Source organism: Haloarcula salina (genome assembly GCF_010119195.1).
In the GTDB taxonomy this organism is placed as follows: domain Archaea; phylum Halobacteriota; class Halobacteria; order Halobacteriales; family Haloarculaceae; genus Haloarcula; species Haloarcula salina.
This window is the reverse complement of record NZ_WRXL01000004.1, coordinates 109,602-223,256: the sequence shown is the minus strand read 5'-3', so window position 1 is coordinate 223,256 and position 113,655 is coordinate 109,602. Positions and strand designations below refer to the sequence as shown.

106 protein-coding genes, 2 tRNA genes and 1 pseudogene are annotated in these 113,655 nt (G+C 68.1%); 67 read left to right on the top strand and 42 right to left on the bottom strand.

From position 1 onward, the window contains the following. Positions 1–143 precede the first annotated feature (143 nt). Both GM656_RS12525 and GM656_RS12520 read left to right on the top strand, forming a co-directional pair. Entirely contained in the window at positions 144–1,037 is an 894-nt protein-coding gene (locus GM656_RS12525) for a bifunctional methylenetetrahydrofolate dehydrogenase/methenyltetrahydrofolate cyclohydrolase (RefSeq protein ID WP_162414018.1), read from the top strand. Then, on the top strand, positions 1,038–1,526 hold the full coding sequence (locus GM656_RS12520; protein WP_162414017.1) for an NUDIX domain-containing protein: 489 nt from the start codon (positions 1,038–1,040) through the stop codon (positions 1,524–1,526). Between the two features lie 37 nt (positions 1,527–1,563). On the opposite strand, the gene GM656_RS12515 is transcribed toward GM656_RS12520, so the two are convergent. Further along, on the bottom strand, positions 1,564–2,283 hold the full coding sequence (locus GM656_RS12515; protein WP_162414016.1) for a DUF7117 family protein: 720 nt from the start codon (positions 2,281–2,283) through the stop codon (positions 1,564–1,566). 59 nt (positions 2,284–2,342) lie between these two features. Here GM656_RS12515 and GM656_RS19135 point away from each other — a divergent pair, with 59 nt between their 5' ends. Then, positions 2,343–2,489, top strand: a complete 147-nt coding sequence (locus tag GM656_RS19135) for a hypothetical protein (protein WP_174242979.1) — start codon at positions 2,343–2,345, stop codon at positions 2,487–2,489. Positions 2,490–2,747: 258 nt separating this feature from the next. On the opposite strand, the gene GM656_RS12510 is transcribed toward GM656_RS19135, so the two are convergent. Beyond that, on the bottom strand, positions 2,748–3,020 hold the full coding sequence (locus GM656_RS12510) for an amphi-Trp domain-containing protein (RefSeq protein WP_162414015.1): 273 nt from the start codon (positions 3,018–3,020) through the stop codon (positions 2,748–2,750). Positions 3,021–3,230: 210 nt separating this feature from the next. Between GM656_RS12510 and GM656_RS12505 the strand changes: the two genes are divergently transcribed. Both GM656_RS12505 and GM656_RS12500 read left to right on the top strand, forming a co-directional pair. Then, entirely contained in the window at positions 3,231–3,506 is a 276-nt protein-coding gene (locus GM656_RS12505) for a PadR family transcriptional regulator (RefSeq protein ID WP_162414014.1), read from the top strand. A gap of 151 nt (positions 3,507–3,657) precedes the next feature. Continuing rightward, positions 3,658–4,932, top strand: a complete 1,275-nt coding sequence (locus tag GM656_RS12500) for an MgtC/SapB family protein (protein WP_162414013.1) — start codon at positions 3,658–3,660, stop codon at positions 4,930–4,932. Here the strand turns inward: GM656_RS12500 and GM656_RS12495 are convergent. After that, on the bottom strand, positions 4,929–5,255 hold the full coding sequence (locus GM656_RS12495) for a hypothetical protein (protein WP_162414012.1): 327 nt from the start codon (positions 5,253–5,255) through the stop codon (positions 4,929–4,931). The genes GM656_RS12500 and GM656_RS12495 overlap by 4 nt on opposite strands. Before the next feature lie 269 nt (positions 5,256–5,524). On the opposite strand from GM656_RS12495, the gene GM656_RS12490 reads away from it, so the two are divergent. From GM656_RS12490 to GM656_RS12475, 4 genes are all read left to right on the top strand, one after another. Continuing rightward, positions 5,525–7,321, top strand: coding sequence for a sensor histidine kinase (locus GM656_RS12490; protein ID WP_338401351.1), 1,797 nt, complete (start codon positions 5,525–5,527; stop codon positions 7,319–7,321). Between the two features lie 38 nt (positions 7,322–7,359). Next, entirely contained in the window at positions 7,360–8,334 is a 975-nt protein-coding gene (locus GM656_RS12485; protein ID WP_162414010.1) for an A/G-specific adenine glycosylase, read from the top strand. Between the two features lie 125 nt (positions 8,335–8,459). After that, complete coding sequence (locus GM656_RS12480) at positions 8,460–9,071, top strand: winged helix-turn-helix domain-containing protein (protein WP_206673706.1); 612 nt, start codon at positions 8,460–8,462, stop codon at positions 9,069–9,071. After that, entirely contained in the window at positions 9,068–9,523 is a 456-nt protein-coding gene (locus GM656_RS12475) for a hypothetical protein (protein ID WP_162414009.1), read from the top strand. The genes GM656_RS12480 and GM656_RS12475 overlap by 4 nt, the downstream gene beginning before the upstream one ends. 20 nt (positions 9,524–9,543) lie before the next feature. Here GM656_RS12475 and GM656_RS12470 read toward each other — a convergent pair whose 3' ends face one another. Further along, positions 9,544–10,083, bottom strand: coding sequence for a GNAT family N-acetyltransferase (locus GM656_RS12470; RefSeq protein ID WP_162414008.1), 540 nt, complete (start codon positions 10,081–10,083; stop codon positions 9,544–9,546). Between the two features lie 237 nt (positions 10,084–10,320). On the opposite strand from GM656_RS12470, the gene glmS reads away from it, so the two are divergent. The 9 genes from glmS to GM656_RS12425 all read left to right on the top strand — a co-directional run bounded on the left by glmS (position 10,321) and on the right by GM656_RS12425 (position 19,545). Further along, the gene (gene glmS / locus GM656_RS12465; RefSeq protein ID WP_162414007.1) at positions 10,321–10,764 is read left to right on the top strand and encodes a methylaspartate mutase subunit S; all 444 of its coding nucleotides are present in this window, start codon (positions 10,321–10,323) and stop codon (positions 10,762–10,764) included. A 117-nt stretch (positions 10,765–10,881) separates the two neighbouring features. Continuing rightward, positions 10,882–11,334 (top strand): hypothetical protein, encoded by a 453-nt coding sequence (locus tag GM656_RS12460; protein WP_162414006.1) that lies wholly within the window; start codon positions 10,882–10,884, stop codon positions 11,332–11,334. A 61-nt stretch (positions 11,335–11,395) separates the two neighbouring features. Beyond that, positions 11,396–13,144 (top strand): alkaline phosphatase D family protein, encoded by a 1,749-nt coding sequence (locus tag GM656_RS12455; protein ID WP_162414005.1) that lies wholly within the window; start codon positions 11,396–11,398, stop codon positions 13,142–13,144. A gap of 66 nt (positions 13,145–13,210) precedes the next feature. Beyond that, positions 13,211–13,789, top strand: coding sequence for an NADPH-dependent FMN reductase (locus tag GM656_RS12450; protein WP_162414004.1), 579 nt, complete (start codon positions 13,211–13,213; stop codon positions 13,787–13,789). A 210-nt stretch (positions 13,790–13,999) separates the two neighbouring features. Next, positions 14,000–14,623 (top strand): YIP1 family protein, encoded by a 624-nt coding sequence (locus GM656_RS12445; protein ID WP_162414203.1) that lies wholly within the window; start codon positions 14,000–14,002, stop codon positions 14,621–14,623. 24 nt (positions 14,624–14,647) lie between these two features. Beyond that, positions 14,648–14,911, top strand: coding sequence for a hypothetical protein (locus GM656_RS12440; RefSeq protein WP_162414003.1), 264 nt, complete (start codon positions 14,648–14,650; stop codon positions 14,909–14,911). A gap of 76 nt (positions 14,912–14,987) precedes the next feature. Next, the gene (locus GM656_RS12435; protein ID WP_162414002.1) at positions 14,988–17,165 is read left to right on the top strand and encodes a DHH family phosphoesterase; all 2,178 of its coding nucleotides are present in this window, start codon (positions 14,988–14,990) and stop codon (positions 17,163–17,165) included. Between the two features lie 41 nt (positions 17,166–17,206). Next, complete coding sequence (locus GM656_RS12430; protein ID WP_162414001.1) at positions 17,207–17,695, top strand: cupin domain-containing protein; 489 nt, start codon at positions 17,207–17,209, stop codon at positions 17,693–17,695. Between the two features lie 98 nt (positions 17,696–17,793). After that, complete coding sequence (locus GM656_RS12425; protein ID WP_162414000.1) at positions 17,794–19,545, top strand: cation:proton antiporter; 1,752 nt, start codon at positions 17,794–17,796, stop codon at positions 19,543–19,545. Between the two features lie 25 nt (positions 19,546–19,570). On the opposite strand, the gene GM656_RS19530 is transcribed toward GM656_RS12425, so the two are convergent. Beyond that, on the bottom strand, positions 19,571–19,705 hold the full coding sequence (locus GM656_RS19530) for a hypothetical protein (protein WP_277815055.1): 135 nt from the start codon (positions 19,703–19,705) through the stop codon (positions 19,571–19,573). Between the two features lie 122 nt (positions 19,706–19,827). On the opposite strand from GM656_RS19530, the gene GM656_RS12420 reads away from it, so the two are divergent. From GM656_RS12420 to GM656_RS12390, 7 genes are all read left to right on the top strand, one after another. Beyond that, on the top strand, positions 19,828–21,489 hold the full coding sequence (locus GM656_RS12420) for a tRNA uridine(34) 5-carboxymethylaminomethyl modification radical SAM/GNAT enzyme Elp3 (protein WP_162413999.1): 1,662 nt from the start codon (positions 19,828–19,830) through the stop codon (positions 21,487–21,489). Positions 21,490–21,794: 305 nt separating this feature from the next. Then, positions 21,795–25,379 (top strand): CARDB domain-containing protein, encoded by a 3,585-nt coding sequence (locus GM656_RS12415; protein ID WP_162413998.1) that lies wholly within the window; start codon positions 21,795–21,797, stop codon positions 25,377–25,379. 80 nt (positions 25,380–25,459) lie between these two features. Beyond that, positions 25,460–26,524, top strand: coding sequence for a hypothetical protein (locus GM656_RS12410; RefSeq protein ID WP_162413997.1), 1,065 nt, complete (start codon positions 25,460–25,462; stop codon positions 26,522–26,524). Between the two features lie 60 nt (positions 26,525–26,584). Next, positions 26,585–27,619 carry an NAD(P)/FAD-dependent oxidoreductase gene (locus GM656_RS12405; RefSeq protein WP_162413996.1) on the top strand — a complete coding sequence of 345 codons (1,035 nt, stop codon included), beginning with the start codon at positions 26,585–26,587 and terminating at the stop codon, positions 27,617–27,619. A 36-nt stretch (positions 27,620–27,655) separates the two neighbouring features. Then, positions 27,656–29,812, top strand: a complete 2,157-nt coding sequence (gene rqcH, locus GM656_RS12400; RefSeq protein ID WP_162413995.1) for a ribosome rescue protein RqcH — start codon at positions 27,656–27,658, stop codon at positions 29,810–29,812. A gap of 36 nt (positions 29,813–29,848) precedes the next feature. Beyond that, positions 29,849–30,868: an AIR synthase-related protein gene (locus tag GM656_RS12395; protein WP_162413994.1), complete on the top strand. Its 1,020-nt coding sequence runs from the start codon at positions 29,849–29,851 to the stop codon at positions 30,866–30,868. Between the two features lie 117 nt (positions 30,869–30,985). Beyond that, complete coding sequence (locus GM656_RS12390; RefSeq protein WP_162413993.1) at positions 30,986–32,443, top strand: SLC13 family permease; 1,458 nt, start codon at positions 30,986–30,988, stop codon at positions 32,441–32,443. 36 nt (positions 32,444–32,479) lie between these two features. Here GM656_RS12390 and GM656_RS12385 read toward each other — a convergent pair whose 3' ends face one another. The 8 genes from GM656_RS12385 to GM656_RS12350 all read right to left on the bottom strand — a co-directional run bounded on the left by GM656_RS12385 (position 32,480) and on the right by GM656_RS12350 (position 44,051). After that, on the bottom strand, positions 32,480–33,889 hold the full coding sequence (locus GM656_RS12385; RefSeq protein WP_162413992.1) for a hemolysin family protein: 1,410 nt from the start codon (positions 33,887–33,889) through the stop codon (positions 32,480–32,482). Further along, positions 33,890–36,010 (bottom strand): dipeptide ABC transporter ATP-binding protein, encoded by a 2,121-nt coding sequence (locus GM656_RS12380; RefSeq protein WP_162413991.1) that lies wholly within the window; start codon positions 36,008–36,010, stop codon positions 33,890–33,892. Continuing rightward, the gene (locus GM656_RS12375; protein WP_162413990.1) at positions 36,007–36,927 is read right to left on the bottom strand and encodes an ABC transporter permease; all 921 of its coding nucleotides are present in this window, start codon (positions 36,925–36,927) and stop codon (positions 36,007–36,009) included. Before GM656_RS12375 ends, GM656_RS12380 begins: the two co-directional genes overlap by 4 nt. Then, positions 36,927–37,910: an ABC transporter permease gene (locus GM656_RS12370; protein ID WP_162413989.1), complete on the bottom strand. Its 984-nt coding sequence runs from the start codon at positions 37,908–37,910 to the stop codon at positions 36,927–36,929. Before GM656_RS12370 ends, GM656_RS12375 begins: the two co-directional genes overlap by 1 nt. Before the next feature lie 4 nt (positions 37,911–37,914). Then, positions 37,915–39,840 (bottom strand): ABC transporter substrate-binding protein, encoded by a 1,926-nt coding sequence (locus GM656_RS12365; RefSeq protein ID WP_174242978.1) that lies wholly within the window; start codon positions 39,838–39,840, stop codon positions 37,915–37,917. Positions 39,841–40,059: 219 nt separating this feature from the next. After that, positions 40,060–40,608, bottom strand: coding sequence for a helix-turn-helix domain-containing protein (locus tag GM656_RS12360; RefSeq protein ID WP_174242977.1), 549 nt, complete (start codon positions 40,606–40,608; stop codon positions 40,060–40,062). Between the two features lie 338 nt (positions 40,609–40,946). Next, positions 40,947–43,100 carry an acetate--CoA ligase family protein gene (locus GM656_RS12355; RefSeq protein WP_162413988.1) on the bottom strand — a complete coding sequence of 718 codons (2,154 nt, stop codon included), beginning with the start codon at positions 43,098–43,100 and terminating at the stop codon, positions 40,947–40,949. Between the two features lie 96 nt (positions 43,101–43,196). Then, the gene (locus GM656_RS12350; protein WP_162413987.1) at positions 43,197–44,051 is read right to left on the bottom strand and encodes an HpcH/HpaI aldolase/citrate lyase family protein; all 855 of its coding nucleotides are present in this window, start codon (positions 44,049–44,051) and stop codon (positions 43,197–43,199) included. A gap of 144 nt (positions 44,052–44,195) precedes the next feature. On the opposite strand from GM656_RS12350, the gene GM656_RS12345 reads away from it, so the two are divergent. Next, the gene (locus tag GM656_RS12345) at positions 44,196–44,966 is read left to right on the top strand and encodes a class I SAM-dependent methyltransferase (protein ID WP_162413986.1); all 771 of its coding nucleotides are present in this window, start codon (positions 44,196–44,198) and stop codon (positions 44,964–44,966) included. Between the two features lie 45 nt (positions 44,967–45,011). Here the strand turns inward: GM656_RS12345 and GM656_RS12340 are convergent, their stop codons facing one another. After that, complete coding sequence (locus tag GM656_RS12340; protein ID WP_162413985.1) at positions 45,012–47,171, bottom strand: ABC transporter ATP-binding protein; 2,160 nt, start codon at positions 47,169–47,171, stop codon at positions 45,012–45,014. Positions 47,172–47,575: 404 nt separating this feature from the next. On the opposite strand from GM656_RS12340, the gene GM656_RS12335 reads away from it, so the two are divergent. From GM656_RS12335 to GM656_RS12325, 3 genes are all read left to right on the top strand, one after another. Further along, a complete protein-coding gene (locus tag GM656_RS12335) occupies positions 47,576–48,277 on the top strand; it encodes a DUF4013 domain-containing protein (RefSeq protein ID WP_162413984.1) in 702 nt (233 codons plus the stop codon). Positions 48,278–48,319: 42 nt separating this feature from the next. After that, positions 48,320–49,042, top strand: a complete 723-nt coding sequence (locus tag GM656_RS12330) for a DUF4013 domain-containing protein (RefSeq protein WP_162413983.1) — start codon at positions 48,320–48,322, stop codon at positions 49,040–49,042. Between the two features lie 130 nt (positions 49,043–49,172). Then, positions 49,173–49,535, top strand: a complete 363-nt coding sequence (locus tag GM656_RS12325; RefSeq protein WP_162413982.1) for a VOC family protein — start codon at positions 49,173–49,175, stop codon at positions 49,533–49,535. Between the two features lie 161 nt (positions 49,536–49,696). On the opposite strand, the gene GM656_RS12320 is transcribed toward GM656_RS12325, so the two are convergent. Beyond that, entirely contained in the window at positions 49,697–49,834 is a 138-nt protein-coding gene (locus GM656_RS12320; protein WP_162413981.1) for a hypothetical protein, read from the bottom strand. Positions 49,835–50,179: 345 nt separating this feature from the next. On the opposite strand from GM656_RS12320, the gene GM656_RS12315 reads away from it, so the two are divergent. Together GM656_RS12315 and GM656_RS12310 are read left to right on the top strand one after the other, a co-directional pair. Beyond that, positions 50,180–51,247 (top strand): mRNA surveillance protein pelota, encoded by a 1,068-nt coding sequence (locus GM656_RS12315; RefSeq protein WP_162413980.1) that lies wholly within the window; start codon positions 50,180–50,182, stop codon positions 51,245–51,247. Between the two features lie 120 nt (positions 51,248–51,367). After that, complete coding sequence (locus GM656_RS12310) at positions 51,368–52,525, top strand: sensor histidine kinase (RefSeq protein WP_162413979.1); 1,158 nt, start codon at positions 51,368–51,370, stop codon at positions 52,523–52,525. 23 nt (positions 52,526–52,548) lie between these two features. On the opposite strand, the gene GM656_RS12305 is transcribed toward GM656_RS12310, so the two are convergent. Then, the gene (locus GM656_RS12305; protein WP_162413978.1) at positions 52,549–53,307 is read right to left on the bottom strand and encodes an MBL fold metallo-hydrolase; all 759 of its coding nucleotides are present in this window, start codon (positions 53,305–53,307) and stop codon (positions 52,549–52,551) included. 301 nt (positions 53,308–53,608) lie between these two features. Here GM656_RS12305 and GM656_RS12300 point away from each other — a divergent pair, with 301 nt between their 5' ends. Beyond that, positions 53,609–54,214, top strand: a complete 606-nt coding sequence (locus GM656_RS12300) for a class I SAM-dependent methyltransferase (RefSeq protein ID WP_162413977.1) — start codon at positions 53,609–53,611, stop codon at positions 54,212–54,214. A 6-nt stretch (positions 54,215–54,220) separates the two neighbouring features. Here the strand turns inward: GM656_RS12300 and GM656_RS12295 are convergent, their stop codons facing one another. Next, the gene (locus tag GM656_RS12295; RefSeq protein ID WP_162413976.1) at positions 54,221–55,027 is read right to left on the bottom strand and encodes a helix-turn-helix domain-containing protein; all 807 of its coding nucleotides are present in this window, start codon (positions 55,025–55,027) and stop codon (positions 54,221–54,223) included. 150 nt (positions 55,028–55,177) lie between these two features. Between GM656_RS12295 and GM656_RS12290 the strand changes: the two genes are divergently transcribed. From GM656_RS12290 to GM656_RS12275, 4 genes are all read left to right on the top strand, one after another. Continuing rightward, positions 55,178–57,925 carry an ATP-dependent helicase gene (locus GM656_RS12290; RefSeq protein ID WP_162413975.1) on the top strand — a complete coding sequence of 916 codons (2,748 nt, stop codon included), beginning with the start codon at positions 55,178–55,180 and terminating at the stop codon, positions 57,923–57,925. A 65-nt stretch (positions 57,926–57,990) separates the two neighbouring features. After that, positions 57,991–58,629: a beta-class carbonic anhydrase gene (locus GM656_RS12285; protein WP_162413974.1), complete on the top strand. Its 639-nt coding sequence runs from the start codon at positions 57,991–57,993 to the stop codon at positions 58,627–58,629. A 93-nt stretch (positions 58,630–58,722) separates the two neighbouring features. Then, positions 58,723–59,184, top strand: coding sequence for a PH domain-containing protein (locus GM656_RS12280; RefSeq protein WP_162413973.1), 462 nt, complete (start codon positions 58,723–58,725; stop codon positions 59,182–59,184). After that, the gene (locus tag GM656_RS12275; RefSeq protein WP_162413972.1) at positions 59,181–60,980 is read left to right on the top strand and encodes a PH domain-containing protein; all 1,800 of its coding nucleotides are present in this window, start codon (positions 59,181–59,183) and stop codon (positions 60,978–60,980) included. The genes GM656_RS12280 and GM656_RS12275 overlap by 4 nt, the downstream gene beginning before the upstream one ends. On the opposite strand, the gene GM656_RS12270 is transcribed toward GM656_RS12275, so the two are convergent. From GM656_RS12270 to GM656_RS12240, 7 genes are all read right to left on the bottom strand, one after another. Next, positions 60,981–63,734: an AAA domain-containing protein gene (locus tag GM656_RS12270; RefSeq protein WP_162413971.1), complete on the bottom strand. Its 2,754-nt coding sequence runs from the start codon at positions 63,732–63,734 to the stop codon at positions 60,981–60,983. Between the two features lie 69 nt (positions 63,735–63,803). Continuing rightward, positions 63,804–64,214 (bottom strand): DUF2237 family protein, encoded by a 411-nt coding sequence (locus tag GM656_RS12265; RefSeq protein WP_162413970.1) that lies wholly within the window; start codon positions 64,212–64,214, stop codon positions 63,804–63,806. A gap of 68 nt (positions 64,215–64,282) precedes the next feature. Further along, positions 64,283–65,410 carry an AAA family ATPase gene (locus tag GM656_RS12260; protein ID WP_162413969.1) on the bottom strand — a complete coding sequence of 376 codons (1,128 nt, stop codon included), beginning with the start codon at positions 65,408–65,410 and terminating at the stop codon, positions 64,283–64,285. A gap of 67 nt (positions 65,411–65,477) precedes the next feature. Then, on the bottom strand, positions 65,478–66,905 hold the full coding sequence (locus tag GM656_RS12255) for a DUF7519 family protein (protein WP_162413968.1): 1,428 nt from the start codon (positions 66,903–66,905) through the stop codon (positions 65,478–65,480). Further along, complete coding sequence (locus GM656_RS12250; RefSeq protein ID WP_162413967.1) at positions 66,906–68,258, bottom strand: DUF58 domain-containing protein; 1,353 nt, start codon at positions 68,256–68,258, stop codon at positions 66,906–66,908. Next, a complete protein-coding gene (locus GM656_RS12245) occupies positions 68,258–69,130 on the bottom strand; it encodes a DUF7269 family protein (RefSeq protein ID WP_162413966.1) in 873 nt (290 codons plus the stop codon). The genes GM656_RS12250 and GM656_RS12245 overlap by 1 nt, the downstream gene beginning before the upstream one ends. Then, the gene (locus GM656_RS12240) at positions 69,127–71,235 is read right to left on the bottom strand and encodes a DUF4129 domain-containing protein (protein WP_162413965.1); all 2,109 of its coding nucleotides are present in this window, start codon (positions 71,233–71,235) and stop codon (positions 69,127–69,129) included. Before GM656_RS12240 ends, GM656_RS12245 begins: the two co-directional genes overlap by 4 nt. A 242-nt stretch (positions 71,236–71,477) precedes the next feature. On the opposite strand from GM656_RS12240, the gene GM656_RS12235 reads away from it, so the two are divergent. Next, positions 71,478–72,023: a hypothetical protein gene (locus tag GM656_RS12235; RefSeq protein ID WP_162414200.1), complete on the top strand. Its 546-nt coding sequence runs from the start codon at positions 71,478–71,480 to the stop codon at positions 72,021–72,023. 37 nt (positions 72,024–72,060) lie between these two features. Beyond that, positions 72,061–72,390 carry a hypothetical protein gene (locus tag GM656_RS12230; RefSeq protein ID WP_162413964.1) on the top strand — a complete coding sequence of 110 codons (330 nt, stop codon included), beginning with the start codon at positions 72,061–72,063 and terminating at the stop codon, positions 72,388–72,390. Here GM656_RS12230 and GM656_RS12225 read toward each other — a convergent pair. Beyond that, positions 72,387–72,617: a ribbon-helix-helix domain-containing protein gene (locus GM656_RS12225; protein WP_162413963.1), complete on the bottom strand. Its 231-nt coding sequence runs from the start codon at positions 72,615–72,617 to the stop codon at positions 72,387–72,389. The genes GM656_RS12230 and GM656_RS12225 overlap by 4 nt on opposite strands. A 122-nt stretch (positions 72,618–72,739) precedes the next feature. On the opposite strand from GM656_RS12225, the gene GM656_RS12220 reads away from it, so the two are divergent. From GM656_RS12220 to GM656_RS12210, 3 genes are all read left to right on the top strand, one after another. Next, complete coding sequence (locus GM656_RS12220; protein WP_394352096.1) at positions 72,740–74,041, top strand: MFS transporter; 1,302 nt, start codon at positions 72,740–72,742, stop codon at positions 74,039–74,041. A gap of 102 nt (positions 74,042–74,143) precedes the next feature. Continuing rightward, positions 74,144–74,500: a hypothetical protein gene (locus tag GM656_RS12215; RefSeq protein ID WP_162413961.1), complete on the top strand. Its 357-nt coding sequence runs from the start codon at positions 74,144–74,146 to the stop codon at positions 74,498–74,500. Continuing rightward, complete coding sequence (locus tag GM656_RS12210; RefSeq protein ID WP_162413960.1) at positions 74,497–76,107, top strand: methyl-accepting chemotaxis protein; 1,611 nt, start codon at positions 74,497–74,499, stop codon at positions 76,105–76,107. Before GM656_RS12215 ends, GM656_RS12210 begins: the two co-directional genes overlap by 4 nt. A 77-nt stretch (positions 76,108–76,184) precedes the next feature. On the opposite strand, the gene GM656_RS12205 is transcribed toward GM656_RS12210, so the two are convergent. After that, complete coding sequence (locus GM656_RS12205) at positions 76,185–76,826, bottom strand: helix-turn-helix domain-containing protein (protein ID WP_162413959.1); 642 nt, start codon at positions 76,824–76,826, stop codon at positions 76,185–76,187. A gap of 105 nt (positions 76,827–76,931) precedes the next feature. On the opposite strand from GM656_RS12205, the gene GM656_RS12200 reads away from it, so the two are divergent. The 3 genes from GM656_RS12200 to GM656_RS12190 all read left to right on the top strand — a co-directional run bounded on the left by GM656_RS12200 (position 76,932) and on the right by GM656_RS12190 (position 79,952). Then, positions 76,932–77,273 (top strand): DUF7344 domain-containing protein, encoded by a 342-nt coding sequence (locus tag GM656_RS12200; RefSeq protein ID WP_162413958.1) that lies wholly within the window; start codon positions 76,932–76,934, stop codon positions 77,271–77,273. A 74-nt stretch (positions 77,274–77,347) separates the two neighbouring features. After that, positions 77,348–78,034 carry a glycosyltransferase gene (locus GM656_RS12195; RefSeq protein ID WP_162413957.1) on the top strand — a complete coding sequence of 229 codons (687 nt, stop codon included), beginning with the start codon at positions 77,348–77,350 and terminating at the stop codon, positions 78,032–78,034. A gap of 124 nt (positions 78,035–78,158) precedes the next feature. Further along, positions 78,159–79,952, top strand: a complete 1,794-nt coding sequence (locus GM656_RS12190) for an ArnT family glycosyltransferase (protein WP_162413956.1) — start codon at positions 78,159–78,161, stop codon at positions 79,950–79,952. A gap of 21 nt (positions 79,953–79,973) precedes the next feature. On the opposite strand, the gene GM656_RS12185 is transcribed toward GM656_RS12190, so the two are convergent. From GM656_RS12185 to GM656_RS12170, 4 genes are read right to left on the bottom strand one after another with little or no spacing between them, the layout of a single operon-like run. Then, on the bottom strand, positions 79,974–80,996 hold the full coding sequence (locus GM656_RS12185) for a lysylphosphatidylglycerol synthase transmembrane domain-containing protein (RefSeq protein ID WP_162413955.1): 1,023 nt from the start codon (positions 80,994–80,996) through the stop codon (positions 79,974–79,976). After that, positions 80,993–81,850 carry a polysaccharide deacetylase family protein gene (locus tag GM656_RS12180; protein ID WP_162413954.1) on the bottom strand — a complete coding sequence of 286 codons (858 nt, stop codon included), beginning with the start codon at positions 81,848–81,850 and terminating at the stop codon, positions 80,993–80,995. The genes GM656_RS12185 and GM656_RS12180 overlap by 4 nt, the downstream gene beginning before the upstream one ends. Then, the gene (locus GM656_RS12175; protein WP_162413953.1) at positions 81,843–82,229 is read right to left on the bottom strand and encodes a DUF2304 domain-containing protein; all 387 of its coding nucleotides are present in this window, start codon (positions 82,227–82,229) and stop codon (positions 81,843–81,845) included. The genes GM656_RS12180 and GM656_RS12175 overlap by 8 nt, the downstream gene beginning before the upstream one ends. Before the next feature lie 2 nt (positions 82,230–82,231). After that, complete coding sequence (locus tag GM656_RS12170; RefSeq protein WP_162413952.1) at positions 82,232–82,906, bottom strand: glycosyltransferase family 2 protein; 675 nt, start codon at positions 82,904–82,906, stop codon at positions 82,232–82,234. A 118-nt stretch (positions 82,907–83,024) separates the two neighbouring features. Here GM656_RS12170 and GM656_RS12165 point away from each other — a divergent pair, with 118 nt between their 5' ends. Both GM656_RS12165 and GM656_RS12160 read left to right on the top strand, forming a co-directional pair. Further along, the gene (locus GM656_RS12165; RefSeq protein ID WP_162413951.1) at positions 83,025–84,569 is read left to right on the top strand and encodes an alkaline phosphatase family protein; all 1,545 of its coding nucleotides are present in this window, start codon (positions 83,025–83,027) and stop codon (positions 84,567–84,569) included. A 75-nt stretch (positions 84,570–84,644) separates the two neighbouring features. Then, complete coding sequence (locus GM656_RS12160; protein WP_162413950.1) at positions 84,645–85,175, top strand: Rrf2 family transcriptional regulator; 531 nt, start codon at positions 84,645–84,647, stop codon at positions 85,173–85,175. A gap of 20 nt (positions 85,176–85,195) precedes the next feature. Here GM656_RS12160 and GM656_RS12155 read toward each other — a convergent pair whose 3' ends face one another. Together GM656_RS12155 and GM656_RS12150 are read right to left on the bottom strand one after the other, a co-directional pair. After that, a complete protein-coding gene (locus GM656_RS12155; protein WP_162413949.1) occupies positions 85,196–86,146 on the bottom strand; it encodes a zinc-dependent metalloprotease in 951 nt (316 codons plus the stop codon). Positions 86,147–86,214: 68 nt separating this feature from the next. Beyond that, positions 86,215–86,520, bottom strand: a complete 306-nt coding sequence (locus GM656_RS12150; RefSeq protein WP_162413948.1) for a hypothetical protein — start codon at positions 86,518–86,520, stop codon at positions 86,215–86,217. 77 nt (positions 86,521–86,597) lie between these two features. Between GM656_RS12150 and GM656_RS12145 the strand changes: the two genes are divergently transcribed. The 4 genes from GM656_RS12145 to purF all read left to right on the top strand — a co-directional run bounded on the left by GM656_RS12145 (position 86,598) and on the right by purF (position 89,535). Next, positions 86,598–87,656 (top strand): M20/M25/M40 family metallo-hydrolase, encoded by a 1,059-nt coding sequence (locus tag GM656_RS12145; RefSeq protein WP_162413947.1) that lies wholly within the window; start codon positions 86,598–86,600, stop codon positions 87,654–87,656. Between the two features lie 71 nt (positions 87,657–87,727). After that, on the top strand, positions 87,728–87,910 hold the full coding sequence (locus GM656_RS12140; protein ID WP_162413946.1) for an LSM domain-containing protein: 183 nt from the start codon (positions 87,728–87,730) through the stop codon (positions 87,908–87,910). Next, complete coding sequence (locus GM656_RS12135; protein ID WP_162413945.1) at positions 87,907–88,080, top strand: 50S ribosomal protein L37e; 174 nt, start codon at positions 87,907–87,909, stop codon at positions 88,078–88,080. Before GM656_RS12140 ends, GM656_RS12135 begins: the two co-directional genes overlap by 4 nt. A 15-nt stretch (positions 88,081–88,095) precedes the next feature. Next, positions 88,096–89,535, top strand: a complete 1,440-nt coding sequence (gene purF, locus GM656_RS12130) for an amidophosphoribosyltransferase (protein WP_162413944.1) — start codon at positions 88,096–88,098, stop codon at positions 89,533–89,535. Positions 89,536–89,563: 28 nt separating this feature from the next. Here purF and GM656_RS12125 read toward each other — a convergent pair whose 3' ends face one another. Both GM656_RS12125 and GM656_RS12120 read right to left on the bottom strand, forming a co-directional pair. Then, positions 89,564–90,124 (bottom strand): DUF420 domain-containing protein, encoded by a 561-nt coding sequence (locus GM656_RS12125; RefSeq protein ID WP_162413943.1) that lies wholly within the window; start codon positions 90,122–90,124, stop codon positions 89,564–89,566. Between the two features lie 47 nt (positions 90,125–90,171). After that, complete coding sequence (locus tag GM656_RS12120; protein ID WP_162413942.1) at positions 90,172–91,719, bottom strand: receiver/sensor box histidine kinase; 1,548 nt, start codon at positions 91,717–91,719, stop codon at positions 90,172–90,174. Positions 91,720–91,866: 147 nt separating this feature from the next. Between GM656_RS12120 and GM656_RS12115 the strand changes: the two genes are divergently transcribed. Continuing rightward, positions 91,867–92,616, top strand: coding sequence for a TrmB family transcriptional regulator sugar-binding domain-containing protein (locus GM656_RS12115; RefSeq protein ID WP_241692761.1), 750 nt, complete (start codon positions 91,867–91,869; stop codon positions 92,614–92,616). Between the two features lie 3 nt (positions 92,617–92,619). On the opposite strand, the gene GM656_RS12110 is transcribed toward GM656_RS12115, so the two are convergent. Further along, positions 92,620–94,893 carry a CDC48 family AAA ATPase gene (locus GM656_RS12110; RefSeq protein WP_162413940.1) on the bottom strand — a complete coding sequence of 758 codons (2,274 nt, stop codon included), beginning with the start codon at positions 94,891–94,893 and terminating at the stop codon, positions 92,620–92,622. Continuing rightward, entirely contained in the window at positions 94,893–95,138 is a 246-nt protein-coding gene (locus GM656_RS12105; protein WP_162413939.1) for a DUF7127 family protein, read from the bottom strand. Before GM656_RS12105 ends, GM656_RS12110 begins: the two co-directional genes overlap by 1 nt. Before the next feature lie 149 nt (positions 95,139–95,287). On the opposite strand from GM656_RS12105, the gene GM656_RS12100 reads away from it, so the two are divergent. After that, positions 95,288–96,064, top strand: a complete 777-nt coding sequence (locus GM656_RS12100) for an alpha/beta fold hydrolase (protein ID WP_162413938.1) — start codon at positions 95,288–95,290, stop codon at positions 96,062–96,064. A 21-nt stretch (positions 96,065–96,085) separates the two neighbouring features. On the opposite strand, the gene GM656_RS12095 is transcribed toward GM656_RS12100, so the two are convergent. Continuing rightward, positions 96,086–96,772, bottom strand: coding sequence for a protein sorting system archaetidylserine synthase (locus GM656_RS12095; protein ID WP_162413937.1), 687 nt, complete (start codon positions 96,770–96,772; stop codon positions 96,086–96,088). Between the two features lie 89 nt (positions 96,773–96,861). After that, complete coding sequence (locus GM656_RS12090; RefSeq protein ID WP_162413936.1) at positions 96,862–97,542, bottom strand: metal-dependent hydrolase; 681 nt, start codon at positions 97,540–97,542, stop codon at positions 96,862–96,864. 272 nt (positions 97,543–97,814) lie between these two features. On the opposite strand from GM656_RS12090, the gene GM656_RS12085 reads away from it, so the two are divergent. Next, positions 97,815–98,120 (top strand): PRC-barrel domain-containing protein, encoded by a 306-nt coding sequence (locus GM656_RS12085; RefSeq protein ID WP_162413935.1) that lies wholly within the window; start codon positions 97,815–97,817, stop codon positions 98,118–98,120. Here GM656_RS12085 and GM656_RS12080 read toward each other — a convergent pair. After that, a complete protein-coding gene (locus GM656_RS12080) occupies positions 98,117–99,583 on the bottom strand; it encodes a DHH family phosphoesterase (protein ID WP_162413934.1) in 1,467 nt (488 codons plus the stop codon). The genes GM656_RS12085 and GM656_RS12080 overlap by 4 nt on opposite strands. A gap of 244 nt (positions 99,584–99,827) precedes the next feature. Between GM656_RS12080 and GM656_RS12075 the strand changes: the two genes are divergently transcribed. Together GM656_RS12075 and GM656_RS12070 are read left to right on the top strand one after the other, a co-directional pair. Further along, a complete protein-coding gene (locus GM656_RS12075) occupies positions 99,828–100,073 on the top strand; it encodes a hypothetical protein (protein ID WP_162413933.1) in 246 nt (81 codons plus the stop codon). A 106-nt stretch (positions 100,074–100,179) separates the two neighbouring features. Beyond that, positions 100,180–100,253, top strand: a tRNA-Lys gene (locus tag GM656_RS12070). 249 nt (positions 100,254–100,502) lie between these two features. Here the strand turns inward: GM656_RS12070 and GM656_RS12065 are convergent. Continuing rightward, positions 100,503–100,772, bottom strand: coding sequence for a hypothetical protein (locus GM656_RS12065; RefSeq protein WP_162413932.1), 270 nt, complete (start codon positions 100,770–100,772; stop codon positions 100,503–100,505). Between the two features lie 336 nt (positions 100,773–101,108). Between GM656_RS12065 and GM656_RS19525 the strand changes: the two genes are divergently transcribed. Continuing rightward, positions 101,109–101,240 (top strand): hypothetical protein, encoded by a 132-nt coding sequence (locus GM656_RS19525; protein ID WP_277815054.1) that lies wholly within the window; start codon positions 101,109–101,111, stop codon positions 101,238–101,240. A gap of 114 nt (positions 101,241–101,354) precedes the next feature. On the opposite strand, the gene GM656_RS12055 is transcribed toward GM656_RS19525, so the two are convergent. Beyond that, positions 101,355–101,795, bottom strand: a complete 441-nt coding sequence (locus GM656_RS12055) for a GNAT family N-acetyltransferase (protein ID WP_162413931.1) — start codon at positions 101,793–101,795, stop codon at positions 101,355–101,357. Between the two features lie 90 nt (positions 101,796–101,885). On the opposite strand from GM656_RS12055, the gene GM656_RS12050 reads away from it, so the two are divergent. Then, entirely contained in the window at positions 101,886–102,110 is a 225-nt protein-coding gene (locus GM656_RS12050; RefSeq protein ID WP_162413930.1) for a hypothetical protein, read from the top strand. 213 nt (positions 102,111–102,323) lie between these two features. On the opposite strand, the gene guaB is transcribed toward GM656_RS12050, so the two are convergent. Next, entirely contained in the window at positions 102,324–103,808 is a 1,485-nt protein-coding gene (gene guaB / locus GM656_RS12045; protein WP_162413929.1) for an IMP dehydrogenase, read from the bottom strand. A 240-nt stretch (positions 103,809–104,048) separates the two neighbouring features. Here guaB and GM656_RS12040 point away from each other — a divergent pair, with 240 nt between their 5' ends. The 10 genes and pseudogenes from GM656_RS12040 to GM656_RS11995 all read left to right on the top strand — a co-directional run bounded on the left by GM656_RS12040 (position 104,049) and on the right by GM656_RS11995 (position 113,630). Then, positions 104,049–104,222 carry a hypothetical protein gene (locus GM656_RS12040; protein ID WP_162413928.1) on the top strand — a complete coding sequence of 58 codons (174 nt, stop codon included), beginning with the start codon at positions 104,049–104,051 and terminating at the stop codon, positions 104,220–104,222. Between the two features lie 6 nt (positions 104,223–104,228). Continuing rightward, the gene (locus GM656_RS12035; RefSeq protein WP_162413927.1) at positions 104,229–105,116 is read left to right on the top strand and encodes a DUF5794 domain-containing protein; all 888 of its coding nucleotides are present in this window, start codon (positions 104,229–104,231) and stop codon (positions 105,114–105,116) included. A 38-nt stretch (positions 105,117–105,154) separates the two neighbouring features. Continuing rightward, the gene (locus GM656_RS12030; RefSeq protein WP_162413926.1) at positions 105,155–105,382 is read left to right on the top strand and encodes a DUF5795 family protein; all 228 of its coding nucleotides are present in this window, start codon (positions 105,155–105,157) and stop codon (positions 105,380–105,382) included. A 54-nt stretch (positions 105,383–105,436) separates the two neighbouring features. Further along, a tRNA-Trp gene (locus GM656_RS12025) sits at positions 105,437–105,617 on the top strand. A gap of 301 nt (positions 105,618–105,918) precedes the next feature. Then, a pseudogene (locus GM656_RS12020) lies at positions 105,919–106,312 on the top strand (DoxX family protein). A 128-nt stretch (positions 106,313–106,440) separates the two neighbouring features. Further along, the gene (locus GM656_RS12015; RefSeq protein WP_162413925.1) at positions 106,441–107,001 is read left to right on the top strand and encodes a ribbon-helix-helix protein, CopG family; all 561 of its coding nucleotides are present in this window, start codon (positions 106,441–106,443) and stop codon (positions 106,999–107,001) included. Positions 107,002–107,202: 201 nt separating this feature from the next. Further along, positions 107,203–108,570 carry an ABC transporter substrate-binding protein gene (locus GM656_RS12010; protein ID WP_162413924.1) on the top strand — a complete coding sequence of 456 codons (1,368 nt, stop codon included), beginning with the start codon at positions 107,203–107,205 and terminating at the stop codon, positions 108,568–108,570. A gap of 136 nt (positions 108,571–108,706) precedes the next feature. Next, on the top strand, positions 108,707–110,758 hold the full coding sequence (locus GM656_RS12005) for a hydantoinase/oxoprolinase family protein (protein WP_162413923.1): 2,052 nt from the start codon (positions 108,707–108,709) through the stop codon (positions 110,756–110,758). Then, entirely contained in the window at positions 110,755–112,482 is a 1,728-nt protein-coding gene (locus GM656_RS12000) for a hydantoinase B/oxoprolinase family protein (protein ID WP_162413922.1), read from the top strand. Before GM656_RS12005 ends, GM656_RS12000 begins: the two co-directional genes overlap by 4 nt. Beyond that, positions 112,479–113,630, top strand: a complete 1,152-nt coding sequence (locus GM656_RS11995; RefSeq protein WP_162413921.1) for an MFS transporter — start codon at positions 112,479–112,481, stop codon at positions 113,628–113,630. Before GM656_RS12000 ends, GM656_RS11995 begins: the two co-directional genes overlap by 4 nt. Positions 113,631–113,655: the final 25 nt, after the last annotated feature.

The following is a 113,655-nucleotide window of genomic DNA, read 5'->3' as shown; positions in this document are numbered from 1 at the left end:
GACCGAGCGACAGGACGCGTCGCGCGGTCCGGACCGCCGGTCGTTCACCGAGGCGGACTGTCCCTGAAGACCGGAGCCGATCGCCACCGAGCGCGACCCGAATCCGGGACGTTCATACGCGGGCGCGTCACCAACACTACCTAATGACCGATATCATCGACGGCAACGCCGTCGCCCAGTCCATCCGCGACGACCTGACGGACGCGATCGACCAGCTCGCCGACGAGGGCGTCCGCCCCTCGCTCGCGACGGTGCTGATGTCCGACGACCCCGCGAGCGAGACGTACGTCTCGATGAAGCAGAACGACTGCGAGGAGGTCGGCATCGAAGCCATCGACATCGACATCGACCCGGACGCCGACGCGGCGGAACTGTACGACACCGTCGACGACCTCAACGCCGACGAGAACGTCAACGGGATCCTCGTCCAGATGCCCGTCCCCGACCACGTCGAGGACCGCGAGGTCCTGCGCGCCATCGACCCGCTGAAGGACGTGGACGGCTTCCACCCGGAGAACGTGGGCCGCCTCGTCGCCGGCGACGCGCGCTACAAGCCCTGTACGCCCCACGGCATCCAGAAGCTCATCGCCCACGCGGGCGTCGACACCGAGGGGAAAGACGCCGTCGTCGTCGGCCGCTCGGACATCGTCGGCAAGCCGATGGCGAACCTGTTCATCCAGAAGGCCCCCGGCGGCAACGCGACGACGACGGTGTGTCACTCCCGGACCGAGAACCTCGCCGAGCGGACCCGGAGCGCCGATATCGTCGTCGCCGCGGCCGGCGTCCCCGAGATGATCGACGGCGACATGATCGGCGAGGGCGCGACGGTCATCGACGTGGGTATCAACCGCGTCGAGGCGGACACCGAGAAGGGCTACGAACTGGTCGGCGACGTGGAGTACGAGAGCGCCAAAGAGAAGGCCGGCGCGATCACGCCCGTTCCCGGCGGCGTCGGCCCGATGACCCGCGCGATGCTGCTGTACAACACGGTCAAGGCCGCCGGCCTCCAGCACGATGTCGCGGTCGACCTCCCCTGAATGCCGTCGCTGTCGGCGTTCGCGGAGCGGGACGTCTACACCCGCCGCGTCACGCGCGAGACCGATCAGCGCGGCCTGGCCAGTGTCCGCGACCGGGCCGACCGCGGGCTCTGCTGGGCGGTCGGCGCGCTCGTCGCCGACGCCGACGACAGGATCCTCTTCGTCTACGAGGACGACACCTGGAAGCTCCCGGGCGGCGGCGTCGAGGCGGGTGAGAGCCGCGAGGGGGCGCTGCAGCGAGAGGTCGCGGAAGAGACCGGCGTCGAGATCGCCGTCGAGGACCTGGCCGCCGTCACCGAAGTGACGGTGACGACAGCGGACGCCGAGCGGAGCGAGACGTTCTTCTTCGGGACGTACCGCGGGACGCCGGAGACGACGGCGCTCGCCGACGACCCCGGACTGGCCGACGAGGGGATCGAGCGGGTCGCGTGGCGGGACGCGGTGCCGGAGAACTGCCTCGACCGGGACCTGCTACGGCGATTGCGGTAGCCGTCGCGAGCGCGTTCGCCAAGGGGGCGGCGCGGCCTCAGGTGTCTACGTCTTCGATACCGGTCAGCCAGTTCTCTGCCCTGACGGCGGCGCTCTCCTCGCCGGTGACGAACGAGCCAAGTTCGCGCGCCGCGTGGACGAGTCGGTTCGCGTCCGCCGGGTCCACGTCGCCGTCGAGGGCCTCGATCCGCTTACGGTGGTCCCGGATCCGACCGGAGAGCCGCCGCGCGTCGGCATTCGGGTTCGCGTCGAGGTACGTCCGAACGTCGCCCTGGTAGCGCTCTATCGCGGTCGCCATCGCCAGCCCGTACGGTGCTCTGAGGGCGTTCGGAACCTCCTCGGGCGTCGGTCGGTCGCCGGCGTCAGCACCACCGAGCAGTTCGTAGAAGTACCGCTCCGTCGGGTCGTCGACGCGCATCTCCCGAGCGACGTGCGCGCCGACGTGCTGGAGTTCGACCGCGGCGACGTACGTCTCCGACAGCGGTCTGAGTTCGCCCGCGTCGATGAAGCCGCGCTTCTGGGCGTACTCGCGGCAGGCATCGGCTGCCTCGCTCGCGATCTCGCGGAGCGGGTCCGCGTCGATGCGGTTCCTGACCGGCGTCAGGTCCAGCGTCGCCGGCGAGTCGGTGTGTTCCGTTCGCTCGCCGACACCAACGCTGTGAAGGCTGCCACACTGCGGACACTCCACGCTGCCGGTCTCGTAGTAGGCCCAGCGCGTGCCACACTCCTGGCACTCGCGCTCCCCGCGGATCTTCATGTGCGACACTCGGTGGGCCGCCCTCAAGATTGTTCCGCGAGCGCCGCGTACCGGCGAGCATGCGCTCGGAAGACGAGATCCGCGAGCAGTACGACTTTCTCGCCGAACAGCTGGACTCGGATGAGATGGACCACGAACGCGTCCGGATGATGTTCACCCACTACAAGCGGGCGCTCGGGTGGGTCCTCGAGGAGGAACACATATAGGATGTGTGCGACGTTCCATCCAGTTCTGTTCCGAAAGCTAACATCTGCAGGACAGGGCCGGTACATTTAAGTTATTCAGCCTCATTCGACCAAGTGACGCTTCGCTTGGAGGGCCGAAGCGTCAGCGGGGACCAATTCAGGGCGGCAAGCGGTCGCGTTTTTCGCGACCGCTTTCCACTTACTTCGCTGCTACACTCTGAGTGACGGCTGTTCACGGCTGTTCTGTCGATCACGTCGATCCGAAAAATCGAGTGTTCGCTACTCGATCGACAGCTCGTCGTCCGTCGCGTGTTCCGGCCACTCCAGTTCGACTTCGATACTCAGTTCGCCGTTCCCTTCGGCAGGTCCCTCGCGCTCGGCTTTCACTTCGAACTCCAACTGTGACGGCGGGGCGAGCGTCACCGATTGCTCGCCGGCGCTGAGCGTCACGTCCGACCCTTCCTCGAGGGAGTCAGCCAGGCTTCTGAGGTAGTCCGCCACGGCGCTCCGGTCGAGAACGCGCTCGTTCTCGAAGAGGACAGTTTCGACCATAGCGAGTATACGCCCTACTAACAAATAATCTCATCGCCATCAGTTTCCAGAGAGTGATGTAGATTTGATGCTATTTCGTGAGAAATGTAACGCCAGATTGGCGGCGTTTCTGATCCGTATTCGGGGATTTAGCTATCGGAGAAAACGACAACTACTCTATGTCGACATATTTAAGAGTATAGATACATAATCATTACATAGGACCAACTGATGCACGACCTGACAGGCTTCCAGCGGGACCTCCTGTACGTCATCGCCGGCAGGGAGGAGCCCCACGGACTGGCGATCAAGGAGGAACTCGAGGCATACTACGAGAAGGAGATCCACCACGGTCGCCTTTACCCTAATTTAGACACCCTTGTAGATAAGGGCTTGGTCGAGAAGGGGCAGCGCGACCGCCGGACGAACTTCTACACGCTCACTCGTCGCGGCCGTCGAGAGATCGACGCGCGACGCGACTGGGAAGACCAGTACGTCGACCTATAGTCCGTGCCGACGGCGCGGCCTCGTACACCGACGAGCGGCGGCCGTACGCCACGCGACGGCTTCTGCGTTCGACTACCGCCGTTTGACGGCCCCACCGCACGCTCACTGCCACACCCCGACCACTTTACCCGACCCCTGTCGTAGACGAACCGTGAACGCGCTGTTGCAGTTCGACCCCGCGCCAGTCCAGGCGTCAGTCCTACACATCCTGCTCGCGGGCGCGCTCGGGATGTTCCTGGGATTAGAGCGCGAATGGTCCCAGAAGTCGGCGGGGGTCAGGACGTTCGCGCTCATCAGCCTGCTGGCCGCGGTGTTCACCCTCACCGAGAGCCAGGCGCTGCTGGTCGTCGGCGGCGTGCTGGTGATCGTTCAGGGCATTCTGCTGGCGGTGCAGGGCCTCCTCGACGACGGAGACGGCGAGGGGCTGTCGCTGACCACGTCCGTCTCGATGCTCGTCGCCTACGGCGTGGGCGCGCTCGTCGCGGAGGGGTTCGTCCTCGAAGGCGTCGCCGTCGCCGTCTTCTCGTCGCTCTTGCTCGTGCTCAAGCGCGAACTCCACTCGCTCGCGTGGGGCCTCTCGCGCGAGGAACTGCGCTCCGCCTCGGAGTTCGCCATCCTCGCGTTCGTCATCTACCCGCTCCTCCCGGCCGAACCGGTCGAACTCCCCGGCGGACTGCTCGATATCAGTGTCGAACTCCGCGTGATCTGGCTGATGGTCATGTTCGTCGCGGGCATCGGCATCGTCAACTACGCCATCGTCCAGAGCTACGGCGGCCGCGGCATCGCCGTGACCGGCTTCTTCGGTGGATTGGCGTCCTCGACCGCCGTCGTCGGGACGATGCTCGACCACGTCCGTCAGCGGCCGGACGCGGCCTCCTACGCGGTGGCCGCGATCCTGCTGGCCGACGCCGCGATGGCGCTGCGAAACCTTCTCATCACCGTCGTGTTCACCATCGAGCGCGGTATTCTCGTCGAGGCGGTCGTGCCACTGGGCGCGGTCATCGTCGGCAGCGTGGCCATCGCGGCCTACACCGCAGACTGGTCGGAGACGGTCGATATGGGGCTCGAGAGCCCGTTCTCGATGCGAAACGCGCTGTCGTTCGGCGGAGTCTTCTTGCTCGTCGTCGTCCTGGGCGGCGTCGCGCAGTCGCAGTTCGGTACCGCCGGGCTCTACGTCACGTCCGCACTCAGCGGGCTGGTTTCGAGCGCCGGGGCGACGACTTCCGCCGTGTTACTGTACCGCGGCGGCGCGATCGACGGCCCGACAGCGATGGTGGCTATCCTCGTCGCGACGGCGGCCAGTATCGGCGTCAAAGCGGCGCTGACGGCGCCCGGACCGAACCGGTCGTTCGCCTCCCGCGTGGCGTTCTGGAGTTCCGTCGTACTCGGCGTTGCGACCGTGTTCGCGCTCGGCCTGCTCCTCTAGAACTGGTAGCGCCGGTCGTCGTTGTCCTTGTCCTGGGGGAACTGGTTCCCGGTCATCTCGTCGAAGGTCATCCCCGAGAGGTACTCGTCGTACGTGCAGTCGTAGCCAGATCGGAGGTGGAAATCGAGCGTCCCCCGGTCGACGGTGGACTGAAAGAGCATGTGGACCGCGCGGCGGACCAGTTCGTCGGTGTCGTCGGGGTCCATCGCGACCGACAGCATCGCGAGTTCGTTGCGCGTCTCGCGGTCGAGCGACACGGAGAGGTCGTCGCCGAGGTCGCTGTACGACGCTTCGAGGTCGTCCTGCAGATCGTCGAGGCTCATAGCGCCCCTGAAGTCCAGCGCGAGGAAACCCCTTACGACTCCGAGCGGAACCGATCAGTTGACGACGCACGACCGTGATAGTGGGTAACTATCAAGATAATAAATTTTATCAAATGGAATGTTAATAGCATATGCGACGGTCGTCCTCCGACCGATTTGGGGTAACAATGACGGGTTCTGGCGGCGGACCACGGGGTGGTCACGGGGGTGAGTGCAGCGCCACCGACTCACCGAACGGCGGCGAGAGCGCCAGCCGTCTCGGTCGGCTGGTGCCGACGTTCGTATCTCGGAACTACGCGGCGAAGTTCTCCGTCGCGCTGCTCGTCGTGCTCGTCGTGCTCTCGGCGGTCGGAGCGGTCAGCTACCACCAGATCCAACACCGGGTCGAGCGCGACGCGACGACCGACCTCCGGACGTCGGCGTCCCACCACGCCGACGCCGTCGCTGCCTGGCGAGCCGACACCGCGTCGATGACGGCCACCGTCTCGTCATCGCCCGTGTTCGGCGAGGGGACGACCGCCGACGTTCGCCGGCACCTCGTCGCGAGCCTCGCGGCGGACGCGTCATCGGTCCGCGGGCTTTATTACGTTACTTCCTCAGGCGGCGGATACACGGTCGTCGCCAGCACCAACGTGTCCGCGTCGGGAACGTCGGCGGCCGCGGTCGAACCGTCGTGGACTGGTGCGCTCGACGACGCGATGGACGCCACCGGTCCGACCCGGACCGTGACGACGTCGTCGGTCTACGCCGACGGCGACACCGCGACGGTCGCGTTCGCGAGTCCCGTCGCCAGCGCGGACGGCGCGCTCGTCCTCGTCGCGACGATTCCGGACGACCGCCTCCGGACCCATCGACAGGAGTTCGAGACGACTCTCCTTACCGCCGAGGGCGAACCGATGGTCGCCGCCGCGCAAACGGGCGGTGTTCCAGTGCGGGAGGATGGCGTCGAAGCGGCCGTGGCGGGCGGTCATCCGATCGTCGAAACCGACGGTGCTGTCACGGCGTACGCGACGGTAAACGGTACGAACTGGATCGTCGCCACGTCGGCGGACACCGCGTCGCTGTACGCGACGAGCCACACCATCCGGCGGAGCCTCATCGTCATCGTCGGCACGGCAATCGTCTCGCTGTCCGTGTTGGGCGCGGTCCTCGGCCGGCACACCCTGCTGCCGCTCATCCGCCTCCGCGGGCGCACGAAGGCGATGGAGCAGGGTGACCTCGGCGTCGACCTCTCGACGGCCCGCCGGGACGAGATCGGTCGCCTGTACCAGTCCTTCGCGAACATGCGCGACGCGCTCCGCACACAGATCCGAGAGGCACACGAAGCGCGCGAAGCGGCCGAGCGGTCCAGCCGGGAACTGGAGCGCCAGAACGAGCGCTTAGACGAGTTCGCGTCGACGCTGAGCCACGACCTCCGGAATCCGCTGACCGTCGCCCGCGGCCACGTCGAACTCCTCTCGGCCCGGCTGTCGGACCTGGACGCCGACGGCGACGACCTCCAGACCCACGTCGAGAAGCTGGAGGGCGCACACGACCGCATCGAGTCGATCATCGACGACGTACTGACGCTGACGCGGAAGGGAGCGAGCGTCGAGGCGACCGCGCCGGTCCCGCTCGAGGCCATCGTCACCGACGCGTGGGACAACATCGACAGCAGGAATGCCACGCTCGACGTACGGGAGAGTCGGACCATCCACGCCGACCGCTCGCGCCTCCTGCGCGCCTTCGAGAACCTCTTTCGGAATTCTATCGACCACGTCGGCGACGACGTGACCGTCTCCGTCGGCCTGACCGATCACGGCTTCTACGTGGCCGACGACGGCCCTGGCATCCCCTCCGAGGAGGTCGACGACATCTTCGACTACGGCCACACGACCAGCGACCAGGGGACCGGTCTCGGCCTCTCGATCGTCAAAACGATCGCCGCCGCCCACGGCTGGCGGCTGTACGTCGACACGACGTACGTCGACGGCGCGATGTTCGTCTTCGCGGACGTGTTCGACGCCGACGAACCGGACTGGTACGGGACCGACTTCGAGTGGGTCGGCGTCGAGTCCGACGGCTGACCGTCACGCACAAAACAGGACGGCGCTAAGGGCGTCGCATGAGCGACCAGTCGCAGGCGGCCGAGCGTCCGGGGTCCGTCCCCGGGGACCCGTCCGCCGTCCAGCGTGCGCTGATCGAGTGGTACGAGGCGGACCACCGCTCGTTCCCGTGGCGCGAGACCGAGGACCCCTACGAGATTCTCGTCTCCGAGGTGATGAGCCAGCAGACGCAACTGGACCGCGTCGTCGACGCCTGGACGGACTTCCTCGACCGCTGGCCGACCGTCGCCGACCTCGCCGCCGCCGACCGCGCGGACGTGGTCGGCTTCTGGACCAGTCACTCGCTGGGATACAACAACCGCGCGAAGTACCTCCACGAGGCCGCGCGCCAGGTCACTGAGGGCGAGCTCGGTCCGACGGACCGGTCTCACGGGGGCGGTGACGCCGGTGGCCAGTGGCCCCGCGACCCCGACGGCCTCAGCGACCTGATGGGCGTCGGCCCCTACACCGCCAACGCCGTCGCCTCCTTCGCGTTCAACAACGGGAACGCCGTCGTCGACACCAACGTCAAGCGGGTGCTGTACCGCGCGTTCGACGTTCCCGACGAGGACGACGCCTTCGAGGCCGTCGCGAGCGCGCTCATGCCCGACGGTGAGTCGCGCGTCTGGAACAACGCGATCATGGAACTGGGCGGCGTGGCCTGCGGGAAGACGCCCGATTGCGACGGCGCGGCGTGTCCCTGGCGCGAGTGGTGTTCTGCCTACGAGACGGGCGATTTCACCGCGCCGGACGTGCCGACCCAACCGGAGTTCGAGGGGAGCAGACGGCAGATGCGGGGCCGCGCCATATCGACGCTCAAGGAGTACGACCGGCTCGAACTCGACGAACTGGGGCCGCGAATCCGGGTCGACTACGCCCCGGATGGGGAGTACGGCCGCGACTGGCTCCGCGGGCTGCTCTCTGACCTCGACGACGACGGCCTCGTCGAGCTAACGGAGCGCGACGGCGAGACGGTGGCTCGACTCCGGCGGTGAGAGTGTCCGGACAGCCCCCGCGAAGCGAGGAACGATAGCGCTGTCTCCGCGCGATTGCCCCCACCGTTGCAGGTCAGCATGCTGGTCCACAAATTATTATACTTGTGCGACGTAGTCTACACACGATGTCCGAGGAACTGCGTCCGTCGGGCCGCCTCCGGTCAGACGGCGGAACAGGCGGCCGTGACGTAAACGACAGCGTCGTCGACGAGTGGGTCGAGGAAACGACGCCATTCGAGCGTGTGTACGATGTCGTTCGGCGGACGTACGACCCGCAATCGGCCGAGGCGGTCGGCGACCGTGCGCGCGTCTCGCCAACCACGGCGCGAAAGCACCTGCGAACGCTCGAAGATGCGGGCGAAGTGACGGCGTCGCAGGACGGACAGACGACGCTGTACCGCCGCTCGGAGACGGCCGTCGTCACCGAGCACGCGAAGGCGCTTCTCGCAGAGCGGACCACCGAAGAAATCGCGTCGGGCATCGCCGACATGAAGGCGACGATCCGGGACTGGCGCGACGAATACGACGTCGAGTCCCCCGAAGAGTTCGCCCGCACTATGGACGTGGACGACGCGGACGACGACCGCGGGGCGCTCCTCACGGAGTGGCAAACGACGCGGCGCAATCTGGCACTCGCGCAGGCCGCGCTCGCGATTGGGGAAGCCAGCCGGTCGGGACTCCTCACTGGGACGGACTCGGACGAGGACGGTAACGGCGACACGTCCGCTGTCGTATGACCGACGAGGGCGAACGGCCGGAGGTGTTCGGCCCGATCGACGCCGGCGCGTTGCGTGAGATCCGCGATCTGTTCCGAAACCGGGAGCCGCTCGTAGAGACGGCCGAACTGGACGACCCGCTGAATCCGCAGACGCTCTCGGTCACTGTCTCTGACGGTGTCGGTGACGCGGATTCCGCGCGCTTCGACATCCGGTGGAGTCTGTCCGGAAACTACGCGGTCCACTACACGGACGATCGAAAGCGGAACTTCCGGTTCGACTGTCATCCGAAACCGGACGCGCCGACGCGGCACTTCCACCCGCCACCGGATGCTCCCAGCCGACCCGTGGAGGCGTCGTGTATTACCGTCTCAGAGACGGGGCTCGTCGCGCGGGCGGTCATCCAGCGATGGCGGTACGCGTACGACCGCGGCGCGTTCGACGGTATCAACGACGGCCAGAACCCACCCTGACCTTCTGGCCACTCCCGCAGTTACGACTCGCCGCCGTCGGTCTCCAGCTCCCTGGAGAAGACGGCCTCGTCGTAGGGCTCGCCGCCGATGGTGACCGTCCGCGTGTTCGACCGCTCGAAGCCGTGGTTCAGGAAGAAGCGGCGGCTCTTCTCGTTCGAGGCGAGGTCGAGCGCCCGGATACGTTCGACCCCGTGCGCTTCGAAAATCTCCCGGAGGTGCTCGTACAGCGCGGTTCCGACCCGCTCGCGGTGGTAGTCCGGGTCGACGTAGAGGCGGAGAATCGTCCCGACCGTCTGGAGCGTGATGCCCTGCGTGAAACCGACGATATCACCGTCTTGCTCGGCGACGAGAAGCGTGGCTTCGATGTCGTCGAGGTCGTTCGCGGGGACGCCGCCGGCCCACCCGTGGAGCGCGGCTCCGAGCGGGTCCGCGTACCAGTCGTCGATGGTGGACTCGATGGCCTCGGGGTCGAGTTCGTCGTAGGCGTCGTGCCACGCACGCCTGGCCACCCGCCGGACGTCGTCGGCGTCGGCGTCGAACGCCGGCCGAACGGTCGTCATGGCGACTCGACCGGAACGGTGTGGCTGTTCGCTCGCCGGCCCGGTCTGCCGGACGGACGGGCGGGCGTCGCCGTGGAGCCCAGGCGAGACGACGGTTCGGATACCATTGCTGAGGAGTCTACCGACGCTTCGGGCCATCGCGGCTAATATCCATCCCTTCGCGGGTGGGAACGGTTGACACAATCTATAATGGTCTTTCATTAGGTTTATGTAGGATACCCTCGTTGGTGGTCCTGTATGAGGACAGTCATCCTCGGTGTCATCGGCTCCGACGCGCACGTCGTCGGAATTACCATCCTTGAACGGGCGTTCGAAGCGGCGGGGTTCGAAGTCGTGAACCTCGGCGTACAGACGTCCCAGTCGGAGTTCATCGAGGCCGCCGCGGAGCACGACGCGGAGGCGATCCTCGTCTCCTCGCTGTACGGCCACGCCGAGCAGGACTGTCAGGACTTCCACCGGGCGATGGACGAGGCGGGCCTGGACGTGACGACGTACATCGGCGGGAACCTCGCCGTCGGACAGGACTCCTTCGACGAGACGCGAAAGACCTTCCGCGAGATGGGCTTCGACCGCGTGTTCGACTCCGAGACGGATCCCCAGGAGGCCATCGAGGCGCTGAAGGCCGACCTGGGACACCGCTCGCGCGAGGCGGCGTCCGAGCGGACGCGACTGCGCTCCTGAGGCCGGGTTCGGCTTACTCCCCGTCCGCTTCCATCGGATAGCACTCTCGTCTGAGTCCCACCTGGGCCCCGGCGCCGGGTCCCAAAACATATGTCGGCCCTGCGTCTGCTCTCACTCGTGTCCTCCAAAGGACCCGCTTCGACGCTCTCCACGCCGATCGCGTGGTCGCTGCTCGCCGGCGCGTACGCGTTCGTCTGTAGCTCGCTGGTGTTACTGCGGCTCGGTGCCGTCGCCGGCACGCTGCTGACGGTGCTCGGGCTCCCCGAACCGTACGCTGGCGTCCTCGTCCCGGCGTCCGCCGGTGTCGTCGGAGCCGTCGGCTGGTGGGCGCTCGTCGAGCGACGCGCGGCACAGTCCTATCTGCTCGGCGCGCTCTTCGGGCTGACGACGGCCGTCGTCACGGTGTCGCTCTGGACGCTCGCGGTCGCGGTCGTCTGGGGACCGCGGACGGTGCTGCTCGCGGGTGTCGTCGTGATCGGGTTCGCTCTCGCGGTCACTGCCCCGTTGGGCGCGGTCGCAGGGCTCCCCCTGATGTACGCGCGCCGGCGGTTCGGCGGACTCGCATTCTGACGCGTGTGAACGGCCGGACCGGGCCGAAACCGGGATTTAGACCGGGCCCGAACGGACCGGTATGTCGGGACTGGACGGCCGCGACGAGCCCTCGAGTGGCCGAGACGACCACGTCGAACTGCTCTCGGAACTCGATTCCCACGACCTCGCGACGGCGATGACGGTCAGCGAGGCGACGGCGACCGACGCGTTCGACCACGACCCGAGTGCCGACCCGGACGACGTGTTTCCACAGTCGGTCGCTAGCGGCGGCCCGACGCCGAGCGGCGTCATCCTCTGGACGCGCGTCGCGCCCGACCGCTTCGACCGGGAGACGCCGCTCGGCGTTCAGGTGGCGACCGACGACGACTTCGAGGAGGTGGTGTACGAGGGCGTGCTGGACGACGCGGAGCGGATTCGGGCCCACGACTACACGGTCAAGGTCGACCTCGACGGCCGCCTCGACCCGGACAGCGAGTACGCCTACCGCTTCGTCTACGACGGCGTCGCCACCCGAACGGGGCGCTGTCGGACGCTCCCGCGGCCGACCGACTCGCCCGAGTCGCTTCGCATCGCCGTGTTGGCCTGCCAGAACTACCTCAACGGCTACTTCCCGGCGTACCACTACGTCGCCGAGGAGGACCTCGACTTCCTCGTTCACCTCGGCGACTTCATCTACGAGTCCGACGACGGCCACTTCAAGGGGCTCGGGTCCTACGAGTACGCGGGCCGGGAACTGACGCTGCCGAGCGGCTACGACCGGGTCCACACGCTCGACGACTACCGCTACCTCCACCGCGAGTACCGCACCGACCGATTCCTTCGGGAGGCCCTGGAGGAACACACCCTCGTCGCCGGCTGGGACGACCACGAGATGGTCAACGACGTGTACTGGGACTCGCGCTCGGACGCGCCGGCCGGCGACCACCCCCGCGGCGACGACCCGAAATTCATGACGGAACTGGTCGCGAACGCGATGCACGCGTGGTGGGAGTACATGCCCGCCCGCGTCGAGTACGACCCCAACGGCGAGCGCTTGCAGGATCGGTTCAGGCTCTGGCGCTCGATGCGCTTCGGCGATCTGGTGACGCTGGCGATGACCGACGAGCGCCTGTTCCGCGACCCGCCGCGGGAGGCGATTCCGACGCCGGACAACGTCGGCCCCCACCGCGAACCGCCGGGGCGGACGATGCTCGGCGACGAACAGCGGGAGTGGCTCATCGACACCATCACCGGGTCGGAGACGCGCTGGACGGTGTGGGCCGACGAGGTGCTGACCATCCCCTTCCGACTCGGCTCCGGCCCGCTGTCGGTGTACCCCGTCCAAGGCGGCTGGGACGGCTACACGCGCGAGCGCCAGCGGGTGACCGAGGCCATCGGTGCGGCGGACGTGGGGAACTTCGTCACGCTGACCGGCGACATGCACTGTTACGTCGCCGGCTACCAGCAGACCTCCTATCCCGGCCGCGTCACCGGCGGCGAGGGGGTCGCGCAGGGCGACCGCATCGGGGTCGAGTTCATGACGCCGGCCGTCACGTCGCTCAACGCCGCCGAAGCGCTCCACCTCACCCGCGGCCTGCGCGGCCGACTCACCGAACCGCTGCTGACGAGGCTGATCACGGCGATGAACCCTCACATCGAGTTCTTCGACAGCCACAACTGGGGCTACTCCGTCGTGGAGTTCACCCGCGACGACTGCACGTACGTCGGCTACGGCGTCGACAAGACCGTCGACTCGCCCGAGGCCGAGCGCGAGGTCGTGACGGCCTACCGCGTCCCCGACGGCGTCGTGAACCTCGTCGACGTGACCGACGAGTTCCGGGAGTCCTGACGGATCCGGCCGCGGGCGGCGTCCCCGTCCACCATCCCTATACCGACCCCCCTCCATACTCGGGACATGACCAGACCGCACGTCGTCGGCGTCGTCGGGAGCCTCAGAGACGAGAGCTACACCCGCGTCGGTATCGAACGCGCGCTCGCGGCCGCCGCGGACGCCGGCGCGACGACGGAACTGCTCGACCTCCGGGAGTTCGACCTGCCGGTGTTCGACGCGGACGACCGCGAACCCGGCGACGCCGTCGACTTCGCCGACAGCGTGTACGACGCCGACTCGATCCTGCTCGGGACGCCGGTGTACCACGGCTCGTACTCCGGCGCGCTGAAGAACGCGCTCGACTACTGCGGCTTCGACGAGTTCGAGCACAAGACCGTCGGCCTGCTCGCCGTCGCCGGCGGCGGCTTTCCGATCACTGCGCTCGAACACCTCCGGTCGGTCTGTCGCTCGCTCAACTGCTGGGTGATCCCTCACCAGGCCGCGATTCCGCGGGCCCGGACCTACGTCGAGGACGGAGAACTCATCGACGACGACATCGAAGACCGCGTCGTTACGCTCGGCGAGGAAGCGGTGCAGTACGCGAACATCGAGCCCGATCCGGCGTGTTTCGAGAGTACGGAGAACGTCGGAGCAGACGATTAACCGCGAGGGCCTTGTGTCCGAGCCGTGAGCGGCAGGACCGAAGGAGCAGACGACTAGCGGTGAGGACCGCTTCGCGTGTCCGTGCCGTAGTCGGCAGGAGCGGACGATTAGCCGCGAGGGTCTCGTGTCCGAGCCGTGAGCGGCGGGAGCGAAGGAACGGACGACGCGGAGAAGGAAACCGTCAAATCGCCCCACTTCCAAGGATTCGGCGTGACGCAGTGGGTCGAGAATCCGACCGGGGGTCGCGATCGCGGACCGGCGGCACTGGTCCGCGCGTGGGCTGAGATTCTCCGTCGGCCGCGGCGGTTCTTCCGCACCGGCATCGCGCCGGGTGATCAGGCCCCGGGGCTGGTGTTCGCCTCGATGGTCGTGCTCGTCGAGGAGGCGAGTCGCTTCGCCGTCGTCCACCTGGCCGAGCGGGGACTCGTCTCGACCGGGCCGTTCGACTATCCGGCCCTCGCCGGCTTCTCGCCCGGCGTCGCCGTGCTCGTGTTGCTTGCTATCATCATGTTCGTGACGCCGGCGACGGTGCACCTGACCGCGGCGGTGCAGACGCTGCTCCTGGTCCCCACCGCGCCGGACCGCGGCGGCATCAGCGAGACGGTACAGGTGCTGTGCTACGCGATGGCCCCGTGCCTGTTCGCGGGCCTGCCGAGTCCCGAGGTCCGGGCCGCCGTCGCCGCCTGGGGCGCGGGGCTGTACATCCTCGGAACGGCGACGGTTCACGACCTCAGGCTCCCGGTCGCGGCGGTCGTGGGGGCCGTCCCCGCGGCCATCGTGTTCGGGTACGGCTTCCGGGGGTTCCACGCGCTGTCGCTCGTGACCGGGTTTTAGGTGACCGCCGCTCCCGTCTCGGGTATGCTCAGCATCGACATCGATCAGTTCATGCTCGAACTCAAAGACGGCGCGTTCAAGAGCGTCGGCCCGTCGAACAAGGAGGCGACGATCAAGATGTACGACGTCGAGGGGGTCGACGTGCGGGAGTACGGCGACAAGCGCGTGAAACTCGCCTTCGAAGACGAACAGGGCAGCGAGATCGAGATCGCGCTGTTCCCCGAACAGGCGAAAGCCGTCGCCTCGGGGCTCGAACTGCTCGAAGAGGAGAGCGAGCTGTTCGACTAGACCCTGCCGTTCGGCGGGTCTCGAAGTCGTCCGGATTTCGACAACCGTTTTAGGCACGACATGCTTTCACCGTGTAATGGGTTCGTGTATCATCTGCGGCAAATCTGTCGAAGGACGCATCTGTGACCTCCACGAGGAGGACGCCCTGTTCGAGTTCCGCGGCTCTCGCCCCGACCAGCTATCGGTCGGTCGGTACTACCGCGGCAGCGTCGACGGCTTCGCCGAGTTCGGCGTGTTCGTCGACATCGGCGACAGCGTCACGGGGCTCCTCCACCGGAGTGAACTGGACCGACGGCTCGACTCCCTCGACTGGGAGCCGGGCGACGACGTGTACGTCCAGGTCAAGAACGTTCGCGACAACGGCAACATCGACCTCGGCTGGTCGATCCGGCAGTCCGAACGCGAGTTCCGCGGCGTCCTCGTCGACGACCCGGAGATCGGCCACTCGGTCCTGCTCGAAGACGAGGAGGACGACGAGGAGACGGCCGACTCCGCGGACGCCGACGAGACGGGCGCGGTCGAGGCAGATAACGAAGTCGAGACCGACGCCGAAACCGACGAGGAGTCGGACGACGACGCAGCGCAGGCGTCGGACGACGAGTCCTCGAGCGCCGGTGCAGTGAGTCAGGCCGGCGACGCCGACCGCGTCGCGGGCGCTGGCTCCGTCGGCGAGAGCGACGGCGGATCGGCGGCGGTCGTCGCCGAGTCCGACGACGAGGAGGACTCGGCCGACGCGGCCCCGGCTTCTGAGCCGGTCGCCGTCGCTATCGGCGACCTCGACGAGCACGTCGGCGAAGACGTCCGCCTCGAAGGCGAGGTCGTCGGCATCCGACAGACCTCCGGCCCGACGGTGTTCGAACTGCAGGACGAGACCGCCACCGTCGACTGTGCGGCCTTCGTCGAGGCCGGCGTCCGCGCCTACCCCGAGGTCGACGAGGCCGACGTGATCCGACTGGATGGTGAGGTCCGCCGCCGACGCGGCGAACTGCAGGTGGAGACCGACGAGCTGACCGTCCTCGAAGCCGGCGAGCGCGACGAGGTCGAGCAGCGACTCGCCGACGCGCTGGACGACGAGGCGCGACCGGAGACCGTCGAACCGCTGGCCGACGACCCCGCGATCGCGGACCTCTCCGAGGAACTGGTCGAGACGGCCACGCAGATCCGCAAGGCCGTCCTCACCGACCGCCCGGTCATCGTCCGCCACGCCAACACCGCCGACGGCTACCTCGCTGGAAGCGCACTCGAACGCGCGACGCTCCCGCTCGTGAGCGAACAGCACCGCCGCGCCGACGCGAAGTACCACTACTTCGACCGCCGACCGCTCGAGGGCGGCGTCTACGACATGGACGACGCCACGAAGGACACGACGACGATGCTCGACAACCGGGAGCGCCACGAGGAGAAGCTCCCGCTGTTCGTCTTCGTCGCCGCCGGCGGCACGCGCGAGAGCCTGGACGGCTTCGACCTCCTGAACGTCTACGGCGCGCCGAGCGTCGTCATCGACGACATCGACGTCGACGGCGCGGTGGTCGACGCGGTCGACGCCGTCGTCTCGCCGTCCGTGGCGGACGCACCCGACACCACCGCGACCGCGCTCGCGGCCAACGTCGCAGCGCACGTCAACGACGGCGTCCGTGACGACCTCCGGCACCTCCCCGCCGTGAGCTTCTGGGAAGACGCACCGGCGTCGTACCTCGACGCCGCGAGCGACGCCGGCTACGACGCCGACGCCGTCGCCGAACTCCGCGAGGCCGTCGCGCTGGAAGCGCACTACCAGTCCTACGAGGACAAGCGCGAGCTCATCACCGACCTCGTGTTCGGCGACGACGAGGAGGACGTGGGCGGCCTCGCCGGCCACGTCTCCGAGCAGTTCCGCGAGAAGGTCGACGAGGAGGTCTCGACCGCGCGGGCGAACCTCGACTACCGGACCGTCGACGGCGTGGACATCGCCGTGCTGGACACGGACGCGTTCACCCACCAGTACGAGTTCCCGCCGGAGTCGCTCCTGCTCGACGAGCTGTACCGCGACGTGCGCGACGAGTGCGCGGCCGTCCTCGGCATCTCCACGGACACGATGTACGTGCGGACCGACGGCGACGTGGCCCTGCACGACCTGGCCGCCGCCGTGGCCGAACGCGTCCCCGAGGGCGGCGTCGCGACCCGGAGCGTCCGCGAGGGGACGATCCGCTACCTGGCCGGCGAGCGACCCGCGGTCCTCGACGCGACGCTCGACGTGCTGGCCGAACAGCTGTAACGCGGCGAGCCTTTTTCCGGTCGCGGGCTGTCACAGCGCCCATGAGCGACGGCCCCGTCAACGCCGACGACCTCGACTGGACCGACTACGACCACGGCGACCGACAGTTCAGACGCAAGCAACTGGGCGAGGCCGCCGGCGGTGAGGACCTCGGTGCGAGCCTCTACGCGGTGCCGCCGGGCAAGCGCCTCTGGCTCCGCCACTACCACGAGGGCAACGAGGAGGCGATCTTCGTCCAGCGCGGGACGGGAACGCTGTGGCTCGGCCCCGAGAAGGAGGAACACCCACTCGAGGCGGGCGACTACGTCGCGCTTCCCGCGGGCGAGGAGAGCGCCCACGAGATCGCGGCCGGCGACGAGGAACTGCGCCTGCTGATGGTCTCGACCATGGAAGAACCCGATATCACCGTCTACCCGGACAGGGAGATGGTGGGGCTGTACGCCGGGGCGGCACCCGGCGGCGACGCCGCGGAGCGCTCCCTGTCGACGTACCTCGACGCCACCGCAGAGAAAGACTACTGGGACGAGTAGGGCGAGGACGGCCGCGTCGGTCCGCTCCCGGGACCGGACTGGAGACACACGTCAGTGGCCGGGAGCAGGGTTAAAGGGGAGACGGCGGAACTGCCCCCATGGCACCCGGTGGTATCCCCGTCTCGCTGCTGGCCGATCTCCTGGCGGTGTTCATCATCGCCGCGGGGGTCGGCGTCTTGGTCACCAAAGTCGGGCAGTTCCCTTACACGATCGCGCTCCTCATCGCGGGGGTCGCCGCCTCTGTCGTGGGCGTCACGATCGACATCGAACTGTCACACGACCTGATACTGCTGGTGTTGCTGCCGCCGCTCCTGTTCGAGGGCGCGGCCACGACGGACCTCGAACGGTTACGACGGAACCTCGTTCCCATCCTCCTGCTCGCCGTCGTCGGCCTACTGGTCTCCGTCGTCCTCGTCGGGGTCGTCGGTTCGGCGCTGTTCCCAGGCTTCGACCTCCTGCTCGCCCTGCTGTTCGCGGCGATGATCCTGCCGACAGACCCGGTCTCCGTGCTGGCGCTGTTCGAGGAACTCGGCGCGCCGGAACGGCTGGCGACGCTCGTCGAGGGCGAGAGCCTCGTCAACGACGGCGTCGGCGTCGTCGTGTTCTCGGCGCTGCTCGGGTACGTCACGAGCAGCGCCGAGGGCGGCGCGGGGGCGGGCGAACTGTTCACCGTCGGCGGCGTCGGCGAATTGCTCGTGGACATCGCGATCGTCTCGGGCGGCGGCCTCATGGTCGGTCTGGCCGGCGGCGTCCTCGCGTACTCGGTGATGGTCTCGCTCGACGATCAGATGACCGAAATAATCCTGACGATCATCCTCGCCTACGGCGCGTTCCTGCTGGCGGAACACTACGCCGCCGACGTGCTCGGTTTTCACCTCTCCGGCGTCGTCGCCACCGTCGTCGCCGGCCTGTTCATCGGCAACCGCGGCGCTGAGTACGCGATGAGCCCGCAGACGAAGATCGCCGTGTTCAACACCTGGGAGACGGCGGCGTTCATCGTCAACACGTTCATCTTCCTGATGATCGGCGTGACCACGCCCATCGGGGACCTGCTCGCGAACGCGGCGCTGATCGGGATGGCGATTCCCATGGTGTTGCTCGCCCGGAGCGCGGTCGTCTACCCGCTGACGGCGCTCGCGAACCGCCTCTCTGAACCCTCGGTCCCGCGGTCCTACCAGCACGTGATGGTCTGGGGCGGGCTGCACGCGTCCATTCCCATCGCGCTCGTCCTCGGCCTCCCGCCGTCGACGCCGATGCGGACCGAACTCCGGGCGATGGTGTTCGGCGTCGCCGCCTTCTCGCTTGTCGTCCAGGGACTGACGATGTCGAACGTGCTCGACGGCCTCGACATCGTCACCCGCAGCGACGCCGAGCAGCTCTACGAACTGCTGATCGGCCGGGCGCGCGCAGTCGACGCAGCCCTCGACGCCGCCGACGAACTGCACGCCAACGGCGACATCCCACAGGAGGTGTACGACCGGTTCACGTCGGAGTACCAGCGGGAGAAAGACCAGCTCAACGAGGCCATCGCGACGCTGATGCGGGACAATCCGGAACTCCGACAGGAGCAGATTCTCGCGGGCGAGCGGCGACTCCTCCGCCGCGAGAAGAGCGCGCTCATGGACGCGACGCGAAACGGCGTCATCTCCGGGGACGTCGGCGACGAACTCATCGAAGAGATCGATATCAAGCTCGATCGGGTGCAAGACGGCGAGCAGACCGTCTCGGAGACCGAGGAGGGTTACGAGGAGTTCTGGCGCCAGCGAGTCCAGGAGTTCGGGCTCGACTTGGACGAGGAAACGGACGCCGACGCGACCGGAGACGAGGAGCTATCGGCGGACGAGAAGTGAGGCGAATAGCACTGCAGTCGGTCGGTCACTCGCCGTCCGAGGACACCGATCGAGCGGCCGTCTTCGCGCCGTAGTAGGCCCACTCCGCGCCGTAACAGAACACGCACCCGCGGAATTTCGGCCGCTCCGGCGTCGCGTCGTCGTCCGAGTTCGTGACCATATCACCGCCTACGGCCGCGACGCTATTCAAGCCGGCGGCCGTGTGCGGGCCGGACGCGTCCACGCTGCGACACCCGAGCGACACGCTTATTCGGCCGAGACGACCACGTTCCGATAACGCAGATGAGCACCGAGACGACGGACCCGCGCGAGACAGAGGCCTTCCAACAGGTGTGTGCGGAGCTGGTCGACCGCATCCTCGCCGGCGAGGTCGAGCGCGACGACGTGGAGTCGGCCAAGATCGACGTGTGTCGGGAGTACTCCGCGCCGAAAGTCCCGAAGAACTCCGAGCTGCTCGACTACGCGCCACAGGAACACCGCGAAGTGCTGGAGGAGGTCCTCCAGCGCAAGCCGGTGCGGACGGCCTCGGGCGTCTCGCCCATCGCCATCATGACCTCGCCGAAGCGCTGTCCCCACGGGAAGTGCCTCTACTGTCCCGGCGGGCCCGACTCGGAGTTCTCGTCGTCGCAGTCCTACACGGGCCACGAGCCCGCGGCGGCCCGCGGCGAGCAGAACGACTACGACCCCTACGGCCAGGTCACGCTCAGACTCAATCAGCTGCGGGAGATCGGTCACCCCGTCGACAAGGCGGAACTCATCCTGATGGGTGGGACGATGACCGCCCGGAGCCACGACTACCAGGAGTGGTTCGTCAAGCGCGCGCTGGAGGCGATGAACGACTTCGACGTGGACGCCGAACCGTCGCCCGAGCAGGGCGTGAGCTTCGCGGAGGACCGCGACGAGTACGAGTTCCGGTATCTCGAGGACGTGATCGCCGAGAACGAGACCGCGGACGTGCGCAACGTCGCGACGACGTTCGAGACCAAGCCGGACTGGTGCGACCCCGAGCAGATCGACCGGATGCTCGACCTCGGCGGAACGAAAGTCGAGGTCGGTGTCCAGACGACCTTCGAACGGATCAACCGCGAGATGCACCGCGGTCACGGCGTGCAGGCCTCGATCGACGCGAACCGCAGGCTTCGGGACTCGGCGTTCAAGGTCGGCTTCCACATGATGCCGGGCCAGCCCGGGATGTCCAGGGAGATGTGCCTGGAGGACTTCCGGCGCATCTTCGACGACCCGGACTTCCGTCCCGACTATCTGAAGATCTATCCCACGCTCGTCGTCGAGGGCACCGTCACCTACGACTGGTGGCGCAAAGAGGAGTTTGAGCCGCTCTCCAACGACGAGGCGGCCGAACTGGTCGCGGAGATCAAGGACATGATTCCGCGCTACACCCGTCTCCAGCGCGTCCAGCGCGACATCCCCGCGGACTTCATCGAGGGCGGCGTCTGGAAATCGAACCTCCGACAGCTCGCCCGCAAGCGGATGGACGAACACGGCTGGTCCTGTGACTGCATCCGCTGTCGCGAGGCCGGCCACAGCGACGAGACGGCCGAAACCGTCGAGTTCGACGTGCTGACCTACGAGGCCTGCGGCGGCACGGAGCACTTCATCTCCGTGGAGGACTTCGAGAACGACGTGCTGGTCGGTTTTTGTCGGCTCCGGTTCCCCAACGACCCCGTCCGACAGGAACTGCAGAACGCCGCGCTCGTCCGGGAGTTGCACGTCTACGGCAACGCGGTGGGCGTCGGGAAGCAGGGCGACGACGAGGACCACCAGCACAAGGGCTACGGTCGGAAGCTCCTCGAACGGGCCGAGGAGCTGGCTCGCGACGCCGGCTTCCCGAAGATCGCCGTCATCTCCGGCATCGGCGTTCGGCAGTACTACCGGGAGAAGCTCGGCTACAGACAGGACGGACCGTACGTGAGCAAACGCCTCTAATCGGGTTTTCAGCACCGAACGACGTATTCTAACCGGTTTCGAAACGTCGTCGAACAGCGACCGCGCGGTCGTGCGCGCCGAGTGGGCGGACGTTACCGAAAGCGTGGCGCTGTTTTCAGCCACTATACGTATAGTCACTTTTCTCGGGGCCGTCCGCCGGGCCACCAGGAGTGCATTACCAATCAGGCCACCCAGTTTGGTTTATTAGCCGAAAACCGCGGGTAGCGGTCGAGAAACGGGATAATATCAGCTTAACAGCCGATTGCTGCCCGCTAACTAATTACCACAATGGCATCGGCCCAGTCATGGGTAAGCTAACGGGCCTGTGGTTGGCAGCGATGATGACGCTCTCGGTGGTGGCGATAGTCACCACACCACTGGCGGCGTCGGGCGTCGCGGCCGCGTCGAACCACGACACGAGCAACATCGAAGTGACGGATGCGACTGCGGTAAAATCGTCCATTCCCGAACAACCGGAAGCGCCGTTCGAGGCTGCAACCGGAGAAGGGATCGACGTTCGGTTCACCCTCGAAAACACGGGGAGCGCCGAGGGACAGGAGACCGTGAACATCACCGCAAACGGTGAACGGATCGCTCAGGAAGAGCGATACGTGCAGGCGGACTCGACGAACGAGGGCGTGGCCGTCGTCGAGTTCGACGAGCCGGGCGAGTACGATCTGGCCGCGAACGGCGTCTCGGCCGGGACGGTAACGGTCGTCGAGCAGGCTGACCTCGAAATCACGGATATCGCCGCGGATCGGACGACGGTGTCGCAGGGCGAGGAGGTCACGCTGACGGTCACAGCGGAGAACACGGGCGGTACCGCCGGTGAGGAGACGTTCGACATCTTCTGGGAGAACACCGAAACCGGAGACCGCCAGCAGATCGGACAGGAGTCCTTCGAACTGGACGCGGGCGAGACTGGCACCGAGACGGCGACGGTCATCGCCGACGAGACTGGTGACTGGCGCGTCGACTCGGACACCACGATCACCGTCGAATCGGACGACTCCGGCGGCGGGGCCGAACCCCCGTCGGTTGCGGTGGTAGACGCCGGTCTCATCGACACGCAGGTCGACAGCGGACAGATGTCGACGCCGCAACCGGAGCTGTGGGTCGAACTGGAGAACACGGGCGGTGAAGCGGGAACCCTGCCGCTGACGGTCGAAGTCGGCGGCGAGGAGGTCACTATCACGTCCGGGCGAGAGGCTTCCGTCCCGGCCGGCCAAACGGTGAACAAGACCGTCACGTACGTCCTCGAAACCGACGACGGCTACGTAGAAAATGGCGAACACGAGGTGACGGTCAACGGCGAACCCGCCGGCACGATCGTCGTCGGCCAGTCTGACATCCAGATCACGGACGTGACGTGGAGTCGAACCACGGTCAGCGAGGGCGGAACCGTCGAACTCTCCGTGACCGGGACGAACGAGGGCGCGCTGGCCGGCGAACGCATAGTCGAGACCTTCGTCGACGGGAGCGCTGTCAGCGCGGTTGAACTGGAACTCGAACCCGGCGAGACCGGCACCGAGACGTACGTGCACACCTTCGGGGACGCCGGAACGCACGAGTTCGGCATCGTGAGCGAGAGCGAGCAGATCACCGTCGAACCGGCCGACTCAGGCGGCGGGGCCGAACCGCCGTCGATGACGGTGAGCGACCGCTCGCTCAGCGCCGAGGTCCTCTCAGCGGGCGACAGCGTGGACATCTCCGCAGTCGTCACGAACAACGGCGACCAGCGCGGAACGGCCGAGGTCACGTTCACCGTGGACGGGGATCAGGAGGAGACGAGAGCGGTGACGCTCGATCCCGGTGAATCGACCGACGTGTCGTACACGCGGACCTTCGACCGACCGGGGTCCTACGCCGTCGCGGTCAACGGTGAATCCGCAGGCACGGTAGAGGTCTTCGCGGACGACGCGGTCGGGGTCAGCAACGCAGGCCTGCTCGACACGCGGATCGACACGGGCCAGATGGCGACCCCGCAACCACAGCTGTGGGTCGAACTGGAGAACACCGGCGAGCAGACGGCGGCCGTCCCGATAATTGTCGAGGTAGGTGGCGACGAGGTAACCGTCACTTCCGGACGGAAACCGACCATCGCGCCCGGTGCGACGGAGAACGTGACGGTGACGTACGTCCTCGAAACGGGTGACGGCGGTTACGTCGAGGACGGTGAGCACGCGGTGACGGTCAACGGCGAACCCGCCGGGACGGTCATCGTGGGAACCTCCGAAATCGGGGTTACGTCCGTCGAAACGAATCGGACCACGGTGAGCGAGGGCGAGGCCGTCGAGCTGTCCGTGACGGGCGAGAACACTGGCGTCGTCTCGGGCCAGCGCGACGCGCTCGTCTACGTCGACGACACGACCGTCGGTGGCGTGGTCCTTCGGCTGGGCCCCGGTGAGACGGGCAGTGACCAATACGTCCACACGTTCGAGGAGGCCGGTACCTACGAGTTCGGCACGTCGAACGAGCGGATCGAGATCACGGTCGAGCAGACGCCCGCCGAGTTCGAAGTCAGCGACGCGCAGTTAGGAAGCACCTCCGTCACCGAGGGCGAGGCCGTCGACGTGACCGCGACCGTCGAAAACGTCGGAACGGGGTCCGGGACGTTCGACGCGACGCTGACCGCTGACGGAACGACCGTGGACTCGAGTTCCGTCGGACCGCTCGGTCCCGGCGAAACGGAGACTGTCACGCTCAGCGCGTCGTTCGACAGCAGCGGGGATCGGTCGCTTGCGGTCAACGGCGTCTCCGCCGGAACGCTGACCGTCGAAGCCGCCACCAGCACCAATAGTGGCGGAGGCGGCGGTGGTGGCGGAGGCGGCGGTGGTGGCGGAGGCGGCGGTGGTGGCGGAGGCGGCGGAGGCGGCGGTGGAGACGACGGTGACACCGATGATTCCGACGACGGGACCTCGTCCGACGGTGGGGGCGCGGAGCCGCCCGCAGTCACGCAGTCTCAGAGCGGTGACAGCGTGACCCTCCGCGTCGCCGCGAACGCCTCGAACGCGACGATCGACCAGTCGCTGAACCTCACCGGTCCGGACGCTGCTGCCCCGTCGTTCACCCTCTCGTCGGTATCGCTGTCGCTCGCCAACGGGAGCGGGCCGTTCAACGCGACGTTGTCGGGCCCGCACGCGATGCCGGACAACGCGACCGCCGTCCGAGACGACGGCGTGCTCGGCTACGTGTCCGTCACGTCCGACGGAAACGCCACCGACGTGCGTATCGCGACCTACACTGTGACGGTGAACGAGACGGCACTTCCCGAGGGGAGCGACGTCGGTGGCGTGCAGGTGTTCCAGTACCACAACGGGACCTGGAGCGAACTGAACGCCACCGCGAACGCCACTGACCAGACGGTGCAGGCAGACGCGCCACGGCTGTCGACCCTCGCCGTCGTGGCGCCGGGAACCGGCGCGGTGGGAGGTGGGGCGGTCCCGAACTCGTCGACGCCCGTCGAACCGACCGTCACGAACGCGGCGCTGACGGCCGACTGGGTCCGGGCGGGACTGAACACGTCCGTCTCGGCGACGTTCCAGAACCCGACGGAGGAGGCAGTCGAACGGACGCTGACGGTCACCGTCGACGGTGAAACGGTCGCATCGAAGACCGTCCGGCTGGAACCGGGCGAATCCACGACGAAGATCGAGTTCGAAGCCACGGAGGGAACCGTCTCGGTCAACGGCGTGGAGGCGGGTGCCCTCCGGGTCGGAACCGACGGGACCGGCGTCGAAGAGAGTCAGGGATCGACCGGCGAGAGCGCCGGTCAGGAACAGACGACGGACGATCCCGCGACTGCGTCCGGTCCCGGTTTCACGGTCCCGCACGTGGCCGTTGCGCTCGCGCTCGTGACGCTCCTCGTTCACGGACGACGCCGGCGCTGACGCACCCGAAGACCGGAAGGGACAACCTAACCCCGGCTTTGCACCTCCGTAACTAATCCTTTACTCACAAACGTCCGGGTATGAAGAAGCTCAGCGCGCTCTCTCTGGCGATATCTGTGGCTCTCCTCGGCATTACCCTCTGGTCGTTCCCGATCGCCGGCCACGCGAACGGGGCGGCGGCCGCTTCGCTCGCGAACTCGGACGCGGAATCGCTGGTGAACGATACGACGGACACGCAGACAGAAACGGCGACTGCGGAACCGACGGAGACCGCTACTCCGGAGCCGACGGAGACGGCGACTGCAGAGCCGACCGAAACTGCGACTGCGGAACCAACGGAGACGGCTACCGAAGAGCCGACCGAGACGGAAACGACGACCGAAGCACCGACAGAAACCGTCACCGAGGAGCCGGCCGAAACCGCGACGGCGACCGAACCACCCACCGAAGAACCGGCGGAGACTGTCACGGCGGAGCCGACTGAGACCGAGACGACCGACGGATCCGACGACGACGGTTCAGACAGCGGTGGAAGTTCGAGCGACGGCGGTGACTCTGACGACGATAGCGACTCCGACGACGGCGGGGGCGCGGTCGAGCCGGACGAAGACGACGAAGACGAGAGCAGCGACGAAACCGTGCCCACCGAAACTGCGACGCCCACTCCGGTCGAGACTGTGACGGCCACGCCGGTCGCGACGACCGAAGCCGCCACGGTGAACGAGAACGGCGTGCGTATCGAGTCGGCGTCGCTGACGGCCGACTGGGTGCGTTCGGGGTTCAACACCACCGTCCGAGCGCAGGTGACGAACACGCGCTCGTCGCCGGTCACCGAGACGTTCGTCGTGACCGTCGACGGCGAGCGCGTCACGACGCAAACGGTCGAACTGTCACCGGGCACTGAGACCACGGTCCGGGCCGAGTTCGAAGCGGTCGAGGGGACGGTCAGCGTCGACGGCGTGGAGGCGGGCGACCTCCGGGTCGCGAACCAGTCGGTCACGACTGGCGAGGACGACAGCGTGACCGCGGGCGAATCCACGACCGGGTCGTCGGGTCCGGGCTTCTCCGTGCGACAGGTCGGCCTCCTACTGGCGCTGCTGGCCGTCGCCGGCCGGATGAGTCAGGGTCTTCGCGGCGGCCGCTAAGTCGCGGACGCCCCGCTGTCGTGTGGTGGGTTTTTACTCACACCGTTCGACACCCCGCGTATGACTCGTGACCTCGCGGTCGTCGGAGCTGGCGCGGCCGGCGCGGCGGCGACGTACGCGCTCCGTGACGAGCCGGTCGACGTGACTGTGTTCGAGAAGAGCCGCGGCGTCTGCGGTCGCGCGGCCACCCGACGCAAGGCCGACTGCACGTACGAGTACGGCGCGAACTACCTCAAGGCCGACGACGACCGCGTGACGGAACTGGTCACCGAGGCCCTGCCGACCGACGGGCTGGTCGACATCGAGGAACCGATCTACGCCTTCGACGCTGACGGCGACGTCGAGCCCGGTCGGGACGCCGACGAGCACAAGTGGACCTACGAGGCGGGTCTCACCCAGCTCGCGAAGCGGCTGTTCGCCGAGACCGACGCCACGGTCGAAACCGAGGTCCGCGTCGAGACGCTGCAGTGCCACGACGACGGCTGGACGCTGGCCGACGCGGCCGGGACCGACCGCGGCCGCTACGACGCCGTCCTGCTGACGCCGCCGGCCCCGCAGACCGCCGACCTGCTGGGACAGGCCCGGTGGGACCACGACGACTGCCGGTCACTCAGAGAAGCGGTCGCCGCGGTTCCGTACCGGACCGTCGTCGCCGGCGTCCTCCACTACCCCTTCGAACTCGACGTGCCGTGGTACGGCGCGGTCAACGCCGACAAGGACCACGACGTCGGCTGGGTCTCCCGCGAGGAGTGCAAGGACGGCCACGTCCCCGACGGCGAGTCGCTCCTGATCGTCCAGATGAACGAGCCGTGGTCGGTCGCGAACTACGACGAGCACCCCGACCGCCTCGTCGACGACATCGCCGAGCGGACGGCGCGGCTGCTCGACGACGAGCGGCTCACCGAACCCGACTGGACCGACCACCAGCACTGGCGCTACTCCCAGCCCGAGGGCGAGGTCGACCGGGACCTGCTCGCCCGCGCCAGCGACCACGACCTCTACTTCGCCGGCGACTGGGTGGCCGGGAGGGGGCGCGTCCACGCGGCGGTCCGCAACGGGCTGGAGGCGGGCGAGGCAATCGCCGACGACGCCTAACGGAACCCCTTTGGGTCCCCGCCGACAGCCACCGATATGGATCACAAGCGGGAGCTGACGAGCGTCGACCTCGCCGCCCTGGAGGGCGAGCTCGCCGGCTACGAGGGCGCGAAGCTCGACAAGGCGTACCTCTACCCCGAGGACGACCTCGTCAGGCTGAAGCTCCGGGACTTCGACCGCGGCCGGGTGGAGTTCGTCATCGAGGTCGGCGACGTGAAGCGCGCCCACGTCGCCGACGCGGCCCACGTCCCGGACGCGCCGGGCCGACCGCCCGACTTCGCGATGATGCTCCGGAACCGGCTCTCGGGGGCCGACCTCGTCCGTGTCGAGCAGTTCGAGTTCGACCGCATCATCGAACTGGAGTTCGACCGCGAGGACGGCTCGACCACCATCGTCGCGGAGCTGTTCGGCGACGGCAACGTCGCCGTTCTCGACGAGCACGGCGAGGTCATCGACTGCCTTGAGACCGTCCGGCTCAAGTCGCGGACCGTCGCCCCGGGGACCCCCTACGAGTTCCCGTCGGCGCGGTTCAATCCGCTGACCGTCGGCTACGAGGGGTTCGTCGCCCGCATCGAGGAGTCCGATTCCGACCTCGTGCGGACGCTCGCGACGCAGCTGAACTTCGGCGGCCTCTACGGCGAGGAGCTGTGTACCCGCGCGGGCATCGACTACAACGTCGCCGTCGGCGAACTCACCGACGACCAGTTCCAGCGCCTCTACGACATCGTCGACGAACTCGGCACGCGGCTCCGCGAGGGCAACGTCGACCCGCGGGTGTACTACGAGACGGTCGGTGAGGACGGGGGCGAGAGCGACGGCGCAGACGGCGACGGCGAGCCGGACCGCCGACGCGTCGACGTGACGCCCCTCCCGCTCGAAGAGTACGAGGGCCGTTACAGCGAGACGTTCACCGAGTTCAATCCCGCGCTGGACGACTACTTCTACAACTTCGAGCGCGAGGAGGAAGTCGAGGGCGGCGAGACCCAGCGCCCGGACTTCGAGGCCGAGATCGAGAAACAAAAGCGCATCATCCAGCAGCAGGAGCAGGCCATTGGGGACTTCGAGGACGACGCCGAGGCCGAGCGCGAGAAGGCCGAGCTGCTGTACGCGCACTACGACCTCGTCGACGAGGTGCTGTCGACCGTGCGCGCCGCCCGCGAGGACGACGTGGCGTGGGACGAGATCGAAGCCAAGTTCGACGAGGGCGCCGAGCGGGGCATCCCCGCCGCCGAGGCGGTCGTCTCGCTGGACGGGAGCGAGGGGACCGTCACGCTCGACATCGACGGCACGCGCGTCACGGTCGACGCCGCCGAGGGCGTCGAGGTGAACGCCGACGAACTGTACAAGGAGGCGAAGCGCATCGAGGAGAAGAAGGAGGGCGCGCTCGCCGCCATCGAGGACACCCGCGAGGACCTCGAAGCGGTCAAGCAACGGCGCGACGAGTGGGAGAAAGAGGATGACGAGGGCGGGTCCGCGAGCGAGGCCGACGCGGACGAACCGACCGACTGGCTCGCCGAGGCGTCGATCCCCACGCGCTCGACCGAGCACTGGTACGAGCAGTTCCGCTGGTTCCACACCTCCGACGGCTTCCTCGTCATCGGCGGCCGCGACGCCGACGACAACGAGGAGCTCGTCCAGAAGTACCTCGAACGCGGTGACAAGTTCTTCCACGCGCAGGCCCACGGCGGCCCGGTCACGGTGCTGAAAGCGACCGGCCCGAGCGAGCCGGCCAAGGAGGTCGACTTCCCGCAGTCGTCGCTCGACCAGGCCGCGCAGTTCGCCGTCTCGTACTCCTCGGTCTGGAAGGACGGCCGCTTCGCCGGCGACGCGTACATGGTCGATCCCGACCAGGTGTCGAAGACGCCCGAGAGCGGCGAGTACCTGGAGAAGGGCGGCTTCGCCGTTCGCGGCGACCGGACGTACTTCGAGGACACGCCCGCCGGCGTCGGCGTCGGCATCACCTGCGAGGACGAGACGCGGGTCATCGGCGGCCCCCCGGCGGCAATCGAGGGACAGGCGGCGACGACGATCGTCGTCGAACCGGGCCAGTACGCCCAGAACGACATCGCAAAGCGGCTCTACCGAGAGTTCAGGTCCCGGTTCGCCGACGAGTCGTTCGTCCGCAAGGTCGCCAGCCCGGACCAGATACAGGAGTTCCTGCCACCGGGCGGCAGTCGGATGGTGGACGAGTGATGTGCGGGTCGCGGAGCGCTCGGGGTGGGTCGGGCCGTGAGTGACCTGGGCAAGATCGACCGCGAGGTGTTCGACCGGGTAATCTACCCGGAACTCGGCGCGGACCGCGACGACGTGGTGCTCGGGCCGACCCACGGCATCGACTTCGGCGTGATCGACGTGGGCGGCGAGGCGCTCGTCACGGCCACCGACCCGCTGTCGGTGCTGCCGGACCTCGGCTTCGAGACGGCCGGCCGCTTCGCGATGGACGTGGTGCTGGCAGACGTGGCGGTCTCCGGCGTCCCGCCGTCGCACCTCTCCGTGACGTTCACGCTCCCGCCGGAGATGACCGACGACGAACTCGCGGCGATGTGGCGCGGGATGGCCGGCCGGGCAGATGAACTGGGGGTGAGCGTCGTCACGGGCCACACCGCCCGCTACGACGGCGTCGACTACTCCTGGGTCGGCGGTGCGACGGCGCTCGGCGTCGGGTCCCACGGCGACGTCGTCCGGCCGGACGGAGCGCGACCCGGCGACAGACTCGTCGTCGGAACCGGCCCGGCCGCCGAGATAGCGGGCCTGTTCGCCCGCCTCTTTCCGGCGGCGCTCGACCTGCCGCCGGAGCGCGTCGCCGTCGCGCAGGAGCGACTCGCCGACACCGCCGTCGTCGAGGACGCGGCGGCCGTCGCGGGCACGGGCGAAGTGACGGCGATGCACGACGCGACCGAGGGCGGTATCACCGGCGCGCTGATCGAGATGGCCGACGGCGCGGGCGTCCGCTTCGACGTGGACAGCGACGCGGTCCCGGTGGCTGACGGCGTCGCCGACGTGTGTGACGCCGTCGGCGTCGACCCCTGGCACGTCTCCAGTTGCGGGACGCTGCTGGCCGCGGTTGACCCCGCGGACGCCGCCGACGCGGTCGCGGCGCTCGACGCCCGCGGGACGCCCGCGGCCGTCGTTGGCGAGGTGCGCGAGGGCGAGGGGCTGTACGTCGACGGGACGCGCCAGTCCCACCCCGGCGCGGACCCGTCGTGGGAGGCCTACGCTCGCTTGCAGGCGGCCGCAGACGGGGACTGATCGAATCGCGGAGTGTCCTCCCTGCGGCACGAGAGAGCGGTGGCCGGCGACGCCATCGCGCCCGCGCGCCCGTCGCTTCCACCAGATACTTTGGACCGACCGGCGACACCCCCTGTAATGGGCGAACGACGCACCGAGGGGCCTGCACTTCCGGGCGGCCTCTCGGTGCCGCAGTTCGGTGGACTGGTCGCGGCGGCGCTGTTTCTCGGCTACGGTCTCGTCGGCCCGACGCCGCCCGGCGCGTCTCCGGCGATCCGGCGCGTCCTCGCGGTGTTCCTGCTCGCGCTGGTCCTGTGGCTGACCGAGCCGGTTCCGTACGTCGTCTCCAGCGCGCTCGGCGTGACGCTGCTGTACGCGCTCGGCGTCGCCGACACCTTCGCCGCGGCGGCCACCGGCTACGCCTCGTCGCTCGTCTTCTTCCTCCTGCTCTTGCTCCTGCTCAGCAACTCCATCTCCAGCGTCGGCCTGGACCGCCGCGTGGCACAGCGGCTTCTCGCTGGCGAGCAGACGCCGCGACAGACCTACCGCTCGCTGGCGGCGCACGTCCTCATGCTCGCGGCGTTCGTCCCCTCGGCGATGGCCCGCGCGGTGACGTTCATCCCCATCGTCGAGCGCCTCGTCGACGCCTACGGGCTGGGCGAGGGCAGCGGCTTCGAGCGCGGGGCCTTCCTCCTGTTGGGCCACGTCAACCCCATCGCGTCGATGGCGCTGATGACCGGCGGCGGAATGGCGCTCGTCACCTCGGAGATCGTCACCGCGAACGTGCGGCCGGTCACGTGGGTCGAGTGGGCCGTGCTGATGATCCCGCCGACCATCGCGCTGTTCGGACTGGGGACCGTCGCCGCGGCGGCGTTCAGTTCGGTCGACGGCGAGACGACGGTCGCGACCGCCGACGGGAGCGGCGCGACGGGCGGGGAGTCGGCCCCGCTCGGGACCGACTCGCCCGCGGAGGGGTCGTCCCGCGAACAGCGCCTCGTCGCCGGCGTCATGGGCGCGACCGTCCTGGCGTGGATCGTCGGCTCGTTCGTCGGCGTCCCGACGGTCGTGCCCGCCGCCGCGGCCGTGTTCGTCCTGTCACTGCCCGGCGTGGACGTCATCGGGACGGAGGACGTGCGCGAGGTGAGCTGGGGCATCGTCTTCCTCATCGGCGCGATGCTGTCGATTCTGGACGTGATGCAGTCGACGGGCACGCTCGACTACGTCGTCGAGACGCTCACGCGGGCGGTCCCGTTCGCCGCGCTCGCCCACTGGCAGGTCGTCGCCGTGCTGCTGGCGCTCGCGGTCGGGATCCGCGTGCTGTTCTCGACCGGGTCGGCGGCCATCGTCGTCGCGCTCCCCATCGTGCTGGAGTTCGCCGACGCGTTCGACGTCGCTCGTATCCCGCTCGCGCTCTCCGTCCTGCTCGTCGTCGGGGCGACCACGATTCTGCCGTTCAACACCTCGGCGGTCCTCGTCTCGATGGACCGCGGGCCGCTCTCACATCGCGACGTGGTGTCGTTCGGGCTGGTGACGATGGCGCTGTCGCTCGCCGTCGTCGCGGCGTCGTGGCTGGTCTACTGGCCGCTCGTGCTGTGAAGGTGGGAGAAGATTTCGAGAGGAACTACTGGCCCCTCACGACGCGTTGGACTCCGAGCCGACCTCGGCGGCCGACTCCGCCGTGTCCGCGTCGTCGCCGTCGTCGACGCGCCGGAGCCGGGCCCGCGTGATGCGCGTGTTCTCGACGCGCTCGACGCCGATCTCGACGCCGTCGAACGCGAACGTCTCGCCCTCCTCGACGAGGCGGCCGGCGCGGTTGAACAGGGACCCCGCGACGGTCTCGAACTCCTCGCCCTCGGGCAGGTCGATGCCGAGCGCCTCGTTGACCTCGTTGACGTTGACCTCGCCCTTGACGACGACCGTGTCGTCGTCGACGAACTCGATGGGCTCGCGCTCCTCGCCCTCGAGGATCTCGCCGACGATCTCCTCGGTCAGGTCCTCGATGGTGAGCAGGCCCTCCGTCGTCCCGAACTCGTCGATGACGATGACGACGTGGATGCGCTCCTTGCGCATCTCGGTCAGCAGGTCGTCGACGTTCTTCGACTCGGGGACGTGAAGCACCGGTTCGACGAGGTCGGACAGGGGTTCGGACCCGCCGCGGTCCCCGCCGTCGGTGCGCCCGCCGACGAGGTCGTGGACGTGGACGATGCCGACGACGTTGTCCAGGCTCCGCTCGTACACCGGCAGGTGGGTGTGGCCGCTCTGGATACAGGTCTCCAGGGCCTCCTCGACGGACGCCGTCTTCGGGACCGCGGTCATGTCGAGGCGGGGCGTCATCACCTCCTTGGCGATGGTGTCGTTGAACCGCAGGGTGCGCTGGAGCATCTCTCGTTCCTCCTCGTCCAGCACGCCCTCGCGCTCGCCCGTCTCGATGATGTTCTGGATCTCCTCGCGGGTGACGTAGGAGGTCTCGATGGCCGACCGGCCGCCCGTGACCTTGTTGACGACGCGGGTGAGGTAGTCGAACAACAGGACGAGCGGCAGCAGGACGTACTCGGCGAGCTTCAGCGGTTTCGCTATCCGGAGCGCCCAGGACTCGGTGTTCTCGACCGCGTAGCTCTTGGGGGCGCTCTCGCCGAACAGCAACACCAGCGCGGTGATGCCGAACGTCGCGACCGTAACGGCCTGCCCCTGCCCGAAGCCGAGCACGACCAGCAGCCCCGTCGCGAGCGACGACATCGCGATGTTGACGAGGTTGTTCCCGACGAGGATGGTGACGAGCAGGCGGTGTGGATCGCCCTTGAGCGCCGCCAGCGTCTCCGAGCCGGGGACGCCGTCCTCCACGAGCGCGTCGACGCGGTGGGCGGGAAGCGAGAACATCGCGATCTCGGACGACGAGAAGAACGCCGAGATGCCGATGAGCACGGCGATGAGGGCGGCCCCGCCGACGGCGATCGCGCTGTTCGGAACCGGCGTGCCCCCGACCTGGAAGGCCGGGGCCACGGCGTCGAGCGTCGCCGCTCCGAACGGGGTGCCCGCTGTCATCTACGTCTCCGTGGCCGGCTCGTGTTCCGCGATGTTCGCGGCCGACTCGCGGTCCGCCTGCTCTCGCTCGCGGGCGTATCGAGCGAGCAGTTCGCTCTCGATGTCCTCGACGGGGTAGAAACACGCCGCCTCGTGGTCGCCGTCGGCGAACTCCGAGCGGGCGGGGTCTTCCTGTCGGCACTTGTCCGTCGCCTTCGGACAGCGCGGTGCGAAGTTACAGCCGCCCGGGAGGTCGACCGGGTTCGGCGGCTCGCCCGGGAGCAGGACACGCTGACGGTCGATACTCGGGTCGGCCCGCGGCGACGCCTCGAGCAGGGAGGCCGCGTAGGGATGCTTCGGGTTCTCGACGACCTCCTCGGTGGGTCCGGTCTCGACCACGCGCCCGAGGTACATCACCGCCAGGCGGTCGGCGATCTGCGAGAGGCTCGCCAGGTCGTGCGAGATGTAGGCGATCCCGATGTCGCGCTCGTCGGCCATCTCCCGGAGGATGTTGAGGATGTTGGCCTTCAGCGACACGTCGAGCATCGACGCCGGCTCGTCGCAGATGAGCAGGCGCGGATCGAGCACGAGCGCCTGGGCGATGGCGACTCGCTGGCGCTCCCCGCCAGAGAGCTGGTCGGGGTGCTTGTCGAGGTACTTCTCCGGCGGATTGAGGCCGACGTCCGAGACCGTCTGGCGGACCCGCCGCTCGATCTCCTCGGGCTCGACGCCCTGGACTTTCAGCGGTTCGCTGACCGCGGCCCGCACGCGCTGGCGGGGGTTGAGCGAGTCGAAGGGGTCCTGGAAGATGAACTGCACCTTCGAGCGGAACTGCTTCGTGTCCTCGTCGAGCAGGTCGTCGACGGGTCGCCCCTCGAAGAGGATGTCGCCGCCGGTCTGGGACTGCAGCGCTGAGACGACCTCCGCGAGCGTCGACTTTCCACAGCCGGACTCGCCGGCGATGCCGAGGATCTCTCCCTCGCGGATGTCGAGATCCACGCCGTTGACCGCCTTGACGTAGTTCGGTTCCCCGCCGAGGAGGTCGGCGACGATCGACTGGGACTGCTCGAACCACTTCTCCAGCCCGTCGGTCTCCACGATGACCTCGCCAACGTCGCTCCCCTCGTCGTCCTCGGGCACGTCGATGCCCCAGGTCTCCGGGTCGGCCGCCCGCTCCTGAAGTTCGTCGGCCCGGTCGTTGTAGTAACAGGCCGAGGCCTGGTCCTCGTCGCCGACCAGCGGCGGGTGCGCGCTCTCGCACTCCTCCGTCGCGAACGGACAGCGGTTCCGGAAGACGCAGCCGGTCGGCTCCTCTACGAGGTCCGGGAGCGACCCCGGGATGGAGATGGCGTTCTCGTCGAACTCGTCGACCTCCGGGAAGGCGTTCTTCAGCCCCATCGTGTAGGGGTTGTGCGGGTCGTTGAACACGTCGAAGGTCTTGCCCTGCTCCATCACCTTCCCGCCGTAGAGCACCGACACCTCGTCGCAGGTCTCCGCGACGACGCCGACCTCGTGGGTGATGAGGAGCAGCGAGCTGTCGATCTCCTCCTGGATCTCCATGAGCTTCTGGACGATCTTGTCCTGGACGATGACGTCCAGCCCGGTCGTCGGCTCGTCGGCGATGATGAGGTCGGGGTCGAGGACCAGCGCCATCGCGATGGTGACGCGCTGGCGCATCCCGCCCGAGAACTCGTGGGGGTAGTCCTCGGTCCGCCCCGGATCGAGTCCGACGATGTCGAAGACCTCTTCGACGCGCTCGTTGGCGGCGGCGTCGGTGACGTCCTTGTGCGTGTGGATCGCCTCGCGGATCTGCTCGCCGACGGTCATCACGGGGTCGAGCGAGTCCATCGCGCTCTGTGGGATGTAGGCGATCTCCTCCCAGCGGACGTCGCGCCACTCCCGCTCGGAGAGGTTCGTCAGCTCGCGCCCGTTGAACGTGATGCTCCCGGAGCGGATCTCGCCGTTGTCGTCGAGCAGTCCGAGCACGGACTTCGCGAGGGTCGACTTCCCGGAGCCGGACTCGCCGACGAGCCCGTAGTTGTCCCCCTCCTCGATGGAGAAGGAGACGTTGTTGACCGCGTGGACGTCTTTGTCGGGCGTTCGATACGTGATCTTCACGTCGTCGACTTCGAGCAGGCTCATTGTTCCTCCGTCTGCAGTTCGGGGTTGACGATCTCCTCGAAGGCGCGCCCGACGAGGAAGACCGAGGTCGTCACGGCGGCGATACCGAACGCGGGCGGGAGCACCCACCACCAGGCGACCCGAATCGCGCCCGAGCGGAACACCTGCTGGAGCATCCGGCCCCAGGAGGTGGTCGTCGGGTCACCGAACCCGAGGAACGCGAGCGACGCCCCGGCGACGATCGACCACCCGACGGCGTAGGCGGTGTACAGGAAGCCGATGCCCAGCACGTTCGGCGCGACGTGGAGGAACATCGTCCGCAGGTGGCCCGCGCCCCTCGCGCGAGCGGACTTCACGAACGTCCGCTCCTTGACGGTCATCACCTCGGAGCGGATGACCCGCGCCGGCATCTTCCAGAGGAAGATCACCAGCACGGCGGTGATGAGCCAGACGTTCGGCGAGACGAACGACAGGATGAGCAGCGCCATCGGCAGGAGCGGGAGCGCGAACGTGAGGTCGGTCAGCCGCATCAGGAACTCGTCGATGCGACCGCCGAAGTACCCGCTCGTGAGGCCGACGAGGAAGCCCAGGATTCCGGTCCCGATGCCGCCGAACAGCCCGATGATGAGCGTCGGCCGCGCGCCGGCGAGGAACTGGCTCAGCACGTCCTTCCCGAAGGAGGTCGTTCCGAGCAGCGCCTTCCCGCTGGGCGCGGTCAGTCGCATCATCGCGCCCTGGCGGCGGAGCGTGTCCTCGATCGGGTGGTACGGCGCGATGTACGGGCCGAAGAGCCCGATGAACACGAAGCTGGCGAGGATGACGAGGCCGAACTTCGCCCCGGTGTCCTGCCAGACGACGGCCATGGTCTCTTTCGCGCGACCGAACTCCGAGCTGAGCCGGTCGCGTGCGGTCTCGGCGTCGAGGGAGTACCCGGACATCAGACGTCACCCGCCTTGATCGTCGGATCGAGTTTCGCATACGCTATGTCGGCAGTGAGGTTCATCACGATGACCGCGAGCGCCATGATGAACACGGCGGCCTGGACGGTGGGGTAGTCCTGATTGAGGATCGCCTGGACGAGCGCGCGGCCGATGCCCGGCCACGCGAAGACCACTTCAAGCGTGATGACGCCCTGGAACAGCATCCCCGTCCGGAGCGCGAAGTAGGTCACCAGCGGGAGCAGCGAGTTGCGCCCCGCGCGGGCGAGCTGTTTCATCTCCGAGAGCCCCTTCGCGCGGTGGAGCATGAGGAACTCCGAGCCCTTGCGCTCGACGACGGAGTTCCGCGCGAGCATCAGGAAGTCGCCGCTGTAGAACAGCACCGTCGCGGTGAAGGGGAGGATGTAGTGCTTGAGGAAGTCCACCGAGAGGTACGTCTGTGCGTACCCCTGCGGGTTCGCCATCGGACTTCGCATCCCGAACGCGGGCAGCCAGTTCAGCCCGTAGGAGAAGACGATGAGCAGGAGGATCCCCGTCACGAAGATCGGGGACGCGCGGAAGAACGTGGTGACCACGATGCCGGCTTGCTCGAACTTCGACCCGCGATTCCAGCCGGCGTACATCCCGGCGACGGAGCTGACGACCGCCGTCACGACCAGCGCCGGCAGGAGCAAGACGAGCGTGTTCATCAGCGCGGGGATGATGATCTCCCCGACCGGTCGCTGCTGAGTCAGCGAGATGCCGAACTGCAGCGTGAACAGGTTCCTGACGTACTTCAGGTACTGCACGTAGATCGGCTCGTCGAGGCCGTACATCTCGCGGAGCTGGGTGACCTGCTCGGCGGTCAGCGCTCCCGAGGCGACCAGCCCGCTGAACGGGTCGCTCGGGAGTAATCGGAGCGAGGCGAAGATGACGCTGACCGAGATGAGCGTCAGCATCGCCGCGATGGCGGTCCGTTTGATGAGGAATCGCTGGAAGCTCATTGTGTCAGGAGAAGTCCGCCTGGTCGAGTTCGGCCCGCGTCGCGTGACCGTCCTCGACCCGCTCGGCGAAGGCGTCCCAGGCGTCGCCGGTCGGCCAGACGAGCATGTCGTCGCCGTTGAAGGTGTACCCCGCCTGCTGGAGCATCGACCGCGCCTTGTCCACGTTGTACTCGTAGGGCTCGGTTTCGCCGTAGAACGGCGTCAGCAGCGGCGTGATGAGGTTCTGGCCGTCGATGGCTTCGCCCCGTCCGCCGAGGACGCCGTCGACGAAGCCCTGCTTGTCCACGGCGTGGCTGAGCGCGACGCGGAACGTCTTGTCGCGGAACAGCGGGACGATGTGGTTGATGTGGACGTCCGTCGGGACGTAGTTGCGCGCGGTCTGTTTCTCGACGCCGCTCGCGTTCGCGGCGCGTTCGGCCTGCTGGTTCGAGACGGTGGCCCCGATGGCGTCGATGTCGCCGGACTGCATCGCGCCGATGAGCGTCGAGACGTTCCCGACGTTGGACTCGACCATCTCGTCGATGCCGTCGCCGGGGACGAAGTACTGCTCGCCCATGATCTCCCGGCGGGTGTCGTCGTCCCACAGCCAGTGATCCTCGTACTTCTCCAGGCGGAGTTCGGACCCCTGCTCCCAGTTGACGAAGCTGAACGGCCCCGTTCCCACGGGGTTGTCCGGGTTGTACTGCCCGGGGCTGTCGACGTCCTGCCAGCGGTGCTTGGGGATGATCGCGCTCCGGACGGCGCGCTGGGTGAGGAACGCGGCGTCGGGCTCGGTGAGATTGAACCGGACGCGCCCGCCGCCCTGGTTCGACACCACTTCGACGCTGTCGATGGTCCGGTAGAACGGTCCCTGCTGGGGGGCGGTGTGTTGCTTGTACATCTCGACGCTGAACTTCACGTCCTCGGGCGTGAACGACTCGCCGTCGTGCCAGGTGACGCCCTCGCGGAGGTCCATCTCGACGGTGGTGTCGTCGATGACCTCGTGGCCGGTCGCCAGGCCCGGGACGATTTCGAGCTGCGGCGAGGCGTCGTAGAGGCCGTCGTAGACGTTCAGCAGCCGCTTCTCTTCGAGGCCGCCGGTGGACCAGGGGAGGTTCGTCCCCTGCATCCCGGCGGTGACGCCTTTCACCCACGTGGTCGAGTCGCCCGTCGGCTGGAGGTTCACCTGCGTCCAGATGAACGAGTCGCGGGTCGTGCCGTTGCCCGGCGTCGGCACGTACCCCTCCCAGTCGGCGGTGTTCGCGACCGTGATGACGTTGGGGAAGTTCGAGGCGATGACGTAGGCGTCCTCGCTGAGCTTCGTCTGGATCTCCTGGCAGATCTCGGCGCGCTTTTGCTGGTCGCCGATCGTCTGGGCCTGCTCGTCGAGCAGTTCGGTGATCTCGTCGTTCTTGTAGTTGTAGTAGTTCCCACCGGTCTCCGGGTGGGCGCGCATCAGGAACGGGTTCGGGTCGAGGCCGCGCTGGGGGTCGGGCCCGTGGAGGTTCATCACCACGGGAACCGGGTGGCCGATGTCAGCGCGCCAGAACTCTCCGTACCGGGTGCTCGGCTGGACGTTGACGAGGTTCGTCGGGACGCCGATGGAACTGAACGACTCCTGGATCATCAGCGCGTGTTCGCGCATCCACGGCGTCTCCGACTGCGCGAAGTGCATGTCGAGCGCGGACAGGGACTGCCCCTCGACCGCGGTGTACTCGAACTGGACGGCCTCGTCGTTGACCGACGACCCCTTCGTCTCCACGGGCCACTCCTCCCAGAACTTCGTCTCGATCGACCGACCGTCGCCGCTGGCGCCCTCCGTTCCACCGTCGCCGCCGTCGCCGCCAGAACAGCCGGCCATGCCGGCCAGTCCGGCCGCGCTCGCGATCTTGATGAACCGACGCCGCGACGTGGTACCTGTCTCGATTTCTAATGGTTTATCACGGGACATTACACCTCCAGCGTTTCCGCCATACCGACTTGGAGATGTTCCCGATACCCCTCAATCATCATCGTCCTTTATGTACGACTGCCCTCAGCGGGGTGATCGACCGCCGATTCTGCCCCCGTGACCGACCGCGCTCGCACCTCTCAAAACGCGTATGAATTCTCGCCACTGAGTCGATCGGTTTGCCGTCGGCGGGCCACCGATCACTCGGCGGTCGGCCTGTCACTCCGCGTCGGCCTCGGCGGTCGGCGACGGACCGCCGGAGAAGACGAGGTCGAAGAGCTGTTTCTCCGCGAGCCGGAGCCGTTCGCTGAGCGTGGACTGAGCGATGTCGAGTTCCGTCGCGAGGTCGTCGGCCGTCGCCCCGCGCGGCACGTCGAAGTACCCCATCGAGTGAGCCGTTCGGAGAACCGACAGCTGCTCCTGTGAGAGTTCGTTGCGCAACACGCGGCCGAGCTGGCCGCTCCCGAGCGGTTCGCCGGTCGTCTCGACCTGGTTCACGCTCTGGAGTTCGAACTTCCCGAAGCGCTCGTCGATCTGGTCGGCGAGCGCCCTGAAGTCGTCCCACTCTTTGACGGTGATGACGCCGTCGAAACGGCCGTCGTAGAGCTTCAGCCGGTTCGGGATCGCCCTCCCGCGAAGGAGCACGCCCAGGAGGAACGGGTACGGTTCGTGGGCGACGATGGTCAGCCGGTACGTCGGCTTCTCCGAGGCGTCCACCGAGACGCGTTCGTGAAAGAACAGCTCGGCGCGGTCGATGGCGTCGACCATCGCCTCGGGGTCGAGTTCGGTCTCCGCGGTGACCAGCAGCGACTCGATCCAGTCGCCCTCGTCGGCGTAGAACGCGTTCTCGAACTCGATGGAGTAGATGTCCGGGAACTGCGCCTGGAAGTCGCTGACGACCCCCGATTGAACTGTCTGAAAGTCGACACGGAGAATTTCAGATCACCCTGAGTGTCCGTATACTCCCAGTTACTCGGACCCACATTTAACCTTTGTTAGCCATGGACGAGCGGCGAGAATCCAGGGAACGGGCGACGGACGGCCGTTTTCAGGCAGTAGTCCGTTCCTACTACACCGTCGGAAACCGGTTTCGGTGCGCGCGCCGTTTATTCGGTCGTCCGGACCAGCGCGTCGACGGCGACGGGGCCGTCGGCGGTGACCACGACGGGGTTGAGGTCGAGTTCGGCCACGGACTCGACCGAGGCGGCGAGGTCGCCGACGCACACCAGGAGGTCGACGACCGGGTCGACGGGCAGCGGCTCCCCGTCGCGCCGGTCGGTCAACACGTCGGCGAGGGCCGTCTCCTCGACGGCTCGACGCGCGTCGGCCCGAGAGAACGGCGGGACGAGCGTCGCGCTCTCGTCGAGCACCTCCACGAGCACGCCGCCGGGCCCGACGGTGACGAGCGAGCCGAACACGTCGCCCGGCGCGACGCCGAGCATCGCCTCGACGCCGCCGTCGACCATCGGCTGGACCAGAATCCCGGCGATATCGTCGTCGTCCACGCGGGTCCGAGCGGCCGTGTACACGTCGTCGTAGGCCTCCCGTGCCTCCTCGGCGGACTCGACGCCGAGCCTGACGGCCCCTGCGTCGGTCCGGTGGGGCAGTTCCGGCGAGTCGACCTTGAGGACCGCAGACCCGTCCATCGAGGCCAGCGCGTCGGCGGCCTCGTCTGCGCTGGTCGCCAGCCGCGTCTCGACCGTCGGTACGTCGAACGCCGAGAGGAGGGACTCGGCTTCCTCCCACGTGAGAACGCGACCGCGCGGGAGGTCGAGATCCGCCGACGCCCCGCGGTCAGCGGCGAGGGCGCTCCGGGGAGACTGGTCGGCGAGTCGGTCGCGAGCGGCGGCGAACTCGACAGTGGACGCGACGGCGTCGAGACACCGGCTCGGGTCCTCGTAGAACGGCACGGACTCGCGGAGCCGGGCGTAGGCCGGCGTCTCGCTCGGGTCGTCTGGCACCTTCCGGCCGGTCCAGAGGACGTACACCGGGTCTTCGGCCCGCGCCGCGATGGCCGCCAGGTCGGCGGCGATGTCGGCGGCGCGGTCGTCGACGCCCGACAGGCCGATGGCGAAGACGTAGGCGTCGAAGCCGTCGTCGTTGAGGAGCGCATCGGCGATTTCCGGGAGCACGTCCGCGCCGTACCCGCGGATGTCGGCGGGATTCCGGAGTTCGCCGTAGGTCAGGAGGTCGTCCAGGTCGAGGAGCGCCTGCTCGGTCGCCCCGTCGATGTCCGGGAGCGCGAGGCCGCGCTCGGCGGCCATGTCGGCGAGCAGGCTCGCGAGGCCGCCGCTGGTCGAGGCGATACAGACGCGGTCGCCGTCCGGCGGTGCGCCCCCGGTGTGCGCGTTCGCGCGACCGAGGAGGTCGGGGATGTCGGGGACCCGCTGGACGCCGGTCTGGTCGAAGGCGGCCGCCCAGGCGTCGTCGTCGCCGGTGAGCGACCCGGTGTGCGAGAGGGTGGCCGCCTCCGCCTGGTCCGACTGGCCGATCTTGACCGTCAGGACGGGCGTGCCGTTTCGGACGGCGCGCTCGGCGACGCGCATGAACCGCTCCGGGTCTTCGATGCCCTCGACGTACGTGCAGATCACGTCGACGTCATCCTGTTCGGCCAGGTAGGCGACGTAGTCCGTGAGCGTCAGGTCGGTCTCGTTCCCGGTCGAGACGATGTGGCTGAAGTGCAGGTCCTGATCGGCCGCCCGCTCGAAGAAAGTGGTGAACGCCAGCGCGCCGGACTGGCTGACGAGGCCGATGCCGCCGGGTTCGGGCTCGCGCGAGCACGTCGAGGTGAGCGTCGCGCCCGCGGACGACATCACGCCGATGCAGTTCGGCCCGACGACACGGATACCTGCGTCTTCGGCGGCCGCGGCGAGGTCCGCTTCGACGGCCGCGCCGGCCTCGTCGGCTTCCGAGAACCCCGCGGTGAGCACGAGCGCGACGGGGACGCCCCGGTCTCCCGCCGCGCGGACCACGTCGACGACGTACTCTCGTGGGACGCTCACGACGACGAGATCGACGGTCTCCGGCACGTCGTCCACGTCGTCGTAACACCGCCGGTCCCATACCTCGTCCCGACTCGGGTTGACCGGGTAGAGGTCGCCGTCGAAGCCGTAGTCGAGGAGGTTATCGACGAGGTTCCCCGAGTAAAAGGAGTCCGGACTGGCCCCGACGACTGCGACCGAGTCGGGGTCGAACAGTCGCTCCAGGTCCGGCGTCGCGTGCGTCTCTGTCTCCGCGCTCGTTGCGCCATTCGATGTCATGACGCGGGACGATTCTCGCGGCGGCCGCCTGAACCTACTTCCGATGGTGGCCGGTAATCATCATTCTTTATAAGCAACGACCGATCCGATGGTAATTTACCGCTTTCCAGCGGCCCTCGCGCGGCCGAGAATCGTCCTCGCGCGCTCGACGAGCGGCGGGTCGATCATCTGCCCGCCGACGGTGAACACGCCGTCACCCGCCTCGTCGGCCGCCCGCTCGCCGTCGATCACGCGCTCAGCCCACTCGATCTCGTCCGAGTCCGGCGTGAACGCCTCGTTGATGACCGGGACCTGGTCGGGGTGGATGGCGAGCTTGCCGTCGAAGCCGAACTCGACGACCGTCTCGACCTGCTCGCGGAGCCCCTCGGCGTCCGCGATGTCGGTGTAGACGGTGTCGACCGCGTCGACGCCCGCGGCACCGGCCGCGACGACGACGCGCTGGCGCGCGTAGAGCGACTCGGTCTTCTCGGCGGTCACGGTGGCACCGATATCGGCGGTGAAGTCCTGGTCGCCGTAGGCGATCGCAGTCACGCCGGCCGCCGCCGCGATTTCGTCGGCCGCCTGGACGCCCGCCGCCGTCTCGATCAGCGGGACGATACCGACGCCTTCGGCCCCGAGGTCGGCGAGGTGGTCCCGAAGGGTCGCGACGTCGTCAGCCCCCTCCGCTTTCGGGAGCACGACGAACTCGGGCGGAGACGACGCCTCGCCGACGACAGCGGCCACGTCGTCCCGGCCGGAGCGCTCGTACGGATTGACGCGGACGCTGACCGCCGGCGTCGGGTCGTCGAGGGCGTCGAGCGTCTCCAGGACAGTCCGGCGCGCGGCCCCCTTCTCGTCGGGGGCCACGGCGTCTTCGAGGTCGAAGATGACCGCGTCCGCGTCCGTTCGGACGGCCTTCTCCAGCATCTCCCGGTCGTCGCCCGGCGTGTACAGCAGTGATCGACGGACCATACGTGACGACGCGTCCGGCCCGCTCGAAAAACTACGGGTCGAACGCCGGCCGTTCCGCGCGGTCGATCGCCGAGCGCCGGATCGAGCGAGCGACGCCCCAGCGCCGCCGAAACCCCTTTCACCCAGCCGGCGGACGAGCGCGGTATGGAACAGGGAGGCGACGCGAGCGAACGGAAGCGTTCGACGGCGGCGCACTTCGGCGCTCACGCCGACGCGTACCTCGACAGCGACGTCCACCGGTCCGGCACCGACCTCGACCAGCTCGCCTCGTGGTGCGCCTCGTCTCGCCGGGCCCTCGACGTGGCCACGGGCGCGGGCCACACCGCCGGCGCGCTGGTCGAGGCCGGGGTCGACCGCGTCGTCGCGACCGACGCCGCCCCGGACATGGTTCGGACCGCGACGACGGCGTTTCCGGCCGTCGAAGGCGTCGTCTGCGACGCCGAGGCGCTCCCGTTCGGCGCGGACGCCTTCGACGCCGTGGCCTGCCGCATCGCCGCCCACCACTTCCCTGACCCGGTCGCGTTCGTCGAGGCGGTGGCCCGTGTCCTCGAACCCGGTGGGACCTTCGCCTTCGAGGACAACGTCGCCCCGGCCGACGACGCGCTCGACGACTTCCTCAACACGGTCGAGCGGTTGCGTGACCCGACGCACGTCCGTTCCCACCGCGTCGACGACTGGGTCGAGTGGCTCGAAGGCGCGGGCTTCACCGTCGAAACCGCCCGGGTCGTCGACAAGACCCTCGCCTACGACGAGTGGGTGGCGAACGTCGAGACGCCCCCGGCTCGGCGCGAGCGCCTCGAAGCGGCCTTCGCCGACCCGCCGGCGGGCGCTGTGGAGGCGTTCGACGTGCAGACGGCCGACGGCGATGTCGAGTCGTTCGCGAACCAGAAGGTCCTGCTTCGCGCGACGCGGTGATTCACCCGGTCGGGGACCGCCGTAATCGACCGGTTCGACCGGCGCTCACTCGACTTCGAGTGGCTCGTCGATCGGCGTCCGCCCGGCGCTGTCCCGGTCTTCGGCCGGATGGAAACACGCGGCCTCGTGGCGGTCGTCCGTCCACGCGCCGAGTTCCGGCTCTTCGGTCAGACAGCGGTCGCTCGCCCGCGGACACCTTGGGGCGAACCGGCAGCCGACGTTGGGGCCAGTGATGTCAGCCGGGTCGCCGCTGAGACGCACGCGGTCGCGTCTGCCCCGCGGGTCCGTCTTCGGGACCGCCGCGAGCAGGGACTCGGTGTAGGGGTGCTTCGGGTCGGTGATGATCCGGTCCGTCCGACCGCGTTCGACGAACCGACCGAGGTACATGATCGCCATCCGGTCGGCGATCTGCGTGAGGCTGGCGAGGTCGTGTGAGATGTACAGGACGCCGATTCCCTCGGTGTTCGCCAGTTCCCGGAGGAGGTTCAGCACCTCCGCCTGGAGCGACACGTCGAGCATCGACGCCGGCTCGTCGCAGATGAGCAGGTCCGGATCGATGACCAGCGCCCGGGCGATGGCGACGCGCTGGCGCTGGCCGCCCGAGAGTTCGTTCGGGTAGGCGTCGAAGTATCGCTCGGCCGGGGCCAGCCCCACCCGTTCGAGTGTCTCCCGGACGGCCGCCTCCTTGTCGTCGGTCCGGTAGCCGTGAATCGTCAGCGGCTCCTTGACGAGCTGTTTGACCGTCATCCGCGGGTTCAGTGAGTCGTAGGGGTTCTGGAAGATGATCTGGAGGCGCTGCCGGAACGTCTGGGTGTCCTCGTCGCGGTAGTACTCGTACGGTCGGCCGTCGAACGTCACTTCGCCCGCAGTCGGCTCCTCCAGGAGCGCGAGCGTCTCTCCGAGCGTCGACTTGCCACAGCCAGACTCGCCGACCACGCCGAGGATCTCGCCGCGCGAGACCGACAGCGAGACGCCGTCGACGGCTTTGACGTGCGAGTCGTCGCTCCCGAGCACCTCCCGGAGGACGTCGCCGCGTCGGTCGTACCAGTCGCGGAGGCTGTTCGTGAACCCGGTGACGGTCGGCGAGACGCCGTCGATCGGAACTCGCCCGAGCAGCGACTCCTCTCGCTCGTACCACTTCTTCAGCCCCGCTACTTCCAGGAGCGTCTCGCCGTCTTCCGGTCGTTCCCCGTCGACCGCGCCGCCCCACGTCGAGGCCTCGTCTGCCTCGTCGCGCATCCGCGTCGCCCGCTCGGCGTGGTGACAGGCGACTCGTTGGTTCCGATAGGGGAGCTTCTCGAGCGCCGGCCGGGTGGTCTCGCACGTCTCGGACGCGAACGGACAGCGCGGTTCGAAGGCACAGCCGGTCGGCGTCCAGTCCGGGCTCGGCGGTTTTCCCGGAATCGAGACGAGCGCGTCGTCGCCGTCCGCGAGCGACGGGTACGCGCTCTTCAGCCCCATCGTGTACGGGTTCGACGGATTGAGCAGGACGCTCTCGACGCTGCCCTGTTCCATGACCGTCCCGCCGTAGAGGATTGACAGTTCGTCGCAGGTCTCCGCGATGACGCTGAGGTCGTGGGTGATGAGGAGCAGCGAGCTGTCTGTCTCCTCCTGAATCTGGAGGATGTTGTCGATGATCTTGTCCTGGACGACGACGTCCAGGCCGGTCGTCGGCTCGTCGGCGATGATGAGCTTCGGGTCGAGCGCGAGCGCCATCGCGATGACCACGCGCTGGCGCATCCCGTCGGAGAACTGGTGCGGATAGTCCTCGACCCGGACCGGGTCGAGGCCGACGGTCTCGAACAGCTCCTGGGCGCGGCGGTTCGCGTTCCGGTCGGAGACGTCCCTGTGGGTCTGGACCGCCTGACGGATCTGCGCGCCGACGGTCATCATCGGGTCGAGCGCGTCGATGGCCGTCTGCGGGATGAACGCGATCTCCTCCCAGAGGAGGTCCTGGCGCTCCGCGGGCGTCAGCGCTCGCAAGTCCCGGCCCTCGAACTCGACTGTACCCGATTCGATCGTGGCGGTGTCGGGCAGGAGGCCGAGGATCGCCTTCGCCGTCGTCGACTTCCCCGAGGCCGACTCCCCGGAGAGCGCGTAGTTGACGCCGTCGTCGATCGTGAACGAGACGCCGTTGACGCTGTGGAGCGGGCCGTCCCGCACGTCGTACCGCACCGTCAGCCCGTCCACGTCGAGGATCGTCACGCTCGCCCTCCGATCCGGTACGACCGTGACCCGGCCACACTCCAATCCCGACTCAGAGACTCCGCAGCGCTCGCCTCGCCACCCTCGTGTCGGACCATCTTGCTATCTAATCCTAACGTCTTATCGTTATGAATCCTCGGGTCTACTGGAGGGCGAAGATCCCTCGGTTTCGGCCTCTTAGCGGTCGAAACTGCCATAAACGCATTTTTGATTGAGAATCGTTTATCTCGAATCCATCGACCGAGTCTGCTGTCCATGCTAGCACGCCACGTGAGTGTGACCAGCACGATTCACAGTCTGTTATATATACTTGTAAGGCGTATTATATGTCGATGTGATAGCTCGTCGTGACTGACGTGGCAGTCGCCACGCCGGCCAGGCGCGTGTCACGGAGGAGTCACAAAATGTTCCAAGACGCACTCAACTATCCGCGAGAGAGCGACAGCGCAGTGAAAACCATCGCCATCGGCGGCCTCCTGCTGTTCCTCAGTTTCCTGGTGGTCCCGACGTTCTTCGTCATCGGCTACGTCGTCCGGACGCTCCGGGGCGTGCTGAACGGCGAGACCGAACCGCCGGAGTTCGACGACTGGGGTGACCTCGGGATGGACGGCCTGAAGGTGTTCGTCATCGGGTTCGTCTACTCGCTCGTCCCGACGGCCATCGCCGTCGTCGCGCTGTTCGCGAGCGGCGTGACGCTCGGCCTCGGCGGGAACGGCTCTGGAAGCGGACTCGCCGTCGGCTTCATCGTGGTCGTCGCCGCGCTCGCGGTGGCCATCATCTCGCTCGCCATGGCGTACGTGATCCCGGCCGCCGTCGTCGCGTTCGTCCGAACCGACAGCATCGCCGCGGCGTTCTCGCCCGGCGAACTCCGTTCGATGGCGTTCAGCCGGACCTACGCCACCGGCTGGCTGGTCGCCGTCGCAATCAGCCTCCTCAGCGGCGTCGTCATCGGCGTCCTGAACGCCGTCCTCATCGGCGCGCTACTGGCCCCCTTCCTGACGTTCTACGCGAACGTCGCCGGGGCCTACGCCATCGGGACCGCCGTCAACGAGATGCCGTCGGTCGACGACGGCGACGAGACGCCCGCCGGCCGACCGGCCGCCTGAGCGGTCCGAACGACGCTGTTTTCCGAGATACTATCAGTCACCATGCTCGAAGAAGCCATTCGATACCCCTGGTCCGGAGAGAAGAACGTCGAGACGTTGCTCGTCGGCGCCCTGTTGAGCGCGCTCGGCGTCTTCTTCGTCCCGGCGCTGTTGGTGTACGGCTACCTCATCAGCGTCATCAGGGAGGTCGACGCGGGCAACGACGAGTCGCCGCCGGAGTTCGAGGAGTGGACGGACCTGCTCGTCGAGGGCTTCGTCGGCTTCCTGATCGGAGTCGTCTACGCCGTGGTTCCGCTGGCGGTGCTCGGCCTCGCTGTCGCGTCGCTCGTTCTCCCCGTCACGGTGGTCTCGTCGCCCGGCGGCGAGCCACCCGCGTCGGACATCGCAATCGGCGGCCTGCTACTCGCGCTGCTCGTGATACTCGTGACCGTCGTCATCGTCGTCGCCGCCGCGTACCTCCTTCCCGCGGCCATCGCGGCCTACGCGGTCACGGGCCGCGCGGGCGCGGCGTTCTCGCCCGGGACGCTCCGCGAAATCGGCGGCTCCCGAACGTACGCCGTCGCCTGGCTGGTCGCCGTCGTCATCGCGGTCGTTGCACAGGCGGTCGCCGGCGTCGTCGCCGCGACGGTGATCGGCGTCCTGCTCCTCCCGGTGATATCGTTCTACGGATCCGTCGCCGGGGCCTACGCAATTGGGACGGCGGCCGCCGACGTACCGGCGCTCGCGGGCGACCGCGAGTCCGCTTCTGGCGGACCGACTCGATAGGAGGGTCGCTTGCCGATTCGGCGTCTATTCGCGTACTGTCGGTCGATGTTTCGGTCGTATCCGCGCGACCACGGCAGGTCTTTCCGACGACTTTCAGTTATATTTATGCTTCGAATGATGCTTCTGGTGCATGCCAGAGATCGAATTCGTTACCTTCGCCTGTGCCGACGCGGACGAACTGGCGGCCTTCTGGGCCGCGGCCCTCGACGGCGAGCGCCGGGAACTGCCGGCCACGCTCGACCCGGAGATCGTCGACCGACCCGGCGATGGCCCCGACTTATTGTTCAAGGAACAGCCGAAAGGGACGGAGCGAGACCTGCCGATCCACCTCGACCTGTCGACGACTGATCGGGAGGCGACGGTCGCCGAACTGCGGTCGCTCGGAGCGTCGGTCCGCGAGACCAAGACTGAGACGTACGAAACGCACACGGCCACTTGGACAGTGATGGAAGACCCCGAGGGCAACGGGTTCTGCGTGAGCGAATACCAATGAGACGCGGTCTGGTGCGAGCGTGGGCTCACTGTAGTAGCCATTGAAAGTCAGTGCACACCCGATCGCACGACGGCAGTGCGATCGGTGTGTAAATCGTTTCAATTGTTACTATCGCCCGGGCACGGTGATGTTGGGTGGCCGGTCGTCCGTACCCGCCGTCGTCACTCGTCGGAGTACTCGAAGTAGTCGATCACTTCGACGCGGAGTTCCCGCCAGTCGCCTTCGACGCGCTCTTCAGTTACCTGCTTGATAGTTTCGGCGTTCGGCAGGAGGAGAAACCGGATACGGCGCGGGTTCATCCCCACGGGGTGATATTCAAGTTTGAAAATTTGTTCCATCGTCCAGTTCCCCTCCCTGTGAACCCGTCACATCATGGTTCGGTATCCGTAATAATTGTAGCGATTCGGGCGGTAATATTATTCAATAGCTCCATATACGCTATTGGGGTGTGGTTCGACTGGCGCACGTCGCGGATCGATCGGCGGGGCGTCGGGCGGTTTCTAGACGAACCGAAGGGGGTAGAGTATTCGGCACCCTCCATCGACGGCGTTGTGCCCCCGCCTTCGGTGCCGCGACCCCGCCGTGCCGTGCGTGTTCCACATCGAATAGCAGGGCACTTGTGTCCGTACGGCGGACCCTCCGGTATGCAGATCAAGAGCCGGGAGACCACCGCCGAGGGGCGCGAGCGCATCGAGGTGGTCCCCGAGACGCTGGACGACCTCTGGCACCTCTCGCACGTCGTCGAACCGGGCGACCTCGTCTCGGGCGACACCACCCGGCGGATCCAGCGCAACGACGACAACCTCCGGGACTCGGGCGGCGAGCGCGAGCACATGTGGCTCCAGATCGAGGTCACGGACGTGGAGTTCGCGAAGTTCGCCAACCGCCTGCGCGTCGGAGGCGAGATCGTCGACTGCTCGCGCGAGGACCAGCTGGGCTTTCACCACACCATCAACGTCGAGGAGCACACGGAACTGACCATCGAGAAGCACTTGAAATCCGATCAGGCCGACCGCCTGGAGGAGGCCGTCGAGGCCACGGAGAACCCCGACGTGGCCATCGCCACCGTCGAGGAGGGCGAGGCCCACGTCCACACCGTCGCCCAGTACGGGACCGAGGAGCGAGCGAGCCTCACCTCGACCACGGGCAAGGGCGAGTACGCCCGCCCGCGAAAGGAGCTGTTCGCCGAGCTGTCGGACGTGCTGAAGCGCCAGGACGTGGACGCCTACATCCTCGCCGGCCCGGGCTTCACCAAGCAGGACGCGCTCGACTACTTCGAAGACGAGATTCCCGAGATCGCGGCCCAGATCACGGTCGTCGACACCGCGGGCGTGGGGGACCGCGGCGTCCACGAGGTCCTCAAGCGCGGCGCGGTCGAGGACGTGCAACAACAGACCCGCATCGCCGAGGAGGCGGACTACATCGACGAACTGATGGCCCGCATCGGCGAGGGCGCGGAGGTCGCCTACGGTCCCGAGGAAGTCGCGAAGGCGGCCGACTACGGCGCGATCGAGACGCTCCTGGTCCTCGACGACCGGCTCCGGAAAGAGCGAGCCGGCGAGGGTGACTGGGACGTCGACGTAGATCGGCTCATCGAGACGACCGAACAGAAGGGCGGCGACGTGACCGTCTTCTCCGCCGAGTTCGCCCCCGGCCAGCAGCTCGCGAACCTCGGCGGTATCGCCGCGTTGCTCCGGTATCGACTCGACTGAATCGGGACGACCGCGATAATCCTCGGTCGTCAGACAGTTGTTCCGGAGTTGATTTCCCCGAAACCGTTTTTTGCACCGGTATCTATTGGTTGATAACCCACACTCTCGCGGGAGTTCGACATGTCATTCGAGGACAAACAAGACTTCGCTCGGCAAGTCGCCGACCTCAACAAGTACGGGCAGGCGCTCAATCGCTGTGACTCCGTCGACGAGGTCGTCTCGCTCACGCTGGAGGCGATGTCACTGCTCTTTGAGTTCTCCTACTCCACCTTCGTCGAGGTCCGTGACGGCGACCTCCGCGTTGTCCACAGCACGAACCCGAACTTCGTCCCCGGCGACGAGCCCAGCGACCTCGCCCGGCGGGCCAAGGAGACCTGCGAGACGGTCGCCGAGCAGGGGAACCGGGCTCGGGTCGCTCCGGACTCCGCGGTGATCGGCGCACTCGCAGTGCCGGCACAGATGGGCGACGAGGTGACGGCGGTACTCGTCACCCGCTCGCGGTCGGTCGAGGCGTTCGGCGACGAGGTCGTTCGACCGCTCGAGATACTCGCCTCCCACGCGGCGACTGCCATCAGCAACATCCGTTCGCGCGAGCGGTTGGAGCGTGCCCACCGCGACCTGGAGACCCGAAAGGAGATGATCGAGATGTACGACCGACTCCTGCGTCACGACCTGGGCAACGACCTCCAGGTCATCGCGGGCTTCGCCGACGTGGTCGCCGGAGAAGTCGACGGCCAGACCGCGGAGTACGCCACCAAGATCCAGCGGGCGGCCGAGAGCGCCGCGGACTTGATCCAGCGGGTCGGCGACCTCGTCTCGACGCTCGAAGAACAGGACAACCCCGAGCCCCGCGACCTCGCTGCCGTCCTCGGTCAGACCGTCCGCGACGTGGAGGAGAACTACGAGACGCTGAGCGTCGAGTTCGACGAATCGGCCGTCGAGTACCAGGTGTTCGGCGGCGACCTGCTCGACTCCGTGTTTACGAACGTCATGTCGAACGCCGCCGTCCACAACGAGGGCGAGGTCCACGTGCGAGTGCTCCCGGAGACGAACGGAACCGACGAAATAACGGTCCGGTTCGCGGACGACGGGAGCGGCGTCCCGCCGAACCTCCGCGAGCAGATCTTCGAGATGGGCGTCAAGGGTCGAGAGAGTTCGGGGACCGGCTTCGGCCTCGGATTCGTCCGGGCGCTCACCGAGTCCTACGGCGGCAGCGTCGGCGTCACCGACAGCGAGTACGGCGGCGCGGAGTTCCGCGTCACGCTCGAACGCGTCTAGTCCCCGACGGCCCGCTCCGGCGGCTACCGCGCACCGACGGTGATCGTCACGCCGTCCTCGGCGAAGCGAACGTCGCCGTCGTACTGCTCGCCCAGCGAGTCGAGCATCTCCTCGTGGCGGCCCTCGGTGTGGGGGTAGAGGTGCGAGAGGTACACCCGCCCGACCTCGGCGTCCGCCTCGGCCAGCGTCCGACCGAGCGCCGACGGCGTCGGGTGGTTCGACACGTCCACGTCGTCGGGAAAGGAGCAGTCGTGGACCAGCACGGCCGACCCGTCGGCGAACTCGACGAGGTCGGTGAACGCCTCGGAGTCCCCCCCGAGCGTGATCGTCGGCCCGTCACCGACAGCGAGGCGGTAGGCGAAACACTGCATCGAGTGGCGCGTCTCGAACGCCGCGCCGTCGAAGCCGGCGAGTTCGAACGTCCCCTCGTCGAGGTCTCTGAGCGTCAAGTCCAGGCGTCCCTCCATGTAGTCGTGGACCGAGAGCAGGTCGCGGACCAACTGGCTCGTGCCCGGCGGTCCGGCCACTGTCAGAGCCGTCTCGCCGGCCAGCCAGCGGGCTTTCAGCAGCACGTCGAGGTCCGAGACGTGGTCGAGGTGGTGGTGGGACAGCAACACGGTATCGACGGCCTCGTACCCGATTTCGGTCCGGGCGAGCGCGTGCAGGACGCCGCTACCGCAGTCGACGAGCAGCCGATTTCCGCCGGTTTCCAGCAGGTACCCGGACTGCATCCGGGTGCCGGTCGGCATAGCGCTACCGGTGCCGAGGAACGTGAGGCGCATACCGGAGGACAGCGAGCGGAGGACAAAGGCGTTGGCGGAAGGGAGCGTCGGGGATACCCGAACGGGGACCCGTTCAGGCGCGTCAGCGGAGAGAGGGCGGGGGATGGCCGTCGGCGGGGACGACACCAGGGCGGACTCGGTCGGGGCAAGTCACCCGTCGACGGCGCACTTCGTGCTTCGACGGGGGATAGCAAAAGTCCACTCGTGGCTCAAAACCGATTTTTAGCGATAGTAGTTCGGTTGGAACGGTCCCGTGTCCGCGGATGCCAGCCCACTTGTACGAGCGCGGCGAAGGCCGGTTATGAAGAAGTCACTCGACGAGCACGCGGAACGGTTCTCCGAACACGCCGCCGACTACGACGAGAGTCAGGACTCCGACGCGTATCGCGCCTGCGTCGATTTCGTCGTCGAGCACGCCGCGCCCGACGCGGACGACGTCGTCCTCGACATCGGCACGGGGACGGGCGCGATCGCGCTCGCCCTCGCCCCGGACGCCGGCGAGGTACTCGGCCGCGACATCAGCGAGGGGATGCTGGACGAGGCCCGCGAGAAAGCCGCGGAGGGCGGCGTCGAGAACGTCGCCTTCGGCGAGGGCCGGTTCCGCGACCCCAACGTCGACGGGCCGGTCGACGTCGTCACGTCGAACTTCGCGATGCACCACCTCGGCGACGACGAGAAGCGCGACGCCATCGACGCGCTCGCCGCGCTGGAGCCGCGCCGAATCGTCCTCGGCGACGTGATGCTGTTCGGCGACGACACTGCCGCCCCCTTCTACGATCCGGCGGTCGACGACCCGGCGACGGTCGGGCTGCTCGCCGACGCGTTCACGGACGCGGGCTACGCGCTGACGGCCGTCGAGATGGTCACCGAGCAGGCGGGCGTCCTGGTGGCCGAACGGTCGGTCTGACAACCCTCAGCGGTACTCCGAGTAGGCCCAGTACGCGACGTACAGCGAGACCACCAGCAGGCCGCCGAGGAAGAACGCCACGCCCGGTTCGAGGCCGAAGCCGCCGCCGGCCGCCGCATCCGTGGTCAGCTGTCGCGCCTGCTCGGTCATCGCTTCGGCCTGCGTCGGTTCCGGCGTCGCCGGCGCTTCCGTCGCCGGCGCGGGCGTCTCGGTCGCCTCGGCGATGTGGAAGCCGCCGTCGCCGCCGTCCGGTGGCGGGGTCTCCCGGGCCGCCTCCGTCTGGGTCGTCGGCCCACTGCCCGCCCCAGCGTCGCTCTCAGATCCCGCGCCGCTCGTGCCGGCGTCGCCAGCGCCGGGAGAGCCGAGCTGGAACGGCACGCGACCGAGGAGGACCTGCATCATCACGCTGGCCGCCGTGAGGATCCCGACGACTGGGAGCACCCGCTGGACCAGCGAGCGGAGCGAGCGCTTTCGCTCCCGCGTTCCGACGAACAGGACGAGCGGGTCGTCTGGCGGCTCGTACACTTTCATCTCCTGGCCTTTCTCGGAGTACTGGGTCCCGGCGACGGCGATGAGTTCCTCGTCTTCCAGTTTCTCCAGGTGGTAGGACACCTTCTGGATCGACATGCCGAGGCGGTCGGCCAGTTCGGAGGGCGTGCCCGGGTCGTCGTAGACCGCGTTGAGAATCTCCCGGGCGGTCTCGGAGGAGAGGGCGTCCAGAACGGCGGAGACGTCTTCGTCGACCCCGACGACCTGGAGCTTCCCGTCCTGTGAGGTGCTCGCGTCGGGACCGCGAGAGGGCAGCAGGGACATATCCGTTCCAGTGCCGCCCAGCGTAATGAATCTCGTGGAACCTCACAGCGCCGTTTGAGTCACGCCCGGCGGCCGCGAACGGCGCGCGCCCGCCCCGAGACAGCGGAACCCACTTGCCGCGTCGGCCCTACTGCCCGACAAGAGCCGACGATGGGAGGACGCGAGCGCCTGGCGGCGATTGACACGGAGTTCGACCCGGACGCGGTCGACATCGACGACGGCGACGTGCTAGACCTGCTCGCGCCCGTCGTCAGGGAGTGGTGGGTCGAGCAGTTCGGCGAGTTCGTCCCGGGCAACGGCGGCTTCTTCACGCCGCCCCAGAAGGAGGCCATCCCGCTGATTCACGAGGGCGAGAACGCCCTCATCTGCGCGCCGACGGGGAGCGGCAAGACGCTCGCCTCCTTCACCGGCATCATCAACGAACTGTTCGCGAAGGCCCGCGCGGACGACCTGGAGAACTCCGTGTACTGCCTGTACGTCTCGCCGCTGAAGTCCCTGGCCAACGACATCCATCGGAACCTCGAACGGCCGCTAGACGACATCACGGCGAAGCTCGACGACCGCGGCGAGGACGTGGACATCCGCCACGCGATCCGCCACGGCGACACCAGCGACAGCGAGCGCCAGGCGATGCTCGAAACGACGCCGCACATCCTCAACACGACGCCGGAGACGCTCGCCATCCTCCTCAATTCCCCGAAGTTCAAGGAGAAACTGGAGACCGTCGAGTACGTCATCGTCGACGAGATCCACAGTCTCGCCGAGAACAAGCGCGGGACGCACCTCTCGGTGTCGCTGGAGCGCTTGGAGGAGATGGTCGACCAGTCGCCCACGCGCATCGGCTGTTCGGCCACCGTCGAGCCGCTGGACACCGTCGCGGAGTTCCTCGTCGGCCGCCGGGAACCGGGCGGTGCGCCCCGCGACTACGAAATCGTGGACACGCGATTCTCGCGGGACTTCGACGTCGAACTGTCGTGTCCGGCCGACGACCTCATCAACACGCCGCGTGACATCGTCACCGAGCGGTTCTACAAACAGCTCCACGAGCACGTCCAGTCCCACACGAACACGCTGGTGTTCACGAACACCCGGTCGGGAGCCGAGCGGGTGCTCCACAATCTCCGGGAGAAGTTCGACGCCTACGACGAGTCAAACTCCGGCTGTCACCACGGCTCGCTCTCGAAGGAGAAGCGCCGCGAGGTCGAGGAGTCGCTGAAAGCCGGCACGCTGGACGTGGTGACGACCTCGACCAGCCTCGAACTGGGCATCGACATGCCCCACATCGACCTGGTGGTGCAGGTCGGGTCCCCCAAGTCCGTCGCCGCGCTCCTCCAGCGCATCGGGCGGGCGGGCCACCAGCTCGGCGAGACCGTCGAGGGCCGCGTCGTCGCGCTCGACCGCGACGAACTCGTGGAGTGCGCGGTGATGCTCCAGAAGGCCGAGTCGGGCTTCGTCGACCGGGTGTTCGTCCCCGAGAAGGCCCAGGACGTGGCGACACAACACGTCTACGGCATGGCCATCAACCGCGTCCGGCCCGAACGAGAGGTACAGGGCGTCCTGCGGCGGGCGTACCCCTATCGGAACTACACGGACGGCGAGTGGGAACAGCTCATGCGGTACCTGACCGCGGACTATCCGGGCCTGGAGGACAAGAACGTCTACGCCAAAGTGTGGCGCGACGAGAACGACCCGCCCGACGGTGAGTACCACTACGAGGAGTTCGAGGTCGGCGAACCGCTGCTCGGCAAGCGCGGCCGCCTCGCCCGCGTCATCTACATGACCAACATCGGTACGATTCCGGACTCCTTTACCTGCGACGTGGTCACCCGCAGCGGCGACGACTGGGTCGGCCAGCTGGACGAGTCCTACCTCGACACGCTGGAGACGGGCGACGTGTTCGTCCTCGGTGGCGACAACTTCGAGTACCGCTACCGCCGCGGGTCGAAGGTGTACGTGGACCGGACGGCGGCGCGGCCGACGGTCCCCTCGTGGTTCTCCGAGCGCCTGCCGCTGTCGTACGACCTCGGCCGGGAGATTCTGGACTTCCAGGGGAGCCTGCTCGACCGACTCGAAGCCGGCGGGATGTCCGAGGTGCGCAACTGGCTCCGGACCTTCCCCGTCGACGAGAACAGCGTGCGGGCCATCGCGCGGATGTTCCGCGAGCAGGTCGCTTACGCCGGGGCCGACAGCGTCGCCACCTCGGACCGACTGGTCATCGAGGAGGCGCTGGACCACGACGAGTACGAGCGGCGCTACCACGTCCACTCGAACTACGGCCGGCGGTTCAACGACGGCCTCTCGCGGCTGCTGGCCTACCGCATCGCGCAGGCGGCCAGCGCGAACGTCCAGGTCGCCGTCGCCGACAACGGCTTCACCCTCTCGATGCCGCTGAATCGCAAAGTCGACGTCGAGCGCATCCTCACCGACATCGACCCCGACGTGGTCCGCGAGGACCTCCGGGCAAGCCTCGACGGGACGGACCTGCTCCAGCGGTACTTCCGCATCAACGCCACGCGCTCGCTGATGATCCTCAAGCGCTACAAGGGCTACGAGAAGTCCGCCAGCGAGCAGCAGGTCTCCTCGGAGATGCTGCTCGGGTTCGCACAGGACCTCGGCGAGTTCGCCGTCGTCGAGGAGACCTACCGGGAGATTCTGGAGGACAAGCTCCACGTCGAGGCCGTCGAGGCGGTCCTCTCGGCCGTTCGGGACGGCGCGGTGGACGTGGTCAGGACCCGCGTCGACTCGCCCTCGCCGCGCGCCTTCGGTCTCGCGACGCTGATGGCCAGCGACGTGGTGCTGGCCGAGGACGAGTCAGCCGTGCTCCAGGAGTTCCACCGTCGCGTCCTCGACGAGATCGACGATGATACCGGAGACGAGGCGGTCGTCACTGACGATTGACGCCGCTTCGGGTTCCCGCTAGCGTGGGAATAGTAATGGGCCGCGCCCACTAAGCCTGTCATGGAATGCCACATCACACTCACGCGAGCGACGAGGCCCACGACCGCGACGAACCCGAGGCCGGACGCGTCCGCGAGGCGGTCGAATCGGACATCGACGCCCGCGACGACTGGGCGTGCCGCCGTCGGAAAGGGATACCGACCGACAAGCAACTGCTCGTCGTGGCGTGCATGGACGAGCGGATTCCGGTCGAAGACGTGCTCGGCCTCTCGCTCGGGGACGCACAGATATTCCGGAACGCGGGCGGAAAGGTAACGGACGACGTGATCCGGTCGGCCGCGCTGACGACGCAGTTCTTCGACACGACGGAGATCATCGTCCTCAACCACACCGACTGCGGGATGATGAGCGCGTCCGACGAGGCCATCGTCGACGGCTTCCAGGCGGCGGTGAACGGCGACCTCTCTGACCTCACGCTCGACCCGTCGCTCCCCGAACTGAACATCGGCGCGGCGTCCATCGAGGAGTGGGTCCGGATGACCGACGACGTCGACGTGGCCTGTGCCGCCCAGGTGGAGTACCTGGAGAACCACGACCTGATCCCGGAGAACGTCACCGTGAGCGGCTACGTCTACGAGGTCGAGAGCGGCCACCTCCGCCGGCCGGGCGAGCGACTCGCGGAGCGGGTGAACGAGCGCGCCTGAGACCACCACCCCTGGGATATCCGCCGGGCGCGGCGGCCGACTCCCGCGGTCGAAGCCCAACCGTTAATCCGCGGCCGGCCCCTCGAACCCGGTATGGAGAGGCTCCACCCCCGCGTGCGACTGCTGTGGGCGCTGTCGTCCGTCGTTCGGACCACCGTGCTCGCGGCCGTCGCGTTCGCCGTCGACCGGTTCCTCGTCGCGCTCCCGCAGACGGCCATCGCCGCCGGGTGGCTCGTTCTCGTCCTCGCGGGTGTCGGCCGCGCGCTGCTCGCCCACCGGATCTGGCGGTTCGAGCTACAGGACGACGCGCTCTTTCTGATACGCGGGGTGGTGACCCGGACCGACACGTCCGTCCCGTACGTCCGGGTCCAGCACGTCGACACCACGCGCGGCCCGATCGAGCGGTCTGTCGGCCTGGCGAGCGTGGTCGTCTACACCGCCGGCTCGCGGGGCGCTGACATCACCATTCCCGGCCTCCGGCCCGAGCGAGCGACCGAACTGCGCGAACGGCTCCGCGACCTCGCAATCGAGAGCGAGGCCACCGACGCGGTATGACGCGGCTCCATCCGCGTAGCGCCGTCGTCCGCGTCGCACGCGGCGCGCTCCAGGGCGCGTTCTTCGGGTTCTTCGCCGGCTCCGTCGGCGCGGGAACGGCGTTCCTCCCGGCGCTCTCGGTCCCGCTCGTCGCCGTCTTCGGGGCGCTGCTCGGGGGCGGGTACGCCCTGGCGCGCTACCTCCGCTTTCGCTACGAACTCGACGGCGACACGCTCAGCGTCGAGTCCGGCGTGTTCGCCCGGCAGTCCCGCCAGATCCCGCTCGGCCGCGTCCAGAACGTCGACGTGGAGCAGAACGTCGTCAATCGCCTCCTCGGACTCGCGGTCGTGCGCTTCGAAACGGCCGGCGGGAGCGCGACGGAGGCCACGCTCGACGCGGTCGACGAGTCGGAGGTCGACCGCCTGCGGAACTACGTCCGCCGCCGCGAGAGAGAGACGGCCGCCGAATCGAGGGTCGAAACGGACGCGGCCCGGACTGGCGCGGGTGAGTCAGACGCGGGCGAGACGACGGACGACGCATTCGCGGGGGATGACCCCGGCGAGCCGACCGGCGCGCTCGACGCCGCGTCCCCCGACTCGGAGCCGGACGGCGACCTCCTGTTCGAGTTCGGCTGGCGCGAACTGCTCACCTACGCCGTCGTCTCGGTGCGGCCCGCCGCGCCCGTCCTGACGCTCGCCGGCCTGCCGCTCGGGATGGACCTCGTCCGGGTCGTGCTGCGGTTCAACGCCGATCTCGTCGGCGTGAGTGCGGCCTTGCGCCCCTGGCTGTTCGGGTCGCCCGAAGGGACCCGACTGCTCGTCTTCGCGGCCGTGACGCTCACGCAGTTCCTCCTGCTCGCGCTCGCGGTCAGCGTCGCCCTGACCGTCGTGGAGTACCACGGCTTCCGGCTGACGCGCGCGAACGGCGACCTCCGCTACGAGCGCGGCCTCCTGCGGCGCTACAGCGGCAACATCCCGCTGGAGAAGGTCCAGACCCTCACCGTCCGCGAGAACGTCCTGATGCGGCGGTTCGGCTACGCCTCGCTCGCCGTCGAGACGGCGGGGTACAGCGGCGGCGACCAGCAGTCCACGCAGGGCGTCGCGGTGCCGCTCGCGGCCCGCGACGAGGTGTCCGAACTGGCCCGCGACGTCGAGCCGTTCGGAGACCTCGACTTCGAGCGACCGCCGGAGCGCGCCCGTCGGCGCTACGTCGCCCGCTTCTCGATTGCCGCCGCCGGGCTGACCGCCGTGGCGTACGCGGCCGATTCGCTGGTCTTCGAGACGGGGTACTGGTGGCTCGCGCTCGCGCTCTTTCTGCCCGTCGTGCCGGCCGCGCACCTCCGCTGGCGACACCGCGGGTTCGACCTCGACGACTCGGTGCTCGCGACGCGGAGCGGCTTCTGGCGGCGGACCACCCGTCTCGTCCCGTACTACCGGCTCCAGACGGTGTTCGTCACCCGGTCGCCGTTCCAGCGCCGCCGCGACCTGGCGACGGTCGGAGCCGACACGGCCAGTTCGTCGAGCCTGCTCGGCGGCGTCGCACGAGCGTACGACCTGGACGAGGAAGTGGCGGTCGAACTCAGAGAGGAACTCCGGCGCCGCCTCACCGCTCACATCGCGATGCGGCGGCGGGGCGAGTCGACGGCCGACGACGCGGATGTCGGTGACGACCCGAACGCAGACGAAGCAGTGGCGGACGACGAAGCGGCGACAGGCGACGAAGCGATGGCGAGCGAGGACCCGATGGAGACTGACGACGGAGCGGTGGCTGATGACGAAGCCGCGACTCGTGACGAAACGGCGACTGACGACGAGTAGTCAGCGCGCCCACTCGACCATCCGGCCGTACACCTCGTCGGTCGCCAGCGCGTCGGCGTCGCCGACGAGGACGAGCGCCTTCTTCGCCCGCGTCAGCGCGACGTTGATGCGCCGGTAGTCCTCGAAGATGGGGCCGTCGAGCGCGCCCGTGGCGACGAAGGAGACGACGATGACCTCCTTGCTCGACCCCTGGAAGCGGTCCACCGTGTCGACGGCCACGTCCGGGAGCCGTTTGGTGATCTCCGCGACCTGGGCACGGTACGGCGCGATGACGCCGATGTCGTCGGCCGGCACGCCGGCGTCGCGGTAGGCCGCCACCACCTCGGCGACGGCGTCGGCTTCGGCGGGGTTCGTGTTCCCTCGCTGGCTCCCGTCGGGGTCGACGAACGAGACGCGGTCGCGCAGGTGCGCTGGCAGCGCGTCCAGCGAGACGCCGTCGAGGTGGTCGATGCGCTGGGCGGCCACCTCGCCCGTCGCGGGCCGCAACTGCCCGTCGTAGAACTCTCGCGAGGCGAACGCCTGGATGTGCTGGGCCATGCGGTACTGGCGGTCCAGCATGACGCCGGCGTCGGGATGGGCGTCGATCAGGCGCTCGAACAGGGAGGTCGACAGCGTCTCGTCCTCGGACTGGACAACCGGCGGGAGCTGCTGGTGGTCGCCGACGAGGACGAAGCGGTCGGCCAGCGTCGTCGCGGCGAGGGTCCCCGGCTCGGTCAGCTGGCCCGCCTCGTCGACGACGGCCGCGTCGAACGCCTGGGTCTGGAGCGTCGTGCCCCCGCAGGTGGCCGTCGTCGCCGCGACCACCTGCGCGTTCTGGAGGCGGCTGGCGCACTCGCCGGGGTCGCCGCTGGTCTCCAGGCGGTACTCCAGCATGTCGTCGCGGACACCGCTCTCGGTCCCGACGCGGACGATGTCGGTGAAGCCCTGCTCCTCCAGCGCCTCCAAGAGGTTGTCGACCGCGCGGTTCGTGAACGCCGAGAGGAGGACGCGCTGGCCGCCGTCCCCGTCCCGCCCGTCGCCCTCAACCAGCGCCCGGATCATCCGGGCCAGCGTGTAGGTCTTGCCCGTCCCGGGCGGGCCGTGGACGAGCGCGAAGTCCTCGGCCCCGACGGCCAGTCGGACCGCCTCGTTCTGGGCGTCGTTGTTGTCGATGAACGTCCGTTCGACGGCCTCGAACTCGGGGTCTCGACGGCCGAACAGCACGTCCTTCTGCTCGGGGGACTGGAGCAACAGCGCGTCGTGGAGCGCGTTCTCGAGGCGGTCGGTCGTCAGTTCCGAGGGGTACACGTCGAGCCGACGGAGGTCCAGCGGCTCGTCGGCGGTGACGACGACCTCGTCGTTCACGGCGGTGCCGTTCCCGTCATCCGAGGCGCGTGGCGCCTCGTTTCCGAGGCGCTCGACGCGGGCCAGTTCGGCGTTCCCCGTCACCGGGTCGCCGTCGCTGGCGAGCACGAGGTTCCCCTCGCGGATCTTCGAGACGGCCCCCGTGGCCTTCGCGCGGAGTTCCCAGCGGCCGCCGTCGAGTTCACGGCGGCCGGTCGGTTCGAGGTCGACGAGCGCGCGGTCGTCGTCGGCGCGCTCCTGTGGCGTCTGCTCCCAGAGCTTCGCGTACTCCCGGTGGACGGCGCGGCGCTCGGCCTCGATGGCCTCGTAGAACCGCTCGAAGTACGCCCGCTCCTCGGCCGGAATCGCCCGCCCGACCTGGCCGGCCTTCGACTCCTGGCCGAGGCGGCCGGAGACGGCCATGCAGGTGTCCTGCTCGAAGCAGTACTCGCACTTCGCGTTGGCCTCGTAGCCCGTCGGCACGGACGAGTCGTACTCCATCGCCGCGATCTCGTTGCGGGCGCGGACGACGTAGTTCAGCAGGCCGCTCCCGATGGAGAACTCCTTGGCCGGCGAGAGGTCGCCGCTCTCCTCGGTGCGGTCCACGGCGGCGTTCTTCGTGTACAGGAGCGTGCCCGTGTCGGGCGCGGCCTCGACCGCGCTCCCGTCACCCGCCGCGCGCTCGCCGAGCATCAGGGCGTACGCGGTCGCCTGGATCTTGTCCTGGAAGCGCGGCTCGCGTTTCGTGTTCTTGCCGGTCTTGAGTTCGACGGGCATCCCCCGGCGGACGGCGTCGGCCCGCCCCTTCATGCCGAAGCGCTCGGAGATGAGCGTCATCTCGGAGCGCCACTCGTCAGACTCCGTGAGCGTCCCCTGCTGGAGCCACCCCTGGATGGCCGCCGCGTGGTCGCGAACGTCGCCGGCCACCTCGTCGGCCTCGCGGCCGAGCAGGCCGATAGACAGCCCCGCGGCGTCGACCTGCTCCGCGATGGCCTCGTCCAGGTCCCGGCCCCGCAGGAGGTCGCCGAACACCTCGTGGACGACGGTCCCCTTCACCAGCGGGTAGGCGTGGTCCGCGCCGTCGAGCTTGTTGAGGTAGTACATCCGGGGGCACTGCACCCACGACCGGATGTCGGTCACGTCGACGAGGAAGTCCGGTTCCACGACAAGGCTGGCGTCGCCGCCGACGGAGTACTGCTGTTCGCCCCGATACTCCCGCTCGTCGGGATTGTAGACGGCGACTTCCATGCCCGGCTCGACCACCTCGCCGGTCTCCGTCCACTTGCCCCACAGCGTCACCGTCGTCGGCTCGCCCGCCCCGCGCTCCGGCCGGATCGTTAGCTCACAGAGCTCGCTCTCGCCGTACTGCGTGTTCACGGTCTTCGGGTCCGCCGCCTCGACGACGACACCGCGGACGCGATCCTCGCTCATCGCTCGGCCCTCCCCAGTTGCACGGCCGCACCGACGCGGCGGAGCTTCAAAAGTCGTTCGCGCTCGCGGTCAGTCGCTGGCGTCGTCATCGGATTCGTCTCCGAGATCCGAGTCCGGGCCGACGGCGTTGGCTTCGAGCGTCTCCAGGGTCACGTCCTCGAGTACGTCCTCGCTCGTGGCGTCCATGTTCACCGGCGGCGCGCGCCCCGCCTCGTGGGCCTCGATCCAGCGCGGGACGCAGACGCACCAGTTATCGCCCGGTTCCAGCCCGGGGAAGTTCAGGTCAGGACGCGGCGTCACCAGGTCGTTGCCCTGGGCCTTGCTGTACTCCAGGAACTCCGAGGTCATCACCGCGCAGATCTCGTGACGGCCGGGATCGCGCTGTAGCGGGTAGCAGTACCCGTCCCGCATGAACCCCGTCATCGGGTCCGTCGAGCAGGGGCTCAGTTCCCCGCCGAGGACGTTCCGTTCGCTCTCCATGCCTCCCCTTCGCCGTCCCGGCGGGTAAAGGCGTTCGGCCGTCGGCGACGCGACCGGTCCGGCGGTCGTCACTCCTCCGCGTCCGCGGGCGGGTCGGTATCGTCGCCAGAGAGGCCGGCGCGGCGCGTCTCCGCGGGCGCCGAACTGGCGTCCGCTATGTCCGCGGCGGTCTCGTCACTCGCCTCCGCCGGTTCCGAATCGGCCTCTCCGACCGACGGCGCGTCCGGCGAGACGGCCGGCACGTCGACGGCGGACAGCGCCGATTGGATCACGTCGGCCGGTTCGATGCCCTCGACGGTGGCCTCGGTCGTCAGGACGACCCGGTGGGCCATCGTCGCCGTCGCGAGCCGCTTCACGTCGTCCGGCGTAGCGTAGGTTCGGCCGCCGATGACCGCGCTGGCGCGGACGGCCTCGAACACGCGCTGGACGCCCCGCGGCGAGACACCGATACGGGTCCGATCGTCCTCGCGCGTCCGCCGGGCCAGGTCGACGATGTAGCGCCGGACCTTGGTGTCGACGCGCACGTCCTCGGTCAGGTCCCGCAGGGCGCGCACCGTCTCGGGGTCGACCGCCGGCTCGACCGATGGCGCGATCGTCCGTCTGTTGGCCCGCTGTTCCAGTAGCCCCATCTCGCCGTCCACGTCGGGATACCCGAGCGAGGTCTTCACGCTGAAGCGGTCGCGCTGGGCTTCGGGCAGTCGGAAGGTCCCCTCCTGCTCGACGGGGTTCTGCGTGGCGATGACCACGAAGGGGTCCGGGAGGTCGCGCGTGGTCCCGTCGACGCTGACCTGGCCCTCCTCCATCGCCTCCAGCAGGGCGGCCTGGGTCTTCGGCGGCGCGCGGTTGATCTCGTCGGCCAGGAGGACGTTCGCGAACACCGGTCCCTCGGCGAACTCGAAGGCCCGGTCGTGTTCGTTGTAGACGTTCGACCCGGTCACGTCGGCCGGCAGGAGGTCGGGCGTGAACTGGAGGCGGTTGAATCCGAGGCCGAGCGACTCGGCGAGGACCCGAGCGAGGACTGTCTTGCCCGTGCCCGGAACGTCTTCGACGAGGACGTGCCCTCGCGCGAGGACCGCGGCGAGCGTCTCGAACAGGACCCGCCGCTCGACGACGACCGCTTCCTCGACGCGCTCGACGATCTCCAGACAGCGGTCGGACGCCGCCTCGACGCTCAGTGCCTTCGGTGACTCGGCCATGGGTTTTTCTCGCACTCGTCGGTCATGAATCTATGCACTCTCTCGTCGCGAGAAATCACGGCGCGTGTCACCCGCGGAGCGGTGCGAGCAGCAGGAGGACGCCGATGGCGGCGATGCCCATCGTCTCCGGCGTTCCGATGACCGTCCCGACGGACCGCCTCGCGAGTTCGAGCGCCGACGCCCCGGCGACGCCGAGGAGGCCGATGCCGACGGCGAACGCGGCGTGGTACAGCTCCAGCCGCCGGGTCTCCGGGCGGTGGCCCAGTTCGGCCGTCAGGCCCAGTCCGAAGGTTCCCACGTCCCACGCGACGAGTCCGGCCGCGACGCCGGCGAAGACCAGGAGCGAGGGGAGGCCGGCCTGCGCCGCGCCGACGCTCGCACAGACGAGTCCCGCGGCGGTCAGCGCCGACGGTCCCGCACGCTCGGGGACGAGGCCGAGCCTGAGCGCGACGAGCGCGAGGACGGCGACCGCGAACACGCCGAGCGGGAGCAGTAGCGCGCCGAAGAACACCGCGACGGGGCCGAGGGTCGAGCCGACGCCGAGGCGCAGTCCGAACGGCGAGAGCAACACGAGGTAGCCGACCGCCGCGACGGCCGCGCCGACGGTCCTGGTCGACGACGCGTCGAACTCCGTGGTGAGCCTTCGGAGGACGACCGCGCTCAGCCCAGACAGGAGCGCGAGCAGCGCGATACCCGCGAGCGATACGAAGACCATGGGAGACGACACCAGACCGAGGACGACGCTTCCCGGCGGCCTCGACAGCGCCTGTCCGACCGGCACGAACAGGACCGCAAGCGGGGCCGCCAGCGCGGCCGCGCCGGCCAGCAGCGCCACGAGGCGAAGCGCGCGCTTGACCTGCGCCACCGAATGCGCGGCGGCGTCTCGACGGCTCCGCGCCGCCAGCCGGACGAGCGGGAGCTGCGTGACCGCGAAGTACGCGCAGGCCGCGGCGGCGAGCGTGAGGACGAACAGCCCTGCGAGACTCGCCGCCGGGGACGCCCCGCCGGCCGCGGTCGTCAGGGCCGTCCAGCAGAGCCACGCCAGGGCCGCGACGAAGGCGAGCAGTATCAGCGCGACGACGCCGAAGAAGTACGAGATGACGCTGCTCGTCGTCGCCGACGCCAGCGTCTCGCCGTCGAACACGTCGGCCCAGCCCGTCGTCACGCCGACCAGCGCCAGCGTGACGCCGAGCAGAAGGGGCGTCTCGACGGGCAGCGAGACGAACAGGGCGAGGGCGCCCGACGCCGCCGGGAGGAAACAGAGGTGCCCCGCGACGGTCGGTCCGAGCGCGTCCCGGTCGAGGAGCGCGACGCCCGCCGTCGCCACGCCAGTCAGCAGTGCGACGCCGGCGAACAGCCGCGGGTCACCGGACAGGACGCCGGTCGCCAGCGTGAACGCGACGACGAGCAGCGCCGCGAGCGTGAGGCTGGTCGCCCGCGGCCGCCCCTCGTCGCCGACCGCCGAGGGCGTGTCGAGGCGCGGGCCGACGACCATTCAGCCGCCACCTCCCGGGCGGACGCGCCCGTCAGGCCGCCGCGCCTCGACGGCGAAGGCGGCGTCCAGAACCAGCGCCAGCGGCGTCCCGCGCCGCCAGTCGATGACCCGCGCGCCGCCGCTCTGACACCGCGCGAGCCGGGTCCGTCGACGGACCTGCTCGTACTGCCCGCTGACCGTGTTCGCGGCGGTCACGTCGGGAGAGAGGACCGTCCGCGGGCGGCCGACCCTCGCCCAGGTCTCGACGGCGCGAACTGGCTCGTCGTCGAGGAGCGGCGAGACCGCCACGAGCTGTGTCCGCGGCCCCGCGAGGTCCAGCACTTTCCTGAACTGCCGCTCGGCGTCGACCGTCTCGCCCGCCTCGGCCGCGCTCGTCTCTGCTTCCTCGCCTCTTCCGCTCGCGGCCGCGTCGGCGGCCGATTCGAGAAGCGAGAGCGCACGCGCCCGGTGGTCGCGTCCGTCGCCGGGTTCGAGCCACGTCAGGCCCGCCGGGCCGTCGCCGTCGACGCCCACGACCGCCACGCCGACCCGGTGGCCGGCGCGCAGCAGCGAGGCCAGGGCACGCGTCGTCGCGTACGCTCCGAGTTCGACGGCCGACGGGCGACCGGGGCCGGCGGCGACCCGCGACTGCTCGCGGGCGTCGAGGACGAACACTGCCGGGGTCGACACCCACCGCTCGTAGTTCACTGTCGCCAGCGTCCCGCGCTTGGCGTAGCCGCGCCAGTCGATGCGGCCGGCGTCGTCGCCCCGGCGGTACTCCCGGGTCGAGTGGAACGCGGAGCCGTCGCCGGGGTCGTCGGTCGCCAGTTGGCCGACGCGGTCGCTCCCCCGGTCGGACAGCGGCGGTGCGTCGGCATCGAGTCGACAGACGAGCGCGTCGTCGCCTTCGGGGGACCGGACCGCGGTCGCAATCGCGCCGCCGCCGGTCCCGCGAACGCGGACTCGCGGCGAGTCGAAACCGTGCTCACCGCGCCGGGCGACGACTGTGTAGTCGAGCGTGAACGCCTCCCCGGCCGCCAGCGTCTCGCCGCCCCGGGGCGACCCGTCGAGCACCGCCAGATCGGTCGGAACTCCGTCGACGACCCGCACGTCGGAGAGCGTTCGGTCGGACTCGTTTCTGACCGTCAGCGCGACGGAGACGGGGCGTCCCGGCGGGGCCGTCGACGGCTCGATCGAGCGGGAGACGACCAGGTCGTCCGGGACCGCCGCGGTGGAGGCCGCCCCGTAAGCGAGGTATCCGAGTGGGAGCGTCGCGGCCAGCAGGAGCGTGCCGTTCCCCTGCCAGAGACCCGCCCCGGCGAGTGCCACTGCAGCGGCCACGGCTCCGCGCCACCGCGGCCGTCTGCGGGCCATCAGTCCGACACCTCCGGGCCGACGTCGCTCCAGTCGCCGGCGACGTCGGTCGGCGATTCGCTCCTGTCGACTGGTCCCGTCTCGTCGGCCCGCCGGTCTCCGTCGGCACGCTCGCGCTCGGCCCCCGCGAACTCGCGCCGGGTCAGCGCGCCGTCGACGGACCGCTGGAGGCTCCCGTCGGCCGCGCGCCGGAGGTCGTCGACGGTCGGAGCGAGGACGGGCACCGAGCGCGGGGCGCGCTGGCCGACGACCGCCGGAAGCGCCTCGTCGGTCGCGGCCCCGACGGCGGCCATCGCCCGCGCGCTCCGGCGGCGGACGGCCTGCTCCGGGAACAGCCAGGCGCGAACGCGTGCGCGAAACGGTCGATCCGCGGGCGTGACAGCCTCGTCCAGCACCGCCGCCGCGACCGGGTCGTCGGTCCACGTGCCCGCGGTCAGGTCGTCTCGCACGTCGTCGGGGTCACGGCCGCCCCGGACCAGTGCGTCGACCAACGCCGTCCGGAGCGGTTCGCGGACCGGGTCGAGGCTCTCCGCGATCGGCGCTCCGTCGCGTGCCCGCGCGGCCGCCGACTCGACGTGTTCGACCATCGCGGTCCCGGAGATCCGCTGGTCGGCCGGCGCCGCCTCCGGCGGGTCGGAGACGAACTCGTCCGCCTCCCACCACGGAGCCGGCGAAACCGCCGGGCCGTCCGGGCGCCGCCAGAGCTTCCAGCCGGCGACACAGAGGCCGAGGAGGACGACGACCGCGCCGAACGCTCCCGGTCCGTCCGCCCGTGGCCGGGGTGCGCCAGCGAGGGCCAGAAACGCGCCGACGGCGACCAGCGCGAGGCCGACGGCGACGGTGCCCGCAACGACGACCGCGCGTCGCCTCATCGCTCGTCCTCCCGCTCGCGGGCGGCGACGAGCGCGTCGAAGGCGGCGCGAGCGCGGTCGCGGTGGCTCTCGGTCGGCGCGCCGCCGTACTCGACTTCGCGGAAGGCGCGCGTCAGCGCCTCTACCGGTTCCCGCGGTAGTCCGCGCTCGATGGCGGCCCGCGACACCTCGGCGGGCGTCCGAGTTCGCCAGCCGCGCGGCGCGATCCACCGGGCGAACGCCCGCCAGAGCGCGCGAAGCGACGCGGGCGCGTCGTCGGGCTCGGCCGACGGTTCGACTCTCTCGCCTGTCTCTGTCGTTCCAGGTTCGGGGTCTGTCGGCGACGAGTCCCCGGGCCGGTGCCAGAGCAGGGCGAGACTGCCGACGACTGCCAGCGCGGCCACGGTTGTCAGGCCACCGCCGACGCCCCAGCGGGCGGCCGAGAGCGCCACGCTCGCGCCGGATAGTCCGACGACGACGGCGCGGCGGACGGTGAACGCGGCGCTGAAGCGGGCGACGGTTCGGCGACCCACCGAGCGGAGCCAGCGCCCCAGTCGCCCGCCGAGGGACGACGGCGAGAGCGAAAGCGAACGGAGCCACGCCGCGGCGCGGGCCGCGAGGCGACCCAGCCGTGAGAGCGCCGATTCGATGCCCGTCGCGACGCGGAGGGCCGTCCGCCGGGACCAGTCAGTGATTCGGGCGAGCACCGCGACGGCAGATTCGCCGCCCGACGCGGCCGTGGTCCGGTATCGATAGAGGGCAGCGACGGCGACCGCGCCGAGCGCGACGGCAAGTCCGTCGTGCTCCCAGAGGACGAACGCGAGGTAGACCACGTCGAACGCCGCCCAGGCGACTCCGAGCCGTCGGGCCGCGCCGCGGTCGTACAGGAACGCGGCGGCCGCGACCGTCACCGCCGCCAGGACGAGCAGCACCGCCGTCACCACGATGGTCCACGCGTAGACGGACCACAGCGTTGTAGCGGCGGTCTGGCGCTCCGTCGCGACCGTCACCGTCGCCGCCGGGTTCGCGGGGAGCGCGACCGCGAGCGAGCCGTTCGGTCCGGTCGCCCCGAGGTCCTGCCCGCCGACCGTCACCGTGGCGTCGGCGACCGGTTCGCCGCCTCTCGTCGCGGTGACCGACGCCGTTTCGCCCGGGACCGGCAGGCCCTCGCCGGGATCGACGCGCACGCTGAGGTCGAGCACGTCGACGCGCCTGCTCCCGTCGAACGCCCCGCGCTGGACCGTGACCGAGACGGCGTCGCGGTCGGGCACCGTCAGCCGGTATCTCCCCTCCCCGTCCGTCCGGCCCGCGTGTTCGCCGGCGACGGACACGTTCGCGTGCCGCATCGGAGCGCTTTCGACCGCCGCGACGAGCGTGACCGTCGATCCGGGATACGGATCGCCGACGACGGACACGTTGACCCGCCCGCCGACGCCGTAGCGTCCCGTCGAGTTGGCGACTGGCGTCCGCTGGGCGACTGGCGTCTCCCGTCCGGCCCGCGCCTGTCGGTCGGCGGCGACCGGGGCCGAGACGGCCGCGGTCGGCCCGACCAGCGACGCAGAGAGCGGTTCGATCTGCCGATTCGAGCCGCTGTCCGTCGCCGTCCGCCTGAAGAACTCACACGGAGCCCCGCCCGGCGTCTCGACGGTCACGTTCAACTGTCGCTGGTAGGGGACCCGCCCGGTCGCCCGCCCGTCGTCGTCGGTGCGACCGACGTACCGGTCGTCGAACCAGACGCGCGTCGACGCGGCCGGCCGGAGGTCCTGATACACCCGCACCGTGAGGAGCGAGCCCGGCGTCGGCCGGCGCTCGACGACGACGCCACACCCCTCCGCGGCCGGCGGTTCGTCACCGGGAATCGGGATGGGGTCGCCGCTCCCGGTCACCCGACCGCCGTCTCGGTCGGTGCGCCGCGTCGCTCGGTTCGCGTCCTCGTCGGTCGACGTGGCGGTGGGGACGGCCTGCTGCACGTCGTCGCCGGACGGACTGGCCTCCACGCCACCCGGTACGGCCGGCGGCGGCGCGAGAAACGCCGCGACGACGATGCCGACGAGGCTCAGCCCGACCAGCGCCAGCTGTCGCCGGTCGACGCCGCTCCCTCGCTCGCTCGCTGAGTCCGTGTTCACTGGTACCCTCTCTCCGGTCGCACCCACGCCCCGACCGGGTTCGCTGTTGTTTTCACGGTAATTCGCGTGAGAGCTAATCAATCCCCGGTATGGTTCCCCACCGACCGGGAGGTCGGTCCCGGCGAACGCGGGTCACGGTTCGAGTCCGTCTCGCGCACGTCCCGTCTGCGGTACGGTTGCGGTGGCGGAGACGGGCGGGACCGATGGCTTCATTCAGGCGCGGCCCGAACGTCGCCCTGACCATGCGCGTTCGCGACTGGCAGGACATCATCGAAGACGTGATGGAGAGCAACGCCGACCCCGGCGGCTGGCGCGCCGTGGGCGGCGACCGCGCGAACGGAATCGGCGAGGACATCTACTTCGGCCACCCCAACGCCGGCGTCTACCAGCTCAAGACCTACGCCAAGAACCCCTTCGAGGTCCAGGGCGTCGGCTCGCAGGTGGCCCGCCGCATCGACGACGACATCGACCCCCTGTTCCCCGAGGACGGCTCGGGCATCTTCGGCGTCCAGCGGGGCCCGGAAGACGAGGACGAGGCCGAGGAGGCGGTGAAGAACCTCGAGACGGTGCTGGAGACCCACGCCGACGCGCCGACGACGCCGCGCGCGCTCATGGAGGACATCATGGACGCGGTGGACTCGCCGGCGTACGGCCCGATGGAGTTCGACCACCACGACCGCCCCGACCGGCTGACCGACCTCACCGACACCTTCGAGGAAGCGGAGGAGCTACTGGACGCGGAGTTCGAGGACGTGATCGAGGAAGACGTCTCGCGGGGCTTTCACTGATGGTCGCCCGGACACGCCGCGGCGCGGGAGGGCGCTGATGGTCGGCCCGTCGCTGACCGAGGACGACCGGCGGCGCTTCCTCCGCAAGATACAGGCCGCCTTCGCGCTGCTCGTCGGCGCGTCGATGGGGCTGGTGACGCTGTACGGGCGCGCGCCCCTGCTCGTCGTGGCCGGCGCGGCGCTGCTCGGGACGGCCGTCGGCGGCGTGCTAGCGTGGTACACCCTCCCCTCCAGCATCGCCGACTCGCCGTACGAGTCCGTCGACAGGGGGCCGAAACCCGGCGCGCAGATGAGACGGCGCCGGGAGGCCGACGACTCGCAGCGCGCGGGCGACGGCGACGGTCGGGTCTCGCGGAACCGGGACTAGAGGAAGTCGTCCTGCATCGCCGGGTCCTGCTGTTCCGAGGCCGTCTGGTCGAAGATCTCCTCGTCGAGGGTCTCCTCGGTCGATTCGGTCGTGGTCTGGTAGGCCGAGATGCCCCGCTTGAGGAGGTCTTCGACCGCCTGATCGCGGTTCAGGAACTCGCCCTGCTCGACGAGTCGCTGGATGTCGGAGTCCACCTGGTCCGGGAGTGATACCTTGATCTTGCTCACACCTGCCGCCTATACTGCTCGGACATAAAAACCCACCTCCGATACCCGGGATGTCGGCACACCCGCGCGGCGCTCGCGCCGAGACCGCCACACACTTCATCGGGCGCGACGCCGGGAGTGGTGTGAACGGGAACGACCGCGCGATCACCGCCCTGGTCATGCTCGCCCACGGGCTGGTCCACACCTACGAGATGACGATTCCGATCTTCGTCGTCGTCTGGCTCACCGAGTTCGACGTCGTGAACCTCGGCGTGGCCCAGTTCGACGTGACCACCGCGACGATCGGTGTGATCGTGACGCTCGGCTACGGGCTGTTCGGCGTCGGGGCGCTCCCCGGCGGCGTCGTCGTGGACCGCATCGGGTCGCGTCGGCTCATCACGGCCTGCCTGCTCGGGATGGGCGGCTCGTACGTCCTGCTCGGCGTCGCCCCGAACATGGTTGTGATCGCGCTGGCGCTCGTCTGCTGGGGGCTGTCGGCGAGCGTCTATCACCCCGCCGGCCTCTCGCTCATCAGCAAGGGCGTCAGCGAGCGCGGGACCGGGCTGGCCTACCACGGGGTCGCCGGCAACCTCGGCATCGGGCTGGGCCCGCTCGTAGCCGCCGTCCTCCTGCTCGTCGCAGAGTGGCGCACGGTCGCGCTGGTGCTCGGCGTCCCCGCGCTGTTCGCCGCCCTCTACGCCTCTCGGGCGCGATTCGACGAGACGGCCGCCGTGACGGCCGCCGCCGACAGCGGGTCCAAGGCCAGCAGCGGCGTCGACTCGCTCGGGGAGTTCCTCGCGGAGAGCCGGCGGCTGCTGGCCGGGAGCTTCCTGCTCGTCTTCGTCGTCGTGATGTGCTCCGGGCTGTACTACCGGGGCGTCCTCACCTTCCTCCCGGAACTGCTTCGGACCCTCCCCGGCTTCGAGCCGGTCCCCGTCGACGCGCTGCTCCCGGCGAGCGTGCTCTCCGCGCTGGGCGTCGAAGCGGGGACCGGCCGGCCGCTGAAGCCCCAGGACTACTTCTACGCCGGCCTGTTGCTGATCGGCGTCGTCGGGCAGTACGCCGGGGGGAAACTCACCGATCGGCTCCCGCTGGCCTACGGCATCGCCGGGGCCTTTCTGGTCCTCGCCGCGCTCGCCGTCCTGTTCGTTCCGGCGTCGGCCGCGGGCCTCGGACCGCTGATGGCGGTCGGTGCGCTCCTCGGCGTCGCGCTGTTCGTCGTTCAGCCGATGTATCAGGCCGCCGTCGCGGAACACACGCCCGCCGGCGCTCGCGGGCTCTCTTACGGGTTCACCTACCTGGGTGTGTTCGGCGTGGGCGCGCTCGGGAGTGTCCTCGCGGGGAGTATTCTCGCGTTTGCGAACGTGACCGCGCTGTTCCTGACGCTCGCGGCAATCGCACTCGCCGCCGTCACCGCCGGAATTGCGCTCACACGCCGGACGTGATCAATTAACGCGGGTCTCGACAGTCCGGAAACAGCTATGCGGTTTTCAATAGTTGTAATGGGGCGGCAACGTATATCACTGACTCCCATGTGATATCAGGCCATGCAAGGAGGGCTGGCCGCGTTAGATCCACACAAAGCTGTATTACCCGTTATCGCACTGATCGGACTGGTTCCGGTGTTGCTTCGATACCGCCGGAGCTCGCGGCTGTTCGTGGTCGGCTACGTGCTGTTGATCGTGGCGACCGTCGTGACCAACGTCGAGAACCTGTTCCTCCCCACGGTGCTCAACTACACCGAGCACTACCTCGGGCTCATGGGATCAGGGCTCGCGTTCCTGGTCGCCGCGTACGTGCGCCGCAAGCAGGTCATCGGGGACGACGCCGACGAGGAGGGCCCTGAAACCGTTCCGACGGGCGGCACGGAGGTCGCCGCCGACGGCGGGAGGGCCGAGACGTGAGCGCGCCCATCATCCTCGCTGACTTCGTCGCGGTCGTCGCGTACGCCGCGACGGTCGCGTTGGGTGTCAAAACGTACCGAGAGACCGACCTCGACTCGGGCTTCTGGGCGAGTTTCTCCTTCGCCGCGGCGATCGGATTCCTCTGGACCGGCGTAGTCTTCCTCGAGTGGATCGGCGTCGCCGGCGCGATCATGGACGCGCTGGGCACGTCGCTGCTGGCCGTCCTCGTCGGTGTCGTCGCGATCTCCTCGACGGGGACCATCGCGACCGTCGAAGATCTCAAGACGGCCACGAAGGAGGCGGCGAGCCGCCGCGCCGAAGCCGAAGAACAGCGCGAGGCCGCAGACCGGCAACGGCAGGAAGCCGAAGCGGCCAAGCAGCAAGCCGAGGAGGCGCGACAGGACGCCGAGCAGGCGAAGCGGGCGTCCGAGGACCTGAACGAGCACCTCAGGGAGAAAGCGGAGTCGTTCGGCGGGACGATGCACGCGGCCGCCGCAGGGGACTTCACCCAGCGGATGGATCCCGAGAGCCGGGTGGAGGCGATGTCCGACATCGCGACGGCGTTCAACGACATGATGGAGACGCTGTCGGAGACGCTCACGACCGTCACGCGGTTTGCCGGGCAGGTCGACGGCTCGACGGACGAACTCAGCGCCAGCGCGGAGGAGGTCCGGAACGCGAGCCGTGAGGTCAGCGACAACGTCGAGGAGATCGCCTCGAACACCGATCAGCAACACGACAACGTCCGGCAGGTCACCGACGAGATGACCGACCTGTCGGCGACGATCGAGGAGATCGCGTCCTCGACCGACGAGGTGGCCCAGATGTCCGAGCAGGCGTCCGAACTCGGCTCCGTCGGGAGCGAGCACGTGACCGAGGCGAAGTCCGAGATGGAGGCGATCGAGGATCAGGCCGAATCGACCATCGACAACGTCGAGTCGCTCGACGACGAGATGGAGCAGGTCGGCGAGATCGTCAGCGTCATCGAAGACATCGCCGAGCAGACGAACATGCTCGCGCTGAACGCGTCCATCGAGGCGGCCCGCGCCGGTGAGGCCGGCGAGGGCTTCGCAGTCGTCGCCGACGAAATCAAAGGCCTCGCACAGGAGACCGGCGAGGCGACCCAGCGAATCGGCGACCGAATCGAGACGATTCAGGAGTCGACGACCGACGCCGTCGACGGCATCCACGAGATGGACGAGCGCGTCGACAACGGCTTGGAGACGGTCGACGAGACCATCGGCGTCCTCGAGAACATCCTCGAACACGTCGAGGAGGTCAACGCCGGAATCCAGTCCGTCGACGACGCGACGGACGAGCAGGCAGCCTCGGCGGAGGAAGTGGTGGCGATGGTCGAGGAGTTCGACACGATGACCGAACAGACGAGCTCAGGCGCTCAGACCGCCGCTGCGGCCGCAGAGGAGCAGACGGCGGCCATCGAGGGCGTTACCGACGACGTTGTCCACCTCTCGGACCAGGCCGAGGACCTCTCGGAACTGCTCGACGCCTTCGAATTCGCCGCGTCGGGCGGGGCCGACCGCTCGACGCCAGGGACCCCGGACCCGACCGCCGTGACCGACGGGAGCGGGGCCGGCGACCGAGACTAACCCGGCCGACTATCGTTTGTACCGGTTCTTCGACGAGACGGGCAAGATCGTACCGCCGTTCTTCGACCGTCGTTCGCTCACTCTATCAGCGTTTGTTCGGTGAGATTCTTCACCGCGCGGCGAAACCGCTCGGAAGCAGCCGTCTCGGAGATGCCGAGGCTGTCTCCGAGTTCGGCGAGCGAGGACTCCCGCGGGATTTCGAGGTAGCCGCTCTCGACCGCCGCTCGCAGTGCCTCGCGCTGCTCGTCTGTCAGCGCGACGTCCGTCCGGCCGTCGTCGCCCATCCGGGAGTACAACCGTTCGAACGTGAACCCGATGTCGTTCTCGCGACAGAAGCCGATGATGTCCGCGAGCGCGTCTCTGTCGGGCACCTGGACCCGAAGTCGCCACCCGTCGTTCGTCCCGACCGCCTGCTGGAGCACGCCGCCCGCGTCGAGGACCTCCGGCAAGAGGTTCGTCCGCCGCCCGAGTTCCGTGAGCTCGACGCGATACAACCGCCGCGCACCCACGTCGGTGAGCACCGCGGGATTCGTCACGCCCAGGTCATCGGCCAGCGCCGTCTCGAACGCCTCGAAGTCGTCCGTCGCGATCCAGACGATCATCTGCGCCGGTTCGTCCCGGCGCTCGTAGGTCTGCTCCCACTCCGCCTTGATACCGGAAACGTCCGAGAGAGGCTTCCGGAGAATGGGGTGGTCGACGGTGAATTCCGAGATGAGCATGATCTGTGAGGGTGGAGGATTGCTTCATTTCGGTGTCGAGATACATAAACTGCAGGAAAACTCCAGCAGTGCGTTAAAACCTCTTACTATGTTAATTAATAACATATGGCTTGCAGCGCTCTCGCGGAGCTGGCTCCCGACCGGGCGGACGAACTGTATCGCGCGCTCGCCGACGAACAGCGGCGCGTCGTCTTTCGGTACTTCCTGCAGTCGGATGCCGATAGCGCGACGGTGGCGGACCTCGTCTCGTTCGCGAAACGCGAGGGGATCGAAGCGCCGCGCGACCGACTCCGCGTACGGTTCCACCACGCGGTCTTGCCCCACCTCTCGGAGTCGGGATTCGTCGAGTACGACCCGCGGAGTCACACCGTTCGGTACCGGGACAAGCCACAGGTCGAAGCGATTCTGTCGAAGCTCGTCGACGGCGACGGGATGGACGCCGAGTGAGCGCCCGGGCCGCGTACCGCGGCCCTCGTCGCATCGGATGGTATTAGTGTCTGTACGGTGTACGGGAGCGCCAGATGGACGCCTCAGTCATCATCCCGGCCCACAACGAGGCGGAGACGCTGTCGCGCTGTCTGGCGCCCTTCGAGTCCCAGTCGGCCGAGGTCGTCGTCGTTGCCGGCGGCGACGACGGGACCGAGCGCGTCGCCCGCGAGACCTCGCTCGTCGACACCGTCGTCCGGTCCGACGAGGGTGGAGCCGGGGCGGCCCGGAACCGCGGGGCCGAAGCGGCGACGAACTCGGTGCTTTGCTTCACCGACGCCGACACGGTCGTCCCAGACGACTGGGTCCGACTCCACTGTCGTCACTACGCGAACCCAGACGTGGTCGGCGTCGGCGGGCCGGCGCGTCCCCTCGAAGACGATCTCAAACACCGCGTCCTGTTCAAACTGCTGTCCGACTACTGGTACCGCGTCTCCTGGCCCGTCGGGTTCGTCCAGCAACCGGGCTTCAACTGTAGCTTCCGGGCCGACGCGTTCGAGGCGGCCGGCGGCTTCGACGAAGACATCCCGTTCATGGAGGACACGGAGCTCTCGCTCCGGATGAAACACCGCGGGCGGATCGTCTACGACCCGGACTCGCGCGTGGCGACTTCGGCCCGCCGCGAGGCGGACGAGGGCTACCTCTCGCTGTTCGCGAAGTACGTCCGCGGCTACGCGAACCACTACGTCCTCCGGCGGGAGTTCGATGCCGAGTACTTTTGATACGGAGCGCTGTCAGTCGATCCCACCTCGACCGCCCGCAGTCGGACGGTTGCGGTGAATACAGGGCCAGCAGCCCGTATGAGAAGGGCAGACTTTTGAACGCACTCCCCGGAGGAGTGACACGATGAGCCGCTGGCGGACACTGCCCACCAACGCCGTCGACCAGCTGAAGGCGGACCTCCGAGCGGACCCGTTCCTCCGTTATATCCTCCTGCTATCGGTCGTCATGGTCGGCTTCTGGTTCTGGCACCGCATCCCGAACTTCGCGACTCGCGACGAGCACAGTCGCCTGATGGACGTGATGGTCGCCTACGGCTCGGTCCTCGAAAATCCGAGCTACGAGGGACTGAAGGCGGGCGTCGAGTGGAGCCGCGTCCCGTTCGGCGCGACGTTCTACCTCTACGCGCTCGCCATCCTGCCGGTGGTGCTCGTCGCCGCCGTCACCGGCGACCTGAACGCCTTCACCGCCATCGCCTTTCCCAGCTGGGAGTTCGGCCACTACGAGGCGTGGGCCGCGACGCCGGAGTGGATCTGGACGTGGAGCCTCGTCTTCCTGCGGCTGACGAACGTGGTCGCCGCGCTCGGCTGCGTCTACCTCACCTACCGCCTCGGCGTCGCCATCGAGGGCCGAACGGCCGGTCGCCTCTCGGCCGTCGTGCTGTCGCTGACCTTCGGCTTCCTCACCATCTCGAAGGAGGCCGGCGAGGACATGCCGGCGCTGTTTTTCGTCCTGCTCGCGCTCTACCTGCTGGTCCGCTACGTCCAGACCGACGACGGGACGCTGTTCCTGGCGGCGAGCGCGGCCGGCGGCGTCGCCATCGCGTTCAAGCTCACGGCCGCGCCGGTGATCCTGTTCATCGGCGTCGCGTTCCTCCTCCGGGCCCACGCCGCCGACGCGCCGATGGCCGAGTCGCTGGTCCGACCGAAACTGCTCGTCAGCGGCGCGCTCTTTGGCTTCGCGATGATCGTCCTGGGCTTCCCGACCGCGCTGGTCGCCGGCCCGGAACCGTTCATCGAGCGGGTCTTCGGCGGGTCGACGGGGCGAATGACTCACGCGACCGGTCCCGACGCCCCGATCTGGTGGTGGTTCCTCCGCGGGTACTTCAGCGCGTTCGGGCTGCCGCTGTTCGCCGCCGTCGCTGCGAGCGTCGTCGGCGTGGTCGCCACGCTCCGGCGTCGCGCGTCCGCGTTCCACGGCACCGCCCTCGTCCTCGTCGGGCTGACGGCCTACGTCGCCCTGTTCTCGCAGTGGCACGACTTCCGCGTCCACCACCTCCTGCCGACGTTCCCGCTCGCCGCGCTGCTGGTCGCCTTCGCGTTCGTCAGGCTCCGCGAGCGCTCTCCGCGGATCGCCCGGCCACTGCTGGCGGTCGTCCTCGTGACGACGGCGATCTACGCCGGCGTCGGGACGGCCCAGTTCGCGTCGATGCCCCGCGACGAGGCGACCGCGTGGTTAGAAGAGCACGGCGAGGAGGGCGACGTGCTGGAGATCACGCGCCGGGACATGCAGGACGCCGCCGTTCCCCACTCGATGACGGTCCGCCACGTCTTCGGCGAGGACTCCGACGAGGAGGCGGCGATGACCTGCCCGCGGTACATCCAGGTCGGCTATCGCGACCTGCTGTACCTCAAGGACGGGACGTACTACCGCAACGGCGACTTCCAGAAGGAGTACCTCCGCAGGCTGCTGAACGAGGAGTACAACTACGAGATCGCCGCCGAGTTCGGGACGCGACCGCCGAACTTCGTCCCCCAGCGCCCGACGCCCGGATCGTTCGTCGACCTGCTCCGACTCGGCGTCGTCCCGCACACCGACCAGTTCGCCGACGAGCAGGAACTCGCGGCGAACCAGTACACGCTCATTCTGGAACGGAAGCAGGCGGGCGCGTGCAATCCGGACCGACACCCGCCGTTCTGAGACGACTCGCCGTTCGTTCTCCTACTCCGTCGACAGCGCCGAGAGGTCCAGCCTGACCGACGGGTACCAGCCGGCGAGCGACGGGAGGTAGATGCCGAGGAACCGGTCGACGAACACGACGGGGACGACGACCTCGGCGGGGACGCCGAGGGCGACGAACACCGCCGTCGCCGTCGCCTCGGTGACGCCGATGCCGCCCGGCGTCAGCGGTAGCAGCGTCACGCTGTAGGCCACGAGCAGGTACAGCGGCAGCGCGATCAGCGGTTCGACGGCGACCCCGAACCCGGCGAGCAGGAGGCCGACGCGCACGCCCGGCGCGAGCACGAGGTCGACCGCCCAGCCCGCGCCGTAGCGCAGCCAGACGCCGGGGCTCTCGACCAGCCGCGCGAACGTCGCCGTCGAGCTGTCGGTGAACGCGAGTAGGCCGTCGATGCGCGTCGAAAGCGCCTCGCCCACCCGAGGGACGCGCCGTGCGAGCCCCGCCAGCCCGTCGATGAAGCGGTCGAGGTACGAGAGGTTCACGCCGGCCAGGATGATCGCGAAACCGGCGGCGAAGTACAGCCCCGTCGCGAGCGCCAGCAGCGCGACGAGTTCGATTCGGATGCGGGTCGCGGCGAACAGGAGACCCGCCGTCGCCCCGAGTCCGTAGTAGACGGCGTAGACGCCGGTGTGGACCGCGGTCGCCGCGGCGGCGTCGCTGTAGTCCATCCCGGTCTGGCTGCGGACGACGAACGGCGCGGCCAGCCGCCCCGAGAGCCGCGAGGGGAGCAGCTGATTGACGAAGTTCACGACGAGCGTCGTCTCCGCGGCCGACCGGAACCGGACCGGCGCGAGCGGCGACAGCACGGCGTGCCACGAGTAGAAGCGCCCGCAGATGCCGACGACGCTCACCGCGACGACGGCGACGGTCGTCTCGACGCTGACGCTCGCGAGTAAGTCGAGCGCGCTCCCCACGTCGAACTGGGTCAGCAGCCACGCGAGCGCCGCCACGGCGACGCCGTACTGGGCGACCGTGATGGCGAGGTCACGACCGCGCGAGGTCACGCCGTCTCGCCCCTGACCGGCCGCGTCTCCTCGGCCGTCTGTCCGTCCAGAACCGCCCGCGCCGTCGTGAACTCGAAGTCCTGTGCCAGGATGCGCTCGACCGCCCGGCGCATCCACTCGCCGGTCCGGACGTACACCCGCGTCGGCACGCCCTCGACCGCGGGCAGGTCGGACAGCTCCCACGGGTGGACGTACAGCATCGGCGTGATCCCCCGGCGGGCCAGCAGCTTCATCCCCCAGATCGTGTAGCGGACGCCGAAAAAGCGGAGCCACGTCCCGGTCAGGGGCAACTGTACGCCCGGCATGACGCTGGCCGGGAACTCGGTGATCGACGCGGGCGCGTCCGCCTGAATCGCCGTGGCCGGGACCGGCTCGTGCACGTCGTGTTCGCCGCCGTACCACCCCGGAATCGACCGGCTGGAGACGACGCTCGAATCGTAGTCGTAGCCGGTCGCCGCGAGCAGGTCGAAGTGGTCGTCGGTGACGTCGAACGCCGGCGCGCGAAATCCCGAGACGGTCGCGCCGGTGAGCCGTTCGAGGACGCGCTTCGACCGTTCCAGCTCCTCGCGGCGCGCCTCGCGGTCGAGGTCCGAGAGGAGCCGGTGGGTGTGGGTGTGCGAGGCGATTTCGATCCCCTCGTCGGCCAGCGCCCGCACGGCGTCCGGGTAGGCTTCGGCCGCCGAGGAGACGACGAACGCGGTCGACCCGGCGTCGCGCTCGGCCAGCGCCTCCCGGAAGAACCGCGCGCCGTCGAGGCCCACGTCCTCGCGGTCCGTCGACCCCGACGCGCTCCGGTAGGCCGGCGTCTGGGTGAACAGCTCGAAGTCGATCGACAGCACCGCGCGGTCAGTCATCCTGCCGGTCCTCGAAGTCGATTCGCTGCTCTTCGAGTTCGCTCCGCAGCAGGCTCAGCTCCTCGTTCAGCCGAGAGAGCCGGTCGTACATGTGGCCGATGCGGTTGAGCAGGTACGTGACCGCGACGAACAGCGTCAGGTTCGAGATGACGAGGATGGCGCGGGCCTTGAGTTCGAGGCCGAGGACGTTCGCCACCAGCTGGAACACGTTCGGGACCAGCGCGACGACGATGAGGCCGGCACCGATGAGCAGCGACATCACGAACAGCTCCAGGGACTCGCGTTCGCTCCTGACGATGACGTAGCCGTTGAAGAGGAAGGCGATCCCGACCACGAGCGCGAGCAGATTGACGAGCGAGTAGTCGTATACCATCGCCATGGTTATCGAAAGAGGAGGACGCGAAACACCGTGTCTGTCATCCGAATCGGGTAGAGCACGAGCGTGTCGAGGCTGAACTGCGACTCGCCCTCGTCGCGGATCGGCATCTCGATGGACACTTCGGTGATCCGCTGGCCCCTCTGGGCCGCGTCGAGGGTCTGTTCGACCGCCCAGTGGTTGTCCGAGCGGTGGAGGATATCCTTCAGGGCGGAGACGCGGTAGACGCGGAAGCCGCTGGTCACGTCGGTGATGTCGATGCCTCCGAGTTTGCGCACGACGGTCGTGAAGAAAGTGATACCGAGCCGCCGGATCAGCGGGTAGTCGTCGATGCTCTCGTTCAGGTACCGGCTCCCGATGACCATGTCCGCGTCTTCGGCGTGTTCGAGCAGGTCCGGAATCTTCTCGGGGTCGTGTTGCCCGTCGGCGTCGACCTGCACGACGAAGTCGAAGCCGTGGCGGATCGCGTACTGGTAGCCCGTCCTGACCGCGCCGCCAACGCCGGTGTTGAAAACGTGGATGACGACGTGAGCGCCGTGTTCGCGGGCGATCTGCGCAGTGTCGTCTGTCGAGCCGTCGTCGACGACCACGACCTCGTCTACGTGGCGGCTCGTTCCGTCGATCACCGAGCCGATGGTGGTCGACTCGTTGTACGCGGGGATGACGGCGACTGTTCGCACTGGTGAGAACGCCGCTAGCTGATCACTTAGAATTGTCGTTCTCCGAACCGATCGTCCGTCGCCGAGGCGACGGCCCGCGTGCGAAAGGGACTAGTGACTGCCCCGTGTCTCTGCCGACATGACGAAGACGCTCGTCGTCGGACTGGACGGTGCGAGCTGGGAACTGCTCGACCCGTGGCTCGCGTCCGGCGACCTCCCGAATCTGGCCGCCCTCCGGGACTCCGGGACCTGGGCGGGCACGCGGAGCTGTCTGCCGCCCGTGACCTTCCCGAACTGGAAATGTTACTCCTCGGGCAAGGACCCCGGCGGCTTTGGCGTGTTCTGGTTCGAGAACGTCGACCTGGATGCGGGCGAAATCGACGTGATGAACGGCGGCGACTTCGACACCGCGGAGCTGTGGGACTACCTCAACGACGAGGGGCTGTCGACCGGCGTCGTCAACATGCCGACGATGTACCCGCCGCGGGATCTGGACGGCCTCGTCGTCGCCGGCGGCCCCGACGCCGTCGAGGGCGAGTACCGCTCGATCAGTTCGGGATACACCTCGCCGCCGGAACTGGCCGACGAACTGGAGGAGCGCTTCGACTACCGCGTCCACCCCGACCCGCTGCTGTCCTCGAACGAGGAGCGCGGCGCGGAGGTCGACGCCATCCTCGACCTGCTGGAGAAGCGCTTCGAGGTGGCGACGACGCTCATGGACGAGCGCGACCTCGATTTCGTCCACGTGACGCTGTTCTACCTCAACGTCCTCCATCACTTCTTCTGGGACGACGAGCCCTGCAAGCGCGCGTGGACGCTCGTCGACGAGTGGATCGGCCGACTGGACGACCGCGGGGACCTGAACCTCGTGTTGATGTCCGACCACGGCTGTGACGCGACCCAGACGGAGTTCTACGTCAACGAGTGGCTCGCCGAGAACGGCTACCAGGTCCGCGACCAGAGCGTCGACGCCCTGCTGACCCGCGTCGGCCTCGACCGGGAGAACCTCCTCGCGGTGGCGAAACGCGCCGGGCTGGTGGACACGCTCGCCCGCGTCGTCCCGGAGTCGATCCAGCAACTGATCCCCCAGCGCGACGGCGTCAAGCGCGACCGCAAGCTCGAAGCCATCGACCTCGAACGGACGAAGGTCGTCGCGAGCGGACAGGGCCCCATCTACATCAATCCCCGCTTCGACGTGGAGTCGGTCCGCGAGTCGCTGATGGCCGACCTCCGCGAGGTCGAGGACGAGCACGGCCCGCTCTTCACCGACGTGTACCGCGGCGAGGACATCTACGAGGGTCCGTACGTCGAGGCGGGCCCGGAAGTCGTCGTCGATCAGCGCCCCGGCGTCCACGTCAACGACGGCATCGGCGGTGGCACGGTCCAGAGCGGGCCGGACCGCTGGGCCGCGGAGAACACGCCCTACGGCATCTTCGCCGCGAAGGGACCGGACTTCGAGCCACGGGGCGAACTCGACCGGATCAGCATCCTCGACCTCGCGCCGACGATCCTGGCAGCGACCGACAGCGCCGTTCCGACGGACATGCGCGGGGAGGTCTTGCCGGTGTTCGGCGACGACAGGGACCCGGAACGGCGGGACCCGCTCAGCGCCGCGAAACGGGGCGACGATCGGGACGACGACGCCGTCGAAAACCGCCTGAAGCAACTGGGATACATGGAGTAGTCACGGCCGGTACAACCCAGTGGTTTCAGATGAGCGAACCCAATGGGATAAGTGTCCGGTCGCGATACAGTCCGTATGGTCAGCATCGATCTGAACAATAGCCAGCGGACGATGCTCACGACGCTGGTAAACAAGTATCAACAGACAGGCGAGGCGGTCACCGGCGAGAAGATCGCCGAGGAGATCGACCGCAACCCGGGTACCGTTCGCAATCAGATGCAGAGCCTCACGTCGCTCGGCCTGGTCGAGGGGATTCCTGGGCCGACGGGCGGCTACAAGCCGACGCCGGAGGCGTTCGACGCCATCGACCGCCAGCAGCTAGACGAGGCCGAGAGCGTCATCGTCGCGCGCGACTTCGACCGCGTCGACGTGACGGTCGAGGAGATCAACCTGACGAGCGTCCACCACCCGGAACTGTGTCGCGCGCGGGTCCACCTCCAGCACTCCGTCCAGCAGTTCGAGGAGGGACAGCCGGTCATCCTCGGTCCGACGCCCATCTCGAAGCTGGTCATCGCCGGGACGGTCGAGGCCGTCGACGAGTCGAACAGCGAGATACTGCTGGACATCGCGAAGATCGAAGCGCCTGTCGAAGACCCCGAAAAGTAGCGCCGCCTGCGACGATTTGCTCAGGGATCGACGCGGTCGAGCCACAGCGACGGCGTCTCGATCTCGTCGTCGGTCGGCAGCATCTCGGGCGAGTCCCACACCCGTCCGGCCGCGCCCACGCCGCGCGCGTCGGCGACGGCGTCGAAGAACGCTTTTCCGCGCTCGTACTGCTGGCGTTTCATCCCCAGCCCCAGGAACCGACGGACGAGCGTCGCGATGGGGCCGCGGCCCTGCCTGCGTTCGTCGACCTTCCGCCGGAGGTCGTCGTACTCGTCGTCGAAGGCGCGATCCATCAGCAGTTCCGCGTACCCCTCGACGGCGGTCATCGTGGTGTCGAGTTCGCCCAGCGACGCCCGGTCGAGGTTGCCGTCGGTGAGGTTCTCGATGGCGTCCTCCATGGCGTCTTCGAGGTGGTCGGAGAGCCACGGCGCGGCCCCGAACTCCGCCGCGTGGGTGACCTCGTGGAAGGCGATCCAGCGGCGGAAGCGGTCGCGCTCGACGTCCAGCTGACCCGCGACGCGGTCGATGTTCGGCCGCACGAAGTACAGCGCGTGGGCGTCGCTCTCGGCGAGCAAGAGCGGGTCGTACTGGCCGAGGACGTTGTTCCCGAGGAAGGAGAGTGCGAGCGCCATCGACCCGGTGTTGACGACCCGGGCGACGCCCGGGATGTACTCGGCCTGCTGTTCGATCGGTTCCATCACCCGGCTGAACGTGGCGACGTTGGCGTCGATCCAGTGGTGGCGGTTCTGGATCTCGACGGTCTCCGGGAGGTCGAACTCGAGTTCACCGACGGCTCGCACGCGGGTTCTGGCGTCCCGAACGTCGGTCGCGTACCCGTCGCGTTCGGCCTCGCCGACGGTGAGATCGCCCGGTTCCGTCGCCGCCTTCGCGGCGTCGGCGACGGCGGTCCAGTCGATCGGCCCGTCGCCGCCGGCACCGGCTACGGCCCGGACGCTGTGGTACAATCCCATACGGTCGGAACGGGATGGGGGAAAATAGGCCTTCTCCCTGTGTCAGACGGTCGCGTGACGGCTGCCGATTAGGACTCGTCGAGGTCGTCGTCTTCGGCGCTGCCGCCGAGCGAGCGAACGAGCGCGACCGCGACCACGGCGAGCGCGCCCAGAGCGGCCAGCGCGAGCAGGCCCTTCTTCGCGCCGCCGGATCCGGTGTCCGTCTCGGTCTCCGACTCCCCGTCGTCGTCGCTCGAACGAGATCTAGATCGTGACTTCGACCGCCGCCACCGCGACGTGGACTCGTTCTCGTCCTCGTCAGAGGAACTGAACGGGGCGTTGGCGGTGAACTCCGCGCCGTCGAGGTGCAGCTCGAAGAGCGTAATGTCTACCATACTGGGAGTTCGACGGGGCGGGCCTTAGCGGTTGTGCTGTCCCGTGTTTTCATCACCCGTGACCTGTAACGGGGGGTATGGACGAGGAACGCCGCGAGTTTCTGGAAGCGCTGTTGACCACGCCCGGGCCGTCCGGCTACGAAGCCGACAGCCAGCGCGTGTGGGTGGACTACGTCAGCGAGTTCGCCGACGAGGTCCGCACCGACGACTACGGGAACGCGGTCGCGAAAGTCGAAGGCGGCGACACGAGCGTCGCGCTCGCGGGCCACGGCGACGAGATCGGGTTCATCGTGCGCGACCTCACCGACGACGGCTTCGTCAAGATCGCGCGCATCGGCGGGTCGGACAAGACGGTCTCGCGCGGGCAACACGTCACGATCCACGCGGCTGACGGGCCGGTCTCGGGCGTCGTCGGCCAGACGGCGATCCACCTGCGCGACCCCGACGAGGACGGCGTACCGGAGATCAGCGAGCAACACGTCGACGTGGGAGCGGAGGACGGTGAGGAACTGGAATCGCTGGTCGACCGCGGCGACCCGGTGACGTTCGTCCAGACGCTGAGCGAACTGGAGAACGGCCGGCTGGCGGCCCGCGCCATGGACAACCGCATCGGCATCTGGGCGGCTGCGGAGGGGCTCCGCCGGGCCGCCGAGCGCGACGCCGACGCGACGGTGTACGCGGTCTCGACGGTCCAGGAGGAGGTCGGCGTCCAGGGCGCGAAGATGGTCGGCTTCGACCTCGCGCCGGACGTGGCCATCGCCGCGGACGTGACCCACGCGACGGACACGCCGGACTCGCCCGGGAAGGCACAGACGGGCGTCGAACTCGGCGGCGGCCCGGTCGTCGCGCGCGGCAGCGCCAATCACCCGGTCGTCGTCGAGGCGCTCCGCGAGGCCGGCGACGCGGACGACATCGACGTGCAGTTGCAGGCCACCGGGACCCGGACCGGGACCGACGCGGACGCGTTCTACACCTCCAGAGGTGGCATTCCGTCGGTCAACGTCGGGCTGCCGAACCGCTACATGCACACGCCGGTCGAGGTCATCGACCCCGACGACCTCGACGCGCTGGCCGACCTGCTGGCCGGCTTCGCGGTCCGAGCGGCCGACAGCGCGCCGTTCAGCGTCGACGTGTAGGCGACTGGCAGGCCGCCGTCGGCCACCGCGCAAACGGTACGTTTAAGCGGCCGTCACTATCCAAACCGTACATGAGTGGACGACCGCTGGATGTACTCGAAGCGTCCCTCGGTGAGGAAGTCACCGTACAGCTGAAAGGTGGCGAGATTTTCGAGGGCGATCTGACGGGCTACGACCAGCACATGAACCTCGTCGTCGAGGGTGAAGACACAACGATTATACGCGGCGACAACGTCGTTTCCATCAAACCATGACTGGCGCAGGAACACCGAGTCAGGGCAAGAAAAACACCACGACGCACACGAAGTGCCGTCGCTGTGGTGAGAAGTCGTATCACACGAAAAAGAAGGTCTGCTCGTCCTGTGGTTTCGGCGAGTCGGCCAAGCGGCGTGACTACGAGTGGCAGTCGAAAGCGGGCGAATAACTGAACCCCACACAAATGCACGAGAAGTGCGGCGTTGTTGGCATCTCACTGCAGGACCGTGACGCCGCCCGACCACTCTACTACTCCTTGTACGCGCTCCAGCACCGCGGCCAGGAATCGGCCGGCATCGTCACCCACGACGGCTTTCAGCAACACAGTCACGTCGAGATGGGGCTCGTCGGCGACGCCTTCGACCCCGACGACCTGGAGTCGCTGAACGGCGCGAACGGCATCGGCCACGTCCGGTATCCGACCGCCGGGAGCGTCAACGCGTGTTGCGCCCAGCCGTTCTCAGTCTCGTTCAAGTCCGGTTCGCTGGGCCTCTCGCACAACGGGAACCTCGTCAACGCCGACGAGATCGGCGACGAACTCGCGGATCTGGGACACGCCTTCACGTCCGACGGCGACACGGAGGTCATCGCCCACGACCTCGCGCGCAATCTCTTAGAGGAGGACCTGGTCCGGGCAGTGAAACGGACGATGAACCGCATCCACGGGTCGTACTCGCTGACGATCATGCACGACGAGACGGTCCTCGGCGTGCGCGACCCGGAGGGCAACCGGCCGCTCTGTATCGGCGAACTCGAGGACGGGTACGTCCTCGCCTCTGAGTCGGCCGCCATCGACACGCTGGACGGCGAACTCATCCGGGACGTGAAGCCGGGCGAACTCGTCGTGCTCCATCCGGACGGGACAGGCTACGACACGTACCAGCTCGTCGAGAACGAGGAGACGGCCCACTGCTTCTTCGAGCACGTCTACTTCGCGCGCCCGGACTCCACCATCGACGAGAACCTCGTCTACGAGGTCCGCCGGGAACTCGGCCGCAAGCTCTGGGAGGAGTCCGGCGTCGAGTCGGACGTGGTGCTGCCGGTCCCCGACTCCGGGCGCGCGTTCGCCTCGGGTTACGCCGAGGCCGCCCAGGACGAGGGCTCGGACATCGAGTTCGCGGAGGGCCTGATGAAGAACCGCTACGTCGGCCGGACGTTCATCATGCCGACCCAGGACGAGCGCGAGCGCGCCGTCCGCCTGAAGTTGAACCCCATCAAGTCCACCATCGAGGGCAAGAAGGTCACCATCATCGACGACTCCATCGTCCGCGGGACCACCTCGACGCAGCTCATCCAGCTGCTGAAAGACGCCGGCGCGGAGGAGGTAAACGTCCGCATCGGCGCGCCGCCCATCGTCGCCCCGTGTTACATGGGCATCGACATGGCCTCGCGCGAGGAACTCATCGCGGGCGACCAGTCCGTCGAGGAGATCTGCGAGGAGATCGAGGCGGACTCGCTGTCGTATCTCTCTATCGACGCCGTCGCGGAGACGCTCGACACCAGCCGTGCCGACCTCTGTCTCGGCTGCGTCACCGGGAAGTACCCCTACGACATCGAGGGCGAGGCGACAGACCGGGACGTCGCGCGGCCCGACATCGGCGCGCCGAGTCCGGCCGACGACTAACCGCGGGTCGGCCGGCGCACTTTTCGCGTTACCACACCAAGTACAGCATCGCGTAAACGGCGATGCCCATGGAGAAGGAGATCAGCCACAGCGCGGCCGCCAGCTTGCCGGCCCGCGGGTGGTTCGTGGCCGACAGTTCGGCGACGGGGTAGGTGTACGCGAGCAGGAGGACGTAGTACACGAGCGGGATGGCGACGATGGCCAGCACGATGTGGACCGCGAGAAACGGGAGATAGAGGTACGTCTCGACGACCGACGGGCCGCCGAAGTCGGTCGGCCCCTCCAGCACGATGCGGTAGAGGTACAGCACGAGAAAGCCCGCGAACAGGCCGAACGCGGACAGCATCAGCGTCCGGTGACGGGCCACGTCGCCCCGTCGGACCGCACGGACGCCGGCGACGATGGTCCCGATGGCGAGCGCGCTGATGGCGGCGTTGACGTGCGGGATCGCGCCGAGCACGGTCTCCGGCGCGTGGGGCACGACTGACTGCGGGATCGCGCCGAGCACGGCACCGAACACGAGCGCGAGCGACACGATCGTCAGCAGGCCAGTCAGCGCTGGCACGCGATAGCGAGCCCGGAGGTCCATATCGGCGCTGGGGTCCGAACGCAGAATACGGTTTCGAGTCGGCCCGGTCACTCCGACGACTCGGCGTCGCCCCCGCCGGAGGGGGCCGCGACGCCGCCGACCTCGATACGGACCCGTCCCGGGGGGCCCCCCGAGAGCGTCACGGTCCAGTCGTGCCCGCGTGCGATCTCGCGGATGACCGAGAGATACAGTCCGGCCCCCTCGTCCGTCGAGGAGTACCGGAGTTCGAAGGCGTCCTCGTCGGTCGTGCCGAGCGACGGCCCGTCGTGTTCGAGAACGAATCCCCGGTGGGTGTCAGCAACCGTGACGGTTACGTCTTCGGCCCGATCGGTCGCGAGCCGAAAGAAGTTCTCGAACAGTTGGGACAGGCGATCGTAGTCCGCCAGAATCGGCGCGTTGCACTCCGCATGCAGGGTCGAATCGACCGTCTCTATCGTCTCCCAGGCGTCGGCGACCACCGCGGCGAGGTCGACCGGTGCGACCGTGTACTGTCGCTCCCCCTGGCGGGCGATCTCCATGAGATCGTCGATGAGAAACGCCATGCGGGCGTGGTTTCGTTCGATCGCCGTGATGTCGGCGTCGTCCCCGTTCGATTCGAGGACCTCGACGCGTCCCATCGCCGCCTGAAGGGGATTCCGGAGCTCGTGGGAGATGATCCGCGCCAGTTCCGTGAGCCGGGCCTTCTGCTGTTCGAGTTCGGTCGTCCGCTGCTGCAGCGCGTCCTTGGTCTGGCTCGCGTCGATGGCCAGCGCGATGTTGTGGCCGACCTCGCGAAAGGAGTCCTGCTCCTCGGAGTCGAACGTCTCGATCCGGTCCGCGTACACGGCGAGCGCGCCGTAGCTGGTCCCCTCGTACAGGAGCGGCACGACGAGGACGCGGACGCACCCCCGTTCGAGCGCCGTCTCGTCCGCGGCCGCCGCCTCGTCGAGGTCGGCGACGACGAGCCGTTCCTCCGTCACGGCCCGCACGAGCGGGTCTGGGGTGGTGACCGTGATTCGGTCGCGCTGAGTTCCCAGCGCCCGGACGACCGGCTCGCCGTTCGACACCGTCACGGTGCAGGATTCGGTGTAGCGCGACGTACCGGCCAGCACGGTCGCCACCTCGCGTTCGATCGCCAGACGCGAGTCCGACCGAACGAGCGCTTGATTGACCAGTCGGACGGCCTCGTTGAGTTGCTTGCGCTTGCTGGCTCGCTGGCGTGCGGGCCGGGACGCCACGGCGGCGTCGACCTGCGCGAGGAGTCGCTGGTGGGCGTCGTCGACCGTGCCGGGGACGTAGCCGAAGACGTCGCGACCGTACGCCTCGCGGGCGATGTCGCCGTTGGTCACCTCGGCGAAGAGGATGACGGGGAGTTCGGGGTGGGTCCGGCGCAGGCGGTCGACGACCGCCAGTCCGCCCAGATAACGCGTCCCGTCGTCTGTCTCGACTTCGCAGTTCGTCACGACGCAGTCTCCGCCGTGCTCTTCGATGGCGTACTCCAGTTCCCGGACGCCGTCGACCGAGTGGACCGTGATTCCGCTGTCGCGGAGAAACGAGACCGCGGCACCGTCGTCGTCCCTGCTCTGGACGAAGACGACGGTGGGCTGTGAGTCCATCAGCGAGTGGACGGCGTCCACACCTAAAGAAGTTACACCCGTCGCGGCCAGTACTATCTCTGTGGTTGACACGTGTTCCGTCACAGGAGGCGGCGAACGGACGACTGCGGGCGGGAGTTTATACCTGTCCCCGGTCATGACCCAATGATGGAAGACGCGGGCCTGCGGATACATCGCACGCGATCCGCCGTCGTCGAAGCGGCGCGGTCGATCATCGATGACGCCGAGGAGAACCTCACCGTCGCGCTGCCCGCGTCGGAGCTCTCGGACTTCGAGTCGTCGCTTCGGGACGCGGTCGAGCGCGGCGCCCTCGTGTTGCTACTGATCCACGGGGCACCGACCGACGCCGACCGATCATACGGCGACCGGGCGACGGCCGTCAGGGTCATCGAACGGGGGATGGCACCGCTGCTGGTGACCGCCGACGTGCGCCACGGGCTCACGGGGCAGTTCCAGGTCCTCACCTCCCCGTCGACCGCCTCACGGTCGCAGGTCACCGAGTTCGCCAACCGGAACCTCGCGTACAATCACTTCACGATGTTTCTCGGGAACTACTGGCAGTTGGCGACCGAGCGGTACGTCGCCGAGCGGTCCGCGTTCCCACAGACGTTCACCGAGTTCCGATTCGCGGTCCTCGAAGCCGCGCTGGCGATGCGCGACGGGGTGACGCTGGAGGCGCGAGCGCGTGTCGTCCCGACTGCGGGAGGACCAGAGACGACGGTCGAGGGGACGGTGACGAACGTCCGCCAGAACATCGTCTACCCGGCGTCGAGTCCGTCACCCGCCGAGCGGTCGCTCACCGTCGCGGTCGACGGCGAATCGGTGACGATCGGCGGACTGGGGGCGACAAAAGAGACGTACGAGTGTTTCGAAGTCACCCTCGAACGGAAGGGGTGAGCCCTACTGGAAGGTGCGGCTCGCGCCGGTGTCTTCGCTCACGCCGGGTTCGGCCCGCTCGAAGCGCTGTTCGATCTCGTCGTAGCGCTCGCGGGTGTCCTCGGTGACGCTCGGACCGACCTCCTCGAGGGCGTGCTCGAAGTGGTCCATCGTCACGCGGACGTTGCTGACGCTGTCACCGATCTCCTCGGGGTCCACGCTGTTGATGAACTCCCGGGTCGCGGCCATGGACGCCTCGCGGGCGACCGCCTCGATGTCGGCCCCGACGTAGCCGTCCGTGCGGTTGGCCAGGCCGTCGAGGTCGACGCCGTCGGCCAGCGGCTTGTTCCGGGTGTGGACCTGGAAGATGGCGCGCCGGGCGTCCTCGTCGGGGACGGGCACGTGGACGTGCCGGTCCAGCCGTCCGGGGCGCAACAGCGCGTCGTCGATGAGGTCCGGGCGGTTCGTCGTCGCGACGACGACGACGTTCTCCATGTCCTCGATGCCGTCGAGCTCCGTCAGCAACTGGCTGACGACGCGCTCGCCGACGCCGGAGTCGGTCGTCCCCCCGCCACGCTCGGTGGCGATGGAGTCGATCTCGTCGAAGAACACCACCGTGGGGGCGTTCTCGCGGGCCTTGCTGAACACCTCGCGGACGCCCTTCTCGGACTCACCGACGAACTTGTTCAGCAGCTCCGGTCCCTTCACGGAGATGAAGTTCGACTGGGCCTCGTTGGCGACGGCCTTCGCCAGCAGGGTCTTCCCCGTGCCGGGCGGGCCGTACAGCAGGACCCCCTTCGCGGCTTCGAGGTCCATCGACTCGAAGACGGCTTCGTACTCAAGGGGCCACTGGATGGTCTCCCGGAGCCGTTCCTTGGTGTCTTCGAGCCCGCCGACGGAGTCCCAGGTGACGTCCGGAACCTCGACGAAGACCTCTCGGAGCGCGGAGGGCTCGATGCCCTTCATCGCCTCGCGGAAGTCCTCGTGGCTGATCTCCAGACGCTCCAGCACCTCGGCGTCGATCTCGTCGGATTCGAGGTCGAGTTCGGGCCGGATGCGACGCAGCGCGTTCATCGCGCTCTCTTTCGTGAGGGAGGCGAGGTCAGCGCCGACGAAGCCGTGGGTGTTTTCGGCGTAGTTTTCGATGTTGATCTCCTCGGAGAGGGGCATCCCGCGGGTGTGGACCTGCAGGATCTCCTTGCGGCCCTCCTTGTCCGGGACGCCGATCTCGATCTCGCGGTCGAAGCGGCCGCCCCGGCGCAGGGCGGGGTCGATGGCGTCGACGCGGTTGGTCGCGCCGATGACGATGACCTGCCCGCGCTCTTCGAGGCCGTCCATCAGCGAGAGCAACTGGGCGACGACGCGCCGTTCCACGTCGCCCTGGGTCTCGCCGCGCTTTGGCGCGATGGAGTCGATCTCGTCGATGAAGACGATAGCGGGGGAGTTCTCGGAGGCCTCGTCGAACACCTCGCGGAGTTGCTCCTCGCTCTCGCCGTAGTACTTCGACATGATCTCCGGCCCGGAGATGGTCGTGAAGTACGCGTCGATCTCGTTGGCGACGGCCTTCGCCATCAGCGTCTTCCCCGTGCCGGGCGGGCCGTGGAGGAGGACGCCCTTCGGCGGCTCGATGCCGAGCTGCTGGAACAGCTCGGGGTGGCGCATCGGCAGTTCGATCATCTCGCGGACCTGCTCCAGTTCGTTGTCGAGGCCGCCAATGTCCTCGTAGGTCACGTCGGGCGTGTCGCTGGCCCCGGCCGAGCCCTCGCCGCCGCGGATCTGCTCGGCGGGCTTCTCGCTGACCTCGATCTCGGTCGAGTCGGTCACGACGACCGTTCCCGAGGGGTCGGTCTCGGCGATCTTCAGCGGGATCTTCTGCCCGGACATCGAGGAGAGCGGACCGAGCCCGAAGCTGACCGGGACGGTCTGGCCCTTCGTGACGGCCTGCCCGCTGAGGTTGTTCCGGATCATCGGGCCGACGTTGCCCCGAACCCGGAGGTTCTGGGGCAGGGCGACGGTCACCGACGTGGCGGGGTTGACGTCGGCCTTCTCGACGCCGACGTTGTCGTCGATCCCGACGCCCGCCTCCTGGCGGAGCTGGCCGTCGATGCGGACGATGCCTTTGCCCTGGTCCTCGGGGTAGCCGGGCCAGACGCGAGCGACCGCGCGGCTGTTCTGCTTGCCTTCGAGGACGATGTAATCGCCGTTTTCGAGTTCCAGTTCGTCCATCGCGGCGCGGTCGATGGCGGCGAGTCCGCGGCCCGCGTCCTTCTGTTTTAAGGGTTTGACAGTGAGTTTCATCAGTGATCTTCCTCCGGCGCTGACAGTTCGATAGTGACGACGCCGTGTTTGATAAACGCTCGTGCGTCACCGGCAGGGATTTCCTGCTCGTACTGCTTCCCGTCGGCCACGACGATGACGGTCCCGTCGACCACGTCGACAGTGGCGTCGGTCGCGGGTCCCACGTCCGCCGCGAGCACGACGGTGTCGTCGTACTCGAATCGGCGGAGGGGCGTCTCGTCGAACAACTGCTGTTCTGAAGTCATACTAACTCAAAGTAAGTGCGATAAGTATATAAATCTATCGCTGAAATACGCTATACGGCAGGAATTTCGGACTGAATTGCTTGAATGCGGTTCACACTGATCTCTGGGCGCGCCGAGTTTTTATCCACAGCGGTTCCGAACGGTGTCGCATGGACCGCGCCGACCACGACGGGCGGGCGACGGCGTATCGACGGACTCGCAGGGACGCCGACGATCCCGTGGCGCTGTACGTCCACGGGAGCGGCACGACACACCGCGTCTGGGGCCACCAGTACGGTCCCGCGGGCCCGATCCACCCGGCAGTCGCACTGGACTTGTCAGGCCACGGCGACTCGACCGACATCGTGACCGAACCCGGCACCGAAACCCTCGACGCGTACGCCCGCGACGTGGTCGCGGTCGCGGAGGAGACCGACGCCCAGGTGCTCGTCGGGAACTCCCTGGGGGGAGCCGTCGCCCAGTGGGTCGCGCTGGAAACCGACTGGACGCCCGCAGCGATGGTTCTGACCGGAACGGGCCCTCGGCTCCCGGTGTTCGACGGGCTCCGGGAGTGGCTCGCCGACGACTTCGAGCGCGCCGTCGACTTCCTCCACGGGCGGGATCGGCTGTTCCACGACGCCGACGAGGCGGCCGTGGCGCGCTCTCGCGAGCAAATGGCGGCGGTCGGGCAGACGGTCACTCGCCGGGACTTCCTGACCTGTCACGCCTTCGACGTGCGCGACCGCCTCGGCGAGATCGACGTGCCCGTCTTGGCGATCTGTGGCGAACACGACAAACTGACGCCGCGCGAGTACCACGAGACGCTGGCTCGCGAGATTCCGAACGGCGGGGTCGCGTTCGTTCCCGACGCCGCCCACCTCGCGATGGTCGAACGCCCCGACGAATTCAACGACGTCGTCTCCACGTTCCTCGACGACGTGCTCTGATCGCGGCCGGGCGGTCCCGACTTACTCGCCCCAGTAGTACCGCGGCCCGAGCGCGAAGAACAGGAGCGCGATGGCGAGCATCGCTCGCGGCCCGGCGCGGTGGAAGGCAGTGGGCGCGACGACGGCGACCGCCTGCACGACGCCCATCGGAACCGCGTGCATCGGGCCCGGCTTGGGGTAGTCGAACGGGGCGATCATCGCCGCCGAGAGTACCAGCGCCCCGGCGCTCAGGACGAGCGGATGCGTCACGCCCGCCAGGTAGGCCGTGGCGATGATGATGCTCCCGAGGGTGTTCGGCATCCCCGGGCGCTCGTCCGGCCCGTCGAAGTACGTCGAGTAGAAGGCCGTCCGGACGATGGAGCAGACGACGTACGCAGACGACAGCAGGGCGATGCCGACGAAGGCGATTGGACCGGCCGTCTCGAAGCCGCCGTACTCGTTCGTCAGCGCCACGTAGAGGAACAGGCTCGGCGTCGCGCCGAACGACACCACGTCGGTCACGGAGTCGAGCAGCGGGCCGACGGCCGAGCTGTCGCCGTTTCGCGCGACGATTCCGTCGACGGCGTCCGCGATGACCGCGAGCAGGATGAGGCGGGCGGCGATCTGGAGGTCCGCGAAGGCGACGGCTCCGGCCACGAACCCGACGACGGCGTTGAACAGCGTCACCGCGTCGGCGGCGCTGAGTCGGCGGCGCACCTCGAAGCCCATGCGTGTCCGGTGGGTGACCGCCTACATGAAGGACTCGAAACCGAGCGCCCGCCGGCGGGTCGGCGCTCCCCCGGCGGCTGTCGGCCGTCTCACTCCTCCGGCAGGTCGTGGCCGACGACGAGCCGAGTGGCCGTCGCGAGCGTCCCGACCACGAGGACCACCAGTTCCCACCCGCTCCGGGCGATGGGGAACACGCGGTCGACGTTCGCCGGTTCCGTCTGTCCCGGGTTCGGGTCGACGCCGGTGCTCATCTGCACCTGACTGGAGTTGCCCATCGCCTGCTTCGTCGACCCGCCGCCCCCGCTCGCACCGCCTGTCGACGGCGGTTCCGGGAGGTCGACGAACGTCTGGACGATGCCGCGCTGGGTCGACAGTTCGAGGTGACCGCGCAGCTGATAGAACTGGTCGTACAGCGGCCAGAAGAGGTTCGCACCGCCCGTGATGAGGTCGAGGACGACGTGTCCCACCGCGTAGACGACGACGGAGAACCACGCGACGCGGACGCCGTACGCGCCCCAGCGCCCCCTGATATAGGACTCCTCCCTGACGTACAGGTCCGCGGCGATGACGAGCGCCATGGCGGCTGGGATGACGAGGTTCGTCGTCGCGGCCCGATGGCCGACCTGGAAGTACAGGCCGATGAACGCGTCGACGTCCGGGAACGTCACGACCAGGAGGGACAGCAGGAGCGAGCGCTTGTCGAACGCCGCGCCCAGCAGCGTCGCGGCGAGCAGCCCCACGAACGCGTAGTGGACCACCAGCGAAGGCATACCGACAGGTACGCCAGCAGAGAGATGAGCGTTGTGGTGGACGGTATCAAACCTGGGAATTTCACCAGTCGATTAATATGTCGGTATCGAGAGTACTATCCTGTGGGGAACCCGTGGGGGTGGTACGGTACCCACACGCTACGTTTCTGCGCGGTGGGATGGACTTGTCGACACGTCGAAGTACCGATGGTTCCGACCGACTCGATAGTCGCGTCGCTGACACGAGCGGTCAGCAAAGAAACTTTATAAACCGCCCGACCGACCGGACGCGTATGGGAACGGAGAATTTACCACAGGAGATCACGGCCCTGGTGGGCCGGGAGGTCTACTCGAAAAACGGCGTGTTCGTGGGTGAGGTCGAAGACCTGCGGCTCGAACTCGACCGGCAGGAAGTCACGGGGCTGGCGCTCCACCAGCTCAACACGGAACTGTTCGACGACGAAGTCCGAAAGGCCCGCGGCGTCATCATCCCCTACCGCTGGGTTCAGGCCGTCGGCGACGTGGTCATCGTCAGCGACATCGTCGAGCGGCTCCGACAGCCCGACACCGACGGCGAAGAAGAGGAAGTCCCGGCCTAGCTGCCGTTCGAACTCTCGCCGCTCGAACTGTCGACGCCCATCGCCTCGAACAGCTTTCGCTTGACCGCTTCTTCCGTGAGTTCTAACAGCGTGTCGCGATTGTCGTCGCTCGTGTCCAGCCCGGTGAAGATGCCGAGCGGAATCTCGACGCTGGCGTCCGTCGAGTGCCCGGCGGTCTCGCCCATGTCGCCGAAGGCGTCCGAGAGGACCTTCCCGATGTTCATCCGGATGTCCTTCGAGCGGGCGGCGAGGTAGATGGTGTCGTCGGCGATGGCGAAGACGGCCGTGGTCGTGATGCCTTCGAGGTTCAGGAGGTGCTGTGCGGCCTGTGCGAGCGCGTCGCGGTCGCGGATGAACCCCGCGTTCGAGACGAGGTGACTGCCCTGGACCTCGCGGTTGCGGATGGCCTCGGCGAGCACGTCGAGCGTCTCGGGACTCATCGACGGCGATTCGACCTGTTCGAGCGTGTCGTGGTCGGCGAACGGATAGAGGTAGGCGGCGGCGGTGAGGTCCGCGGGCGTCGTGTCGCGCTTGAAGTCGAGCGTCTCGGCGCGGATGCCGTACAGGAGCGCGGTCGCGACGCTCTGGTCGAGGCTGAGGTCGAGTTCCTGGATGTACTTCGTCAGGATGGTCGAGGTGGCGGAGATGTTCGGCCGGATGTCCGAGAACGTGGCGTCGTGGTCGTACTCGTGCTCGTGTTCGTAGTGGTCGATGACGATGTCGACGACGTCGATGTCGGGTTCGCCGCCCTTGGCCACGTCCACCAGGGCGAACGTGTCGTACGCGTCGAAGTCCACTTCCTCGCTCGAGGTCAGTTCGATGCCGAGGAGGTTCACGAACGCGCGGTTCTCCTGGTGGCCGATCTCCCCCTCGTAGATGATGTCGGCCTCCACGTCGCGGCTCTCGGCGATGGCTCGCAGCGCCGCCGCCGAGGCGATGGAGTCCGGGTCCGGCGACCGATGGATGAGGATACCCATGCGGTCTTCGGTCCCGTCGATCACGTCGCCGAGCTGCGAGGCCTTGTACTCAAGCTCGCCCGTTTCGAGGGCCCGCAGGGCCGAGTCCGCGATGACCGCGGAGGGATTGATGACCACGTCCGCGCCGAGTTCGGTGAGTTCGTCGGCCGAGACCGGGTCGTCCGCGCGGGCGACGATGAACTGCTCGCCGCCGGACTCGCGGATGTTCCGCACCGCCTCGGCGTTGGCACTCACGTCGGGCGACATGATGAGAACGACGTCGCGGTCGGCGACCGTCTCGACGACGTCCATCTCGGCGATGTCGGCCTGCTGTGCGTTGAGGTCCTGGTCACGTAACGCCTCGACTCGCCCCTCGTCGGCGTCGAGGATGAGGACGTCCTTGCCCTCCTCGACGAGTTCCTCCGCCACGGCGTGGCCGACGCTCCCACACCCGAGGATGGCGTACGTCGACATGGACGCCATCGTGATGCCGCTGGCTGCGCTCATTAGTGTCTGAATCGGTTGGCTTGGAGCCTCTTATATTGCATCCATTGCACCACATACCTGTCCGTCTGTCCACACGCGGCCCGAATCATCCGGGACGGCCGCGCTTCCGAGACGGAAACGGTCGGGACGCTCGCTCTGTCTCCGGGCGGCATCAGGGGCTACGTATTTACGCCGGTCGGACGCACGTAAGGGCGATGCTCACACGGTACCGACGGTTCGACTCCCGGTCGACGAGAGGCGACCGATGAGTCTCATCACCGCCCTCGTCGTCCTGGTCGTCGGCTTCCTCTCGGGACTCGTCGTCCGGTGGGTCGCCGGTCTCGCCGCGCTCGTCGCCCTCCTGCTGGTGATCTTCGGCGTCGCAGCCCCCGAGATCGGCCTCGTGAACTTCGTCATCGAGCGGTACTACCAGGGCAACGAACTGCTCTTCCTGGCCGGCCTCCTGTTCGGCATCGACGCCGAGCGAACGAGAGAGATCGTCGAGAACTGACTGTCGACCGAGCGGTCGCGATAGGCATGCGAACTGGGTCCAAACCGACAGGCGACGAGAGAATGAAAACCTATTTTACCAGGCCGTCCAGAGCATTGAGTGCACTGGGCCGGTAGCTCAGTCTGGCAGAGCGACGGCCTCTTAAGCCGTCGGTCGAGGGTTCAAATCCCTTCCGGCCCGTTTTCCTGCGGACGAATGTGAGCAGTGAAAACGCCGAAGGGGTTGAAGCAGGGAGGTCGCGCACAGCGAAGCGAGCACGTCCGACCGTGGTTCAAATCCCTTCCGGCCCGCTTCTGCGACGAACAGTTCGTGAAGAGCGGAGCGGTTACGAAGGGTTTGCATGACGGCACGAGCGAGCGGCAACGAGCGACGTGCAGGTGGTTCGAATCCCTTCCGGCCCGCATCTATCCGAGATTCGCCGCGGTCGGCTCACCCCTCGCGGCTCTCGTCGTCGGTCTCGAATATCTCGTCCACGTCCGCCGCGTCGACGTGCGTCATCTCCTCGGCCATCTGCCTGATCTGCTCTCTGTCGGGGTCGTTTCCGCGTCTCACGGGTTCGTCGTCGTCAGCCGTTCTCTCGGCGTCGGCGCTCGCGAGCAGATCCCAGAGCAGGTCGTCGTAGCTCGTCTCCGGTCCCTTCCGGCGGTCGAGTTCCTCCACGAGCGCCTCGGAGACGGGAATCGTGGTCTCGTCACTCATTGGCAGGAGATTCGTCTCGCGGTGGATGTAAGTACTGGCCGTCGAGCTTCAGTCCGCCGGCCGCCGCAAGCGCCCCCGTGGTCCCGAGTCGCCGCCCTTCCACCGTCAGACGCTCCAGAATGCATTTACCGGACGCGCTTGAAGCCCGGATGTATGGTATTCACGCCATTACAGGTCCCCGGCGCCGCCTATAGTAACAATTGAAACGATGTACACCCGATCGCACTGCCATCGTGCGATCGGGTGTGCACTGACTTTCAATGGCTACTATAACTGCTGATCGTCCTGTTCATCTTCGTTATCGGACTGGCGATACTGGTCGGCGCGTCCTACTGGGTGTACTCCGACGCGAAGGGTCGCGGCGACGACAAGGCCGTGCTGTGGGGGGTGCTCACCGCCCTCGGCTTCTTCATCGGCCTAATCCCAGGCGTGCTCGTCGTCGTGGTGTACCTGGTCGTCCGGGAATAGCTCGCGAACCGTCCCTCCAACCGATTGACTCTTCGAGCGCGACGCGTCGATCAGCCGGTGCTGTTGCCCTACTCGAACCGGACACCAGTCGATGGCGTCTGGGTTGCCCGCAGCTCAGCCGTCCAGTGGCTTGCGCATCTCGACGTGAGGAATCCCTGCCTCCTCGAACTCGCTGCCGTCAGTCTCGTAGCCCAGATTCCGGTAAAAACCCTCGACGCGGGTCTGTGCATGCAGGACGACGCTTTCGGCCTCGTTCTCGCGAGCGGCCTCCTCGACGGCCCGCATCAGGGCCGCGCCGACGCCGGCGCCGCGGGCGGACTCCCGAACCGCGACCCGCTCGGCCTTGCCCACCTCCGGTTCAGGAAAGCGGAGGCGGGCAGTCCCGACCGGGTCGTCGCCGTCGCGGGCGAGAAACTGCACCGCGTCTGGGTCTTTTCCGTCCAGTTCCTCGCTCGCGGCGACGCCCTGCTCCTCGACGAACACCGTCATTCGAATCTCGCTTGCGGCCTCTTCGAAGTCGCTCCACGATCCTGTCTCGACGGTGATGTCACCCATGGGAAGGGGATACGGCGACCGACGCTGTGTGTCTTCCGTTCGATCCACCGCCGAAACTGTCAACACAGCGGCGTCTGTATCGGGGGACGCATGACCTACGAGTACGCTCGCGACCACGAACACGAACTGTCGGCCGAATTCCTCTACCCGTCGGACGCCGACGTACTGGATATCTACGAATCGGGCGAGAGCCTGATGGTCGACGTCGCAGTCATCTGTCCCGAGTGCAGCGACACGCTCGCGCTCACGGCCACGGTCGGGAGCGTCACCGAGTCGACGGTGGACCTTCCGCTGGACGAGGAGTACTACGACTGAGACGGACCGCTGTCCACAATAATTTAGTCCGCGGCGAAGATACCGCCCGGTGTCATGTCCGACTTCGATACGTTCGACTGTGCCAACTGCGGCGAATCGTTCAAAGCGTATCCGGACTCGAACGCGGCCGAGAAAGAGGCGTGTAGTCCGGCCTGCGAAACGGCCCTGTAACGGCTGCTCCGACGTTTCTGGCGCTCGAACGCCTCAACAGCCTCAGCTGTCGGGGCTGTAGTTGGGCGCTTCGTCGGTGATCATCACGTCGTGGGGGTGACTCTCTTGCTGGCCGGCTGCGGAGACGCGGACGAACTCCGCGCGCTCTTTGAACTCGGGAATCGTGGCCGCGCCGACGTAGCCCATCCCGGACTGCATGCCGCCGACGAGCTGGTGGAGTTCGGACTGGAGCGAGCCCTTGTACGGCGTCGCCGCCTCGACGCCCTCGGGGACGTACTCCTCGCCCTCCTCGTCGTCCTTGAGGTAGCGCTCGCCGCCGCCCTCGTTCATCGCGCCGACGCTGCCCATGCCGCGGTACTGCTTGTACTTCTTGCCGTTCATCGTGATGACGCGGCCCGGTGCCTCGTCCGTGCCGGCGAAGTACGAGCCGAGCATGACCGCGTCCGCGCCGGCGGCGATGGCCTTGATCGCGTCGCCGGAGTAGCGGATGCCGCCGTCGGCGATGACGGGCACGTCGTGCCGGCTCGCCACGTCGGCGACCTGCGCGACGGCGGTGATCTGGGGCATTCCCGAACCCGTGACGACGCGGGTCGTACAGATCGAACCCGGGCCGATGCCGACCTTCACGCCGTCGGCGAAGTCGACGACGGCCTCGGCGGCCTCGCGGGTCCCGATGTTACCGACGACCACGTCGGCCTCGACTTCCGCTTTGATCTCGCGGGCGCTGTCGATGACGTTCGCGTTGTGGGCGTGCGCGCAGTCGATGAACAGCACGTCGACGCCGGCCTCGTCTGCCGTCTGCGCGCGCTCGACCTCGAACGGCCCCACGGCCGCGCCACAGCGCAGCGCGCCGTCGTGGTCGCGAGCGGCCTGGTCGTACTCACGGCGCTGGAGGATGCCCTGCATGGTGACCAGTCCGACGAGTCGGTTCTCGTCGTCGATGATCGGGACGCGCTCGATCTTGTGGTCGTACATCAGTTCGAGCGCCTCGCGGGGTGTCACGTCCTCGGGTGCGGTGACGACCTCGTCGGTCATCGCGTCGGTGACGGCGTCGTCTTCGCCGACTTCCAGGTACGGCCGGATGTCCGTCCCGGAGATGATACCCAGCACTTCCTCGCTGTCGTCGGCAACGACCGGTGCGCCGGAGACGCCTTCGCGCTCCATCATCTCGTCGACCTCGCGGACGGTCTGGCTCGGACTGGCCGTGACGACGTCGCGGATGATGAGCTCGTCGGCGCGTTTGACCCGCTCGATCTCGGTCGCCATCTCGTCGGCGTCCATGTTGCGGTGGAGGACGCCGAGACCGCCCTGTCGCGCCATCGCGATGGCCATATCGCTCTCGGTGACGGTGTCCATCGCCGCCGAGAGCACGGGCACGGTCAGCTCGACCGACTTCGAGACGCGCGTGGCCGTGTCCGCCTCGTCCGGTTCGACGCGGGACTCCTTCGGTCGCAGGAGCACGTCGTCGAAGGTCAACGCCTCCGGTACACGGAGCTTCTCGGAGAAGGGCTCGGAATCGTTCGCCATGTAAATCGTCCACGACGGCCCGGCAAAAACGTTGCGAGACTCGCCGCTACGTGGTGCCTGCTGGCACACCCCTGCCGAGAACTGGCCGTCCACGGCAGCCGCTGTTTCGGGCCATTCGTGTCGATATGCACGCAGAGGTGAGACGTTCGTCCAGAGATGGGGTGAGAAGCCTGAATTATCGTGTTCCGTGTGGTCGACTCTCACGCAACGATTATGTGCGAATGAAGGATAATTACAGATATGCGTCTCACCGAACCCGCGTGCAACGGGAGTGTCCGCCAGACGACGACCGCCACGGCGTCGGGCAACACAACGTTCGCGGGGTTCGGGAAACGGTTCTGGTTCGCGGCCCGTCGTGTACGCCAGGACAGCGCGAGAACCCTCCGACGGGAGTCGGGACACGTGCTGGCGTAACACGACATGAGTACCTCCAGACATCCGATCGCCCTCGACATCGAGCAGCGGGTCGGCCGCGGCGGCCGCCTGCTGGCCACCGTGATGGGACTACCGTTAGTCGACGGTATCTTCCCGGTCCTCGTCCTCGCCGGCGCGCTCTCGACCTGGACCGGCGTCCTCGAAGTCGGACTCCTCGTCTTCGGCGGATCCGCCACCGTCGCCGTCGTCCTCGCCGAACTCGAAGGCGGCCCCCGACAGCAGGCGCGTTCCGTCCTCCTCATCGGCGCAATCCTGCTGCCGATCGCCCTCGTCGAAGCCGCGCTCGCACCGACTATCGCGGGCCTCGTCGAACTGGCCGTCCTCGAGCGCTTCGCCGGCATCGTCATCCTCGCGATCGCGGCCCAGACCGCCAGCGCCCGCATCGGCGAGTACCTGCCCCGACCGGCGGTCATCGTCGCTCTCGGCCTGCTGGCGAGCGTCGACCCCGCAGGCGCGACGTTCGTCGCGACCCTCGAACCCGGCGTCTTGCTCCGGGCCGCGGCCACCGCCGGCGTCGGCGTCGCGTTCGCGCTCGCCGTCGCGCTCGCGAGCCCCTGGCTCCGCAACGCCGTCGACATCGACCGCTTCCGGTTCGGCAGCGCCGTCGCGCTCGGCGTGCTCGCGCTCTCGGTCCTTGGCGTGATGCCCACCGACGCGCCGGTCGCTCTCGCCGTCCTCGCGGTCACGGCGCTGCTGTCGTTCGACCCCCAGAACGTCCGACAGCGCCACAGCGAGTACCGGCCGGACGCCGTCGACCTCACCGCCGCGTTCTCCGACGGCGGAGCGTCACAGGGCGTCGCCGCCGCCGAGCACACCGACGAAGGAGCCGCCGTCGACTACGAACCCGACGAGGAACGCGCGCCGTGGCTCTGAGGGAGAAGCTTTAGGCCCGTCAGGACCGGTCCTCCGGTATGAGCGACAACCGCGTGGTCCAGGGGCGGATGCAGACCCCCGAAAGCCTCGCCGAACTCATCGAAGGCGACTCCGTCATGGACGCAGAACCAATCGAAGACGCCGACCGAGACTGCCCCGAGTGCGGCGAGAACGTCATCACCGTCGGGTACATGCCCTCCGCGCTCGAGTTCGTCACCGGCTACAAGTGCCAGGAGTGCGACTGGGCAGAGACCGACCGCGACTGATCGCCGTCCGGCAATCGAAATCCCTTTAATGCGAGTCGGCTTACGCCGGAGTGCGGGGTCGTGGCCTAGTCCGGGAAGGCGGCTGACTCCAGAGGCCACGCGCCTGGGACGACACTCCAAGGGCTGATATACTGAGCGGCCGACTGATCATCGGTTCGCGACGATGACCCTCTGGAGTTCCGAGGCGCAGGACGGAGATATCAGCCGATCGGGGGTTCAAATCCCTCCGACCCCATACACTATATAAGTACAGCGGCCTATTTCGCCGCTTTCGCTTCACCACTCCAGAGCGGCCAGCACGAGGTGGTCGCAGTGAGTCTCGACCGTCGCTCCTCTGAGGAGTTGCCCCTCATCTGTGAGTTCTGCGGCGAGATCATCGATCAGCCGAACCAACGCTGCCCAGTCACCGACGACGGTCGGAGGTGTCGCCCAGCGAGGCAGGTCAGGCGACAGACGCCGTCAATACCCACACACCGTCTGAGAGCGCCACCCCGAATCGCAACTTGCTTTCTGCTGGTCGCCGTCACTAGTGACAGATGCGTGTCGCCCTGACGCCGTTCAAGCGGCCGTTGTGCTACCTGATGGCGGTTCTGTACATCGTCGCAGGAGGCTTGCACTTCGTCGTCCCGGCGCTGTACGTCCAGATCGTGCCGCCGGTTTTGCCCGCACCGCTCGCGCTGGTGTATCTCTCCGGCCTCGCCGAAATCGCTGTCGGGGTCGGCCTGCTGGTGCCACGGACGCGGTCGCTCGCCGCGTGGGCGACGATCGCCTTACTCGTCGCGATCTTTCCCGCGAACGTCTACATGGCCGTGTCCATGGTGACCATTGAAGGGGGCGCCCGGTGGCGGCGACCCCTCCGTACTGGCCCGCTGGAGCAGGTTGCCCCTGCAGGGCGTGTTGATCCTCTGGGCGTACTGGTACACCGACTGAACGCGCAACCGGCGACGAGTGACTGACTAGAACGTCGCTTCTGTGGTCTGAAACCGTCGCTGGAGCGCTCTAGACCAGTCGACCGAACGACCGTGAGGTATAGACGTATCGAACGTGTGCAACTGCGTATGACTATGGACAGAGCCACGGTATCACTTGACGAAGACGCGAAGGAGGCGCTCGAAGACCTCACGGAACGGACCGGGCACGGCCAGAGCGAACTGTTCCGGCGGGCGCTGACGTTCTACGCGGCGAACTTCCAGGCGGCGACGACAGACGCCGGGACGAAACTGGGCGACTATCACAAGATGCTCTCCGGCGGAGAGCACGTGCTGCTGGACGTGGACTTCCTCCACTGCTTTCTGGACTTCGTCTCCGACGGCAGCGGGACGCCCGACCCGGAGTTCCTCGAGAGCGCCGACAGGGTCTCAGACTACCACGCCCGCGAGTACGACGGCGAGTTCGAGACGCTGGACGAACTACTGGAGTGGCTCTCGCTCTGTGGCTTCCTCAGCGTCCGCCGGAGCGACGAGAACCGCTATCACGTGGTGTTCCCGTCCGACCACATCCGCTGGTTCATGACCCGCTTCATCGAGCGCAGCACCGTGGATCTCCCGTTCGACATCGACATCGAGGAGGGACTGACCAAAGTGTTGATTACCGAACACGATAACGGGTCGAGAGACTGACGAACTTCCTCGTTTTGCACCGTCTCCACAATCGCACATCGCGCGGAGAACGAAACGGGCCGTCTCTATCGTTTTCTGCACGATTTACGCAATCGTATGCAGTGATCATACGATCTCACACGACAGCGGATCCCGTATTCTCACGTGTGAGACGTTAACAACAACGTATATAATACTCTATCATGGTCAATTGAACGTACCATGTCTGGTGATAACAAATTTATCGAACGGCTTAACAGACGGCGGTTTCTCCGCGCGACCGGCCTGATCGCCGCCGGTGGTCTGGCAGGCTGTTCGAGTCAGGAAGAGTTACAGGGTGACGGTGGCGACGGGAGCGGCGGGAGCGACGGCGGTGACGGGGGAGGCGGCGGTGACGGAAGTTCCGGATCGACCGACAGCGGGGGAGACGGCGGCGACTCCGAGAGCAGCGAACCGATCGACGTCGGCGTCGTCATTCCGTTCAGCGGCGACCTGAGTGACTTCGGTGAACCGATGCTGAATGCGCTCCAGATGGCTGCCAAAGACATCAACGCGGCCGGTGGTCCCCTCGGTCGCGAGATCAGACTCCACGACGAGGACTCCGAGACCAACTCGACGGCGGGGGTCAATGCGGCCAACTCGCTGATCAACACCCAGAACGTCTCCTCGATAATCGGTGCCGTCTCCAGCGGCGTGACGATCAGTATCGCCTCGTCGGTGACGATTCCGAACGAGACGTTGCACATCACGTCCGCGTCATCGTCGCCGACGATCAGCACGCTCGACGACAACGATCTGGTGTTTCGCACCCGGACCAACGACCGCTTCGTCGCGAAGGTGATGGCCCAGATCATCCAGAACCAGGACGTCGAGAAGGCGGCCGTCCTGCACATCAACAACGACTTCGGAAAGGCGCTGGCGAACACCTTCGAGGAGTCCTTCACCGGCACCACGACGGCGAAAGTCGGCTACGAATCCGGCCAGTCGTCGTACCAGCAGGTCCTCTCGGAACTGTACGCCGACGACCCCGAGTTCGTCGCGCTCGCGGGCTACCCCGAGAGCGGGACGACCATCCTCAGCCAGTGGAACGAGGAGGGCTACGGAGGCAACTGGGTCCTGCACACCAGTCTGCTCTCGAACGACTTCCTGAACAACGTCGGGTCCGACGTCCTCAACGGGATGTACGGTGTGCGCACGAAACCGCCGACGGGCGACGCGACGGAGTCCTTCAAGAGCGACTACGCCTCGGCGTATCCGGACGCCGACCTGTTCTCGCCGTACTCGTGGAACTCCTACGACGCGCTGCTGTCGTACGCGCTTGCGGTCCACCACGCGGGAACCACCGACTCCGGCGCGGTCAAGGAGAGCATGCGGGCCGTCTCGAACCCGGACGGCATGGCGGTCAGTTACGGCCAGTTCGCCGACGGGGTGAGCAAGATCGACGGCGGTTCCGCCATCGACTACTCCGGCCCGAGCGGCACCGTCAACTACGACTCCAACGGCGACGTCGCCAGCGACATGGCCGTCGTCAAAGTGGAGGACGGGTCGTTCACCGACCAGCGGACCATCCCGGCGAACGAGCTGATCTGAAGGCGTCGGAAGCCGGAATCGCAACCCGACGCGGCCCTCGTGCCGTGGCGGGCACCAGCGCTGCTAGAAGCTACTATGAGAAGTTGTCAACGCACGAACCAGCAGCCGAGCAGTATCGCCTATCGAGGGATGACAGATGGACGACGCTGAAACGCGCGTCGGTGTCGACATCGGTGGCACCTTCACCGACCTCGTGACGATCAGCGACGGGGTCGTCGACGTGACGAAGACGCCGTCGACGCCAGCGACGCCCGAGACGGGCGTGATCAACGGACTGGAGAAGCTCCACGAGCTCGAAGGGCTCCGGTTCGGAGACGTCGGCTTCCTCGCGCACGGAACGACGGTCGCGACGAACGCCGTCCTCGAGGGCGAGTGGGCCGACACCGCGCTGGTCACCACCGAGGGGTTCCGCGACGCACTCGAGATCGGCCGCCAGGCGCGGCCGGACATCTACGATTTCCAGTCGGAGAAGCCGACGCCCGTCGTCGAGCGACACCGCCGCTACACCGTCCCCGAGCGACTGGACGAGCGCGGCGAGGTGAGGCGCGAACTCGACGAGGCGGCGGTCCGTGACCTCGCGGGAGACCTGTCCGCGGCCGATGTCGACAGCGTCGCGATCAGCCTGCTGTTCTCCTTCGAGAACGACGACCACGAGCGCCGGGTCGCGGAACTGCTCGAAGACGAAGGGGTGGACGCCAGCTACTCGCTGTCCAGTTCCGTCCTCCCGGAGATCCGCGAGTACGAGCGGACGCTGACCACGTCGCTGAACGCCTCCCTGAAGCCGGTGATGGACCGCTACATCGGCACCCTCGAATCGCGCATCGAGGACGCGGGGATCAGCGCCGAACTGAAGATCATGCAGTCGAACGGCGGCATCATCACCGCAGACGCCGCCCGGGAACAGCCAGTCAACACCCTGCTCTCCGGTCCGGCCGCCGGCGTCCAGGGCGCGACGTACGTCGCCGGACTGGCCGGCACGGAGGACCTGGTGACGATGGACATGGGCGGGACGTCCTGTGACGTCTCGCTCGTGGAGGGCGGCGACCCGCTGGTCGCCACCGACGTCGAAGTCGGTGACTACCCGGTGAACGTCCCGATGATCGACATCCACACGGTCGGGGCCGGGGGCGGTTCCATCGCGTGGATCGACGAGGGCGACGCGCTCCGCGTCGGGCCGAAGTCGGCCGGGGCAGACCCCGGCCCGATCAGCTACGGCCGCGGCGGGGAGCGGCCGACGATCACCGACGCGCACCTGTTGCTTGGCCGCCTGAACCCCGAGTCCTTCCTCTCGGGCGAACTCGACGTGGAAGTCGCCGACGTCGAGCGCGCCTTCGAGGCGCAACTCGCCGACCCGCTGGGCGTCTCCGTCGAGGAGGCCGCACAGGGCGTCCTCAACGTCGCGAACGCGAACATGGAGCGCGCGTTGCGCGTGGTCTCCGTCGAGCGTGGCTACGACCCGCGCGACTTCGGTCTGGTGGCCTTCGGCGGGGCCGGACCGCTGCACGCGGCGACGCTCGCGGCGGAACTCGACATTCCACGGATCGTCGTACCCCGGACCGCGGGGGTCCTCTCCGCGCTCGGCCTCCTGATCAGCGACATCCTCTACGATTACAGCGCGTCGCGCGTGCGCAGGTGGGCGGACGTCTCGCCGGCGGCCCTCCAGCGCGAGTTCGACGAGTTCGTCGCCACTGGGCGTGACCGCCTCGACGCGGAGGACCTCCCCGCGGGACAGATGCAGTTCGAGCGCTCGGTCGACCTGCGCTACGTCGGCCAGTCGTTCGAACTCTCCGTCCCCGTCCCGACCGGCGACATCGACGCGGACGCGAAGTCGGCGATCCGGGACCGGTTCCACCAGAAGCACCGCCAGCGCTACGGCCACGCCTACGAGGACGAACCGATCGAGCTCGTGACGCTGCGGACGCGGGCGCGGGGCGTCGTGGAGACGCCGGACCTGCGACCGGCCGACGCGGGCGGCAGCGTCGAGGACGCCGTCGCAGACACCCGCGAGGTGCGCTTCGACGAGCGGCGGTACGACACCAGGGTCTACGACCGGGACGGCCTCCCGACGGGGGCCGCCTTCGACGGACCGGCCGTCGTCGAGGGCGAGGAGAGCACCGTGGTGGTGCGACCCGGTCAGCGCGCCGAGGTCGACGAGTACGGCAGCCTGATCGTGGAGGTGAACCGATGACACGAGACGTCGATTCGGTCACGCTGGAAGTGACGCGCAACGCCGCAATCGCGGTGTGCGAGGAGATGAACGCCAACCTCATCCGCACCGGCTACTCGCCGAACATCAAGGAGCGGCGGGACTGCTCGTGCGCGATGTTCGACGCGGACGCCGAGATGATCTCCCAGGCGGAGAACATGCCGGTCCACCTCGGCGCGATGCCGTTTTCGGTGGAGGCGGCCATCGACCGCTTCCCGCCGGAGACGCTGTCGCCGGGCGACGCGGTCTTGCTGAACGATCCATTCTACGGGGGCGCACACCTGCCGGACCTGACGCTCGTGACGCCGGTGTACCACGACGGCGACCTGATCGCCTTCGCGGCCAATCGGGCGCACCACGCCGACATCGGCGGCTCCCACGCCGGGAGCGTCTCCGCCGACTCAACCGAAATCTATCAGGAGGGGCTGCGTATCCCGCCCGTGAAGCTGTTCGAGGGCGGCGAGCCCAACGACGACATCTTCGACATGATCCTCTCGAACGTCAGGACCCCGGACGAGCGACGGGGCGACCTGCGCGCACAGGAGGCCGCAAACGAGACCGGGAAACGGCGGTTCACCGAACTCGCCTCGAAGTACGGCAGCGGGCAACTCGAAGCCGCACTGGAGGAGATCAAGGACTACTCCGAGCGCCGGATGCGCAGCGAGATCGAGTCGCTCCCGGACGGCACCTTCGAGTTCGCGGACGTCCTCGACGACGACGGGGCCGGGAACACGGACCTACCTATCGAGGCGGCGGTCACCGTCGACGGGGACGAGGTCCACGTCGACTTCACCGGAACCGCGCCACAGACAGACGGCCCGATCAACGCCGTCTTCGCGGTCACGGCGTCGGCGACTTACTACGCGGTCCGCTGTGTCACTGACCCCGATATCCCGCCGAACCACGGCTGCTACCGGCCGATAGAGATCACCGCGCCGGAGGGGACCATCGTCAACCCCGAACCGCCCGCCGCGGTGGTCGGGGGGAACCTCGAAACGTCCCAGCGAGTCACCGACGTGGTACTGGGAGCGTTCGGCGACGTCGTCCCGGAGCGAGTCCTCGCCGGCTCGCAGGGGACGATGAACAACATCACGTTCGGCGGCACCGATCCGCGCGACGACTCGCCGTACGCCTTCTACGAGACGCAGGGCGGCGGCTTCGGCGGCCGGTCGGGCAAGGACGGCATCGACGGCGTCCACGTCCACATGTCGAACACGATGAACACGCCCGCCGAAGTCCTGGAGACGGCCTATCCCATCCGGGTGACCCGCTACCAGCTTCGCCCCGACTCGGGCGGTGCGGGCGAGTTCCGCGGCGGGCTGGGCCTCAGGCGAGATATCCAGGTCCGGGGCCACGAGGCCACGTTCAGCCTGCTCGCCGACCGCCACATCCACCAGCCGTACGGCCTTGCTGGGGGAGCGGACGGCGAGTCGGGGAGCGCCCTGCGCATCGACCCGGACGGCGAGGAGGTGCGGTTGCCACAGAAATCCACGCACCAGCTTCCGCCGGAGACCATCGTCAGCATTCGGACTCCCGGAGCCGGTGGCTACGGCGACCCCGCCGACCGGGACCCCGACGCTATCGAACGCGACATCGAACTGGGGAAGATAACGCCCGAGGCGGCTCGCGAGGCCTACGGCTACGAGGCCGAGACGGGGCCGGCGTCGGCCGCCTCGACGCCCGACGGGGGTCCAGATGACGGATGACCGAGTCCCGCGCCCCGTGGGGGTTGCGCGCCGCACCGCACCTCGCGGTGTTCGGGATGGGGTACGTCATGTTCGGCTACGCCGGCGTCCCGGCGTACTTCCTGGGACGGTACGGTATCGACTACGCGGCGTTCGGCCTGCTGATGTCCGCGACGTTGCTGCCGTTCGTCCTGGTCCAGTGGCCCGCGAGTCGGCTGGTCGAGCGGACCACGTCGACCCGGCTGTTACTGTGGACGACGGCCACACAAGCCGTGCTGGCGCTGACGCTCGACTTCGCGCCGACCTACGGGACGCTGCTCGGACTCCGGTTCCTCTGGGGCGTCGCGGCGGGCGTGTTGCTCAGCGTCGGTGCGACCCACGTCGCCCGGCTCTACGAGGGGACGACCGCGAGTCGTCAACAGGGGTTCTACGGCGGAATGCTAACCTTAGGCGGCGCCACGGGATTCCTCGCGGCGCCCCAGTTCGTGACGGTGACTGCCGGAGCCGGCGTCCACGCGCTCGGCGCGCTGCTGGCCGTGCCGGCCTTCGGCGCGCTCTGGCTCCACCGTTCGGATCGACGGACGGCACCGACGAGCACGGAACCCGACGTGTCGCCGCTCTCGGTCGTGACCGACCGACGGGTGTTGCTGGCGTCGCTGTGTTACGTTGCGATCATCAGCTCGTACATGACCCTCTCGACGTTCGTGACGGCCTACTTCGAGGAACTCGGGGTCCTCGGTCCGCTGAACGCGCTGGTGCTGGGCACGGCGTCAGTCGGCCGAGGGCTCGGTGGCAGCGCCGTCTTCTGGTTGCCCCTCGACGACGAGGGCGTCATCGGCGGTTCGACCGGCGTCGCCTTCGCCGGATTTCTCCTGCTCGCCGGGGGCTCTTCCGGGCTACTGCTCGTCGGCCTCCCGTTCGTCGTCATGCTCGCGGTGTCCGTGCCGTTCGGCGCCGTCTACAACGTCGCCGCCAGCGCCACGAACGCGGAGGGCACGGCGCTGGCGACGGTCGTCGCGCTCGGAAACGTCGCGGCCCTCGCCTTTCCCCCGATCACCGGCGCGGTGCGGGACGTGACGGGGGGGTACGACGGGGCGTTCGTTCTGCTCGGCGCGCTCAACGCGCTCGCAGTCGTCGCCGCCGTGACACTCGCTCGGAGATCACGATGAAACTCGACAACTCGACACACGACAG

Coding starts and splice junctions, on each gene's coding strand:
- GM656_RS12525 (WP_162414018.1), top strand. CDS start 144: ATGACCGATATCATCGACGGCAACGCCGTCGCCCAGTCCATCCGCGAC.
- GM656_RS12520 (WP_162414017.1), top strand. CDS start 1,038: ATGCCGTCGCTGTCGGCGTTCGCGGAGCGGGACGTCTACACCCGCCGC.
- GM656_RS12515 (WP_162414016.1), bottom strand. CDS start 2,283: ATGAAGATCCGCGGGGAGCGCGAGTGCCAGGAGTGTGGCACGCGCTGG.
- GM656_RS19135 (WP_174242979.1), top strand. CDS start 2,343: ATGCGCTCGGAAGACGAGATCCGCGAGCAGTACGACTTTCTCGCCGAA.
- GM656_RS12510 (WP_162414015.1), bottom strand. CDS start 3,020: ATGGTCGAAACTGTCCTCTTCGAGAACGAGCGCGTTCTCGACCGGAGC.
- GM656_RS12505 (WP_162414014.1), top strand. CDS start 3,231: ATGCACGACCTGACAGGCTTCCAGCGGGACCTCCTGTACGTCATCGCC.
- GM656_RS12495 (WP_162414012.1), bottom strand. CDS start 5,255: ATGAGCCTCGACGATCTGCAGGACGACCTCGAAGCGTCGTACAGCGAC.
- GM656_RS12485 (WP_162414010.1), top strand. CDS start 7,360: ATGAGCGACCAGTCGCAGGCGGCCGAGCGTCCGGGGTCCGTCCCCGGG.
- GM656_RS12480 (WP_206673706.1), top strand. CDS start 8,460: ATGTCCGAGGAACTGCGTCCGTCGGGCCGCCTCCGGTCAGACGGCGGA.
- GM656_RS12475 (WP_162414009.1), top strand. CDS start 9,068: ATGACCGACGAGGGCGAACGGCCGGAGGTGTTCGGCCCGATCGACGCC.
- GM656_RS12470 (WP_162414008.1), bottom strand. CDS start 10,083: ATGACGACCGTTCGGCCGGCGTTCGACGCCGACGCCGACGACGTCCGG.
- glmS (WP_162414007.1), top strand. CDS start 10,321: ATGAGGACAGTCATCCTCGGTGTCATCGGCTCCGACGCGCACGTCGTC.
- GM656_RS12455 (WP_162414005.1), top strand. CDS start 11,396: ATGTCGGGACTGGACGGCCGCGACGAGCCCTCGAGTGGCCGAGACGAC.
- GM656_RS12450 (WP_162414004.1), top strand. CDS start 13,211: ATGACCAGACCGCACGTCGTCGGCGTCGTCGGGAGCCTCAGAGACGAG.
- GM656_RS12440 (WP_162414003.1), top strand. CDS start 14,648: ATGCTCAGCATCGACATCGATCAGTTCATGCTCGAACTCAAAGACGGC.
- GM656_RS12435 (WP_162414002.1), top strand. CDS start 14,988: ATGGGTTCGTGTATCATCTGCGGCAAATCTGTCGAAGGACGCATCTGT.
- GM656_RS12430 (WP_162414001.1), top strand. CDS start 17,207: ATGAGCGACGGCCCCGTCAACGCCGACGACCTCGACTGGACCGACTAC.
- GM656_RS12425 (WP_162414000.1), top strand. CDS start 17,794: ATGGCACCCGGTGGTATCCCCGTCTCGCTGCTGGCCGATCTCCTGGCG.
- GM656_RS19530 (WP_277815055.1), bottom strand. CDS start 19,705: ATGGTCACGAACTCGGACGACGACGCGACGCCGGAGCGGCCGAAATTC.
- GM656_RS12420 (WP_162413999.1), top strand. CDS start 19,828: ATGAGCACCGAGACGACGGACCCGCGCGAGACAGAGGCCTTCCAACAG.
- GM656_RS12415 (WP_162413998.1), top strand. CDS start 21,795: ATGGGTAAGCTAACGGGCCTGTGGTTGGCAGCGATGATGACGCTCTCG.
- GM656_RS12410 (WP_162413997.1), top strand. CDS start 25,460: ATGAAGAAGCTCAGCGCGCTCTCTCTGGCGATATCTGTGGCTCTCCTC.
- GM656_RS12405 (WP_162413996.1), top strand. CDS start 26,585: ATGACTCGTGACCTCGCGGTCGTCGGAGCTGGCGCGGCCGGCGCGGCG.
- rqcH (WP_162413995.1), top strand. CDS start 27,656: ATGGATCACAAGCGGGAGCTGACGAGCGTCGACCTCGCCGCCCTGGAG.
- GM656_RS12390 (WP_162413993.1), top strand. CDS start 30,986: ATGGGCGAACGACGCACCGAGGGGCCTGCACTTCCGGGCGGCCTCTCG.
- GM656_RS12385 (WP_162413992.1), bottom strand. CDS start 33,889: ATGACAGCGGGCACCCCGTTCGGAGCGGCGACGCTCGACGCCGTGGCC.
- GM656_RS12380 (WP_162413991.1), bottom strand. CDS start 36,010: ATGAGCCTGCTCGAAGTCGACGACGTGAAGATCACGTATCGAACGCCC.
- GM656_RS12375 (WP_162413990.1), bottom strand. CDS start 36,927: ATGTCCGGGTACTCCCTCGACGCCGAGACCGCACGCGACCGGCTCAGC.
- GM656_RS12370 (WP_162413989.1), bottom strand. CDS start 37,910: ATGAGCTTCCAGCGATTCCTCATCAAACGGACCGCCATCGCGGCGATG.
- GM656_RS12365 (WP_174242978.1), bottom strand. CDS start 39,840: ATGTCCCGTGATAAACCATTAGAAATCGAGACAGGTACCACGTCGCGG.
- GM656_RS12360 (WP_174242977.1), bottom strand. CDS start 40,608: ATGGTCGACGCCATCGACCGCGCCGAGCTGTTCTTTCACGAACGCGTC.
- GM656_RS12355 (WP_162413988.1), bottom strand. CDS start 43,100: ATGACATCGAATGGCGCAACGAGCGCGGAGACAGAGACGCACGCGACG.
- GM656_RS12350 (WP_162413987.1), bottom strand. CDS start 44,051: ATGGTCCGTCGATCACTGCTGTACACGCCGGGCGACGACCGGGAGATG.
- GM656_RS12345 (WP_162413986.1), top strand. CDS start 44,196: ATGGAACAGGGAGGCGACGCGAGCGAACGGAAGCGTTCGACGGCGGCG.
- GM656_RS12335 (WP_162413984.1), top strand. CDS start 47,576: ATGTTCCAAGACGCACTCAACTATCCGCGAGAGAGCGACAGCGCAGTG.
- GM656_RS12330 (WP_162413983.1), top strand. CDS start 48,320: ATGCTCGAAGAAGCCATTCGATACCCCTGGTCCGGAGAGAAGAACGTC.
- GM656_RS12325 (WP_162413982.1), top strand. CDS start 49,173: ATGCCAGAGATCGAATTCGTTACCTTCGCCTGTGCCGACGCGGACGAA.
- GM656_RS12320 (WP_162413981.1), bottom strand. CDS start 49,834: ATGAACCCGCGCCGTATCCGGTTTCTCCTCCTGCCGAACGCCGAAACT.
- GM656_RS12315 (WP_162413980.1), top strand. CDS start 50,180: ATGCAGATCAAGAGCCGGGAGACCACCGCCGAGGGGCGCGAGCGCATC.
- GM656_RS12310 (WP_162413979.1), top strand. CDS start 51,368: ATGTCATTCGAGGACAAACAAGACTTCGCTCGGCAAGTCGCCGACCTC.
- GM656_RS12305 (WP_162413978.1), bottom strand. CDS start 53,307: ATGCGCCTCACGTTCCTCGGCACCGGTAGCGCTATGCCGACCGGCACC.
- GM656_RS12300 (WP_162413977.1), top strand. CDS start 53,609: ATGAAGAAGTCACTCGACGAGCACGCGGAACGGTTCTCCGAACACGCC.
- GM656_RS12295 (WP_162413976.1), bottom strand. CDS start 55,027: ATGTCCCTGCTGCCCTCTCGCGGTCCCGACGCGAGCACCTCACAGGAC.
- GM656_RS12290 (WP_162413975.1), top strand. CDS start 55,178: ATGGGAGGACGCGAGCGCCTGGCGGCGATTGACACGGAGTTCGACCCG.
- GM656_RS12285 (WP_162413974.1), top strand. CDS start 57,991: ATGCCACATCACACTCACGCGAGCGACGAGGCCCACGACCGCGACGAA.
- GM656_RS12280 (WP_162413973.1), top strand. CDS start 58,723: ATGGAGAGGCTCCACCCCCGCGTGCGACTGCTGTGGGCGCTGTCGTCC.
- GM656_RS12275 (WP_162413972.1), top strand. CDS start 59,181: ATGACGCGGCTCCATCCGCGTAGCGCCGTCGTCCGCGTCGCACGCGGC.
- GM656_RS12270 (WP_162413971.1), bottom strand. CDS start 63,734: ATGAGCGAGGATCGCGTCCGCGGTGTCGTCGTCGAGGCGGCGGACCCG.
- GM656_RS12265 (WP_162413970.1), bottom strand. CDS start 64,214: ATGGAGAGCGAACGGAACGTCCTCGGCGGGGAACTGAGCCCCTGCTCG.
- GM656_RS12260 (WP_162413969.1), bottom strand. CDS start 65,410: ATGGCCGAGTCACCGAAGGCACTGAGCGTCGAGGCGGCGTCCGACCGC.
- GM656_RS12255 (WP_162413968.1), bottom strand. CDS start 66,905: ATGGTCGTCGGCCCGCGCCTCGACACGCCCTCGGCGGTCGGCGACGAG.
- GM656_RS12250 (WP_162413967.1), bottom strand. CDS start 68,258: ATGGCCCGCAGACGGCCGCGGTGGCGCGGAGCCGTGGCCGCTGCAGTG.
- GM656_RS12245 (WP_162413966.1), bottom strand. CDS start 69,130: ATGAGGCGACGCGCGGTCGTCGTTGCGGGCACCGTCGCCGTCGGCCTC.
- GM656_RS12235 (WP_162414200.1), top strand. CDS start 71,478: ATGCGCGTTCGCGACTGGCAGGACATCATCGAAGACGTGATGGAGAGC.
- GM656_RS12230 (WP_162413964.1), top strand. CDS start 72,061: ATGGTCGGCCCGTCGCTGACCGAGGACGACCGGCGGCGCTTCCTCCGC.
- GM656_RS12215 (WP_162413961.1), top strand. CDS start 74,144: ATGCAAGGAGGGCTGGCCGCGTTAGATCCACACAAAGCTGTATTACCC.
- GM656_RS12205 (WP_162413959.1), bottom strand. CDS start 76,826: ATGCTCATCTCGGAATTCACCGTCGACCACCCCATTCTCCGGAAGCCT.
- GM656_RS12200 (WP_162413958.1), top strand. CDS start 76,932: ATGGCTTGCAGCGCTCTCGCGGAGCTGGCTCCCGACCGGGCGGACGAA.
- GM656_RS12195 (WP_162413957.1), top strand. CDS start 77,348: ATGGACGCCTCAGTCATCATCCCGGCCCACAACGAGGCGGAGACGCTG.
- GM656_RS12190 (WP_162413956.1), top strand. CDS start 78,159: ATGAGCCGCTGGCGGACACTGCCCACCAACGCCGTCGACCAGCTGAAG.
- GM656_RS12180 (WP_162413954.1), bottom strand. CDS start 81,850: ATGACTGACCGCGCGGTGCTGTCGATCGACTTCGAGCTGTTCACCCAG.
- GM656_RS12175 (WP_162413953.1), bottom strand. CDS start 82,229: ATGGCGATGGTATACGACTACTCGCTCGTCAATCTGCTCGCGCTCGTG.
- GM656_RS12165 (WP_162413951.1), top strand. CDS start 83,025: ATGACGAAGACGCTCGTCGTCGGACTGGACGGTGCGAGCTGGGAACTG.
- GM656_RS12160 (WP_162413950.1), top strand. CDS start 84,645: ATGGTCAGCATCGATCTGAACAATAGCCAGCGGACGATGCTCACGACG.
- GM656_RS12155 (WP_162413949.1), bottom strand. CDS start 86,146: ATGGGATTGTACCACAGCGTCCGGGCCGTAGCCGGTGCCGGCGGCGAC.
- GM656_RS12150 (WP_162413948.1), bottom strand. CDS start 86,520: ATGGTAGACATTACGCTCTTCGAGCTGCACCTCGACGGCGCGGAGTTC.
- GM656_RS12145 (WP_162413947.1), top strand. CDS start 86,598: ATGGACGAGGAACGCCGCGAGTTTCTGGAAGCGCTGTTGACCACGCCC.
- GM656_RS12140 (WP_162413946.1), top strand. CDS start 87,728: ATGAGTGGACGACCGCTGGATGTACTCGAAGCGTCCCTCGGTGAGGAA.
- GM656_RS12135 (WP_162413945.1), top strand. CDS start 87,907: ATGACTGGCGCAGGAACACCGAGTCAGGGCAAGAAAAACACCACGACG.
- purF (WP_162413944.1), top strand. CDS start 88,096: ATGCACGAGAAGTGCGGCGTTGTTGGCATCTCACTGCAGGACCGTGAC.
- GM656_RS12125 (WP_162413943.1), bottom strand. CDS start 90,124: ATGGACCTCCGGGCTCGCTATCGCGTGCCAGCGCTGACTGGCCTGCTG.
- GM656_RS12120 (WP_162413942.1), bottom strand. CDS start 91,719: ATGGACTCACAGCCCACCGTCGTCTTCGTCCAGAGCAGGGACGACGAC.
- GM656_RS12115 (WP_241692761.1), top strand. CDS start 91,867: ATGGAAGACGCGGGCCTGCGGATACATCGCACGCGATCCGCCGTCGTC.
- GM656_RS12110 (WP_162413940.1), bottom strand. CDS start 94,893: ATGAAACTCACTGTCAAACCCTTAAAACAGAAGGACGCGGGCCGCGGA.
- GM656_RS12105 (WP_162413939.1), bottom strand. CDS start 95,138: ATGACTTCAGAACAGCAGTTGTTCGACGAGACGCCCCTCCGCCGATTC.
- GM656_RS12100 (WP_162413938.1), top strand. CDS start 95,288: ATGGACCGCGCCGACCACGACGGGCGGGCGACGGCGTATCGACGGACT.
- GM656_RS12095 (WP_162413937.1), bottom strand. CDS start 96,772: ATGGGCTTCGAGGTGCGCCGCCGACTCAGCGCCGCCGACGCGGTGACG.
- GM656_RS12090 (WP_162413936.1), bottom strand. CDS start 97,542: ATGCCTTCGCTGGTGGTCCACTACGCGTTCGTGGGGCTGCTCGCCGCG.
- GM656_RS12085 (WP_162413935.1), top strand. CDS start 97,815: ATGGGAACGGAGAATTTACCACAGGAGATCACGGCCCTGGTGGGCCGG.
- GM656_RS12080 (WP_162413934.1), bottom strand. CDS start 99,583: ATGAGCGCAGCCAGCGGCATCACGATGGCGTCCATGTCGACGTACGCC.
- GM656_RS12075 (WP_162413933.1), top strand. CDS start 99,828: ATGAGTCTCATCACCGCCCTCGTCGTCCTGGTCGTCGGCTTCCTCTCG.
- GM656_RS12065 (WP_162413932.1), bottom strand. CDS start 100,772: ATGAGTGACGAGACCACGATTCCCGTCTCCGAGGCGCTCGTGGAGGAA.
- GM656_RS12055 (WP_162413931.1), bottom strand. CDS start 101,795: ATGGGTGACATCACCGTCGAGACAGGATCGTGGAGCGACTTCGAAGAG.
- GM656_RS12050 (WP_162413930.1), top strand. CDS start 101,886: ATGACCTACGAGTACGCTCGCGACCACGAACACGAACTGTCGGCCGAA.
- guaB (WP_162413929.1), bottom strand. CDS start 103,808: ATGGCGAACGATTCCGAGCCCTTCTCCGAGAAGCTCCGTGTACCGGAG.
- GM656_RS12040 (WP_162413928.1), top strand. CDS start 104,049: ATGCGTCTCACCGAACCCGCGTGCAACGGGAGTGTCCGCCAGACGACG.
- GM656_RS12035 (WP_162413927.1), top strand. CDS start 104,229: ATGAGTACCTCCAGACATCCGATCGCCCTCGACATCGAGCAGCGGGTC.
- GM656_RS12030 (WP_162413926.1), top strand. CDS start 105,155: ATGAGCGACAACCGCGTGGTCCAGGGGCGGATGCAGACCCCCGAAAGC.
- GM656_RS12015 (WP_162413925.1), top strand. CDS start 106,441: ATGACTATGGACAGAGCCACGGTATCACTTGACGAAGACGCGAAGGAG.
- GM656_RS12010 (WP_162413924.1), top strand. CDS start 107,203: ATGTCTGGTGATAACAAATTTATCGAACGGCTTAACAGACGGCGGTTT.
- GM656_RS12005 (WP_162413923.1), top strand. CDS start 108,707: ATGGACGACGCTGAAACGCGCGTCGGTGTCGACATCGGTGGCACCTTC.
- GM656_RS12000 (WP_162413922.1), top strand. CDS start 110,755: ATGACACGAGACGTCGATTCGGTCACGCTGGAAGTGACGCGCAACGCC.
- GM656_RS11995 (WP_162413921.1), top strand. CDS start 112,479: ATGACCGAGTCCCGCGCCCCGTGGGGGTTGCGCGCCGCACCGCACCTC.